Origin of the sequence: Lysinibacillus sp. A4, assembly GCF_024919535.1 — a bacterium.
In the GTDB taxonomy this organism is placed as follows: Bacteria; Bacillota; Bacilli; order Bacillales_A; family Planococcaceae; genus Lysinibacillus; species Lysinibacillus capsici.
Genome location: NZ_JANWTB010000004.1, coordinates 1 through 115,343 on the forward strand (window position 1 = coordinate 1; position 115,343 = coordinate 115,343).

The window sequence follows — 115,343 nt, forward strand, 5'->3', positions numbered from 1 at the left end:
CCTGGACTGAGCGAAGCGAGGGAAGCAGCTCGACCCCGCCCGCGGAAAGCGTCCGCCCGTAGTGGAAATCAACGGCTTTACTTTATTTTATTGTAAAAGAAAAAAGACTGTAGGCAAACTCAAAATTCATTGAGTTTGTCTACAGTCTGAAACCACTCTACTGAGTGGTTTATGAAGTTAAAAGGAATTCTTGATTATTTCTCTTTTTTTTCATAAGTATTAAATACTTCATTCGCAATATTTAAAATCAACCTGATTTCTGATTCATTTCTGTCCTCAATTAGATTTTGTAAGATTATAACCAACTCTTTTTTCTCAAAGTACTTATTATCGAAATTTAGTGTGTCAAATTTAAAAATACTACTCGGTGCTTCTTCCAAGCCTTCCGTAATTTTTTCTAAGGTCTGAATGGTAATATTCCTGTCCCCTCTTTCAACCCCAGCCAAATATGACGTTTGCATTCCACATTTTTCGGCCAATTCTTCTTGAGTTAATTTTTTCAATTTCCGAATTTCCTTTATGTTACTACCAACTAATTTGACTAAACTATCCACAAAATCACCTCACATTTAGACTATGTGAGGTTTGTACCATCTTACAGTTACATATAGTATAAATTAGATTGAAATATGTACTTATAAGTACTATAATGTTTTAGTGTTAAATTTACTATTTAAGGAGTTTTTAATATGAGTAATAACTTACCTTCAAATATAGCAATAGAAAATGTATTACAATCTAAGATGCGCGGTCGTGTTACTTACCAGGGCTTTGTCTCATCTCAAATAGCTGTCAATTTTTCATACTCAAAGCTTTATAATGACTCTTCTGGCAAAGGCTATCAACGCCCTATAGATAAAAAAAGATGTAAAGATTTTGCAAATTACCTTTCTCAAGGTGAAGATGCTCTTTACACCCCTATTTTATTAAAAATTAATCTCTTTGCTTAACTAATGCGAAACAATAAGCTATAAAAACAGTGGTAAATAGTAACGCAAGTAATGTCCATCCATTAAAGAAGATATTATTTGAATATGTGTTAAGTAATGGAATTTGAGTTATTTTAGTAACTGAATCATTATTTTCAAAGACTAATAATCTAAATTCTCTTGCTTCTTTAAAAGTAAAGAAATATATAATACTCGAAAGAAGGAATGAAAATATAATTATTATTTTATATTGCATTGTCTTGAAAGTTTTTTTAGCAAAAGAATATGCAATTTTAAATGTACCAATAATCGAAACTATCAAGAACGGGATTAAAAATACTAAAGGAAAGAGTCCTGGATTACCATTACTAATATTATTCTCTGAACTACCTATCAAAAATGGTTCAGTTAAAAAATTAATCAAGTAAAAGGCGATAGAAGTTACAATAATGTTTAAAGAATAAAAAAACAATGATAATTTATTCACTTTTCCCCCTCACAATCTTTAAATTATCTACTCATGTAAACTGTATTGATTTTATCAGATATACTTGTCCAACTTACATAATTAGTAGATGTATTATATTGTCCACCGTCTGGATCTTTATAACCTACATAATTTCCACCTTCAGTGTCATAACCATGTATTAGTCTCCAATGGTAGTTTTCTCCACTAAGTAATAACCATACTGCTCCAACAGGATTATTACCGTTTATCGCTGTTTGGATACCTCCAAATGTTGGTGCACCACTAGAATTATAGTTCCATCCTGCCATGTCATGATTTAAGTAAAGTTTTAGACCATTTGCAAAAGAAATATCTAAAGTATTTTCTGAAAATGTGGAAACCTCATTCGTTTGAATTTGACCTTGCATTGCTTGTATTGAAGTCCAAATTTATATCTTTGAAGTTCTCTAGCACCCTCGAAATCCTTAGCTTTTTGAGTTTTCTTATAATATAACATTAGATAAATATTTCAAACAATTCCAACCATTTCCATCTTACCATTACCATCTTTATTACCCCATAGTCGTTGAAAAGGTTTTTCTGAAATTAGATTCCACAATTCTTGCTATGTAAGTTCCCCCTTGTTATTAATTATAAAAACAAGATAATTAAATCATTAAATTCATCAATCCTTTTTAAAATTGATGATTTTTGGAAGATAAACTTTAAAAATGAAAAAAGATGATATTGATAAAAAATTCTAGATGAACTCCATAATAACAGCCGTTTATAAATGAGCGAGCTTGAAAGAAGGGTACATCTGTCCTACCCATCAGTAACGGAACGTGTAAGACAAATGGAATCATTGGGAAATATAAAAAAATAAACTTTAGAAGTTGATTATGAGAAATTAGGTTTACCAATCCAATGCATAATTGAAGCCACTGTAAAAATGGTGACTATAAATCTTTTTAAAATTATATCGAGAAACTTCCTAGTATAGAATTTCGTGAGCATAGCAGGGAGCGCGTACTATATGTTTAATCTTCTTTCCATTAAAACTGTATCATGCCATATCCCATCTAACTGAGCAATTTTTTCTCTTGTACCAACAATTCGAAAGCCCATCTTTTTATGTAATTGGATACTTGATGTATTGATCGCAAAGATGGATGATTGGAGTGTCCAAAACCCCTCCTTTTCACTCGTTTCTATTAGTAATTTAAAAAGCCTTGAAGCAATACCCTTGCCTTTATAATCACTTGATAGATAAACACTAACTTCTCCCACTCCAGAATAAACAGCGCGTGTAGAAACAGGGGAAATACTAATCCAACCAACTACTCTATTGTGTTCTTCTGCAACAAAGCGCAAGGCCGCATGATGTCTTTCATCCCATACCTGTTCACTAGGCACAATTGTTTCAAAGGTTGCCATTCCTGTTTCGATTCCCTCTTTATAAATATTTAATACCTCTTGTAAATCCTTATTTTCCATTTTACGAATAATTAGTGTGTCCATCCCATTTCCCCCTTAGTATTTTAAAAAGGACTGCTAGCTTGCGCTAACAGTCAAATTTTTAACAACATGTATTTGATTGATTGACAAGATTAATACTACATACGCCTGTTTCTGGTAATTCTAATTCCACACGTTTCGACGCTTCTTCATCTCCTGATAAATAAGCTGTTATGGAACGAACCTGTTCATAGCCTGTTGCCATTAAAAATGTAGGTGCACGTCCATAACTTTTAGCTCCGACAATATAGAAGTCCTTTTCAGGTTGACGTAGTATTTCTTCACCATGCGCCCTTACTGTGCCACAACTATGAACATTTGGATCAATTAGTGGCGCTAATGCTTGCACACTTTCTGTTGCTGAGTCAATCGAAAGGCGTAATTCGCTGTTAATTGATAGGTCTGGTCTATTTCCCGCATTGACAATAAGCTCTTCAAATCCTGTTAATACTTTTTGTTCTCCGTTTATAGTACCAACAATATGGATGTTCTCTTCTTTCTTCACCTGTGAGATATAGAAAGGAGTTATTACTTCAACCTTACCTGTATCTACTAATTCGTGAATGCGAATACCGAGTGCGCCACGTGCTGCCAAAGCATCTTTTTCCTCCCCGCCATAGGCTTCTTCTACAGATCTTTTACGCATAATCCACACAAGCTTTGTTGCAGAATTATCTTTTTGTAATTCAGCCAAAGCTAATAAAGTATTGATCGCTGAATGACCACCTCCAATGACAGCAACCTTCTTATTTGCATATCTCTTAGGGTTCGTATTTATATCTGGAATACCATACTCAATGTGATCTGCTAATGCTTTTTCATTTTTCAGCCAAACACCTGTAGAATTTGCTGGGTTTGGATTCCCCCATGTTCCTGTTGCATCAATAACTGCTTTTGCCTCAATCACACGAATGTCATTCTCTTGTTCTATATAAATAATAAAGGACTGATCTGCTCGATTTTTTGTCTTCATCTTATCATTCAATTGTCGTGAAATCCCGACTACTTTTGTGTTCAATTGAATGTTAGGCTTTATTTGTACTAGCTCAGACAAAGGTTTTAAATATAGATCTATTAATTCATGCCCTGTCGGTAACGTATCTAAATTAGGTTCTACCCAACCAGAAATATCTAATAAAGCTTTAGCAGCCTTATTAATGTTATATCGCCATGGTGAAAATAATGTAACATGCCCCCATGTACGAATATTGTGTGCTATTTCATACCCAGCCTCAAGTAAAATAAATGCTTGCTCTTGCTCCACTAAATGAGCAGCTGAAGCTAATCCAATTGGACCTGCACCAATTATGACAATCGGTAAATTCTTATTGGAATTATTAACAGTCTCTTGGACTTCAATAGCGTTAGTAGTACAACAAGATCCATTTTGGTTGATTATTTTAAGTGTTTTCATCATTAATTTCTCCTCTATTTTCTCTATATAAGCATTCCCTTATATAAAATATATTTTTTACGCCTAGCAGTTAGCTAGACGTTGTAAACTTTGTAATTAAAAAATTTCAATTTCACACATTGTTTTATCAATTTCTTTTATGGCTTTTTCAAATTGCAAACATGTCGAAGTGCCGTAACGATCCATATCTCCTTTAAAGAAGAAATCAAAAGCGAACTCTTTAGCCTGTTTCAAAGTGTAGTCTCTACTATTCATAATTAACTTTAAATAGGCGATAAAATAATCTTTTGTTAATACGCTAGCATGATTTACTGTCATTTTTAATCCTCCATTCAACAGATTGAATAATTGCTAACAGAAGTATTACAGCTGCTCAGCTACAAATTGTTCAATGCGTTTAGCAATTGCATCACGAACATTTTGAAATACAGCCCACTTCTCTTCATCTGTACCTGTCGCTTTCGCAGGATCTTCAAATCCCCAATGCTCACGACGAACGTGAGGAGGTGTCATCGGGCATTTATCTGCTGCATCCCCACATAACGTGACAACTAACGTTGCACTGTTTAATGTCTCAGTATCAATTACATCTGATGTATGATTCGAAATATCGATGCCTACCTCTGCCATCGCTTTTATAGCATTCGGATTTACCCCGTGTGCTTCAATACCAGCACTTTTAACTGTCCAATTGGTTGGTAGTAGCTTTTTTGCCCATCCTTCAGCCATCTGACTACGGCATGAGTTCCCAGTACACAAAAAATAAAGTGTATTTGTCATAATATTGCTCCCTATTTAATAGTTTTAAAGTATTTTTTCTGCCAACGTAGGGCAACCCATACAAGTCCTATGAGTACAGGTACTTCTACAAGTGGACCAATCACAGCGGCGAATGCCACTCCACTGTGAAGGCCAAACACGCCAACTGCCACGGCAATCGCTAACTCGAAGTTGTTACTTGCAGCCGTAAAAGAAAGTGCTGCTGTGACAGGATAAGATGCGCCAGCTTTACGTGAAGAGAAGAATGAAACAACAAACATGATTACAAAGTAAATAAATAATGGAATAGCAATTCGTACTACATCGAATGGTAGTTCAACTAATTGCTCACCTTTTAAGGCAAACATCATCACAATCGTGAACAGCAGTGCAATTAGAGTCAGTGGTGAAATTTTCGGTAAGAACTCTTCCTCATACCACTGTTTCCCTTTTGCTTTAATCCCTATCCAACGTGTGAGGAACCCTGCAGCAAATGGTATCCCTAAGTAAATTAGAACGCTCTTTGTAATCTCCCACATAGAAATAGATACATGGAAATTCTCTAGACCAAACCAACCAGGTAATACATTTAAGAAAAAGTAAGCAAAAATTGAATAAGTCACGATTTGAAAGATGGAGTTAAACGCAACTAAACCAGCTACATATTCACGGTCTCCACGTGCTAAATCGTTCCATACAATGACCATTGCAATACAACGAGCTAAACCAATCATAATCAGCCCAGCCATATACTCTGGATAATCGTGCAGGAAGATGATGGCTAAAAAGAACATTAAGAACGGTCCGAGTAACCAGTTTTGAAAAAGAGAAAGTAAAAGCACTTTCCAATCCTTAAACACACGCCACATTTCTTCATACTTTACTTTCGCTAATGGTGGGTACATCATGACAATTAACCCGATAGCAATCGGTATGGATGTTGTGCCAATAGACATGGCCTCTAATGCTTCTCCAATATTAGGCATTGTCAAACTTAATAAAACACCTATTCCCATCGCAACAAATATCCATAAGGTAAGGTAACGATCTAGAAAAGAAAGCTGCTTGGTTAAAGAGTCATTACTCATTTATATTTCCCCCTACATGGCAACAATCTGTGCCACAGTTACAACCCTTTAAAGGCTGAATTTGTTCGATGATGCCCTTCATCAATGGCGTTTGATCCTCTACTAAACGGTAATGTTTCCAAGTCCCTACTTTTCGTTCCGTAATAATGCCTGCCTCCTTTAATTTTCGTAAATGTTGACTAACAGCTGGTTGCGATATTCCGAGAACATCTACAAAATCACATACACATACCTCCCCATTCTTCATGCATGCAAGTAATTTAATGCGATTTAAATCTGCAGCTGCTTTTAGTTGTTTTTCAATTAGTGTATTTTCCATTTATCTGCACTCCTTATATAATTATTTGCTTATATATTATTTTAAATAAAATCACCTCGTTAAAGAAAGGTGAATTAATCCGTATATAACTATATTCTTATATTATGATTTAATGTTTTGAATTGCAACAGATTTTTACCCAATTTGACGTTGCTTTGAGATAAAGTTTGAGCAAAAATGCCTCGCAAACCCTTATGTTATGATAAATAAGAAGAATTCCTTTTGAAAAAAGATTGATCAAAAGGGATACCTCTTGAGCAGTTTTAAGTTAGGTTTTTATAAAAAAGTTTGATTGTTTTCTACATGTGTTACTCCACTATCGCGCCCTATTATGGAAAATGTATAACTAATATTTCACCTGCATATTATCTTGTAGTATTTTCTCTGCAAGTTTAATGTTTTCTTTTAGAAATAAAGGTAGTTCCGTATGTGCAAGAACCTCTCTACTAATGAGAGACCTCCACCAGCATGCTCCTCCTTTTCACTTCTACGGATTAAAAGCCATTTCTCATTGCGACGAATAGCCCCTTCTACATTTACTACAAACATAAAATACCCCCTATAATTTATACTTTATCCATAAACACATAGCCCTTTTTATTTCGTAGACGCATTTTTTTCTGCAGAAATGCGCCCGGTTATAGAACCTTCAAACAATATTCTGTTACTCATATCACACACCAATTATTACCACCACGACTCAAGCACTTTAATTTGAACTAATAATAAACTAATTTTTTAGATTATTCTCAATATTAATCCTCCTAATTTCTCCAAAACCCTTATTCAACAATATGGCACGATTGTGGAACAAGAAAAAATCTTGCTTTTATATTTTGTGTAAACATTGAGCTTTAGAGATTAAAAGTCGATAAAAACGCGACAACTTTAAAAACTAATCCCTTGATTTTTGTTAAAATGTAAATAAGGTTTTTTTGCTTTTATGTTAAAATTTTGTAAAATAAAACGGAAGACACATATTTTTACAACTTGGGAGGGGCTATATTATGCGAAGTAAACGAATTAAATTAGCAATTGTCGCAATTATTCTTGTCCTTTGTATAACTGGTATTCTATTTTATTCAGAATATGGAACAAAGAATTTTGGAGATGAACTCATTACAAACACTGATAAATTTGAAGAAGTTGTTGATAGCATTTCCGTTTGGGAAATGAACGGTGGTGTAGATAACAAAAATATATTTATCGTAAACAAAGACGATGAATTATATAACGAAGTACGCAGCATTTTGAATAATTGGGAAGCAAAACGAACTTTATTCAAAAGTATGGATGTCTCTAACTCTTATTACAAAATAGTTTTCACTAATAACGACGATACTACTAATCCAATTAATATATTAATTTCAAAAGATGGTATGGTTAACATTAACTCAAGAGAATACGAACTTGTCAAAGGCGATTTAGTTGAATTACTTAATATCGCTAACTATGAATAATCAATCGAGAATGATGAATCTCAAGTACCTTGTATTCCGCTGCAAGTTCGCATGGATTGGTGGAATGCTTGTTGTATGGTGAAGTCCTAAATTTTCTGATTTCTGATTCGTGCAATCATTGCGGAAAGCTCCGTAAGCTAAATAGATCTTTTATTTTACATCTATATGGTTAAGTGAACCAAGATGTAAACAATTATAAATGGTGACTGTTTTTAATAAAGGCGGCCTTCCACAAACTAATCTGTGGAGGACCGCTTTTAATTTGTTCTTATTTACTTAACAATCCTCGTCTCGTGAATTCAGAAGAACAGAACGCTATTCAACAATAGCGTCCAATTGTTGAAGATTGTTATCTAACTAAAGCACTCTAAAGTTTAAGTGAAACTGTTCACAACTTACAATCAGTGTTTTAGGAACTCGGATAACGCCTGTTCCTCACCATCTAACATCGAAGTAACGATTATCATAAAATCTTCAGCTCCAATTTCAAAATGACCTCGACGGAATGGTAACCCCCAATTGCGATTTCCATGCGTAAAAGTGAGCTGGTTTAACAACAATGCAATCTTAACTTCTCGACAAGGAATATAGCGCATATCTCTGCGAAATGGCACAAACGACTCCGACACTTGATGTTTGTAAGCACCGTTATCCGTAACCTGAGCAATAGCAGTAAATGCTTGAACTGGCTTCCCTTTGGACATGTCTGTGCGAGGGGAATAGTATATCAGCCAATCACCTGGAGACATTTTACGCAAAGGTGCTGCCTTACCGTGACATAACTGTGCAAAACCACCTTCTATGGCTAAATTCACATGAGAAGCGGATACAACGCCAATCCAATATCTGCTTTTCTGACTTGTTATATTCGACATGATGCATCCCCCTACTCTTCAAATACTAAACTTTTCAACCGATCCAGTTGTAAAAAATGATGTCTGTAATGCATTTCAATCAACATAAACCACTCCTGCGCGTTTAAAGCACCAAACGCCGGATGAAGTATCTTGTTACTTACAGGCACTTGAAGTAGCACTGATTCCGTATTCCTCATCCGTTCCACTACACTGTGAAGTCCTTCTACCAAATGCTCCATGCTCTCTGGTGGTTGCGGAGTATAGTTTGGCGAAGCAGGGACCTTAATACGAACAGCAGGAAATTGTTCTAGTTTAAAAACAATCTTACCCTGCTCAGTTTTTTCCATCGCTGGGTTCAATGTCGATTCGCTACCAGCTAAACATTGCTCGACATTATGTAGATGCATGAAAGCTGATTGAATTAAATGTACATACATCTGTCCTATGGACCAATCTTCTTCGCTTTGCTTTCTATGTATTTTATCCATATTGAGTTTTGTCAGTTCTGCCAAATATCTTTCTACTGTAAGTTCAAATGACTTCAATACTTCCTTTGTACTTTTCATCCTTCAAGCAGCTCCTCTTCATCTTGGTATAGTCACAGTATAAAAGAACACTACTGACAGGTGTATGTCAGTAGTGTTCTAGAATTTTTTTCGCTACTTCCCGAATCTTGAAGCGTAAAGACTTCGGCTCAATCACCTCGATATCTCCGCCCCAGCCAAGTAAATGCTGTAATAGTTCCTCTGGATACCGAACACGAAATTGAAAGATTACATCCTCCTTCCGCTCCTCAATAGATTCAATATAAAAATTTACTGCCTCAATGATTTTGTCGGCAATTTCGGGGTTTGCCCTCATTATTATTCTTTCATCTCGATTGTCAGGTGGCCGATAGCTACTTAGGTCAAAATCATTTGGTAAAAGAAATTGATCCTCCAACACAGAAAGCTCGGACATCCGAGACAAGCGGAAATGTCGCATTTCTTGCCTCATATCACAGTATGCTAGTAAAACCCAATTTTCATGGACAAGTGTTAATCCATATGGAGAGACCACACGTTTATTTTTCCGATTCCCATCTGTTCCTGGCATTTTTTTAATATACATAAAACTGATTTTGCACTGTTTTAAAATTGCATCGCGAACTTGATTAAGATACGTTTTTACCCGCTCTTCAGTTGACTGCTCACCTATATAAAGCAGTCGCATTGTTTCCCGAACAAGCCTTGACTCGTTACGAACTGACTCCGACAAAGTAGCCTCGATTTTACGCTTAGCGGACCTTGCATTAATACCATAATCTGTATCCAACCTTTGCTCGATAAAATCAGCTCCCATGAGCAGGGAGACGGCCTCTTCGGCTGTGAACCTAACCGGGGGTAGGAAATATCCTTCCATTAAGGAATAACCCTGACCAGGGGCACCTAAAATCGGAACCCCAGCCTCACTTAGTGCTTGAATATCCCTATATATGGTACGCACACTTGTCTCAAATTGAGAAGCTAAATCTTCTGCTCTCAATGTTTTGCTTCGCTGTAATTCAAGCGTGATCGCAAGCTGCCTCTCCGTTTTATTCATTTTTTTCCTCCACAATTTCAGCATTCTATTACAGTACTTGCCCAATAATTGAATAACAGCAAGCAATGTATTGGGGCTATATCCCTGGTTTCGTTTGTATGCCTCCTAATGATATCAAAGCTTGCTTAGAATCATAGTACAACACATTATTGGAACAATTAATAATAGTTGCTTCGATTAGGAGGTTTTAAACACCATTCAACTAGATTTCCCTGTTAAAACAGGTATTCACGTAATAATTCTTCAGTAATTTTAATCATCCCTAATCTCAATTTGCAGGTATGTTTCTTATAATATCCTAAAAATAATTTTTGTACTAAACTGCCCGTTTGTTAAACAAAACATCCTGCATATCAATACAGGATGTTTAAACAAGCTTTATTATAAATGATCAATCTTTTATATAAAACTACGATGGCTACCCGTGAATTTTTCATACACAAGTTAAATTTTCCATAATATCCCCATTTTCTATAAATCAATATAGCTTGCCTATTTCACTATTAAAGCTGGGCAATGAACATGTTTCATAACTTTATGGCTTACACTTCCTAACACCATCTCTTGTAAAGTATTTAAGCCTCTGCTACCTATGATAACTAGATCAACTTGCTTTTCATTTGCATACTTCACAATTATAGGACCAGGTGTACCATGTAAAATCGTTAATTTGAAGTTACTCCCAGCAACTCTTAAAACTTCTTCTACTAGTGCTACCTTTCGTTTACGTTCTAATAATAAACTTTCACTAGATACAGCATGTAACACTTCTGTTTTCGCCTTTTCAAAATCTGCCACGTACACCATTTCAATCAGTGAATTCTCAGAAGCAATTTTGACTGCCTCTTTTGCGGCACGCACTGAATTCTCAGAACCATCAACAGCCAATAAAATATATTTATACATAAAGTATCCCCCTTAATGTGATACACCTACATTTAATAATTGGTTATATAATTTTTCACTCGCTGGATTCATGCCAATGACTTTCACAGTTTTCCCCTGCTCTTCTAATTTCGTAACGACTTTTACGACTGCCCCAACTGCTGATTCATCCCATAAATGGCTACTTGTTAAGTCGATTGTAACGATATCATCCTTAACTACTTCAATTGTTTGGACAAATTTTTGAGTAGACGCAAAGAATAAAGGACCTTCTACAATAAATTTATCGTTATCTTGATGTATTCGTACCTTTGAAATCGTTGCAACAAAGAATAAAGAACTTAAAATTACGCCCAATACAACTCCAATCGCCAAGTTATCTGTATAGACAACTACAGCTACGGTTGCAAGCATAACGAATGCCTCACTTTTAGGTGCTTTGACAATATATTTAAACGATCCCCAATCAAATGTACCAATACTTACCATGATCATAATTCCTACAAGTACTGGCATTGGAATATCGACCACGATGTTGCCAAGTACCAGGATTAAGAACATTAGGAACATCCCAGCCACAAGTGTTGATAGGCGTCCTCGACCACCTGATTTTACGTTAATCATCGACTGTCCGATCATTGCACATCCTGCCATACCACCAAAGAAACCGTTAACGATGTTTGCAATTCCTTGTCCACGTGCCTCAATATTTTTATTGGATTTTGTATCCGTCATATCATCAACAATTTGTGCGGTCATTAGTGATTCCATTAACCCAACAAGCGCTAATGCTAGTGCGTAAGGGAAAATAATTACTAACGTTTCAAAATAAAATGGTACGTCTGGAATGAAAAAATGCGGTAAGCTCTGTGAAATTGCTCCTAGATCTCCTATCGTTTTTAGTTCAAAATTAAAAATGAATGTTACAGCCGTTAACATAATAATCGCAATTAACGGTGCAGGTATTGCTTTAATGAATCGAGGTAAAATGTATACGATACATAATGTGACCACGATGAATATATACGTTATATACCCTTCTCGAAAAAAGTGTGGTACTTGAGCCATGAAAATTAAGATTGCTAGTGCATTAACAAAGCCAATCATGACCGAATTTGGTATAAAACGCATGAGCTTAGCAATTCCAAATACACCAAATAAAACTTGAATAATTCCTGTTAAAATGGTTGCTGCTAATAAATATTGTAACCCATGGTCTGCCACCAAATCTGCAATCACGAGTGCCATTGCTCCTGTTGCGGCAGAAATCATTCCCGGTCTTCCCCCAACAAATGCTATAATAACAGCAATAGAAAATGACGCATAAAGTCCGACCATTGGATCGACACCAGCAATGATAGAAAAGGCAATTGCTTCTGGTATAAGTGCTAAGGCAACGACAATCCCTGACAAGATGTCACCACGCACATTACCAAGCCATTGTTGCTTTAAACTTTGCATGATATTCTCCTTCTTTACTAAAATATAATCTTCGAATATCATAGCACACTTTTCCCAAAAGGGAACCTTTACGGAACTAAAATGGAGTGAAATTATATGATTTATGGTTATCAACGACCCTTATTTAATGATGAGGATATGCAAATTCAAACTGCTGCTTTAAAGAATTGTGACCATCTATTTACTGAAAATCATGGTCGTGCGAAAAAGCGATTAGTTCTTGAAGAATTACTCATGACCATAGAAAAAGACGATACCATTCAGGTACTTCGTTTCTTTAGCATTGCGGATACAACTAGGCATTTAGAAGACCTACTAAAAATTTGTAAAAGAGATCAAGTAACAATTCATTTTATGGAGGAAAATATTACGTCCACACAAATTCTTGAAATGCCACTAGAGCAAGTTTTACAATTCTTTTTAACATTTCAAAGTGATATCGTAAAGCAATCAACTACTTTGGGAATGGCTGAAGCAAAAGCAAAAGGAAAATCAATTGGGCGACCTAAGAAATCAGATGAAAATATAAAAAAGGCAATTGAGATGTATCAGTCTGGCAACACATTATTGGATATTAAGAATGAAACAGGTATAAGTAAATCAACACTTTATCGTTATCTAGAGTCAATAGAAGTAAAACCACAGTAAATTGAAATCTTTATAACCACTATTAATTAAATAAAAACAAGCCTGCTTATGCGTTAATTTGAGCAGGCTTGTTTTTTATTTAATTAATTCATTTTTACTTCCCAAAAAGTCATATAAAAGAATGGTATTCAATACTCTGCTTCGTTAATTCAATAAAAAATGAGCTGCCTTTGCAATTCCTTGTTCTTCAAACAAAGTACTCGTTCGCTTAAATAATTTTTTCATAAACTTTGTTTGGTGTTCATCTGATTAACTAACCTTTTGTTCAATTCCCATAACGCCGTTTTATTGCTATCCCATTTCAAAAGTGTTACTGCCTCTTCAAAACATAACCATTTATAGTTAAGGTGCTCTTTGGATAAAGCCAATATCCATAATCACTTCTCTTAAAAATTGCATATTCAATAGAATGATCAGTGATTGTATAAGGAAATACCAAAACTTGATAAGGTGCCCTCATTGCTTATCTCCTCCAAAAATAACCTTAAAATTAATTTGTTCTTTCTTTAACTAACCTACTTATATATATATCGAACTAACTAGCTACGGTTCCATTGAACAATTACATTCCTTAGTTATGTCTTCATTATTGTAACTTTTACCTCTTTATTTTTCTTCATGATTCCATTCAACTTGTATTGTCCCTTTTTTAATGTTCACAGTTAGTTGCATCATCGTAGTTTATTTTTGGCACGTATTTTTGTCTTATTTTCTTCGTTTTTAAAATAGACCTCCAACATACCCTACCATTTCAACGTTTACCTCTTTTATTTATCAAAATTATAGTAAAATCCTTAAACTTTCCTAAAGTTCTGGAACTACAATTTTGATAAAATACTATGGGTTTCGTTTTTTCATTTTGTAGCCATACCCCTGTAGAAATTACAGGGTTTGGCTTCCCCCATGTACCCGCCCATTAATAACAGCTCTTGCTTTAATAATTAGGAAAGCTTTGTAAAAGATGTTTACAAACAACTTAAATTTAGATATACTTACAAAGTAAACAAAAAATTCTTAAGGAGGTCGAATAAAATGATCGTTATCGTTAAATTGATGTCATTGGTAGCTACAACTTCATTAAAAATGAAAATCACACATTCGACCGCATCGGAATGGATCGCTTAAGGTTTTTTTGTAAATAAGCATACCCATACCGCAGGGAGAAGTGTGCCCCTGCGGTATTTTTGTGCCTTTTTTCACCGTAGAGGAGTCTCTCTACGGTTTTTTTCATTTTTCATGACAATTTAAGGAGGTGATAATAAATGATATTAAACTTTTTTGCGCTCACGATAACTATTACAAAACGTAAGGTCTCTCTTGAGAAAGCACTTCATGATGAATATGTGAAAAAAATCTTTGAAGAGAACCGAAAAAAAATTGACGATTATCTTCGTATTCGTCAATATTAATCTTGTTAATTAAAAAACATGAAAGGTGGTAATTGAAATGTTTTATATGATCAAAAGACGTCATGAAGTTTTATGGCTGGAGAAAGACACAACCACCAGATGGAGTAATATAAAGTGATAATATAGCTAATTTTATAATCTCAGTTTAGCTAACCCGTTCTAATCTAGGACGGGTTGCTTCAGGAGTTTTTTTGCACTTTTAATTGTTAAGTTACAAAAAAGTCGTATCCTAGAAGTCTTTAAAGCAACAGAAAGCATCTAAATGGCACGAAATGGCTTTATCTGGTGTTTGAAGTCGTTTAAAATCCACTCTTGAATGACATCTAAAAAACCTCCAAATATATGGAGGTTTTTAAACTATTTTTATTTTACTTCAACTTGACCCATCATCCCATTTTCTTCATGTTCAAGGACATGGCAATGGAACATGTAAATGCCCTTATTATTGAACTTCACTGCTAATTTAACTGTTTGACCAGCTTCAACTGAAACAGTATCCTTCCACCCTTTTAAATTTAAAGGAGGTTCTTTCCCATCAATCGACACGATTTTAAATTGAGTGCCATGTATGTGGAAAGGATGTGTCATGCCACCCATCATATCAGGTTTATTATAAATTTCCCAAATTTCAGTATCTCCCTGTTTTTGAGTGAAATCAATGCGATTCATATCAAACTGTGAACCATTGATTGAAACCATTGTGCCCATACCAAAAAGTTCAAGTTTCTTTGTAACTGGTAAGGTTTTTTCCTCTTCCGTAACACCAAAATCATTTAATTTTTGTGCAATGTTACTTGTACTTGCAGCTTTTTGTTCAATTTTAAATGGTAAAAGGGTAATTCCTTCTTCATTTATTAATGCTATATCAGTTTTGTCATCCATCTTTGAAAAATCCACTATTACCTCTGCTCGCTCACCTGGTGTTAAGGTAATTTCTTTCATATCAGTTGGTTGATTTAAGAAACCTCCATCAGTAGCAATTTGTTGGAATGTAGCTCCATTATTCAATTTAAACGTATAATTACGAGCATTAGAACCGTTTAATAATCGTAGTCTTATTTTTTCTTTACCGACAGTAAGTTTAGGATTCAAAGTACCATTAATTAACAAAGTATCTCCTATTGTACCATCCTCATTAAGGACTGCTTGATAATTTAATTGCTTTTCTTCAGTAAATTGTCTATCTTGGAATACTAACGGAAAATCATTCACACCATACTCATTCGGTAAATTGATTTTTTGCGAATTTTCATCATCAATATAAATTAAGCCAGCTAAACCTTTATATACTTGCTCTGCTGTAGCACCTTCTGGATGTGGATGGAACCACAGCGTAGATGCTCCTTGATTAACTGTAAAATTTACATCTTCTGTTACACCTGGCTCTAAGACTTGGTGTGGACCGCCATCACCATTTCCGGGAATTTCTAATCCATGCCAGTGAAATGTTGTTGGTTCAGATAAAGCATTTTTAGTTCTAAACGTTACCCTTTGATCTTTATGAATACGAATGACTGGCCCTAAAAAGGAACCATTATATCCATATGTCTCTGTTTTAGTTCCCTTAAGGATTTCTGTCGTTCCTTTTTGAGCAGTAATATCAACAATTCCATTTTTAGGTTCAATAATAGGTGGAAGCGCAAGCTCATTTTCCCCAGTTGAATTATTTAATGCTAATGGATTGTTGTGACTCGCATGACCATTTTCCATGCTACTATCTTTATTATCCATACCCTCCATGTTTTTCATTTCTTCATCACTCATATTGGAATGGTCCATACCAGACATAGTAGAATGGTCCATATTTGAATGATTATTAGATTCCGAATTACCCGCACTACATCCCCCCATTATAATAGCGCCTACCAATAATGAAGCAACCAAAAGTTTAGATTTCATTATGTTTCCTCCTTTTATTCTTTACATAGGCACTATAACAAAGAAGTATGGAGAAATTATGGATTTGTAATTAAATAGGACAAGTATTAACCACTCTATCTAACATTAATAAGATACTTATTACAATTTTCCCTATTAAATTTACTTGCATAAAACCATATACGGCTCCTGCTTCAAAGATTAAGGCTGGTATTTTTCCAATCGTACTAGCAAGCGCAAATGTGCCTAAAGACACCTTAGAAAATGCACTAGTAAAAGTCACAAGACCTGATGACATAAAAGGTAAAACGAACGGTCTTTTCCATTTATTGATTCCTTTTCTATATAAAATAAAGCTAATAACTGCACCAAGTGATTCACCGATAATAGAAATCAACAAACCGTTGAATACGCCAAAAAACACAAGGTTATTCTCACTCAACCTTTCATAGTCCATTTGAAAATAAAGTATAGACTATAAATATGGAGAATATATGCATATGCAGCGTGATATAAGAATTAGAATTTTATTGATAGCTTTCGAATTGAGCATTAATCTAAATAGGGATTAAAAATAAAAATGAGCCGTGTTTCAACTATAGAAACACAGCTCATTTATTAGGCTAATTCTAAACATTGGAAACATCTTTAATTATATTCCTAGTCTAAGGATTAAAGCATAATCTAACAAGAATATTAAATACGTATCATACATATATTGATTTTAGTATTTCATTAAAACAAAAATCTATTATTCTATTCATGATGGAATTATATTAAATTTTCTATAAAGATAGGATGATGACAATTATTGAAAAGTCGGTTCTTGCTATGGTTATTTTACGTGTATTGTCTGGGAGTATTGAAGTAAGTGCTGGATTGTTGATGCTAAAATTAAATAATCTAGAAAAAGCATTTTATATTAATACAATGCTTGCTTTGGTTGGTCCAACAGTTTTAATCGTAACAACAGCAATTGCATTATTTGGACTAGCAGATAAAATACCTGTGACAAGAATCGTTTGCTTATTTACGGGTATAACACTTATTATTATTAGCTCACATATTAAGTAAAAGATTACTAAAATTCAGCAAAAGCATACAAGTGTCAGAATATGAGTTTGGCGAAAAAATAATCTTCACAACCTTTTGGATCCAAGTTATCTTCTGTATCGAACTTATTTTATAGCATGGTTCCATTCATAATCTTTGTTAAACTCTTTTATGAATCACCTAACATGTTTATTAAATTACTGTAGCGTGTGACGACGCTGCTTTTTTTTATGTATAATTAGCCTTTATTTGCACAAATTTATATTGAGTGTATCGCACGCACTTATACGGTTGTGGCGCTGGTTGACCGTCACGACCTCCCTCAATAAGGGTTACATTATCTCAGTAACCCTTTTATAATTTCTATTCAGATCAGGTAGTTTTCTACTTTGGACTAACCTTAATTAAACCTTTACGACCACTAACCGTATTAGTAAAGATGTTCCTCTATCTTTGATTTTTTCTGTATTAGCTCATTCATATAGTTACGGAACACCCATTTCCTCAAAATTTCAAATCTCCTGCATCCTTCCCTATATATTATGGAATCTGCTTTTATTTATATATATATTTAATCTACGTGGTTTGCACAGCACGCAACATCAGAATGAACATCTTCTAAAACCGTATCAAACATTCCAAGAAGTTCGCGAATACGCTCATTTCTCAAACTATAGTAGCAATATTTTCCTTCATTACGACCAACAATAATGCCACACCCTTTTAAACAGGCTAAGTGTTGAGAGATATTAGACTGATTCCCCTTTAATTCCTCGACGATTTGAGATACTGTCTTCTCTTTCTCTTTAATACACTCTAAAATTTGAAGTCTTACCTTGTTTGAAAATCCATGAATTAGTTTAATTTTTAAGTCAATATTTTTTTCTGTCACAAAATCTCCTCCAATTCATATTAGACTTAGCTAATATGTTTTGATATGATCATATTCGATATCACTAATATGTGTGTCAAACATACTAGCACTACCTAATATGTCTGTCAAAATTTTAAAAAATATGGGTCTCTCTTCAGCTAATAAACGTAGGCATCCTCAAGTTAGATTTTTTACTGTCTGAAAAGGAATATTAGATTAAATTTGGGACAGGTTTCGCAACTGGCTGGACACTTGTAATAATGGCTTTAGGGCTAACAAACCCTGATAAAGGCTTATTATACATACTTATTAATGTACTGGTTTTTTCAATTTCCTTTCTTAAGCTGTCTCAAATTACGTTTCTTCCAAAAAATCCATTTATGATTATTGATTTTAATGGGATTTTATTATATTTTGACATGATGACAAAGATTATTGCGTGGGTCACTCCTATTTTCGGAGGGGACACAGGATTTTAGAAGTTCATACGCTCTGTAGAAAGGCTGGATGTAGCATTGAATAATACGTGGAACAAAATTATCTATAAAATTGGCTCTTCCTTTTACGATAAATTTTTTAATACAGGTACTTTTTTAAAGACTAGAAAGAGGATTTTTCAAGAAGTGCCTTTTCAGCGTAAACAAAAAATCCTCTATGTAGGAATTGGTACTGGGGCTGATTTAGAATTAATCAACTATGTTGATTATGATATAACTGCCATTGATTATTCTCCTGATATGCTAGCGAAAGCTCAACATAAATTCGAGCACTCTTCTATCAATTTTTTAGAAATGGATGCTCAAAAAATGTCTTTTGCAGATGAATCATTTGACTATATTGTAGCTAGTTTAATACTTTCTGTGGTTCCTAATGAAAATAAATGCTTTGAAGAGATGATAAGAGTTTTAAAGAAGGATGGTAGAATTCTTATCTTTGATAAATTTGCTCCTAAAAATCAAAAACTAACGCTAACAAAAAAATTGGTAAGGCCATTTATAAGTATGTTAGGAACAGATATTGGTAGAAGTTTTGAGGAGTTGTTTAAACAAAATGATCAAAGGCTCAGAATTATAAGAGATGAATCTGTTATGTTAAAGGGTATGTATAGATATATTGAAGTTCTTAAACTCTCTTAGCTAAGGGCATAGCTGAACTAGCAGTTAACGTTTTGGAGAAACTCATCAAGAAGCTCAAGCATCTTATCAAGAGTTTAAAAAACAACAATTAGCCAACTTGAATTGGCTGATTGTTGTCTTAGTAATTGAACAACCCTATAAATGTTAAATACCATGTACTATCGATTTAAGTCTCCCGTGATAAATTGTTACTCTATTTGTTTTTTCATGAGTTGTTTTGAAAAGTTAAAAAATCGAATTTCGCTAACAAATGTAGAACCTAATAAAAATACCCCTCCGATAATTTGCACTAGGGTCATTTGTTCTTGCAATATCATTGCAGAAATCAATATTGCTACAAAAGGATCGACATAACTTAGCATCGCAATACTCTGCCCTTTCAATTTTTCCATTCCCGAGAAAAATAACCAAAATCCAATCCCTGTATTAACGATACCTAAAATTAAAATAAAAGGAATAGATGCGCTTGATAATCCAAAAATCCCAAAGCCTTCTGTCAAAAAAACATACGGCAGCAGTAATAATGCAGTTGTTCCAAGTTGAATAATGGTCATCTCTAGCTTGTCCATCTCTTTAATAAATTTGTTTAAAAGTAACAATGCCGCATAAAACGCAGCTGCCATCAATCCAAAGGTAAGTCCAAGGAAATCATCTGATTCCGTTGCACTCACCCCTTCTCCTACAATCATTATCATACCGATAATTGCTATGACAATGCATATTATTTTCTTTATGGATAATTGTTCCCTAAGTACAACAGGTGAAAGAATCATTACAAATACTGGTGCAAAGTAATATCCTAGTGTGGCATTGGCAAGTGATGTGTGGTCGTAGGATTGATAGAGAAAAATCCAGTTTCCTCCCAATGCAACGCCTGAGAGAAACAAAAATAAAGCATTCGATTTCACTAAATTCCAGGATATTTTTTTCTTCATTATGGAGAAGATGAAGAATAAAAATAAGCACCCTAGTAAACTACTTAGTAAAGCTCTTTCACTCGCCGCTAAATCAATGTAACGTACAACTAAACCGATTGTGCCAAAAATAATCATTGATACGATAAATTGAAATTTAGATTTCATGGTCTACTCCCCTAACCTACCGCATTTTAATAGGAACTATTAGGTGTTTTTTCCGTCCTTTCCTTCCACTCCCTTTCAACTTGCTTTTGTAATGGGAATAGCATAGCATACTTATATGTATTACAAAATTGAATGTTTGTCATGCTACACATAACTAAATAGCATGCAAGGGGGATAGCGCAATGAATATCCAAAAATATATGGCCTTTGTCAAAGCAGTAGAATATGGGAGCTTTACAAGTGCTGCCGATGCATTAAACTATACACAGTCTGGTATCAGCCGTATGATCAACGATTTAGAATCAGAATGGAGAATTTCCCTTTTTGAACGAGGTCGTGCTGGAATCAGTTTAACATCCGATGGCTTAAAGTTACTGCCCCAATTACAACGTATATGTAATGAGCATGAAATGTTAATGATGCAGATCGAAGACTTACATGATATCCAATCAGGAATCATCCGAATTGGTACATTTTCTAGTGTAGCAACACATTGGCTACCTTATATGATCAAATTCTTTAAGCAGGATTATCCAGGGATTGATTTCGAGTTACTCTTAGGAGATTACACCGAAATCGAAAGCTGGATTATCGAAGGTAGGGTCGACTTTGGATTTTTGCGACTACCAACAAAAGCTAAAATGGAAACAATCTTTGTAGAGCAAGACCGATTGTTGGTAGTTATTCATCAGGATCATCCTCTTGCTGATTGCGATAAATTTCCTATAAGTGAATTATTGAGCAGTCCATTCATGCTTTTAGAAAAAGGCGCAAAAGCTGAAATCTCCGAAATTTTTGAGAAGCACAATATCTCGCCGCACATTTCTTTTACAACGTGGGACGACTATGCCATTATGTCAATGGTGGAAAACGGGTTAGGAATCAGTATATTGCCTGAATTGATTTTAGAACGCATCCCTTACCAAATTATCACAAAAGAGCTCGAAGTCCCTGCTTTTCGAACTATTGGGATTGCGATGAGAGAGCAAAAATCGCTGTCACTTGCAGCAAATAGATTTATAGAATATTTATCCTATAGAAAGAGAAAATAAGAAGTTTAGCTATTATTTTGCACACTATAAAAAGCGTATTCGAAAAAATCTCGAATACGCTGCATTAATCTTCCACCGCTTCTAAATAGCCTTGCTGTAAACATGTATCTGTCATAAACTGCTTTATCCCTGCATCAAATGACAATTTGATCGTGCTACTTGTGACCTCCAAAATTTTTCCCTCTCCAAACATCACATGCTTCACCTTTGAGCCAACGATTAACGCTGACTCCGTTGTAATTGTCTGATCATTACGGTATTGCTTCAATGCTTTCCTCGGACTTTTCGACGCTTTCTTTGGTAATTCCTGAGGAGAAACGATTTGCTTTAACGCCTTCATAAATATTGATGGCACCACACTTGCTTTAAAGCGCTTGCTGTACGAAATTAATTCCAAATGGCGAATTGCACGTGTGATACCTACATAAAAGAGCCTTGTTTCTTCCTCTATTGCTTCTTCCGTTTCACTAGGTAAAATCCCATCAATTAAGTCAATCAAATACACACGGTCAAATTCCAAGCCCTTTGAACTGTGTAAGGTTGTTAATGTAATGGCATTCATTTCATTTTTCAGATGAGATGTACGTGCTAAATTTTCAAGGTACTTCAAACGACCCGCAAATTCAGTCATCGTCGACGTATGGCGAGCAATTAGTCCAAGTACATCCACAATATCTAGTAAATTTTCATAATTAAAACCGAGGTCCTCGCTCATTTTCTTTAAGGCACGCTCATAACCAAAGTCATAACGGATATGCTCTAGCATGGCTGTTGGTGTTGTTTGATCAAATTGAATGCTATCATACGTTTGGCGAATTCGCTTAATATATTCAGGCTGATAATCCTTTAATTCCACATGCTCTAGCAATAGTGAGAATACACAGCCATCCTCCGGTACTTTCTGCAGTGCCTTTAATTGCGTTGGTGTAATATAAGCATTCATTTTTCTGTAAACTTTTTCAAATATCGAGATATTTTTTGTATTGTACGCTAGACGCATGAAGTTCATTATATCCTCCACAACCCAATGCGTAAAAAAGCGAATGGTGGAATCTTTCATATAGAAAGGCAAGCCCGCTATGTCTAATGCGTCCATAAGAGGAATGGCAGACGTATTATTTCGATATAAAACAGCCGTTGAGCCACGCTTAGACAAGCTTTTTAACTGATTCACTACATATTTGGCCTGTAAGCTGTAATTCTCTAGGATTTTAAACGAGATTGGCTCTGCTGCAGGATTTTGCGTAAACATTTGTTTGTTATATCGTTTTTTATTTCGCTGAATGAAAAGATTGGCTGGCTCTACAATCGAGGCAGATGAACGATAATTTTGTGTCATTAGTAAAACACGTGCCTCTGGATAAATCTTTTGGAAATTCAACAAATAATCTGGCTCTGCACCGCGCCAGCTATAAATGGCCTGATCCTCATCGGCAACGACGCATAAATTTTGATGGACAGCGACAAGCTTCTCGATGATCGCATGTTGAACAGGCGATGTATCCTGACTTTCATCCGTTAAATAAAAATCGTATCGACGTTGAAATTGCGCCAACACCTCTCGATTTTTCGTAAAAATATCATTCGCCATTAACAGCATATCGTCAAAATCAATGAGCAATCGGTCACTAGCTGTGCGCTTATATTCCTCATAATGCTGTAAAATCTCGACTTTTCTTGGCACCTTTACTTCTGCAATTGCCCATTCCTGTTCTGGCAGCATTTTATTTTTGATGAACGTTATGTACGTCAGTAGCTCGTCTAACTGATCTTCCGTAATTTTGGAGCCATTTAATTGTTCAAAAATCTCACGAAGCACTCGTTTTTTTGACATTACACCAGGCCCGTCCGCTTCTTCGATAATCCCGTACGAAATGCCCTGACGTTCAAGTGTCTGCCGCACAACTTGAAATGCTAAACTATGAATCGTCGAAAAATCAACTGGTGGCAAATGCGGAAAAAACTTTGCAAAACGTGCCTTCATATCATTTGCTGATGCCTTACTAAACGTAACAGCCTTTATGCGAGCAGGCTTGACACCAAGCGCCTCGATCATATAGCCAATACGCATAATAATCGTCGTCGTTTTTCCTGAACCAGGAGATGCCAATAGTAGCAGCGGTCCATTCGTCTGCAATACGGCCTGCTTCTGCACATCATTTAGATAAACGCCAAGTGAACGCTCCTTTTCTTCAAAAAATGCTTTTTGCGCTCCATTCATATCAATTACTCCGTTCTAAAAAAATCTATTTTCTATTATACCAGATGATACTGAGATCATAAAAAGCAACTAAGCTCAGCTCGACTACTACTCATTCGAGTGATCGGAGATTGTTTGCCTCTTCATCATTTTTAGATCTTATCAAAAACAAAAAAGCGTATATACAAAATGTACAACGCTTTTTAGTAGCTCGTTAGTGAAATTTTTTATTTGGCTAGCCATTCATATTGAATATCAGCTAAATTCTCTTCATTTTCATGTCCTCTCCCTATAATTTTAAATCCATGTTTTTCATAAAATCGTTGGGCATTTTCATTAACCTCAAATGTGTATAAAGTTAATCGCCCATTTGATTGTGCTTTTACTTTATCTAGTAATGTATGACCTATGCCCATCCCTTGATAGTCAATATGAATATATAGTTGGCTTATTTCTTCTTCGTTATAGGCAATCATGCCAACTACTTTTTCATCCATTAACGCTAAATCGATGTGAAACTGCTCAGCTAATAGATGATTTAAGAAATATACATGACTTTCAAAGGTATGAATTTCTTTTTGACCAATCGCCTGCTCCTTACTATCTCGCCACATAGCAACTGTTTGTTCAGCGTATTGGGGGGTATATTGCGTAATAATTATTTTGTGTTGGTTCACTACGATGCCTCCTTAAGCATAATGTAAAAAATAGTTTTCCTGTTGATATTTAAAAAATAGATCTTATGAAAAATACTTGGTTGGATTCCTAAATCCTGAATGCATACGACCTTTAACAATGCAATATACTTTAAATCAAATATTTTACATTCAAGACTAAACCTATGTAGTTTGTATTTCCTCACATCTTCTGGAAAAATATAAGACATTCCTGTATGCTTCAATTTTTAATCGACTACAATAATTATTTTCTCGTCTTGTCAATATCGTGATTCAAACAGCGTGATAGCCTTTTATAAACCACCTGCTATCATTATCAATTACTTCCTACCCTAGTTTGAACCGTAGAATTAAATTTGGATAATTTTCATTCATACTATACTCCTTAATAAAGTAAAGCACATTACTTGAAGAATTAAATGTCAGTTCTACGGATAAAAAAACATCTTCCACTCACACTAATGGTGGAGGTGAGATGAAAATGGGCAATAATAAACATAAAAATAATAAAACGCAAGACAACAAAAAACAGCAGAATCAAAATCAAAATGCTAACAATGAGCGTAAAAACAGAGAAGAGTTTGCTGAAGAAGTAGATTTCAGTCAAATTCAAAATGAAAACAAACGTTAATCATACTATCATGTGAAGAAACCCTAATACTCACTTCAGCAAAGATGGGTATTGGGGCTATTTTTATAATCCATCTATTACAGCATTTTACGGCTCAAACCCAGCCTGACTTATATAAACATGATTTTCTGGAAAGATTTCAATAAATCGGTTGTATACTTTTTTTATTACATCTGGTCCATACCATTCTTCTAAACCAAGTTGGTCATATTTTTTCTCAATCTCAAGTTTTCTTGTGCGTTTTCCACCACTGCCATCTCCCATGAAGTAGTCATCTATACATATCCGATCGACGAGTTGCTTCAATTTCAAAGGAAAATATTCTCCACTTGGTAAAATGGGCGCGATAGCAACTTGGGTCGGTATGTCCGCAGCTGCTAATTTTTCCAATGTCTTAAAACGCGCTTGGATTGGAGGTGCCATTGGCGTAAAATGTTTACGTATCGTTTCCGAATCTGTCTCAATTGTCATACTTACCCGCACTTTTTCTTTAAATTGTCGCAGCAAATCAATATCTCGACTGACAAGTGGACTTCTTGTCTGTACAAATAAGAAATCAGGGGGATCCTCTAGCATAACCTCTAGTAAAGATCGCGTCACTTTTTCCTTATGCTCTATTGGCTGATACGGGTCTGTACTTGAGGACATAAAAATGGTTACAGGCCCTTTGGCTTTAGCACGATGAAGCTCCTTTTTTAATACATTCGCCGCACCGTTTTTAACATCGACCCAACTACCCCATTCCCCTTCTCGAAAAAGAGATACAGGCATTTGACGTACATAGCAATAAGAACATCCAAATGAACAGCCTGTGTAAGGATTGAGCGAATGCGTATAGCCAGAAAGAAAGCCAGTTCCCTTATTCAAAATGGTTTTTGGATGCTTATAGAATAATTCGCTTTTCATACGAAACCTCCATTCCATGTAAAGCAAGTATTACGCATTGCTAGATGAACCTCGCTTTTCAAGTTCCAAGAGCAATTTCTTCATTGCTAATCCGCCCCGATAGCCTGTTAAAGAGCCATTCTTTCCTGTTACACGATGGCACGGTACAGTAAGCAACACTGGATTAGCACCAATAGCCGCTCCAACAGCACGAACAGCTGCTGGTTTATTGATAGCATGGGCAATGTCTGAATAGGATTTCGTCTGCCCATAAGGAATTTCACAAAGTGCTTGCCAGACTGCTAGCTGAAATGGCGTACCTACGTACTCAAATGGGATAGTAAAGGTTTTCCTCTTTCCTGCTAGATACTGAATGATTTCATTGACATAGGGTTCAAGCTTTTCCTCATCTTCAACAAAAGGACTTCCTGGAAAGCGTTTCTTCGCCCATTCAAACATTTCCTCGATTGGTTTGTTCTGTGAACCAACAAACACAAGGCCCTTGGAGGTAGCAGCAATATAAAAATGCCAATCCTCAAACTTGAGTAAAGACCAAAAAAGGGTTGGTTTATTTTTTATTTCCATCATTCATTTCCTCCATTTTTCTCATTTGACGAAATTGCGCTGGGGTCTCACCTGTTTTCTTTTTAAATAAAGTAATAAAATAGGGTGCATTCGCCATACCCACACATATGGCAATATCGCCTATTGCTTTATTCGTCTCAATCAAATACTTTTTAGCCGCGTGTACGCGAACTTGTTGTATATACTCAATGGGCGTCAAGCCTTTAATCTTTTTAAATGTTCGATGCATATGATAGGGACTCCCATGACAAATCATTGCTAATGATTCGAGCGTTAATTTTTCAGCGAAATTTTGATCAATGTATGCTGTGATAATATCAACCCACTCGCTATCAGGCAAATTTTCATTAGTAGGCTTGCAACGTTTACAAGGGCGAAAATTTGCTTGGAGTGCTTGTTCTGCGGTTGCAAAAATACATACATTCTCTTTTTTCGGAACGCGAGACTTACAGGATGGTTTACAGAATATCCCTGTTGACTTGACAGCATAAAAAAATTGATTGTTGTACGCTGTATCATTCGTGATAATGGCTTGCCATTTTTCATCTGTCATCATTTCTACATTATTCAAAATATCATTTTCATCATTCATAGGATCCAGCATTTATCTCACCTCTCCTTACAATATACTCCCTAAAAATTCACAATGTACAATTCTAGATATGGAATAGCAAGATATTGAAGTTTTTTTATTTAGAATCGTGAAAAATGATGCCAAGACCGTATCGTTCTCCAGCAGTAATCGTACTTACTCCATGACGAACCGTATGTTTATAATATCCCCTTTTCCCTAGAACAGGTCTATGGTTTGTAGGAAAGATGAGCGCACTGCCTTGATCTAACGTAATGACATGTCCCCTACTCTGAGCACGTGGAATTTGTTCCACTAGGAGGGATTCTCCACCAAAAAAGTCTTGTTCGCGTTGATTTAATACAAATACTACTTGAAACGGGAAGAACACATCGCCATATAAATCTTGATGCAAACAATTAAAGCCACCTGTTTCATACTTTAAGAGTAAAGGTGTCGGTCTAGTTTGTTCAAATTCTTCACAAGTGTTCAAAAAATCTTGAAGCTGAGCTGGAAACTGCGCTGTTTTCTTTAAATAACCTAACCATCGATTAGCTGTTTTGGCCAATTCTTGATAAAAGGACTCTCTTAGACTTTCGATAATTTCAGGCAATGGATAGGAAAAATATTTGTATTCCCCCTCCCCAAAGCGATACCTGGTCATATTAATGGTCGTTCTATATGGCTCTTCCGTACTATACAACCCTATTAAGAATTCACATTCCTCTTTTGTTAAAATTACTGGAAGCTTTGCAAATCCTTGCTTATCTAGTTCATGTTGAATGGAATCCCACTCTAAGCTGCCAACACGTGTTTGAATATCTTGGACCATTTTTATTCCCTCCTTAGCCTTCTTAATAACTAACACTATAACCTCATCAATAGAAAAAAATAAGGCGTTTAGAATGGAATAGCAAGATAACAAAATGAGTAAAGCTACTTTTATGATAAAGTAAACTAACAAACTGTGTATGTTGAAAAGGAGAATGAAAAAGTGATATGGCATGACGTTGACGATGTGATGATCATTAACTTACCAGCAAATTTTGATATGAATGCAAATCTAGGCTATTTAACAAGAGAAAAAAATGAATGCCTGTATGAAATAGAGAACAATATTATCACAAAAGTGATAGCCATTGGAGAAATGCAGTCTTTAGTACAGATAAGCGTAATCGATAATCAACAAATGGTTGTTCAATTCCTAAATGGTTCTAGGCCTATTGAAAAGAGGGAGCGGGAAAAAATTGCAACATATATAATTGAATGGTTTGATCTTGATAACGATTTAACGCCATTTTATGAAATGGCAAATACAGATCCATTACTTAAAATATCTGCCCAAAAATTCTATGGATTACGAGTTATCGGCATTCCCGATTTATTTGAAGCGTTATGCTGGGGCGTTTTAGGGCAACAAATCAACCTTGCCTTTGCCTACTCTTTAAAGAGACAATTTGTAGAAAGCTTTGGCGATTCTATCGAATGGAATGGTAAAAAGTATTGGGTATTCCCTCCATACGAACGAATTGCACAGTTAGAACCTACTGACCTAGCAGCTATTAAAATGACGGTTAAAAAAAGTGAATATATCATTGGCATTGCAAGATTAATGGCATGCGGAGAATTATCGAAGGAACAATTAGTGAAAATGAATTTTAAAGAGGCAGAAAAAAGCTTAATCAAAATACGAGGAATCGGACCTTGGACAGCCAATTACGTGCTAATGCGCTGCCTAAGGTTTCAGACGGCTTTTCCAATCGATGATGTAGGTCTGATTAATTCAATAAAAACATTACGTAATATGAACCAAAAGCCTACGAAAGAGGAAATTTTAGCGCTCTCGATACCATGGAAAAACTGGGAATCCTACGCTACCTTCTATTTATGGCGTGTTCTTTACTAAATATCATCACCTTGATTTGAGCATGTTTTGAAAAAATGAACCAAAACATGCTCTTACGTAGGTATGTTTTATGCTTCTACAAAAGCACAATGATGATGAACAATCGCAATGGACACAGAATTCTTATAGCTCTAATTCTTTAATACAATCCATGGTTGTTTTTATAAACTCTTTGACAGCGGGAAGGGGTTGCTTCTTTGAGCGAGTAATAATGCTTATTTCTCGGAAAGGTTCGGGTAAGAGAGGTTTTACAATGGTACCTGCTAAATTATATGGTAAAGCTAGTTCTGGTATGATTGTAATGCCTAATCCTTCACGTACCATTGCAATGATTGTTTGATTTTCTTCCACATTAAACTCTATGTTTGGGGATACCTCTTGTTCCTGTAAAAACTTCTTAACACTCACTTCACATCCTAGCTGAGGCATAATAAAAGCCTCCCCTTGAAGTTCTTCCGCCTTTACTTGTTCATTTATGGCAAGATGATGATGAATCGGTACGATTGCTACTAATCTATCTCTTACTATGGTGGTAGCCTCCAAATGATCCATAGGGTTACTTAAAGATGTAAAACCTATATCCACTTTCCCCTCTTCTACCCAACGTGTAATTTGGTCATAGCTCCCCTCATAAAAATTTATTTCAATTCCCTTAAACTCTCCTTTAAACCGTGATATGATCGTTGGCAACACTTTTGAAGCGAAACTTGAAAAGCTGCCAATATTTATTTTTCCGTTTTGTATTCCTAAAATAGATGCCGCTTCTTGTTTAATGCTTTCTGCTTCGGATAAGATATTTCTCATATTGTTGATGATACGTTCTCCACTATCTGTTAACGAGATGCCGTTTCTTCCTCTATTCAAAAGTTTAATACCGAGTTCTGACTCTAATGAAGCGATATTATGGCTTATGCCCGATTGTGTCATCGCCAATATTTCTCCTGCTTTTGTGAAATTCCCAATATCGACTACTTTGACGAATATTTCTATTTGCAAAAGGTTCACAAGATAACCTCCGTATAAGATTTAACTTTCCATTCGACTTCCTCATGTTTAAGATTAAAAACATGAATTTTACTTATCAATTCTATCATACTACAATAATCTTAGAATGAAGGAGGAGATAGCAATGAAAAAAGTGGTAGAGTTTTTTTATGTGGATGCATTCACCACAGAAACGTTTGGAGGAAATCCGGCTGGTGTCATACCTCATGCAGAAAATTTAACAGATGAGGAAATGCTAAACATAGCCAATGAATTAAACCTTTCGGAAACGGCCTTTCTTTTACCATCAACAAATGACAATGCAGATTATCAAATAAAATATTTTACTCCTACAAAAGAAGTTGACTTTTGCGGTCACGCTACGTTAGGTACAGCATGGTTAATGGCTAGTAAGTACAATTGGATTGATAAGGACGAGAAAATAATCTTTGAATCAAACATTGGACTAATTCCTGTAAAATGGATTACGGAAAACAATCACTTAAAGAGCGTGTCCATGACTCAAGTACGTCCCCATGTAAAAAGTATAGACATTAGCCCTGAAGTCGTTGCGGACCTTGTCGGTTTAGAGGAAACGGACATTGATGATCGATACCCGATAAAAATAGCGAACACAGGGGTCCCACATCTTATGGTTCCCGTTAAAACACGTCAAGCAATTGATCAAGCAGAACCTAAATTAAATGAGCTTAAAAAGATGAACAATCATTTTAACATATCAACCACTCACCTCTTTACCTTTGACACAAATGGGGAATTTGATATTTATACAAGAGATTTTTGCCCAAATATAGGGATCGATGAAGATCCAGTTACAGGGGCAGCAAACGGTGCATTAGGTGGTTATTTATATCTAGAAAATATACTAGCTCCACAAGAAAAACATCACTTAGTAATTGGGCAAGGACATACGATTAATAGACCTGGGACTCTTTATGTCACGATCACACCTGATGAGGAGAATGCTGTTATTGAAGTAGCAGGAGCAGCAGTTGTTTCAATAGAGGGAAAAATACTTTTATAATACTATTTTTCCGAATTTTCTGTGTTAATTATCATCATAAAATAAACTTCTCTAAATTCTTCACTTAAATTTAGAGAAGTCTTATTTATGCCAAATGCGTTTTTAAGTATTGCAAAAATGGTTGCTCCATGAGATCGGTTTTTCGAGAGCAAATAAATAAACTTTGCTGAATAGCTGCCTGCTCAACATACACTTGAGCAAGTTTCCCGTTTGCTATACTTTCAGCCACACTATAGGACGGAGCTAAAGTCATGCCGTACCCCGCTTCCACTACTTTTATGGATTCGTGTAAGCCCTGCATTTGAAGCCCTAATTTAGGTAATGGCGCATTAAATGTGTAAAAAATGGACTCCAATAAATCGAGTGTCGAGCTACCACCTTCCCGATAAATAAAGTCCTCGTTCGATAATTCATAGATGGAGACAGTTTGATTTGCTAGAGGATGTGAAGGATGGACTATAAACCAAAACGGGATATCCAATACCTTTTCAAATTGTAAATCTTCATGACCAATTTTACTTTGAACGACAAAGCCAAAATCTACTTCATAATTCAGAACTTGCTCCTCCACAGATTGAACATTGCCTAACGATACAAAAAATTCAATTTGAGGATGCGCAAGCTTGTATTTAGCTATGATAGGCGGAAGTATATAATTAATAGGGATGTAAGAGGACGCAATATGTATTTTGTCTTCCTTTGCTAAAAACTTACCAAGCTTCTCATCGATTTGTGCTTCCAAGTAAAATAAACGCATGCCTTGCTCGTATAAAAACTTCCCCTCTGGCGTTAATTGAATTCCACGCCCTTTACCTTCAATCAATTTTGCCCCTATTTCATTCTCTAATTTTCGAATTTGTATGGTAACAGCAGGTTGACTTAGTAGCATACTATTCGCCGCTGCAGTAATTCCCCCAAGCTTGGCTACATTCGTAAAGATCCTCAATGCATGTAAATTCATTCCATTCCAACCTTTCTATCCATAAATAATATTTATGAATAAGAAATAATTATATATTTGTTTTATGTATAGTTTACCAGTAATTTAAGTATTGAGGTGATTGAATGGAAATTTTACTACATGAATGGTTAACAGTAAAAGGAGTTATTTTATTTACAATTGGTTTACTCGCAGCCATAATAGGCGTTCTTTTTGGTGCAGCAGGCTTTATTTTGATGCCTTCATTGTTGCTCGTCGGCATTCCAATTCATACAACCGTTGCTGTTAATAAATTTGCGACAGGCTTATCAGCCCTATCAAATGTTGTTTCATTTGTCATAAAAGGACATTTATCTGTAAAAAAGTATTTTTCTTTCATGTTTGTTGCTAGTATAGGTGGAGTATTTGGGGCATTATTCGCAATCCTCTTATCGGAACAAATCATGAATGTCGTCGCTTGTATAAGCTTAATTTTTGCATTTCTGATTGTCCTTTGCAGTAATAAATGGATTGTCAAAGATGTAAAAGAAACAGAGGAACAACCCTTGAACAAGCTTATTCCATTTGCAATTTCCATATATGACGGTGGTTTTGGACCAGGCTCAGCTCTAATGAATATAACCTATTTCTTGAAAAAACAATACCATTATTTAAAAGCAGTCGAGTTAACGAGAATGCTCTCGTTATCAAGCTGTACAGGTGCTTTTCTCTTTTATTACTTTACTGGCATTGTTAATTGGGGAATTGCTATCCCTGTGTCACTTGGCTCTATTGCTGGCTCTTTCTTAGGTTTAAAGATTGTTCCGTATATCCAAACAAAATGGATTCAAATTATTTTACCAATCATTTTTTTGTTCTTAATTGTTCAAGTAGTGTCGGATTTAATAAAATAAGCGAAACAAGTCCTACCTTTTTTGCCCCCAAATTTAAGGACATCTAAGGTGGAGCTTGTTTAGAATCCGAAATTTACGACTGTTAGTATAATAGACGAAAGCAATAATAATTTGCCTATTTTTTATTTATCTACCGCCACTCACATGTATAATTTCTCCAAGGATGTAATTTGAGGCATCAGAAGAAAGGAAGGCAATTACTTCTGCTATCTCTTTAGGCGCTGCAGCTCGTTTAATTGGTACAGCGGAAGCCATTCGTTCAAGCCGATTGTCGCCAGGAGCAAATTTATCGTGAAAGGGTGTCTCTACCATTCCAGGCGCTACCCCGTTCACGATAATTCCATATTCAATTAATTCTCTGGACATACCAATCGTCATTGTATTGATAGCTCCCTTAGCAGATGCGTAATGAATACTTTCCCCTGCCCCACCAATACGTGCAGCTGCAGAAGAGACATTAATAATTTTTCCGCATTTCTTCGGAATCATATGTCTTAATACAGCTTGAGAGCATAAGAGCACACTATTGACATTTAGCTTTAATGTTTCTTCCCATAGCTCTTCACTCATCTCCATAAAAGTACTTTGACGGATGCCGCCTCCAGCGTTATTCACTAAAACATCAATCGTGCCGAATGTAGAAATAGCCTGCTCAATCATTGCGTTCACTTCTTCTTTATTCACAATATTAGCTTGAATAGCAATGGCGTCTCCACCTTGTTCTTGAATTCGTTGGACAGCTTCGTTGGCACCTTCCACATTTGTATGATAATTGATAATTACTTTAGCCCCGTGTTTTGCCACTAGCTCAGCCGTGGCAAATCCAATACCTGAGCTTGCACCTGTGATAAGAATAACCTTTCCTAACAAGTTATGCACAGCGTCCCACCTAACGTTTTTAATAGTAATTCGTTCATAAACAACTCAATGCTCACGCATCACGATAGTTAATTATATGGTTCTACTACTAGTATATTTTTTAATGATCGTAACTAAAATCGCCAGAATAAATACAATCAAACTATTAATGAGTAAGTAATAGGCAATGTTCAATCCATAGAATAACGCAAAGGGATCACGAATAATAATTAGTGCTAATACACCTCCTAGTCCACCAAACACACCTGCCAGTAGTAAAATGATAAAAGCAGCATTATATAGATTTTTCTTTTTTTTGTAGAATACAAACCCAATCACATTTGCAACAACAATTAAAAAGCCTATCAGTATGAAGAAAAAACCTTCCATTCAACTCCCTCTTTTCAAAACGATTTTGTCATGGGATAACTATTTCTTCCCCCTTGAATTAAAGTGGTCCACCCTCAAAACCAATAGGCCAACCATTTTCTTTAAATTTCACTTTATACTGAAACTCAAAGTGACCCTCATAAATAAAAGCTAAACTAAAGCCTGAAAAGATATAACTATCAAAGTTAGCCATATTTCCAAAGCTTATTGTGGATAAATAATAACTGTTTATTTCTTGATTAGGAAAAAACTTATGTAAATACGCCAATGCGCGGCTTATATGTAAATGGAGTTCATCGAAAATTCTTTCTGCTAGTTCGATTATTCTCACCTCAGGATTTTCATTATTTCCTTGGATAATAATCTCCACATCCTCCCATTCCCCGATATTCATGCTGTATAACCACTGTTCCTGAATAAGATACTTCTCTTTATCGTATACAGGGGGATTGACTAGGTTTAATTCTTTGATGTCATCTTTAGTCAACGGTTTTGCAAGAATAAGCTTATTATGCAAAATGTCTTTGATATTAGAGACCATATATTTTGATTTGTTTAATTCTAAAGAGTCCATTTTCCACCTCCGTTTAAAGTAATTATACCATCATCGCTCTACAACCATTGTAAGTTCAAAAAGAAAAAAGAGCTAGCTATGTAACTAATTCTAGAAAAGATAACCGCTTCGAATCTAAACATATCGTTACCCCTGTTATGACTAAATCAAGTGCCTCTTTAATCTATCATCTATCAAGTTGTTCAAAAAAGAAACCCCCAACCCTTGCAGTCAAAATAGCAAAACAGCTATTCAAAAAGGTTCGTCTTTTTGAACAGCTGCTGCATTTTATTGCAATGGAATGTTTACTTCAATATTCTCCCCAATCGGATTAGGGTAATAGTTTAAATATAGCTTAGCTTTTCCATTATATTCTTCAAATTGTGATGTCTCCACTACATACTGCTCGTCTCGAGATATAGTCAAACTTTTGAATTCTAATGGCGTGCCATCTTCTTTTATGGCGTCAGAGAGCATTAATAATTTGCCTTCATTATTTTTTTTCATCTTAACTGCTACACTTTGCTGCACTATTGAAATGTCCCCCTTAAAATAAGTAGGCTTCGTGAGTATCTCTTTTGTGCCAAAATCAACTTCGATAAAATCCTCACCCTTTGGCACAGCTTGAACGGCGCCAATCATAACCGTCAATGACGCTGGATCATCGAAATAATTACTTTGCAAATAGAGCGTAAATTTGCCATCGCGAATATTCCCGTCTGTTGAAATGTCATTTCTAATACTTTCTCTACGTTCACCGCTTTCTGTCATGATGGCAACATCATCTAGCGCTAATAGTTGCATTGTATTATCTTTGGCTACCTCAATATCGAGTGCCACTTTTAATGGCGAACGACGAATTTGTGTAATCGTAAATTTCTGCCCATTGACATCGATCGTACGATTTGCAGTAAAAATTTTCTCCTTTGCGATCTCGTTTTTCAGTGAAAACGGTAAAGATATTACAATGTTACCTTTCTCTTCATCCTGAAAGTGAAAGACTGCTTTAAAATCCTTGGAAGTATAGGCGATAGGCTTTAAAAAACTATATTTCACAGATGAAGAGATGTATGTTTGATTGCTAGCATTCATGGTAAACGTACAGCCGCATTCAATCTCCTCAGCTCCTTGAAACAATTGAACTTTCTCTAAGTTTAATTTTGAAATATCAAATGAGGCATCAGCGTCATAGAACAGGACAAATCCTAAATTGTCGGCAATCACGCCCTGCAATGTAAGTGCTAGACCTTTTCTAGATTGCGTCACATTGATTTCTTCATAGTATTCATGGTCTACAATATCTTTTATTCCTTTATCTATTGCAATCGCTGTTACAATTGCTTGAAAGCCGGGTATTTTGGCAACTTGACTAGCAATCGTTGGCGAGACGCGAATTGAAAAGAGAAGGCTTAGGCAAAGCATGGAGATGCATGCAACCGAAACAATGCGCTTCTTTCTTCTTTTTTCTTGTTGAACCTTTCGAAACATGTTCATGCGAACTTGTTGCAGTTTCTCCTTTGGAACGTCAATTAATGGTTTACTCATAGCCAGTCCTCCTTTTCTCTAGCAAAGCTTCTAAGCTTCTTTAAAATGTGATGAAGCTTCGATTTCACAGTACCCTCAGGAATTTGATTGAGCTCAGCAATTTCTTTATTTTTCAATTGCTGGAAATACTTCATATAGACGAGTTGCTGCTCTGACAAAGATAAATGTTCCAATAATCTCTCCATATCTGAGTAGATGACCCATTCAGATAAGTGGTGTTCCTCAATTTGAACAGTCGGCGGACGTTTTCGTAAATGGTCTTTACAGCAATTGATTAAGACGCGCACAAGCCATGTTCTGGCATATTCGTGCTGTTGAACGGTATGCATTTTTTTGAGTGCCTTGTAAACAAGCTCCTGCATCACGTCCATAGCATCTTGCTCATTTTTCATATATGTAAAGGCCATGCGATATAAAATATCCTCATCCATTTCAATCAGTGAAAGTATCGCTTCTTGATCTCCACGTATAGCACGCTGCTCTAATTCAAATTTCATCCTTTTTCGCCTCCTTCTCTCATTAGACTCAACATTGTTGCATTTCGTTCAAAATTTTTGAAACTTTTTAGGGAACTGTCATTTCAACACATCTCCCCATTAATAATAAGAAGCGATTGCTCTAATTGAACAATCGCCTCTTCCCTTTTGCTGTATGTATTGGTAAACATTAAACACCATAATGAATCATCCATTTATCTTGTTTTATTGCTTCAGCTATTTTTTTGATTAATTCTTCAAGTTCTGCAGATTGGTATTCGACATTGGCTTCACTCACCATATTTAAAAATTGTATATGAGAGCTTGGTGGTATCAAGGTTATCCCCCAATAGGCGAGACTTTTAAATGACCTATTTGTGTTGTGTGCAAAAGTTTCGAGGCGATGTATTTTTTTGCCAAAATCATTAGAAAGCAGTTCATCAAAGAGGTCACCATCTACACCAATGCAATTGTATTTTTCAGGTTCATAAGCAGCATACTCCTTGTCTTTTTCTATACAAGCAATGATTCCAAACTCATGAATGTATGGCATAGTATCGCAACCCCCAATTCCCTTTATGCCCGGCTAATGATTACGTTTCTTGCAAGAGGATCTTTGCAAGACGAAAAATGCCTTCCTCAATGGCTTGCTCATCAATTTTAGCAAAGCCTAGTACCCATCCTTTTCGATTATTTTCTAAGCAATACTTGCTCAGTGGATAAACACGTATCCCATTTTCGAGTGCGAGGTTCGTCATTGCTTCTTCATCAAACGATTCTTCCGCCTCAAGAAGCATATGCAAACCCGTTTCAATGCCACTTAGCTTGAAACGTTCGGCTAGTCCTGTCGCCATGATTGCCTTTGTCATCGCTTCATGTCTACGTCGATAGACATTTCTGGCTCTCCTCATATGACGCATAAAATGACCGTGCTCAATAAAATGAGCAAGCGTTAATTGCTCCATAATGGGAAGATGCCGATAGGTTAATTGTTGTACTTGCGCAAGCTGGCGAATAGCATCTTTGGGGCCGATAACAGCCGATATTCGTATGCCAGGAGCAACCATTTTAGAAAAACTCATCATATATAATGTGTTGTGAGGTTGTTGGCTAAACAAGGTAGGAAGCGGGCCACCTCGATACCTAAACTCACCATCATAATCATCTTCTACAATCCAGAATTGATTTTTCGCGGATTTCTGCAGCAATTGTTGTTTGCGTGGCTCAGACATTATGACACCAACCGCACATTGGTGAGAAGGTGTAACAAAAATAAGCTTGGTTTGTGGATCAATCTGCTCTACTTGTACGCCATACTCATCCACGGGTACAGCAACAACATTCATACGCCGATATTTCATGGTCATCCAGGCTGCAGGAAAGCCTGGATCTTCCACAGAAACCGTTTCTCCTTCCTTAAGAAGGGCTTGGGCAATCAGATCGATGCTATGCTGGGCGCCAGAGGTTAAGATGATTTGGTCAATCTCTACATGTACACCTCTTTCAAATGTCAGGTAACGTTGAATCTGTTCACGGAGCGGTGTGAAACCGTAGGCATCGCCATAGCCCCAATTGGTCAGATCTGTTTCTGCTGAAGCCTGTAAAAACGATTGTCGCCAAGTTTTTCGGAAATGCTCGTCCAAATACGGCTCATGGGGACAAAAATCGATTGCGACGTTTCCATTTTCTTTGCCTCTAAACCAACTGTTTAATTCATCAACTGCCACGTTTAATAAAGGTAATGTTGGCGTAGATGGTCCTTGAGGAATCACCTCTTCTGCCAAGTTGGTTTTAAATCCCCATTCACTTACTCTTGTTCCTCCACGCCAATTTGTCACAGTATATCCTCGACTAAATAATTCCTCATAAACAATTTGTATGGTTGAGCGTGAAACACCTACTAATAAGGCGAGTTCTCGGGATGGAGGAAGTAACTCCCCTGGTGGCCATTTGCCTGTTGTAATATGATGAATAGCTTGGTCAAGTAACTGTTGCCATATAGGATTTTTATCGTCTCGGTTAACTTGTAACATTCAATTCACTTCCAGTTAGAATAGAGATTGTTAAAATATGCGAAAATTAATCGTTTTGTACCGTCAATAAGTATTATACTATCAAATCGATCATTTTATAGATATAGGATGTTTGTAGTCCACTTTGCATCATCTAATTACACGACATCCTTTTAAAGGCTAGATCCGCAGCATGAATCGTTCTATCAATATCATGTATGGAATGAGCAGTCGAGATAAATATGCTTTCATATTGAGAAGGAGGTAGAAGTATACCCTGTTTAAGCATTTCTTTATAAAAACGGCGAAACATCTCAGCATCTATTTTTTGAGCATCATCAAAATTTTGTAAGGGATGATCGATGAATGCGTAGCCAATCATTGTCCCAGCTTTCGTTGTTTTAAGTGGAATATGATTGTTATGAGCTACTTTTGATAAGCCTTGAATAAGCCGCTCAGCTAACGCTTCGATATACGTATAACTGTTATGATTTAATTTATTGATTGTGGTATACCCTGCTACCATAGCGATTGGATTACCCGATAAGGTTCCAGCCTGATAAATACTACCTTCAGGTGCAATGTGATTCATGATTTCTTTTTTTCCACCATATGCTCCAACAGGCATCCCTCCACCAATGATCTTTCCTAAACATGTTAAGTCTGGTTTTATGTTATAAAGCCCTTGAGCAGAGTGGTAATCTATACGAAAACCAGTCATGACCTCATCGAGTATAAATAGTCCACCATACTTTGTAGTGAAAGAACGTATTGCTTGAAGAAATTCAGGGTTAGCTGGTATTCCCGCCATATTGCCTGCAAACGGTTCTACGATGACTGCTGCTATTTGTGAGCCATATTTATCAAAGATCTTTTTCAGGACTTCGATATTATTATAAGGTATGGAGATTGTATGCTTAGTGATCTCTATAGGTACACCCAGACTATCAGGAAGGCTGAAGGTAGCAATTCCTGAGCCTGCCTTTACTAATAGATGATCACTGTGCCCATGATAGTTTCCATCAAATTTCACAATCATGTCTTTGCCAGTAAAGCCTCTAGCTAGTCTAATGGCGCTCATTGTCGCTTCTGTACCCGAATTAACCATTCGAATCTTCTCTATGGAAGGTATGCGAGTAGCTATTAATGTTGCTAGCTTATTTTCTTGTAAAGTTGGCAATCCAAAACTTGTCCCCCTCTTGATGGCTTCAAGAAGTGCATCTGAAACTTCCTTATCTGCATGTCCATGAATTAATGGCCCCCAAGATAGAACATAATCTATATAGCGATTGCCATCAATATCATATATGTTTGAGCCTTTCCCATGACTCATAAAAATTGGCTCCATCCCAACTGATTGAAATGCTCTCACCGGGCTATTTACCCCACCAGGCATAAGTTTTTTTGCTATTTCGAAGGCTTCTATTGATTTTGTCGTATCGATGTTAAAAACCACCTTTCGTAGTGATATTATCTTTGTCTGATTTGTTGTCCCTCATTTATGCTTTGCTGTTTTCTGAGCAATGGAACATTCATTAATAAATGTGCGCCCAAACCAGCTACAAGCCCCCAAAATGCCCCGCCAACTCCAAGTAAAGTAACATTTGCGGCTGTTGCCAAAAAAGTAATGAGTGCTGTTTCGCGTCCAATAGGATTTGTTAAAGCATTGGCAAGGCTACTACCAATTGTGCCTAGCAACGCTAATCCCGCTAATGTTGCAATGAACGTAGCTGGGAGAATTAAAAACAATGCAGCCAATGTTACCCCAAAAATTCCGACAATTATATAAAAAATGCCACAGACAATACCTGCAATATAACGTTTTCTTGAATCCTCATGAGCGTCCTTCCCTGTACAGATCGCTGCTGTAATTGCTGCTATGTTAAAAGCATGCGATCCAAAGGGTGCTGTCAGGAGTGATCCCAATCCTGTTACAATCAAAATCGGATTGGCACTCGTTTTAAATCCATCATTTCGCAACACTAACATGCCTGGCATGTACTGTCCTGTTAAGGTAATAATAAAAAGCGGCAAAGCGACACCCAATAATGCATGTAGAGAAAACGTTGGCGTAACAAATACAGGAGACGCGAAGGCCAACTCGATATGGCTGAAATCTACCTGCCCCATACTTATTAAATAAATCAAGCCAATGACTAGAATACCGACAATTGCATAGCGAGATGTAAACCTTCTTAGTACGATATACGTAGTAAACAGGACGATGACAAGTAAAGGTTCCACTTTCGCACCACCAAAGGCTGAAATACCAAATTGTAATAAAATACCTGCCAATAGACCTGAAGCAATACCTGGAGGAATAAGTTGGACAAAACGTTCGAACATGCCTGATAAACCTAACAAAACAAATGCTATTGCAGAAATAATATAAGCTCCAATGGCTTCAGCATATGGGGTAACAGCTAAAGCCGAAACAAGAAACGCCACGCCTGGTGTTGACCAAGCTGTAATAATGGGTTCACGATATCGGTAACTTAGCCAGATACCCGTTACCCCCACACCAATGGAAATCGACCATATCCATGATGCAGTCATTTCTGGACTTAGACCGGCAACCTTGGCAGCCTGAAACACCAAGATAAAAGTGCCCCCATAGTTAACTAAGACAGATATAAAAGCAGCGATGGTGGGCGACAGGAAATCACGTACATTCAGTGAAACGGATGTTGAGTTCATACACTTTCCTTCCTTTCTACAAATTATTTTAATCTCTTCTTTATACTAGGAATTCATCACGTATTCTCGCCTTTAAGGACTGTTCCCTTGTGGAATGTCGTTTTCCTATTGTCATTAGCCCTCTTTATGTACGTGTCATTCCAGTAAAATTTCAATTTGCTTGATTCCAAGTAACGCTTTACTTGCTGCTATTTGATAAAATGTCAATCTACCTGAACTAAACAGTAGCACTTCCCCTCCTTGCTAATAAATGAACGGTCTTAGCATAACGTAATACGGATTGATAAAAAACATCCAAAACTACGAATTTTAGCAGTCCATAAAATTAGGTACAATCAAAAAACACTATCCTTATATTGTAGTTTTAAAAAAGAATTGAACGTTTAAAACAAAGATTGATTATTCATTTTAAAGTTTGATTAAAAATCCTGTGTTGCTATGTAGGATTTTTTTGTTCAACAAACGGGCCAGATTGTGAAATAAAATCATTTTGTGCAATGTTACCAAACAAGTATTTAGTAGCTTATTTAACATAAATGATAGACTGTTTAAAAATTTCCATTAATATGTTATTTTTAATGAAATTAAATCTAATTTGAGGTGAATTTAAATGTTATTAAAGCCAAATAAACTCCAGCAAGGAGATTATATCGCCACAATAAGTCCTTCTTGGGGAGGTGCTGGAGATCCAGAATTAAAATGGCGTTATGAACAGGGCGTAAAAAGACTTGAAGAGGTTTTTGGACTGAAAGTTATAGCAATGCCAAATAGCTTGAAAGGTGCAGATTATCTAGACAAAAATCCAAAAGCACGTGCAGAGGACTTAATGATGGCTTTTAAGGATCCCAAGATTAAAGCTATTATTGCAAATATTGGTGGAGATGATAGTGTTCGTTTACTCCCTTACATTGATTTTGAGGTTATAACTAAAAATCCTAAAATTTTAATGGGTTATTCAGATGTAACGATTGCTCATTTATTTTGTTTGAAGGCAGGTATATCTTCATTTTATGGACCAGCAATTTTAACCGATTTTGCAGAAAACGTTGAAATGCACTCATATACCGTTCAATCTATTCAGAAAACGCTCTTTTCTAATGAAGTAATAGGTGAAATTGTTCCTTCTGTAGAATGGACAAGTGAGCATTTAGAATGGATAGAATCAAATAAAAATCAAAAACGCACAATGCAACCTAATAAAGGATACGAATTGCTGCAAGGTAAAGGTATAGTGCAGGGACGTTTAATAGGAGGGTGCATTGAAGTATTAGAGTTTGCTAAAGGTACCGTGCTATGGCCTGAAGAAAAATACTGGGAAAATTGCATCCTTTTCTTTGAAACATCTGAAGATCAACCGGAGCCTAACCTACTTAGATATTGGTTGAGAAACTACGGTGTACAAGGTATTTTACAAAAAGCAAACGGAATTATATTTGGTAAACCACAAGATGAAAAGTATTTCGAAGAATATAAAGAAGAGATTTTAAAAGTGATGGGAGAATTTAACTTGGATGATACACCAATTCTATACAATATGAACTTTGGACATACTGAACCAAAATTCATTTTACCTCTTGGTGCATTAGCAGAAATTAATTGTAATACAAGCTCTTTTACTATTTTAGAAAACGCTGTACTGTAAGATGTTAGCGGCTTTTTGGGATGAATAAGGATATTCAATAATCGGGCGCAATTTTGGAACAACATAGCTAAAAAATGTTCAAACTTTTTTATAAAAATCTCATACTTATCTAAAGAGAGTAACTCCATTTTGAGCGATCTTTTTTCAAAATGGAGTTTTTGATGTTGCTATTAGATAAGGATTAAGGGATGGGATATTTTTTAATCCATCTTTCTGATTTACCAATTTCTAAAACCAATACTATGTATGTGGGATTTTCTCAATATTGAACATCTCCCCTAAGGCAATTGGATTTTCTTTCGCGGTAATATGTTGAGGATCAACACGGTAAACTTGAACAGGCCCTCCGAAAACGGCTGATCGATATTTATCCACGTGTTGCTGGGATAAGGGGCGATTATAGTAACCAGGTACATATTTATTTATCATTTCTTGCAACATGTGTGTCGCTTCATTCAAATCCAAAATAGGATGAGCCTTGCCAAAAACCATGACACTCATATAAGCCGTGTCCGTCTTTGCAGGTACTGGATTTGTAATGGTTCCATATTCATCGCAAACCGTAAAGCAAACCTCTGGGTTCTCTTCCATCACTTGATTTCGTCTCCCGCCAGTGGCTCCATGGAAATAAAGCACTCCATTTGTCCACACAAAATTAAGGGGGACAACATATGGCAAATGACCATCAACCATACCCAAATGCCCAATGCGAGCTTGCTGCAAAAATGCATCAATTTTGTTCTTGTCCAACACTTCTCTTACTTTATAACGTACTTTATCCATTGTTATCACTCCTACTTATAGTATGATGTGATTTTATCAACCTTTGGATTGAATAAAAACGTCCATAACTACAGCAATTAAGCAATCCATTTTCCAACTTGAAACAAAGACAAAACCACCGTTCAACAAAGAATGCTCAAACGATGGTTCTACTTTTTAGGAGATAGGTAATTATAAGCTTATTGGCTGACTAACTTTGCTATATTTGCCTTCAAAGAACGCAAGTGGTGAACCTTCGCTCATCTCAATATTGGGCTACATCTAACCTATAAAAGGAGAAGCCTTGAGGTTTGCGGTTATTACAAACTTTCCACTTAAACCTTTGTTAAAATACAACATAAAGACTATTTCATTTTTACGATAATCTTCCCCTTTGCTCTACCTGACTCCGCATATTCCATCGCCTTTTGAGCATCTTCAAATGAAAAAGTTCTATCAATGACTGGTTTGATTTTACCAGATTCAATTAAATTGGCTATTATGCGTAATTGATCGCCACTTGGTTTCATAAATAAGAAGGAATATTGAGCATGATATTTCTTTTCAAGTGAGGTCAGTTTATGACTTGCTGCTGAAAATAATAATGTTTTGAAAAATCCTGAACCATATTCTTTGGCGAAACGAGCATTCGGCGTGCCTGATACGGAGACAATTTTTCCACCATCCTTGATAATCTCGAAAGATTTTTCTAAGGTCTTTCCTCCAAGCGTATCAAAGACTGCATCATAATTTTTCAGTATAGCTTCAAAGTTTTCTTTCTTATAATTAATCACTTTATCTGCACCCAAAGATGTAACTAGGTTTGCACCAGCTTCGCTAGCCGTTGTTGCCACTGAGGCACCCATTACTTTTGCTAGTTGTATAGCAAAGGTACCTACACCACCAGAGCCAGCATGAATTAAAATCTTTTGACCTTTTTGTAATTGCATGATGTCATGTAAAGCTTGGTATGACGTTAAGCCAACCAGTGGGATTGATGCAGCTTCCTCAAAGCTCAAATTTTTAGGCTTTAGGGCTATGTCATCTTCATGAATCGAGATATATTCCGCAAAAGTACCAATTTTACTCTTCCTTGGACGTGCATAAATTGCATCTCCTACTTTAAAGCGCGTCACTTTTTCGCCAACCTTTACGACGACCCCTGAAAAATCATTTCCAAGGATTAGTGGCATTTTATAGTGGATTAACAGCTTCACTTTCCCATCACGGATTTTAAAATCAATCGGATTAATACTTGCTGCATGGATTTCAGCAAGTACCTCATATTCATTTATTTCAGGTGTAGGTACTTCTTTCATGCGCATTGGGGCTTTGCCATATTGATCGATCACCATTGCTTTCATCGTTCATTCCTCCAGATAACCTACTATATTGTCAATAAAATTCCGTTAACAACGTCTCAATATCCAAAACAAGATCTTTTAACGAACCTAGTTTTGTCCGTATATCTATATAGTAAAAGTTTTTTGTACCTTCTTTGCGCATTAAAATAACACCAGCATCTCGCAAAATCTTAAGATGATGTGACACAGCTGGCGAGATAAATGCGTTTGTTCTGTGATTTCACCTACACGCAATCCCGTTTGACAATCTGTGCTCATTAATACCATTAGAATGGCTTGTCTGGTTACATCACCAATTGCTAATAGTACCTTTTGAGAATTTATAAAGTCTTCCTTAATCAAGTTAAGCTGGTCTTGTTAATTCATTTAAATCCCTCCTCTTACTAATCAGTTGAATAGTTTAAGTTAATGAACCATTGCTGCATAAAACGAGACAATATTGCCGTATTCGGTGCAATATTGGGAAAGTAAATCGAGACGAATGATTTTTTAAAGGCGTACATCTTACTTTCCCCTCTTTCCATAAAAAAACACAAAAGTCACATGGACTTCTGTGTTATTTGCTCTCCTTAATAAGAGCCTTCATATCTCCAACGATTGTTTCAACTGGTACGTTTGTCGCGCCATCATAGTCTTTTACAACTGTGCCGTCTGCGTTTACTAAATAATAGCTCGACATATGTATGACTTGGTCTGAGTTAGGATCGTTTTTAACTAATGAATTAAATGATTTACGTGCAAATTGTTCAATGAATTTTTGTTGATAGCCAGTTAGTAGCTGCCATTTGCTTTCATCTACAACATTATACGTATTTAAGTAATTTGTTAAAACCTCAGGCTTATCCACTTCTGGATCGACGCTAAATGCCACAATTTGATAATCTTCAAGGCCTTCATCCTGTAGTGCTTGTTGAACTTCTGTCATATTAAATGTCATGGGTGGACAGATTGTCGTACAGTTTGTAAAAATAAACATGGCTAGCCAAGGCTTACCTTTAAGATCATCTAGGGTCACTTGTTCATTTTTTTGATTTGTTACTGTGAAATCTTGAACCTCGAGATTTAATGTTGGTTCAAACTTGTAACTACCGCAAGCAGCTAGAATGCTACTAAATGCTAGAACTAAAACTAGCAATATACTTTTCTTTGTCATTAGTGGTGCCCACTTCCCTTCATTTCATCACCTTATTTTATTCATTATAGAAGCTAAACACAAGATAATGGACTTACACCCAGATGGCTATTTGTATAACATGTGAACATTAACTGATTCTGGAATTCCACCTCACTAATTCTTCCAAATGACACATCCTTTTTAAAAATTTTTTCATAGCTTTTTTTTATCATTTTCGTTATTTCCCAAAATCTCAGATAATTGTTATATAACAAAATATTTCTACTTAACAAGCTCCCATGGAATTTAATAGCAGAATAATAAAATACAGAAAATTCTCTTTTATGTTTGTATTTTCTCCTACATTCATTTTTATCAACAACAAACTATTTTAACAATATTATTTCACCAGAAAACCGCACGCTCTTTTAAACAGAATTTTTCTAATAAATCCTTATTATTTCTATGTTATTTCCACAAAACAGAAGTGACTAAAAATTATAAAAACTCAAAATTTAGTATTGCATTATAGGATTCTCCCCCATAAAATAAGTGAATATAACGACGAACGAAAAAGAAATATGTCGTTTAAAACAGAAATATATAACTTTAGGGGGAATAATAATGGCGAATGTTTCAAGCAAAAAACAGGCCCAATCAATTGATTATCATGCAATTGAAGCAATGGAATCGTTTAATAGCTTTGTAAAAAAGAAAAATACCTTTCTTTTCTCGATTACAGCAGTGTTTTTAATTCTTTATATCCTGCTTCCGATTCTTGCTTTCCAGCCTGTACTACAACAAAAATTCTTCGGAAATATTACGGGTGTATGGGTTTATTCTGCAGGATTATTTATCATGACCATTGTGCTTTGTACAGTATATGTAAAAAAAGCTGCTTCATTCGATAAAGCTGCAGCTGCTGTTCTTGCAGAGTACCAGGCGAAAGGTGGAAAATAAATGAATATCGTATCCATAGGTTTCTTTTTAGCTATTGTTGGCTTAACACTTGTTGTTACTTATATTGCAGCAAAGCGTACATCTTCTGCGGCTGATTTTTACACTGCTGGTGGTGGTTTAAAGGGGTGGCAAAACGGCTTTGCGATTGCTGGTGACTATTTATCTGCGGCAGCCTTTCTTGGGGTGTCTGGTGCAATTGCCTTAACTGGCTTTGATGGTTTCTTCTTTTCTGTAGGCTATGTAGTAGCGAATTTAGTGCTGCTTTATGTCATTGCTGAGCCAATGCGAAACTTAGGCCGCTACACGTTAGCAGATATGTTAACGGCTCGTTTTAATGAAAAGCGAATTCGTGGTGTGGCAGCGTCTGGGACCATTATTATCGTAATTCTTTATATGATTGCACAGCTAGTTGGTGCTGGTGCATTGATTAAGCTATTATTCGGTATTGAGTATTGGATTGCCGTTTTAATTGTCGGTGTTATGATGACAACTTATGTATTGTTTGGTGGTATGACAGCGACTTCTTGGGTGCAAATCATTAAAGCAAGTCTATTATTATTCGGAACAGGTTTATTAGCGGTTTTAGTGTTAATGAAATTTGACTTCTCTCTTATGAAGATGTTCGACACAATTGCAGTAGATCATGGCGAAAAGTTCCTTGTACCTGGAATTAAGTATACAAGCACAATCGACTCCGTTTCGATGATGATGGCTTTAGTTTTAGGAACATCTGGTTTACCACATATTTTAATGCGTTTCTTTACAGTAAAGGATGCAAAGACAGCACGTGCCTCTATTTCTTGGACAACTTGGATTACAGCTATTTTCTTTTCATTAACAATTTTCTTAGGGTTCGGTGCATTAAACTTTGTAGGTTTAGATCAAATTCTTGCTGAAAGTAAGGCTGGTAATACAGCTGCTCCGCTTCTTGCGCATTACTTAGGTGGAGATGTATTGATGGCATTTATCGGCGCAGTGGCATTCGCGACTATTTTAGCCGTTGTTTCTGGTTTAGTACTAACAGGGGCTTCAGCCATTTCTCATGATATTTATGGAGAAATCATTAAGGGCGGTAAATTAACAGAGAAGCAACAGGTAGTAGCAGCTCGTACAGGCTCTATCTCAATTGCGATCGTGTCTATAATTCTCGCTCTGTTTGCACAAAGCTTAAACGTTTCATTCCTAGTATCATTCGCCTTTTGTATCGGTGCGTCAGCAAACCTACCTGTAATCCTTTATACAATCTATTGGAAGAAATTTAATTCTACAGGTGCTGTAACTGCGATGGTAACGGGGTTAGTATCATGTTTAATTTTAGGAGCAATGGGACCAAATGTGTGGAGCCCTGTTGAAGGTGCGGCTATCTTTGTTGGACAACCACTTGTGCCACTTGCTGTTCCAGCGATTATTACGATTCCATTAGGCTTTATTGCTGGATACTTAGGTACTGTTCTTTCATCTAACAAAGTGCCACAGGAAGAAGCAGAACGTATTTATAAAGAAATTCGTGTGAAAGCAAATACAGGCGTGTCTGTCTCTGATATTTCACATTAATATTTATACACCTCCTGCATAATGAATCTCAATTCAAAAAATGCAAAAAAATAGGCAAAAAATTCGATTTTTGGTCGAGTTTTTCGCCTTTTTTGTTATTCAATATCTACCAATTTATTTATTGAACAATATTATTTCACTTCCAAAAAACAGAAAAAATCCAATTTTCACTAGGTAAATAGTGTTTATTTTTAATTGAAAAAACAAGATTTTTTTGTAAATTTACCCTTCATTTTTTGTTAAGAATCTAGATTTCTCTTCACTTCATTTATTTATCTGAATTTTCTAAAACCCTTTATATTCTTGGCTTTGCGCCATTTTTTCTCTCTTAGGAGTATTTTCTGAAAAATTTTTTTTACATAATTTTTCTGAAATGTATTGCAATTTTGTGAACTGTTACATAAAATGAAAATGTGAATTCACTAAACTAGCAAAATCAAGTCTTGAGGTAGAAAAAATATACACAAAATGGGGAATGTTAATGGCGAACAATCAAGCAAAAAAAGGTATCGTGATTGACTATGATTCAATTGCAAATCAAGAATCATTTAAGTCTCTTGTACGAAGAAAGAACTCTTTTCTTTGGTCAATGACTGCCATATTTTTATCGGCATACATGTTGTTACCAATTCTGACATCGTACACGACAATTCTACACCAAAAGGCATTTGGGGAAATTACTTGGGTGTGGATCTATGCAGCAGGTCTTTTCATCATGACATGGGGGTTATGTCATTTATATGTAGCAAAAGCAAACAGCTTCGATAGAGAAGCAAAAGCGATTATCGCTGAATACGAGAACGGAGGTGGCCGCCGATGAGTAACGGAATGAGTCTTACAGCCATATTCTTCTTCGTAGCCATTGTTGGTTTAACATTAGTTATTACATGGTGGGCATCTAAACGTACATCTTCAGCAAGTGATTTCTATACTGCTGGTGGTGGCTTAACAGGCTGGCAAAATGGACTAGCTATCGCTGGTGACTACTTATCAGCAGCATCCTTCTTAGGTATCGCTGGTGCTGTAGCATTATTTGGATTTGATGGATTCTTCTTCTCTATTGGTTATTTAGTAGCTTACTTAGTGGTATTATATATCGTTGCTGAGCCATTACGTAACCTTGGGAAATTTACATTAGCTGACATGATTACAGCGCGTTTTGATAACGCCAAAGTCCGTGGAACAGCTGCTTTAAGCACTATTACAATTGTTTTATTCTACATGATTGCACAACTAGTTGGTGCAGGAGCACTTATTCAATTACTTTTAGGAATCGACTATTGGATCGCCGTATTAATCGTAGGATTCATGATGACAACTTACGTACTATTCGGTGGTATGACAGCAACATCTTGGGTACAAATTATTAAAGCTTGTCTTTTAATGTTGGGTACAGTTATTATTTCGTTCTTAGTATTAAAAGAGTTCGGCTTCAGTATCTCTACAATGTTTAAAGAAATGACAACGGTTACTGACAGTGGAGCTGCTTATTTAAACCCAGGTCTTAAATATACAAATGGACTTGATACAATCTCTATGTTAATTGCGTTAGTATTAGGTACTGCGGGTCTTCCACATATCTTAATGCGTTTCTTCACAGTAAAAGACGCGAAAACAGCTCGTTCATCTGTTATTTGGGCTACTTGGATCGTAGGTATCTTCTACGTTCTAACAATTTTCTTAGGCTTCGGTGCAGCAGCATTCGTTGGGAAAGAAGATATTATCGCAGCAAACGCTGCAGGTAACATGGCTGCCCCACTTCTTGCAGAAGCACTTGGTGGCGACATTCTATTCTCATTCGTTTGTGCAGTAGCATTCGCAACAATTTTAGCGGTAGTAGCAGGTCTTGTACTTTCTGGTGCATCTGCCCTATCTCATGATATTTATGGACAAATTATCAAAAAGGGTAAAATTACAGAAAAAGAGCAAGTTCTTGCAGCTCGTATCGGTTCGATTACAATCGCTGTTATTTCTATCCTATTAGCACTTGGTGCACAAACATTAAACGTTGCATTCTTAGTATCTTTAGCATTCTGTATCGCAGGATCTGCTAACCTTCCAGTTATCATCTACACAATTTATTGGAAACGCTTTAATACAGCGGGTGCTGTTACTGCAATGTTAACAGGTTTAATCTCTGCGTTAGTATTGGTTGCTATGTCTCCAAACGTTTGGAATCCAGTTGAAGGTAAGGCAATTTTCGTTGGTGATCCTTTAATTATGTTAACGAACCCAGCCTTAATCTCTGTACCACTTGGTTTCCTTGGTGGTTTCATCGGCACATTACTTTCTAAAGAAACAGATGATGCGAAGTATCGTGAAGTTGACGTTAAAGCAAACACAGGTATTTCTGTACAGGACGTATCTCACTAATACACTCGACAGCCTCGTAAGTATCTTGCTTACGAGGTTTTACTTTTTCTTCCCTATTCGCTACTATAGAATTAAAAATGAATTGGAGGCGATGCTCATGTCACAATCTAAAGCTAAAAAGAAGCGGATGCACATTAAACGCACAGTAGGTAAAGATGTTGAAAAAAATCGACAATCTATCTCTTTTAGTACACATGAACGTCTAACGAAAACAAAAAACGAAAAATTAGAGCATGATTATACGAAATATAAAAAGCAGTATAAGGACGAATAACTCGTACCCTATACTGCTTTTTCTTATTAAAGCCGATAAAATGTTTTCGTGTTTTGCGTAATAATTTTGGCCACTTCCTGTGTTGATAGCCCTTTGATGGAGGCAATCACCTCAATCGTTGAGTGCATCATCCAGGGAGATGTACGCTTCTTCGTAAACGGTCCCTCAAACGGCCAAGGACCATCCGTTTCTACCATCATTAGTTCAATGGGATAAGCATGAATTAGCTGTTGAATTTCCTCTTCGTACAAGCAATCTGGCGTAATAGAAATAAAATAACCTCGCTCTATCATGCGCTTCACAATAGCTTCATCCCCTTTAAACCAATGAAAATGGGCTTCGTGAAGCTGATGCTTTTCCAGCAAATCACACACAATATGGGCGTCCTCATATACTGCGTGTAACACAATTGGCTTGTCCAGCTCCTTCGCCAATACAACAAAACGCTCTAATAGTGCCACATAGGGACGTTCATCAATCGCTTGCTCTTGTTTTAAATAGTAAGGTAGACCCACCTCACCAATAGCAACCATATCATTCTGATGCGAATGAATCCAATCAAATAAAGCTGTCTCATCATTTGGACTTAGTAAAGGCTGTTCAGGATGAAAGCCAAAAGCAGCCTTTACTTGCTGATAGCTATTCGATAAACGCAACGTTCTTTCACAAGAGGAAAGTTGCATACTAACCGCGATTACAGCTTTCACTTCTTCTAATAAGGAAGGAATTTCCTCATCGGTGTACTGATCCAAATGAATATGCGCATCAATCAACATACATATCACCCTTTTCCTCCTGTAAATACATAAATAATTGTTGCTTTAACGCTGTGAATGCTGCAGAATGTCGAATTTCCTCTTTCCGAGGTCTCTCAAACGGCACGATGATTTCCTTTTTAACGGTAGCTGGACGTTTGGTTAAAACAAGTATGCGATCTGCTAAAAAGAGAGCTTCTTCAATACTATGTGTAACAAATAGAATGGATTTGCGGTACTCCTCCCAGATAGATAAAAGCCATGCTTGCATTTCCAGTCGAGTAAATTCATCCAACGCAGAAAATGGTTCGTCTAAGCATAAAATCGGCTTATCACTGACCATTGCTCGAATAAAGGACACACGCTGCTGCATGCCTCCAGACAGTTCGTTCGGGTAGGCATGGATAAAAGAGGCAAGACCAACCTTTTCTAACCATTCCTTGGCACGTTCAACATTTGGTTTATGTTGTAATTCCTCTACAAGCGTGACATTTTCTACTATTGTACGCCAGGGTAATAGACATGGCTGCTGTGGCATATAGCCAATCGTTCCTTTTTTTTGTTGGATATCCTCTCCATTTAATAAAATGGCTCCTTGATCAATTGGCGAAACACCACCAATTAATTGAAAAAGTGTGCTTTTACCACTGCCTGAAGGACCAACGATGGCCACAAACTCTCCATCCTTGACGTCAAAAGAAAGTTGATCAAGGACTTTGAGCGCATCGAAGGATTTAGCGATGTTTTGAATGCTGAGCATGATAGCCTCTTCCCTTCACCATGAATTTTTCAATTAAACGAATACCACTAAACAATAGTAAGCTCAAGAGAACAATCGCAAAAATTGCCACAAATACGCGATCCGTACGGAAGGAGGATTGGGCTAGGGTCATGTAAACACCAATACCCTTTTTTGCACCAAGCCACTCCGCAATCACAGCCCCCATCACACTATATGTAGCCGCAATTTTAATGCCTGAAAAAATAGCGGGATAGGCATAAGGCCATTCCAGCTTCCAAAAGGTTTGTGCCCTTGTAGCACCAACCATGGCAAAATAATGCTTTAATTCTGGAGCAGTTTGTCTAAATCCATCCATCGCTGCAATGACAATCGGGAAAAAGCACACAAGACAGATAATGATAAGCTTCGGTAATAAGCCAAAGCCAAACCAAATAATAAGGAGCGGTGCCAAGACTAGAATAGGAACATTCTGCGACATAATAAGAATTGGATAAAACAGTTCTCGAATAAATGTAAATCGATGCAACACTATTGCCACCGTTAGCCCACAAGCGATGCCAATGGCCAAACCTAGTAGAGCTAATTGTACTGTAGCGAATGCATGTGGTAGAAAGGTTTGATACGACTGGATGGCTTCTGACAAAATACTACTTGGTGTGGGTACTAACCAATGAGGAACTTCAGCAAACCTCACGATTAGTTCCCATATGAACAAGAGGAAGGCGATAAAAATTATCGTCCTTCCCTTCTGTAATGCACGTTTCATTACTGATATTTCTCCGTTAATGTATCCATCGTAATACCCGTTGGCTGATATAAAATTTTCACTTGTGTAATGACATTAATGGCACCAAGTTCAATCATTTTCTCATTCATTTTTTCAATGATTTGGAGCAATGTTGAAAGCTCACCCTCCATCGTTGTTTCCAATGGATGTACCTCATATTTCACCCCAGAAGCATCGATCACCGCAATTGCTGCATCGACATATGGTATAACATCTTCATATTTCTCTGTCTTCGGAATGATTTGTACACTGATTAATGAATTTGCCATCTTATTTGGCCTCCTTTTTAGGTAAGAAATCATTAGTAAAGGCTTTTTTCGCATCAAATTCGCCCTCTAGTACTTGATTGCTAGACATCCATTTCGCGTAATTTTCCCACACAGAAAGCTTTTGCTCTCCCCATTGCTTGGCATCATCCTGATATTTATCAGCCAGCCATTCCTGACTTTTATGCACTAATGCTTTATCTAAATCAGGTGCCGCTTCGATTAAAATATCAGCCGCTTCACTTGGGTTTTCAATTGCGTATTCATAGCCCTTCGATGCAGCTGCCACAAAGGCTTTGACTACATCCGGGTTGTCCTGTATCATTTTTTCATTTGTAGCTAAAACTGGCGTATAATAATCCAATTGATCACTATAATCTGTAAGATATAGCATATTAATCTTTTCCCCACGCAGCTCAGCCTCAATCCCAGTCCATGCATAATAAATCCAAGCAAAATCTATATCTTTTTCCATCATTGTGAAGAAATCTAAATCCCCTGCATTGACGATATCTAGCTTATTAATATCTGCCTTTTCTTTTTGCATGAGTGATTGTAAAACGGCTTGCTCTAATGGCGCGCCCCAACCACCATAGGTTTTACCTTCAAAATCCTTTGGCGATGTAATGCCCTTCGAAGCAATAGAAGCAAAGCCAGATGTATTATGCTGTATAATTGCTGCGATGGAGACCAGCGGCACATCCTGTACTCGTGCCTGTGTTATGCCTTCCTGATAGCTCACGCCAAAATCCGCCTTTCCAGAAGCAACAAGCTGATCTGCGCCCGCCTCACCAGGCATAATAATATCAACATCTAAACCCTGTTCCTCAAAATAACCGAGTTTTTTGGCAACATATAGTCCTGTATGATTTGTATTCGGCGTCCAATCCAGTACCACAGACACCTTTTTCAGCTTGTCTGCAGCCTGCTTGTCATCCTTGTCACTACAGCCTACTAATGTCAATAGTGCTGCCAATAAAATAAAAAACCATTTTTTCATGCGAAAGCCTCCCAGTTTGTAATATGAAAGTGTTCATGAATGAATGTTGTCACCAGAAGAAAGCGTATACAATGTTGGCAAGCTGTTGCTTGAAAACATAAAAAAACGCCTAGGATTCCTCCCAGACGTATTGCAATCAATCTTCAAAACTTTGCTTTTTGAATAGATGTTCCCTACGCTGGTACGAGCCAAATCAGGTTCAAAGGGTCAGCGTCTACCGGACACAATCTCAGCTAGCAATTACTAGCCCCCCTACATTCTTTCGCTATGAACTTTTCGATGATTATTATACCCATAGTTTCACTTAAATGACAAGGTGCTATTTTTGAATAGAGCTTAAAGCCCAGCGCTCCTAAGAGGCTGGGCATGCTTTTAGCTTGGTTTCTGTTCTTTTTTGGCTGTTACAACATGAGAAATTGCTCCATCTGTTGCAATATCCACTTTAAATGAACCATTGGAATGGCGATCCGCACGAGACAATGCTTGTACGTCAATCATCTCTTGAACACCTTTTTCAGTTTCAATCACAACCTGCTCCTCGTCTGTTGCTTGAACAACTGCCACAATTCGGTGAGGGTTTGCTTTTAACTCTGTTAATACTTTTAGTCCACGTTTTGCACGACTTGCTACTTCAACTTCAGCGACATTCATTTTCTTCACGGCCCCACGCTGTGTCACAATCACTACATAGTGGGTAACATCAGGCTGTAACACATTGACTCCAACTAAGGCTTCTCCATCTTTTAGTGTGATCCCTTTCACACCACCTGTTTTCACACCTGTCACAGGTAGTTCCTCCATTGGGAAACGAATCGCATAGGCTGTATCCGTTGTGAGCATCAGCTCCACGTCATCTGTTACAAATGATGCATAGATCATCGCATCACCAGCCTTGACATTCATCGTTTTAATTGGCTTTGAATAACGCGTTACCGCATAGTCTGCGAGTGGTGAGCGCTTAATTTGGCCATCTTTTGTGGCTGTGAAGACATACGTATTTGGCTGGTCAAATGTTTCGAAACCATAAACCGCAATAATCGATTCATCTTCCCCTGTTGGTACAATACTTGAAATATGCTGGCCGAGATCCTTCCAGCGTATATCAGGCAGCTCATGAACAGGCTGATAAATATAATTGCCTCGATTTGTGAAAAGCAGTAGATGGTGCTGTGTATTTAAGTTTGCTTCATACAATAAATAATCTGAATCCTTCATGGCAAAATCTTGCCCGTTTGAAGCGGCATGAGAACGTGTGGATGTACGTTTAATATAACCATCCTTCGTTACTGTTACGACAACCTCTTCACTTGGCACAAGGACATCCAATGTAATTTTAATTTCTTCAATTTCTTGCTCAATCTTCGAGCGGCGAGGCTCTGTAAAGCGTTTCTTAATATCTAGTAACTCTTGTTTAATAACACGCACAAGCTTAGCCTCACTTTGCAGAATCCCCTCTAGCTTCGCAATTAGCTTATTTAACTCGTCCTGTTCCTGACGAAGCTCTGTAATATCCGTATTCGTTAAACGATATAATTGCAGGCTTACAATGGCCTCTGCCTGTACCTCTGTAAAATCAAACTTTGCTTGTAAATTAAGCTTCGCATCCTTCTTATCATTTGAAGAACGAATCGTCGCAATGACTTCATCTAAAATGGAAAGGGCTTTAATTAATCCATCTACAATATGGGAACGATCCTTTGCCTTTTGCAAATCATAAATAGAACGGTTTGTTACCACTTCTTTTTGATGGGCAATATACGCATCTAGCAATAATGGCAATGTCATCATCGTTGGACGACGATTATGAATGGCAATCATATTAAAATTATAAGCTACCTGTAAATCCGTTGTTTTAAACAAGTACTGTAAAATTCCTTGTCCTGGTACATCCTTTTTCAGCTCAATTACGACACGTAAGCCTGTACGGTCTGATTCATCTCGAATTTCTGCAATGCCTTCTAATCGTTTATCTACACGTTGCTCATCAATTTTTTTCACAAGATTCGCTTTATTTACATCATATGGTAACTCAGTGATAACAATTTGCTCTTTACCACCCTTGATTGGTTCAACAACTGCTTGTGCACGGACGATGATTTTACCACGACCTGTTTCATACGCCTTTTTAATGCCATCAACACCTTGAATGATTCCACCCGTTGGGAAATCAGGTCCTTTAATCACCGTCATCAATTCATCTACAGTAACATTAGGCTTGTCTAAGCGCATCAACACAGCATCCAGTACTTCATCTAAGGCATGTGGCGGAATATCTGTCGCATAACCAGCGGAAATTCCTGTAGAGCCATTGACTAAAAGGTTAGGAAAACGTGCTGGTAATACAGTTGGCTCCATATCCTGATCATCAAAGTTTGGCACAAATTCAACCGTTTTCTTGCCAATATCTCGTAGCATTTCAGCGGCAATAGCTGATAGTCTCGCCTCTGTATAACGCATTGCAGCTGGAGGATCGCCATCTACCGAGCCATTGTTCCCGTGCATCTCAATAAGCATATGACGTGCCTTCCAGTCCTGACTCATCCGTACCATCGCTTCATACACAGAGCTATCGCCGTGCGGATGATAGTTACCAATTACGTTACCCACTGTTTTTGCGGATTTACGGAACGGCTTATCATGTGTGTTGCCTTCCGTAAACATCGCATATAAAATACGGCGCTGTACTGGTTTAAGACCGTCACGTGCATCAGGCAACGCGCGGTCTTGAATAATATATTTACTATAGCGACCAAAACGGTCACCCATTACTTCTTCTAACGGTAAATCTTGAAACTTTTCTGTACTACTCATGCTTGGTCCTCCTCTTGTTGGATGAATTCATTCTCTAAAATGTTAGAATCATCCTCCATACCGAAGTCTACATTGGCTTCGATCCATTTACGACGTGGTTCCACCTTATCACCCATTAACGTCGTGACACGTCTCTCCGCTCGTGCACCATCCTCGATTGTGACACGAATCAATGTCCGTGTTTCAGGGTTCATCGTTGTGTCCCACAGTTGGTCTGCATTCATCTCACCAAGACCTTTATAGCGCTGTAATATGTAACCCTTTCCAACCTTCTTGATGGCCTTTTGTAAATCACTTTCTGTCCAAGCATATTCAATGACTTCTTTTTTCCCTGTACCTCTTGATACTTTATAAAGCGGCGGTAGTGCGATATAGACTTTCCCAGACTCAATGAGCGGACGCATATAACGATAGAAGAATGTTAATAGCAAGACTTGAATATGTGCCCCATCTGTATCCGCATCGGTCATGATGACTACTTTATTGTAGGCAGAATCCTCCACCGCAAAATCCGTACCAACACCTGCCCCAATCGCATGGATAATCGTTGAAATTTCTTCGTTTTTCATAATATCCTGTAGCTTGGCTTTTTCTGTGTTGATTACCTTCCCGCGCAATGGCAGAATCGCTTGGAATGTACGGTCACGTCCTTGTTTAGCAGAGCCACCCGCAGAATCACCCTCGACTAAATACAGCTCATTTTTTGCCGCATTACGTGACTGAGCTGGCGTTAATTTTCCAGATAAAATCGTACTACCCTTTTTATTTTTCTTGCCATTTCGTGCATCCTCACGCGCTTTACGAGCCGCTTCACGCACTTGCTGCGCTCGAATCGCTTTACGAACAAGAGAAGCTGATAATTCTGCATTTTCCTCTAGCACATACAAAATTTGCTCAGACACTACACTATCTACTGCAGAACGAGCCTCACTTGTCCCAAGCTTACCCTTTGTTTGTCCTTCAAATTGCAGTAAGTGCTCTGGAATACGAACAGATACAATGGCTGCTAAGCCTTCACGAATATCTGTCCCCTCAAGGTTTTTATCCTTGTCCTTTAACAAGCCAATTTTTCTTGCATATTCATTAAAGACACGCGTCAATGCTGCCTTTGCACCCGTTTCATGTGTACCACCATCTCGTGTACGGACATTATTAACGAATGATAAAATCGTTTCCGAATAACCATCGTTATACTGGAAAGCGAACTCTACTTCGATTTCATCCTGTACGCCTTCTACATATTTTACTGGATGAAGGACATCTTTTTCCTCATTCAAATACGCAACGAAAGCCTCGATGCCATTCTCATAAAAGAACACATCGCTCTTGCCTTCCTCGCGCTCATCAATTAATTCAATTTTTAAGCCCTTTAATAAAAAGGCTGATTCACGTAATCGTTCCGCTAACGTATCATAATTGAATTTTGTGACAGAGAAGATCGTTTCATCTGGTAGGAAATGAACAAGCGTTCCTGTCTGCTTGGTCTGCCCAATATTTTCAAGTGTTGTGACAGGCTGTCCACCATGCTCAAAGCGTTGACGATACTTTTTACCATCGCGATGGATTGTCACCTCTAAAAATGTTGAGAGCGCATTCACAACGGAAGAACCAACACCATGTAAACCTCCACTTGTTTTATAGCCACCTTGACCAAATTTACCACCAGCGTGTAGCACTGTAAAAATAATTTCTGGTGTCGGTTTGCCCATTTTATGCATACCGGTTGGCATCCCACGGCCAAAGTCGCGCACACTCATACTTTGATCTTTATGAATTGTGACAATAATATGAGATCCAAAGCCAGCCAGTGCTTCATCCACCGCATTATCTACGATTTCATACACAAGGTGATGAAGTCCACGGCCATCCGTAGAACCGATATACATGCCAGGTCGTTTGCGTACCGCTTCTAATCCTTCTAATACTTGTATAGCGTCATCATTATAGACGCTAGGTGACTGTTTATTCGTCAAAAAAATTCCCCTCCAAAAAACAAACACATGTTCTATTTATGTTCTCATCCTAATAATAATAGCATTTCCTGTCAATAGCTAGCGACAGGTCCAATAAAATTTTAAAATTTGCTCACAGTTTTGATCTTTTTTATTAATAGTAAACATCTTCAACAGTTGCTTAAAATTGGTATTTGAGCAAGACAGACTGCTTCTAGCTTCCATCATCATTTGACGCATTGAAGCCTACTTAGTTGCAAAATAAAGTTGTGATGCTTGCAAATAAAAGCACACTAACTCGTGCCTTGCGATTAAACAGGATAAAGTTAGACTTCTATTCTACCAAAGGAATGAGCGATTGACAAAATTGCCATTTTGCCTATATTTTTATAAAGGTTTTAGTGCTTCCTACAAATTTATGTCTAAAAGCCTAGTCCTCGCTAATAGATTCTCTTTTGTATTGATTCAAGACTTCGGATGAAATCTCCTTCATAACATTGTAGATTAGCAAGAAAAAGTGTAAAATACTTGTTACAAACTATTAGTACCAAGTGATGGACTATGAATGAAAGGAGTCCAACTATGATCAATGGACTTATTATTTTATGTGCTTATCTAATCGGCTCTATACCTTCTGGATTATGGATAGGCAAAATTTTTTATAATACCGATATTCGTGAACACGGGAGCGGTAATCTTGGTGCGACCAATACTTTTAGAACATTAGGGAAAAAGGCTGGTATTATTGTTACGGTGATGGATGTCTTAAAAGGAACTGCCGCTGTCTTACTCGTGACACTTCCTGTTTTCTCTGATACTACACTCCACTCTTTATTACTGGGTCTTGTCGCTGTTATCGGTCATATGTTCCCGATCTTTGCCAACTTCCGTGGTGGGAAAGCTGTGGCAACGTCAGCTGGTGTATTATTAGGCTATTCTTGGCCACTCTTTGTCCTACTATTTATTACCTTTATTGTGACATTAAAAATCACAAAAATCGTCAGCTTAACATCAATGATAGCCGCTTTAGTAGCGCTTATCTATGCAATCGTTTATTATTTTATTACAGGTGACTTTGCATTAGGCATCTTGGTAGCCTTTTTATTTACCTTTATTATTTATCGTCACCGTGCCAATATTGCTCGTATTAAAAACGGCACCGAACCAAAGGTAAAATGGCTGTAGGAAGAGAGGAGCATTTGAAATGAATATTGCATTGACAGATGAAGCCCTACAATGGTTCAAACATGAAATGGAAGTTGAACCTGGTGATACAATTCGTTTTTATGCACGTTATGGTGGCTCAAGTCCGTTTCACGAAGGCTTTTCACTAGGCATGACACGTGAGGAACCTATTGCCATAGGTGTGCAAACAGAAATTGATGGTGTTATCTATTACATTGATGAGAAAGATCTTTGGTTCTTTAACGATCACAATTTACATGTTGATGTTGATACAAGTAATGATGAATTACAATACGACTATCGTACATAAAGCAGTCTGTCCTTTCCATACATGAAAGGACAGACTGTTTTTTTATTTATTACAAAACAAGACACACGAAAGTTGCAAGGAATGTGATATTGCCACAAATAGCTAGATTTTTCATATCTCTTTCGTTTATCTCTCAAAAAAATTGTCCATTCTAAAGGTAATGAACGACCATTTGAGGAGGAAAACACATGTCCATGTCTAACAATAACGAGACCTCCCCATCCCATACAACGAACGATTTATTGTATACTTCCCTATCTAAAAATATAAAAATCATTCAACAATCACTAGGGCATAGTAATGATATTATCATACGTGAAATTGCGATTGGAGAAACTGATCCCCATAGCCTCGCCATTATTTCCATTGATGGCTTATCGGATAAAACGACTATTTCTGATTCTGTTATCGATAAACTGATGGCAAATATTGAAGAAGAACAAGATATTGAAATAACAACCATTAATCAATATGTTCGGAATTCCTATTTAACGGTAGGCGATGTGACGAATATTGAGCATTTCACAACACTCTACAATGCCATTCTCAATGGTGAAACGGTTATTTTATTAGATGGCTTTGCCGAAGGGATTGTGACAAGTACTAGAAGTGCCAAGGATCGAGCTGTCACAGAGCCATCGACGGAATCCGTAATTCGCGGACCGAGGGAATCCTTTACGGAAACCTTGCGAACGAATACAGCGCTCATTCGTCGCAAAATAAAAAGTCCGAATCTCTGGATAAAATCACGCGTTATCGGAGATGTGACACAAACAGATGTAGTAGTGATGTATATAAATGGCATCGCCAGTGACAAAATCGTCGCAGAGGTATTGGCTCGATTAGATCGTATTAATATTGATGGCATTCTGGAAAGTGGCTATATTGAGGATTTTATTCAAGACTCAAAAAACTCTATGTTTCCAACCGTCTACAACTCTGAACGACCTGATGTCATCGCAGGTGAATTATTAGATGGCAAAGTGGCGATTCTAGTTGATGGCACACCTTTTGTCTTAGTCGTTCCAGCGCTATTTACATCCTTTTTACAATCAGCAGAAGATTATTATCAGCATTGGATGATTAGCTCACTTGTACGTATCTTGCGTTTCTTTGGTATCAGTCTAGCATTAGTAGCACCATCCTTGTATGTGGCGATTACTACCTTTCATCAGGAAATGCTACCGACCCCCATGTTAATTAGCATTGCTTCACAAAGGGAAGGCGTACCCTTTCCTGCAGTAGTAGAAGCGCTTATTATGGAGGTTGCCTTTGAGGTCTTAAGGGAAGCTGGACTTCGTATGCCTCGAACAATCGGTCCTGCGGTATCCATCGTAGGTACTTTAGTTATTGGTCAGGCAGCAGTTGATGCAGGCGTCGTTTCCGCTGTAATGGTAATTATTGTAGCCTTAACAGCGATTTGTAGCTTTCTATTCCCTGCCTATGGCTTATCGAATACGATTCGTGTACTACGTTTCCCATTAATGATTTTAGCTGCTATGTTTGGTTTATTCGGTGTAATGTTTGGCATTATGCTAATTATTCTTCATCTATGTAGCATTCGTTCATTTGGTGTACCTTATTTAAGCCCATTCGCACCGTTGGTATTACAGGATCAGAAGGATGCGTTTCTGCTGTTCCCGCGTAGAAAGTTACTTACACGACCTCGTTTGGTCAATCAAAAAAATATTGTTAGAGGACATAAATATATCAATGTAAAAAGCAGGAAATAACAACTGGATAAATGAGGAATGGAATATGGCAAAAATAAACTGGATTTGCTTACTATGTATCCTCACAATACTGTTAAGTGGCTGCTGGAGTAAGCGTGAATTAAATGAATTGGCCATAGTCGTAGCATTTGGCATTGACAAAATAGATGAGGAATATGAAATTACAGTTCAAATTGTTGATCCTAGTGAAGTCTCAGTGCGCCAAGCTTCCACTCAACGCTCTCCTGTCGTTAGCTATCATTCGAGAGGCGAGACCATCTTTGAAGCCATTCGGAAAATGACGACTATTGCAGCTCGAAAACCTTATTTTGCCCACCTTCAAGTGGTTGTATTAGGGGAAGATCTCGCGAAAGAAGGCATTAGTGATGCACTTGATTTAATTGTAAGGGACCATGAATTTCGTAAGGATTTCGACGTCATTATGTCTCACGAAGCAACAGCGAAGGAAGTATTAAATGTACTAACACCCATCGAAAAAGTTCCTGCTAATAAAATCTTGAATTCCCTTGATGTCTCTGAAAAGGCTTGGGGCTCCACAATAGCTGTTAATATTGATGAATTAGTCAATACGTTAACCAATAAGCATAAAGGGGCGTTAATTTCTGCTATTGAAGTTCATGGCGATAAGAAATTAGGTGTAGATCAAACAAATGTGCAACGTGTTAAAACACCTGTGCTATTACGTTATACAGGTTTAGCAGTATTTAAAGGGGATAAATATATAGGGCTACTGACTGAAAGCGAAAGCAAAAGTATTAGTTTTCTTAATGACAAAATTCAAAGTACGATAGAAATCATCGCCTGTCCTAATAAAGGGACCTTGTCTACTGAAATCACCCAATCCACTACAAAGGTGAAAGGGTCATTTAAAAACGGCAAACCGAAAATCGATGTCCATATTAATGTAGAGCAGAATGTTGGAGAGGTCGAATGTGATATCGATCTTACCAAAAATAAATCAATTGATTACGTTAATAAAAAAACAGCCCAGGGTATTGATGACCGCATTGAAAAAACAGTAGAGAAAATTCAACAGCAATATGAAGTCGATGTTTTTGGATTTGGGGATGCCCTACATCGGGCAGATCCAAAGCAGTGGAAAAAAATTAAGGATGACTGGACTTCCATTTTTCCAGATTTAGCAGTGGCTGTTCATGTAAAGGTAACAACCCAAGGTTCAGGTACGATGCAAAATTCATTATTAAACAAGCCAAAGGAGGAGTAATGAGATGGTACTAGCAGTAGCTATCTTGATTATTGCAATCATTGTTGCTCTTGTTTTTATTCCAAAGCTAAAAAAGCAACAGGATAGAAAAGCCATTATTGTATTCTCCTTTTTGCTACTTATTGGAACGGCTTTAAATATGGGGATTGCCCTTAAAATCCATATTCCTAGCCCATTAGATTTGATTACCTTTATCTTCACACCGATTAGGGATTACATTGTGTCATTCACAAAATAGAAAGATGGACTGAGAAACGGAGGGTAGCTTGATGGAAAAAGAGATAATTAGTTCAAGACAGTTTACAATCGTTACCTTTCTCTATTCTATCGGTACAGCGATTTTAATTATCCCTTCGAGTATTACTGGTGCCGCTAAGCAAGATGCTTGGATAGCGGCAAGCATTGGTGTTCTGCTCAGTTTACTGGTTCTAAAATTATTTTTAACACTGGCCAATCAAACACCGTCCCTAAACTTTATCGAGGCCAATGAAAAAATTCTTGGGCGTTTTTTCGGGAAAATCACAGCGATTTGTTTCCTGATTATGACCTTTCTTTCGGCTGGAGAATTACTTTATTTTATCGGTATTTTCATGAAAACGGAAGTTATGCCAGAGACACCGACATTAGCATTTGCCCTACTGTTCAGTATCCTTATTATGTATGCCGCTTATTTAGGGATTGAGACCTTTGCCCGTTCGGCAGAAATCCTCTTCCCATTGTTTATCTTTATTTTTATTTTTTTCGTCATTAGTATTACCCCTCAAATTACATTTGAGAATATTCAGCCTCTACTAGAAGCGACCAAAGCATCTATGTTTTATAGTATTGCACGCTTTATGAGTATCTTTTCCTTTCCATTAATTGTATTATTGATGCTCTATCCTACTGGCGTCAATGTACAGCCGTCTGCACAGAAAGGGCTATATATTGGGGCAATCCTTGGCGGAATCGTCTTAGTTACGTTGATTGTCCTATCAATTCTTGTATTAGGTCCTGAAAACACTGCATCAAGGACATTTCCTAGCTATGCCTTAGCGCAAAGAATATCTATAGGGAATTTTTTACAGCGCATTGAAATCATTATGGCATTTATGTGGATTACGTCTATATATATTCGTACATTTATGTATTTCTATACGACCGTTGTTGGCCTCGCACAAATTTTGAAGATTAAGGATCATCGTCCGCTTATTATACCGATGGGTATAATTGTCATTGGACTTTCTCAAATTGTTCATCCAGATATTGTGCATTCTACTAATTATAATAATGAAATTTGGCCAATTTTTTCCTTTATTTTCACCATTTTATTACCCATACTTTTGCTGATTGTAGTAGTTATTCGCAATCGTAAATCCAAGGCTCAAAATAACGAAACACCTCAGCAGGAAACAGAAAATGACAATCAAAAAGTCTAATTTCTTCTAAGCTAGAAAAGAAATTAGACTTTTTATTAATTAAATATGATATTCGATTTCATCTACAAAATCCCATTCATATGGTGTTTCTTGGTAAACATAGTAGTTCAACCAGTTAGAGAATAATAGATGCGTATGGGCACGCCATGTATTCATCGGCACTTGTGTCGGATCGTCATTCGGGAAGTAGTTTACAGGAACGGCGATATCTATGCCCTTCGCCACATCGCGACTATATTCATCGGCTAGCGTTGTCGCATCATACTCTAGATGCCCCGTAATCATAATATTTTTATTATCTTTTGATTGTACAATAAATACCCCAGCATCCTCTGAATAGGATAATAATCGTAGATCTGGATGATTGCGAACCTCGTCAATCGAAACAGATGTATAGCGTGAATGGGGCGCAGTAAATAAATCACTAAAGCCACGTACCAAATCTACAGTTAAATCTGTAATCACATGGGAATAGACGCCTGAGCATTTAGCAGAAAGCTCAACCTTCCCAATGCCATAATGATGATACAATGCAGCCTGTGCCCCCCAACATATATGTAGCACGGATGTCACATTCTTTTTAGACCAATCCATAATTTCTGAAATTTCCTGCCAATAGTTGACCTCTTCAAAAGCCATTTTTTCTACTGGCGCACCAGTTATAATCATACCATCATAGCGTCGGTGTCGAATCTGATTGAACGTTGTGTAGAAAAGCTGCAAATGGGATTTACTCACATTTTTAGACTCGTGTGTGGCTGTATTCAAAAAGGTAATATTGACTTGTAATGGTGTATTCCCCAATAAACGTAATAATTGGAGCTCTGTTTTTTCTTTTTCAGGCATTAAATTTAATATTAATATATTTAATGGACGGATTTGCTGTGTTTTCGCACGATCTTCTTCCATGACGAAGATTTTTTCCTCACGTAAATGTTCTCCAGCTGGTAAATTTTTCGGAATATTAATTGGCATCTTGCTTTCCCCTCTCTATAATCACTCTCTTTTAGCAAATCTTGCTTGCGTAGGATGCAACGAAATTAAAAAATCCTCCTCATTCCATACGAGATAGAATGAGAAGGATTTTTTTCACGTCCACTCTTATCTCTCAAAGGAAAAAATCCTTTGCTGGAATTAGCACCTTTCTAACAATTGTTAGAGGTTGCTGAAGCGTCATCGGGCCAAATCCCTCAGCTTCTCTTGATAAGATTATTTAATTATCTTGAATTGTAACACGAACTAGTTAGAATATCAATAATTCATAGAATATTTTGTGATTCACGCGCATGTTTCTCGGTCATTTGATGTACACTAAGCTTGCTATCTGTGGGGTTTCTACATTTAAAATTTATGGTAAACATGCCGTAATTATGTTACCATATACTTTTAGTAAGAGAGAGGAACGTGAATAGTTTGATTAAAATTGAATTTCCAAAACCAGATCTAGTAATCCGTCAACGTGAACAAGATTTAAAACCAGGTGATGTGCCGATCACACCTTACTTTGGTTTTATTGACTTCCATAAAATCACACGAGATAAAGGCGGCATTTTCTTATTCTATAATGACAAGAATGAGCTATTGTTTGTTGGGAAAGCACGTAAAATTCGTCAACGTATTAAAAAACATTTCGAGGATAATGTATCTCCGATGAAAAACCATCGTGATGAAGTGTTCAAAATTGAAGTCTATGAAGTAGAAGATCCAATGGAACGTGAAATTTACGAAACATATGCGATTAATACTTTCCGCTCTAAATATAACGTAGACAAAGTCTTTTATTAGACATCACGTAAAGAAACCGAAATCTCATTTCTAAAGGGATTTCGGTTTCTTTTATCACATAATGGTCATACGATCAATTGGCGTACTCTGACCGTTAATTCGCAAATCAATGGTATCCAGCTCAGGATTCTTGACGGTGACTTTAAAAACATAGGGTTGAGCCTCTTTCCTTTGATCGCTGCCTTCTTCTAACTGGATAATAAGCCTATTTCCCTCAGCTGTAATACTTGCCAATACATTCCCTTTTGAATAATAAACAAGGTAATATGGAGCATCCTTTTCATGCAATAGTTGTATTCTGTCATTAGAAACGATATTTTTTTGGACATTATCTGGGACAACCGTTAGCTCATGAATCGTTGGTGGATCGGTAGGTGGTGTAGCATTACAGGCTCCTAGCATTAGTAGGCTTATTAAACCTAGCAACACGAATTTTTTCAAGTAACTCCCCTTCCTTATACGACTATTCTAAGAAAAAAGCTTTACGTTCCTTAGCAATCCAGTCTTCTAACTCCTGGTCATCACGTTTTACTAACCGATTGATGAGCACATCATGCCATATATAATCCTCTAACAAATAAATATGAACCGGATCATTGGTGATAAAGGCCGTCTCTTGGGTAGATGGAGAATGACCATAAATCATTTCCTGACCATCTATCGATAAGATAAACCAATGCGGTGTAGATGCTTTTTTTGTATAATGTGTGGCTCTATGCTGGTCAATTGAGGCGAGATGCTCTCCTACATACAACGTAATGCCATGAACAGGAACATGCAGCGCCACCTCTTGCAAATCTTCACGTAAGGCATCATACATATCTTCCCACATCGACAGCATCACTTTTTTCTTCGCCTTCTTTAGAAGTGACTGACAATAGTTGATAATGGATTCCTTGCCCTTCAGCATAACCACTTTAGGCTCAGCTTCCTGTACTTTTTCCTCTAATTTCTCTAATTTCCCGCTTATAGACGTAAAATTCGACTCCCAGCGCTGTTGCATTTGCTGTAAGAACACAGACACAGGCATTGCCGAATAGGTCGTTTGTTCTGCGGTCTCTTCTTTTAACACGATGCCCTTTTCTACAAGGATATTTAAAATATCATACACTCTTGCACGTGGTATGCCAGAATTTTTACTAACCTGATAGGCACTGACATGACTTTGCTGAACAAGTGCCGTATAGGCCTTCGCTTCATATTCTGTAAAACCCATTTCTTTCAGCTGGGTGATTAATTCCTCCATGTAATCCCTCCATTATCTTTATTATAGGCTACCAATGTGAAGATTTGCCAATGAAAAAATGGGGTTTACAGCGTAAATAAAATTAGTTACTATTTCAGTAGTAACTAATTATAAAGAGGTGTCATATGTTGTTTGAAATCGATGTACATATTCTCATACTATTAATTTCTTTTGGATTTCTGGCGGCTTTTGTTGACTCAGTAGTGGGAGGGGGCGGTTTAATTTCACTACCAGCCTTACTATTTGTTGGGCTCAATCCAGCTGCTGCGGTTGCCACGAACAAACTAGCAGGAGCTATGGGCTCGCTCACTTCCTCTATTTCTTTCTATCGTTCTGGCCAGCTGGACATTCGCTCTGTCCTCAAATATTTTCCACTAGCATTTATCGGATCATTATGTGGTGCTTGGACTGTGCATCTGATTAATCCAGCATTACTAAAGCCATTAATGCTTGTTATGCTGGCGGCTGTTGGGGTATATACGATCTTTAAAAAGGATTGGGGTGCCGTCTCTACCGTAAAAAATCTATCTAAAAAACATTTGTTTTTATTTATGCTGCTATTATTTGCTATTGGTTTTTATGATGGATTTCTTGGTCCTGGGACAGGGTCGTTTTTAATCTTTAGCTTCTTATTGGTAGGCTTCGATTTTTTAAAGGCGGCTGGTAATGCGAAGTTTTTAAATTTGGCGAGTAATGTGGCTGGTGTTTGTATGTTTGCTTACTTAGGTCAAATTCATTATGTTTATGGTCTAGTCATGGGCATTGCGCAAATTGGTGGGGCTATGCTTGGCTCACGGATGGCAATCAAGAAAGGAAGTGGCTTTGTCCGCACGCTATTTATTGTCGTTACAATGACATTACTTGCGAAAAATGCCTATGATTTTATGATGCATTAAAATAAACGCCACAGAATTTGAAATCTGTGGCGTTTTGGCGTTAAATCATAAGCTTTTCGTTTTTAAATTTATGACTAGTGGACAAACTGACAATCACAAAAATAAAGAAGGATGCGACAATTGGTATCGTGACTGTATGCATACCAAAGACAGAAGGATAAAACCGATCAATCATAATATACAACAACATGCCTGAAATCATTGACGCAATCGCTCCGTATTTATTCGCTTTTTTCCAATACAATCCTAAAACGACTGTCCAAATAAAGACAGCCTCTAGTCCACCGAAGGCAAATAAGTTCAACCACACTAATAAATCAGGTGGATTGAGTGCAAAGATGACAACGGCTAGGCCAATGACTGTTGTTACAATAAAGCTTGCACGCTTTATCTCTGCATCACTAGCTTTCGGCTTCATATAATTTAAATAGATGTCTTTGACAACTGTAGAGCTGACAAGCATTAGTAAAGCATTAACCGTAGACATTGTCGCAGCCATTGGTGCAGCTAAAACGATTCCTGCTAAAAATGGCGGTAATACCTTCAATGTCAGGAGCGGCATGACTTTATCACCAATCTCAATGCCCGGTAAGACAGGTCGGGCTAACACCCCAATTAAATGCATGCCAAACATGATTGTCCCTATGGCAATCGTGCCAATAAGAATCGCTTGATGCATACTTTTGGAATCCTTATAGCTCATCGCACGAACCGCAATTTGCGGAAGTCCTACAACCCCTACACCAATGAGAATCCAAAATGTTGAGACATACAGAGGCGTTAAATCTCCTTGTGCGCCAAATGGTGACACAAAGTCAGGATTTTCAGCGACCAGTGAGGCCATTATATTGTCGATGCCTCCACCTGCCACAATCGTGCCGATTAATAAAATAATTGTACCAATCACCATAATTGAACCTTGGACCGTATCTGTAAGTGCAACCGCACGAAAGCCTCCGATAATCACATATACTAACACGGAAATCGCAAAAATAAACAGTGCAGCTGTGTAGCTTAAGCCAGTTAATGACTCAATTAAGCGTGCACCCCCAACCCATTGAGCCATCATAGCCGAAAATAAGAAAACAATGATGCTAATGGCTGATAAAATAACAATGACATGGCTTTTGTAGCGTTCACGTAAAAAGTCGATTAACGTAATGGCCTGGTAACGACGAGCAATAATGGCGAATTTTTTCCCTAAAATCATGAGTACAAAATAACCTGCTGGTAGCTGAGCCATTGCCAGTAATACCCACCCAAGTCCTTTTGTATAGGCTACACCCGGTCCTCCGATAAAACTACTCGCACTGCCATATGTAGCAATCATCGTCATTGCAAGGATAAAACCACCCATTTCACGACCACCTAGGAAATACTCCTGCAGGAATGAATTAGAGGAGCGGACATGCTTATTGGCCCAAATACCGATTCCAAAAATAATAATTAAAAATAATAGCAATGGAAATACAACTTGCCAATGCATTAGTGATCCACCTCCTCATCATCGAATGGTACCTCTTTGAAAAAGAGTTTCATCACAATCCAGATAAGAAGGATCATAAAGCCTGTCCCAGCGATACAGCTATAGAAAAACCAGGCAGGAAAACCAAATACATACGTATAATTTCTTGGATCTCCTGAACCTAATCCATAGGCAAAGCCAAACCAAATCGCAAAGTTGACAAGGACGAGTCCAATTCCGATAAGCGCCTCTCGATGCGCTATTTTAAAGCGTTGATCTTTCACATGTAATCCCCCTAACCTACTCTATTTTACTGATATGTCGCTCTGATGGGAAGAGATGTGAGTAAATAAGGATAAGTTATATGGAAATGATTTTGTTATACTAAGTAAAAGGTAAGGAGAAGAAAGTTGCTTGATCCTGACGTTTTTCACACAAACCTAACTATCCCTCACAATTATGTAGACATCTACAACAAACTGATTATGAAGATAAGTAAAAACCTTCGTCCATCTAGTTAGACGAAGGTTAGTTAGTTTATAATGGTCGCTTTTCCCAAGGTTGTAGCGTCCCGACGATATGGATAGGTTGATCCTGTTGAATAGCAGCAACGACACCTTGCGATATTTCCTCATGCGTAAGCCATCTCGCATGAAATTCTTCCATCATAAAACCTAGCTGGATTTGCCTGTATTGCGAACGAGCAGGGAGCTTCAATTTCTCTTGGACTTCACTTAAATTCTCCTTACTCCCCAACACATGAAACAGTTTCCATTCCCCCTTATTCTCTATTGAAATTACATTGGAGATGTTCTCTAATGTAGTGTCCGCATAGGAATGAATCCAAGCAACGACCAATTCAATGGGCCCGTTATGCTCGAGCGTTTCTTCTAGCTTCTCTTTTAATAAGGCTATATTACAATAATCAACTAAAATCGGGGTTAGAAGGGCGGGTTTGGTTGTTCTATTTCGCAAATCTTCCATTCGATGGGCACTACGTCCAATTACTGAGACATGGTAGCCATCATTCACTAACCAAAGGGATGTGTCAGCCAACATCCCTGTTCCACCAATAACTAATGCGTGGGCCATTTATGTGTCCCTCTCTTATTTCGGATTTAGAAAGACGAGCGTTTCTTCCTTCTCATCATACTTAACAGATAGATGAGTCGACAAGCCTATACAATGCCTTTTTATCGATTTTACCAACGCTTGTTTTTGGTAGTTCGTCTAAGAAAATCATTTGTTTTGGAATCTTATAACGTCCTAATTGTTGATGACATAGCTCATTAAGATCATCTATTAGAGAGGCTACTTGGTGGGGACAAACAATAAAAGCTGTCACGATCTCACCCCAATAGTCATCACCTACACCAATCACGGCCACCTCCCGCACATCTGGATGCCGTAGTAGACATTGTTCTACTTCCTGAGGATAGATATTTTCACCACCTGAAATTATCATTTCTTTTCTACGCCCAACAATATAAAAATCGCCTTCCGCATCCATCATCGCTAAATCCCCTGTTTTCAACCAGCCATCTTGCAGGATATTGGCAGTTTCTTGCTTGTTATTCCAGTAAAAGCGAAACATATGCTTCCCTCTTACCAATAGCTCTCCTACTTCTCCAGGTGCACAACTTTTTCCTGTATGACTGATGATTTTAGCTTCATTGAATTGCATGCTTTTCCCGACAGCCCCCTTTTTTGCATAGGCACGCTCTCGGTCAATATAAAAATTATTGGGTCCTGCTTCTGTTAAACCATATCCCTCTTTAAAAAATAATCCCTTATTATAAAAAGCATCGTAAATAGGATGAGGGCACGGGGCACCGCCAGATAAAAATACCTTCATGGAAGGAAATTGATTTTCCTGAAAATACTTCGTAGCAATCATTGCTTGATACATAGTTGGCACAAAAAGAGAAATTGTCGTTTGATATTGGTTCGTTGCTTGTAGTGCCTCTTCTGCATCAAATTTATCGCCAATAATGACGGTTCCTCCCGCCATCAGTAAGGGAATGCATAAAGCATTTAAGCCACCAGTATGAAACATCGGCATATAATTTAATGTCCGATCTTGAGCATGTAAACCCCAGCTAATAATAGTATTCATGGCATTCCAATTGACCGACTGAAAGGATAACACTACCCCCTTTGGCTGACCCGTCGTGCCTCCTGTATAAATCATTAACCATGGATCATTCACATCCACGTCTTGCCTACTTGGTTGTATCTCCTTCTCATGCTGGCTAACATGAAGTGAAAACATTTTTTCTAAAACTAAGGGACAATGACTATCCTCTTCGTATAATAGGATAGCAGGAGTCGCATCCTCCAAAATTTGTGTTAGCTCCTCCTTGCTTAAGCGCCAATTTAACGGCACATAAATGAGCCCACGTAGCCCACAGGCAAATAAAACAGCAAACAATTGGATATGATTTTTCGCAAAAACAGCGACTCTACTTCCTTTTTGTAGCTGCTGCCGTTCGAAAAATTGACTCCATTTGCCGATTTCCTCAGATAATTGCTGGTAGGTCCATTGTTCCTTTGAAGTTAAATTAATCAAGGCGATGTGGTGAGGAGTTAAAGCTGCACGTTTTAAAATCCATTCTTGCTCAACAAACATCTTGACTACCCCCTATCACATCATAATTGCGCCATCCACATGCAGAGTATGCCCATGAACATAGGAGGCCTCATCAGATGCTAAAAATAAATAGGCATTGGCAATATCACGTGGTGTCCCTAGGCGTTGTAGGGGGACGATTGATCGCATTTGAGCCAAAATATTTTCAGGCATTTTTTTGACCATATCTGTTTCTGTAAAGCCAGGTGCCACTGCATTAACATTAATCCCCTTACGCCCTAATTCCTTCGCCCATGTTTTTGTCATACCTACAATCGCTGCTTTTGTCGCTGCATAATTGGTTTGACCAACATTGCCATATACTCCACTAACTGAGGATGTATTTATAATTTTGCCTCCACCTGCTGCCACCATATAGGGAATGACCTCCTGTGTACAATGGAAGACACCTGTCAAATTGACATCTAGCACCTGCTGAAATTGTTCCTCCGTCATTTTTGTCAGCATGGCGTCTTGTGTAATCCCCGCATTATTCACTAAAATATCAATCCGTCCTGCCTGTTCGATTACTGCCGTCACCAGCTGATTAACGCTCTCTCTACTTGCAACATCTACTTGTATAAATACAGCATTTTCGCCTAGTTGTTGTGCTGCTAGAATGCCTGCTTTATCGTCATAATCGGCGATAAATACCCATGCCCCCTCCTCGATAAAACGCTCAGCAGCCGCATAGCCAATACCATTTGCAGCGCCTGTAATGATAGCTACTTTATTGTTCAAACGCATACTGTCTTCCTCCAATTTCTAAAAAGGCTTCAATTTCAGCTGTCAATTGTGCTAAATCATCGATCAAAGGCGAATGCCCACAATCTTTTAGGCTTACAAACTGTGCTGTTTTGCCTAAATCATGTAATAACTCTGCATTCATTTCCTCTGTAATCACCAAATCACGATCCCCTCGTAGCACTAGAATTGGGATATGAAGCAACATGGCCTCCCGAGAGCCTTTTGCCACCTCATTGTCAACAGCGCTTATATTAAATGTATTGAGTGCATGATATACTTCTGCTAAATTGCGCTGTGTAAGCATATCCTCTACATATTCTCGATATTTTCCTTCGTTTGGTCGATGATGCGTATAAATTAATGCATTCCATATAGACTGTAAGCCTTCCGCATTTTTTGCATCGTAGAAGCCTTGAATAAGCTTTGTTTTGGATGTATCCACCAATACCTCCTCATAATGATAGGCTCGTTTAAAGGAGGCTGGATTACCTGTTCCTAAATCCGTGTAAAATGGATAGCCACGTGTAGAAGCAGACGCAAGTAAAATTAGCCGTTGACAGTGTCCTGGATAATTTGTTGCAAACTGCATACAGACAGCTCCACCTGTTGACCAGCCAATCATATCAAAGCTTTGCAGTTGCAGTGCATCCACAAATAGCTTGAGATCATCACTAAAATCTTTAATAGCAGTGATTGGCTTAAGATAGGATGATTCACCAAAACCACGTAAATCTATTGCGTAAATGGTGTATTTCTCGTCTAATGCATCCATCAGAATATCCCAATGCTTAGAAGATGTCATATTGCCATGTACCAACACTAAAGGATGATCTCCACCTGATCGCTTACGATAGGCCATTGTTTCTCCATTTGCTAGTTGAATCATTTTTACCATGCCATTTCCCCCTTATCCCCAACGTATTGTGATAGCTCCCCATACATAGCCAATGCCAGCACTAACAAGGGTCACAATATCGCCTGCTTGAATTTGATTTTGCTCCTGCGCTAGCTGTAGAGACAAAATTTGATCAATCTGGCCAATATGTCCATAGTCTTGCAAATAAATAGACTGCTCCTGCTGTAAGCCAAGCTCCGTTAAAATATAATCATGTGCAGATCTTTTCATATGCAACATCGCTAAATAGTTTAGCTGATCGTCACTGTATCCACTTTTCGCTAAAGAACTGCGAATGACCTTCAAAAAATTGCTTAAAGATTTTTGTTCTAGCCGCTCCTTCATCCCAATGGGGTCCAAAACGTCAAGCTTATATAAATTTTCGGTTAAATGGGTTGGGGTTAATGGATTTTTCGTTCCCCCAACTGGCACAACTACATCCTCTGAGAAAGAACCATCCGTTATAATATCTGCCTCTAGTAGCAAATTTTTTTCATAGTTTTTTTGTAATAACATGGCCCCTCCACCAGCCGCTAAATTGTACATAAAGCGCGTTCGTGGATTGCTGTAATCGATAAAATCAACATTGCGATAACCACCTGCTAACAGAATGGTTCGTATCGTGTCATCTGAGGCCATTAGGCTTTTCGCCACTTTCAGCGCCATGATTGTAGTGCCGCAGCGTAATTGCACATCAAATGCCCATGCATTAACTGCACCAAGCTCCTCCTGCATTTTAATGGAGGCTGTCCAGAGTGGATATTCCTTATGTTCCTCCCCCATATAGATGACTACATCAATATCCTTAGGGTCTATATTCGCTTTTTGAATCGCCTCCTGTGCTGCCCATATACCCATTTGCACGGTATGATCAGACTTATCAGGGATTGGCTTTTCATGAATGCCCATTTTTTGACGGATAATGGCCTCAGGAATATTGGAAAGAGCCGCAATTTCCTGCGACGCCATCTTCTGTTGAGGTAGATAAATACCTGTACTAACAATACCAACTGTCATTCAAATCGCTCCTTTTCATGAGGCAAGGGACCTGTCGTTTTTCGTTGCTTTAGCCTTCCTCGCCACTTCCAATAGAGCAATCTTAATGAGCCAATAATACCTTTTGGGAAGAAGATAACGGCTAAAATATAGAGAATCCCGAAGAAGATAATCCAACGTTCGAAAATAGGATAATCTCGTGCAAGCCCCGACAGTGCATGTTGCGCATATTCAATGACCGCCGAGCCTAATAACGGCCCCACTAAAGTACCCACTCCACCGATAATCGTCATTAACAACGCATCCAGCGTAATATCCATGGCCATCACACTCGTGTTAACGAAGCGCAATGACACTGCATATAAGGAGCCAGCAAAACTTGCTACAATGCCTGCCACAACTGAGGCAATGACTTTATAGTGCAACGTATTAAAGCCTAATGATTTCGTCCGCTGTTCATTTTCACGAACGGCAATTAAAATACGGCCTGTTGGTGAATTAACAAAGCGGTAGAGCGCCAAAAAGATGACAACCAAGCTTGCTAGCACAAAGAAATAGAAGGTCATTCGATCTCTAAATAGATCAGGTGCTCTGAATGTAAAGCCATCATTGCCATACGTAACAGAGCGCCACTTTTCAGCTAAGACTAAAAATAACCCCGAAAAGGCTAGTGTCAGCATCGCAAAAAAATGACTTTTTAAGCGTAAGGTTAATAAACCTACTAAAAAGCTAATGAAGCCTGCTAGTACCATACCAATCACGATGGACAGTACAAAGATCAAGAGTGTGTGATCCATCTGCTTAAGCATGACTGCTGTTGTGTAGGCACCAATGCCGAAGAACATGGCGTGCCCAAAGGAGACGATGCCTGTATAGCCTAGTAAAATATCATAGCTCATTGCCAATATCCCAAAAATAAAGATTTGTGTGAGTAAAATAAGTAGTGTCCTTGAATCATTGACAAAAGGAAGGATAATAAAAATGACAAGTAACAGGATAAAAGCGAAAGCGCGTAAAGATATTTTGTTGTTCATGATGTCCGCTCCTTTCGCATCGCAAACAGCCCCTGAGGACGGAAAATTAAAACGATGGCCATTAAAATCATATTGACCGCCAGTGACAGCACAGGGACATAATAAGCCATAAAGCTACCTGCTAGCCCTACTAAAATCGCTGCAAGCAAGGAGCCGGAAAAACTACCCATACCGCCAATTACCACAACAATAAAGCCTAATATGGCATACTCCATGCCCATTTCCGCATAAATCACACCTGAATAGGGAGCCATCAACATGCCACTAAGTGCCGCCAGAGCAGCGCCCACCATAAAGACGTATAAAAATACACGCTTAATATGAATACCGAGAGCCTGCGCCATTTCCTTATCCTGCACCCCAGCCCGAACGATCAAGCCAATCTTCGTGCGCTTCAGCATGTATTGGAAAATACCAAAAATCACAAACCCTATGACAATAATAAATAAACGATATTTAATGATGATCACATCACCAATTTCCCAGCTACCTGCTAAATAACTTGGTGTTTTTACTGCCACCCCATTTGGTCCAAAGACCACCTTAATAAGCTCCTGCAAAACGAGCATCAGCCCTAAGGTAATTAATATTTGCTGAATATGATTGCCGTAAACAGGCGTAATAATGAATTTCTCTGTCAGCAGTCCAAGCAACGCTCCAGTCACAATCGCGCCTATAATCCCAACGATAAAACTTTCTGTCAACATATAGGTAAAGATGCCCGCATAGGCCCCCCAAACAAATAGCCCACCATGCGCAAAATTCAATACATCCATTAAACCGAAAATTAATGTCAAACCAGCTGCTAGCAGAAAAATTAACATCCCAGTGGCCAAGCCATTAATGATTAAATTGACCAATAGCTCCAATGATAGTCACCCCCCTCTATCCAATGCCAAGATACTTGCGTTTTAGCTCTTCATCATCAATCAAATCCTGCATATTGCCCGAATTTACAGTTCTACCATCATCGATTAATGTATAGGTATCACCAATTCGACTAGCCATTATAAAGTTTTGCTCCACTAGCACAATGGACGTTTTCTTTTTCATTTCCACAATTGCTTCCATCACTTTTTCCACAACTATCGGAGCAAGTCCCTTGGAAGGCTCATCTATCAATATTAATTGGCTATCATGGATAAAGGCTCTAGCCATGGACAGCATTTGCTTTTGACCACCGGATAAATGCCCACCAGCCTTTTTCCAAAACTTCTTTAAGTCAGGAAACAGCTCTAGCACATATTGCTGTCGCTCTAATGTGGCTGTATCCTCCTTGCGCATCGCTACCTTCATGTTTTCCTCTACCGTTAAATCTGCAAAAATCCCTTGATTTTCAGGTACATAGCCGATTCCTAATTTCGCCACCTTATAGGTAGGACTTTTTTTAATCGATTGGGAGCAAAAGGCAATGTCCCCCTTTGTTGCAGGCGTTAAACCCATTATTGTTTTCAGGGTGGTCGTTTTCCCTGCGCCATTGCGTCCGAGCAGTACAGTAACCTGCCCCTCCTTCGCTTCAAAATTAACGCCCTGCAAAATATGATATTGACCAATGTGCGTGTGAACCTCATTTAATGTCAGTAAGGTGGTCATCATACAGCCCTCCTAAATATGCATGTTGCACAGTATCATTATTCATAATTTCTTCTGGTGAGCCATCTGCCAATAGCTGACCATTGAACAACACCATAATAGAATCCGATAAATCCAAAATCATATCCATTTTGTGTTCAATGAGCAAAATGGTTTTATCCCCCTGCTGTTTTATGCTTCGAATAATTTCTAAAATCGTAGGTACTTCTTCTAATGACATCCCTGCAGTTGGTTCATCGAGCAGTAGAATTTCTGTATCTAACGCGAGTAGCATGGCAATCTCAAGCTTTCTTTTCTCTCCATGGGATAGCATTGTTGTCAGGGCATCTCGTTTATTGTCGAGTAACACAAGTGCCAATAACTCCTCCGCTTTGTCCGTCATCGCCTGATAGCTTTTGTAATGGCGGAATAGCTGATAACGAATTCTCTCCTTGGATTGAACAGCTAAACGAACATTTTCGAGAACCGTTAAGTTTGGAAAAACATTGGTAATCTGAAAAGATCGTCCCAATCCCATTCGAGTTCTTTCAATGGCCGACTTTTGTGCAAGTGATTGCCCTTTAAAATAAACATCACCCGCAGTTGGCTTTAGCTCACCACTAATCAAATTAAAGAAGGTTGTTTTCCCAGCACCATTCGGCCCAATAATGGACTTTAAATGCTTCTCAGGCATTTGAAAATTAACGCCATCTACAGCCGTATGTCCCCCAAAACGAATTGTTAAATTATCTGTATATAATATAGGCTCCATTCTCTACTCCCTTCCTTCTCACATTTATGTAGAGAGACAGCTATGCTGCCTCTCAATTCTTTAATTCATAACGGGAGGTGCTGTCTCTTCAGGACTAAGCTCCCGAATAAGTACTGGTACTGGATAATCCACACCATCTTGTTGCTCTAAGCGAATCGAATACATCGATTGGAGAGCCTGGTGATCCTCTTCACGGAATGTCATCGTCCCTTTTGGTGTTTCAAAGGACATACCTTCCATAACGTCAATTAACTTGTTGGCGTCTGCATCCCCATCCGATTGTTTCAATGCCTCCACAATAGCAATCGCCGCAGACATGCCGCCAGGCGTAAATAAGTCGGGCACTTCATTGAAACGTTTTTGATGTTCATCTACTAGCCATTGATTGACATCATTTTGAGGAAGTGTATGATAATACACCGAGAAGCCTTCCATCCCAACCAATGGGTTCATAAATTGAAGCGCAATAATATCCGGCGCACCCGTCGAAATTTTAATGCCCTTTTCTTGAATTTTAAGATCTGCAATTTGATTCCATGGTGAATTTGCCCCCGCCCAAACCACAAACAAATAGTCTGGCTTCGTATCAATCACTTTTTGCAAATTGGACGTAAAATCTGTTGCAGCAGGATCTGCATATTCCTCTAGTACAATTTCAGCCCCTAATTTCTCCGCTGCTGTTTTAAAGGCATTCACACCATCCCAGCCAAACGAATAATCTGGCGCAAATGTAGCAATCTTCACACCTTTGCCTGCAATAGCCGCTGCCGCTGCATAGGCATCCTGTGATGAATTACGACCTGTTCGGAAAATATACTCATTGAACTCTGAACCTGTAATACTGTCAGCCACTGCAGGCTCTACCACCATAATTTTTTCATACTCCTCGGCAAGCGGTAGAACAGCGAGCGTATCACCCGAGCTTGAAGAGCCGACTAAAAAATCAACCTGATCATCTTCTAAAAGCTTTGTCGCTTTTTGTACAGCCACCTCGGGCTTTGTTTCGGTATCCTCATATACAATTTCTATTTTCTTACCATTGACCTCCATCGTGCCGCCTGTTGCATACTCAATTCCTAAATCAAATCCTCGCTGCGTCTGCTTCCCATATGACTCAAGCGCCCCAGTTAACGATGCAAGCACACCAATCTTAATTGTGCCGCCTTCCGCAGTAACCGCCTTCGTCTCCCCATCAGAAGAATCCGCTTCCGTTGCGCCGTCTTTCGTATCCCCATTACAAGCCACCAACACCACAGCCAACATCACTAAAAGAAACCAATACCACTGCTTCCTCATCCCATATCCCCCTTCAAAATAAGCTCCCTAGAAAGCGCTTTCTTGCTATGACAACACTATATAAAAGTCCAGTTACAGATTAGTTACAAGCTAGATGGCTCAAATATGAGCCACCTAGCTCTGTCCCGAAAATGGAGCGAAGCAGAATGGCAACTAAAACAACATTTCTTAAAACAAAAAGCAAGAATGTTTAGAAATCAACATTCTTGCTTTTTAGAGTCCACATCTATTTTTTTCTTATAATTCGTTTCTCTTTCCCTACTGCATTAATTGCAGTGATACATCGGATTCTTATTGCTCTTTTCCTTCTACATAACTTTATACCCCTAAATAAAGATGACTTTTAATCGTACGCTTCATGATAACCATTCCTGTTGCAACATACTATACAATAATGAATCTCGCCAAACGCCATCTTTCATTAACATGTTTTCACGTAATATTCCTTCTTTTGACATTCCTATTTTTTCTAACACTTTAGATGATCCAATATTTCGAGGGTCGCATGTTGCATAAATACGATGGAGCTTTAATGTTTCAAAGCCGAAAGTCATCATCAATTTAGCACTCTGCGTTGCTATTCCCTTACCCCAATAATCAGGGTTCACGATATAGCCAATTTCCCCGACTTCATTTACAAAATCCCTAATCATGATTTCTACCGCACCTATTAATGTTTCTTGATGAATAATAGCAAAAACATATCGTTCCCTTGGTGTTTGTGTTGCTTCATCGAGAGCATCCTGAATGAATTCTTTTGTATCCTCTTCTGAATTCGGTCCCCATGTTTGATACCTACAAACAACCTCCTGAGAGGCATATTTATGCACATCACCCCAGTCTTGCTGCCTGAATTCTCTTAAAAATAATTTATCATTTGCAAGTATCACTTTAATCCATCGCTCCCTCTACACGATTCAACCATTCACTCATCAGCTCGGTAAACAATTCAGGTTGCTCGATCTGCAAATTGTGGCCTGCTCTATCTAAAATGGCAAAGCTTGCTCTGGGAAACTTCTCTAGAAGTGATAACGCGTCCTTATAGCCAACCACAGAATCTTGTTTACCCAGCAAAAAGAGACTTGGCTTATCAAAGGACTTTTCGTCAACGGCAAAGGAAAATCCGTAGCTTTGTTGAATTTTTTCTAAAAATGCCTGATCCGCTAGATTACACCCTGCCAACACCTCTGTTGAATAACGCTCCCAATTATAGGCATCTAAGACAACTTGATTAGCCATAAAGTCATCTTGCTCCTGCTGACTTAATGTTGATAAAAAAGCCGTATCTGCTTGTACAATACAATGCGGTGGTACTGTACGTTGTTCTTTTTCAGGAATGATGAGAGGACAAATAAAGGCAGTACCTAAAAGTTGATCCACTGATTTCCTCATAATACCGCGCGCTAAATAGCCGCCATAAGATTCACCAACTAACAAGTATGACTCTTGCGGAATAATTGTGTGTATCAATTCGATAATCGCTTCTAGCATTTCATCCGAGTTCTGAATCGATGAATAGTCTGTTGTCTTCCCCATTCCGGGAAGATCCACATAAATACGTTTCCATCCTTCACGTTCTTTAAATACAGGCTCCATACAGCCCTTCATCAAACGATGATCAGGAGAAAAACCATGAAGCATGATGATAGGTACCCCTGTTCCAATCATTTCATAGTAAATATTCGCTTTACTTGTCTGACAAAATGGCATTGTTGTTCCTCCAAATAGGTTACATTTTTTTATCGTTTATATATGTGGGAGCTGGTTAACACGGTTTATGAGCATGTCTACCCTCACTTAGCGCGCTTTGACTACTCTTAGGAGTGCCTCTCCCCTCAATTAGGAGCACTTTCATATTACTTAGGAGCAGTTCGAATCACTTCGCTTAGCCTAAACAACACTGGCTAACCCATTATTAAGTCATAGACTGACATGGTGGATTCCATCGGGGTTGTGTTAAGCTCTTGTTGTAATTGCTGGACACATTTTTCATACCATTTTAAGGCCAGGGAGCGGTTTTGGAGTTGATAGTGGCTGTACATGAGCAGGCGATACGCTTCCTCCCAGAGTGCATCCTCGCGTAGCATCTTCTCTGCGAAAAAAATGGCTTTTTTATATTGCTGTTGCCTTGTTGCATTTTGTGCCAATCGTTCCAAAACTTCTATATATAAAAATTGTAGCTTTTCACGGTCCTGTGTAAGCCAGTCGATTTGCTTTTTTTCTGCATAGAGCACGTCCGTATAGCTCGCTTCTGCTAATAAGAGCCACTCATTGGACAGCTGTGGATCAAATTCGTCCATTCCTAAGCTGTAATAATAGTGAAAGCGTTCGATATCCATTTGGAGAAAAGCAATATTTTGTAACTGATACATATTATTTTTCCGTTGAATGAAAAAGCTCTCTTGTCTCGCATGTCGTTGTGGCTCCAACACTTTGAGCAACGTATTTAACACCACCTTAAAATCACGATCCAAGGACTCGACACTACGATCGGGCCATAATGCCTGTGCTATTTCTTCCTTTGGTGTAAAGCGATGGCGATGGCAGTAAAGATACACGAATAATTCCTTGGATTTATCACGTTGCCATTCTTTGTCTTCCAGCTTTCGTTGTGTACGAATTAAATTTAAACTTCCAAAAAGATTCATTTGTATTTCATCATGCGGATAACTAATGCTATCCTCGACCTGAAAATGATTTTGCAATGCTAATATAGCTGGATGCACCATCTGGCATTTTTGACTAAATTGCAATAGCTCGTAAAAAACCATTCGATTGCTCGGACCAAGTATCGTTGGCCTCTGTAAGAAGTATTCATAGCCATTTGAGACACATAGTTGTGCAAACTGTTGAAAATACTGTTGAAACGGCTTCTTATTACACTCTTTCAGGGCAATCATTGATTGATAAAATAACACATGCATCAAGCCATTGCGATCACCGCACTCCTGAAATAGTTGCTGTGTCTTCTTTAATAATTGCTTCGCTCGCCCTATTTCTTGCTCAGAAAGTATTATTTTTACTTCTGCTAAAAGAATAAGCGCTGTCATCCAAGCATCTTGAACTTGCTCAGTTTCCTGTAAGCCCAGTGCTAAGTATTTCTTAGCCGCTACCATATCTCCTAACGAATGTTTGACAATGGCTAACCCCATATATGGCTCAGCCTTCACACGAGAAATATTAATGGCATTCATGAGGGTCAATGCTTTTTCATAGGCTTGACATGCCCCCTGATGATCTGGGAAATCCACTAACAGCAGGGCATGAGCCTTTCTGATATAGCCAACCGCCTCTATGAAAATAGACTTCTCTTTTATTCCTCTTCGAATGCCATGTTGGGCAGCATACCAGGCTTCTTTGCCCTGACCTAACAATGCATAAACGAAAGCTGCCAGCAATTCACTTTCTCGATGAGTTGCAACAAGCTGAGGCGGTAATTCAAGTCGCTGCGCTAATAACTCTTGGGCTTCCTGTAGTTGTCCTGTTCGAAGTAAAACACGCACATCGACATTCGCTCGTTGTATGACATTCTCTGGCAATGCAACGTCCTCCATAAAGAGCTGTGCACCCTTGGCCTTCCCTAGATTCACTAAATTTTCAGCATATTGCCGTTGTAGTTCTAGTAATTCCTCTTTGTGCAATGGTGTATGTTTCGCTAGCTCTAATGCTTTCTCGAGATATGGCTCTGCTAAAGCAGGTTGAATGGTGTCTAAGTAAATATGGGCTATCCCAGCTTGTGACTTTGTCATAAATAGGTGATCCCGCTGCTGCTGTGCGAGGATTGCACATTTTTCATAGGATTGTTTTGCTTTTTCATAATAAGCTCGGTAGCGATGACATTCACCCTCAAAATAATTTAATTTATAAAATTTATCTTTTTCCTGTGCACTAAATCGATTGATTTTTTCGAGTAACCATTCAAATTGACCAGCATGTACGATTGATGCTGCATGAAGCTGTAGTAGCTCTCCACAAAAGTGATGATCATTTGTTTTAAAGGCATGATACAGGACAGCTTGAATATTTTGAAGTTCTCCATAATACAATGCTGCTTGTTTATGAAGATCCGCATGTAGACTTGGAAACTGTCGCCATTTCATTCCTAAAAATCGACTAAACAAAGCATGAAAACGATAGTAGCCATCTGTTGTCACAGGTTGAATAAATAAATGACGCTGAGTTAATGCATTCAGCATTTGCGCGATCTCAGCGCCATAAAAAGCTTCCAATAGCTCCACAGAAAAGGTAGGAAAAATCGCTAATTTTAAGATAGTCTCTTGCTCAGTAGCAGTCATCCTACTATAAACTTCCTCTGATAAATATGTGAATAGCTCATTTGTGGGAATCCTCAGCCAATGATCTAACGAAGCATGATGCCATTGCTCTGCCAATAAAGAGACACTAATGGCCCAGCCTTCAGTGATCTCTAATACCTTTTTAATTTCAGCCTCGGATAAATGTACATCTACGTATTCTTCAAAAAACACCGAAATTTCCTCAGCCGAAAATGCTAGTTCGTCCTCTTTCATAACCAGCCATCTTTTTTGCAGCCTTAGTTTCCTCATAATATCCCAATTGGGTAGTGTTCTTGAAGCAATAATAAAATGAATGCTAGGTGGAGCAAATTCAATAATTTTTTCCATGAAATAATTAATAGGAAAAACATGGTCTACTAGGTGAAAGTCATCTATCACGATAAGAAGAGACTCGTCTATATCACAGAGGCAATTGATAAATAGCTTATACCAACGATTGAGCTCATCCATTTTAGGAAAGCGTGATAATTGATCCCACCCATCAAATGTATGACCAAATTTCGGTATGACACGCTGTATACTGAAAATGAGATGTCTCAAAAAGGGTAATAAATTATCATCTTCATCAGAAATACCATACCAAGAAAATGTACTTGATTCGGTTGCAAGAAATTGAGTTAGAATGGTTGTTTTACCATACCCAGCACCGCTATGCAAAAAAGTACAAGTATGGTGACGACTTTTCTTTAGCGTTCGCATTAGTGTTGCTCTATTAATACAATGCGTGGATGGATTGGGCGCCATACATTTTGATTGAATAATAATATCTGCTGTCATCTAAACATAACCTCCATATTTTGTAAGGTTACAAAAATTTCTACAAAAATTCAGATTATTAAATTATTGACAGTTTACCATATTTTTTATGTATTTTTATAGATTTTATCCCCATTTTTTGTTTGAGGGATGGAAGTAGAATTTAGTTGGTATTTTCTTCCTAATTTTAGTATCCTGTTATATTACTAAAATTTAGAAGGAAAGTGGTTAAATGAACCGTCTTTAAATATAGAGATTATACGAGTTCCGATTATAATGGACATTAAATTAAACTGCTTTACCGAGCGAATGAATTTGAGTGAAGTATGGATATGTGGTTATTGCAATTCCAAAAGACTTAGTACCATTTATGAAAGAAAATTTAACAGTGGCAACTAGAAAGGCTATTCTTGCTATAAAGGAAGCATTAATTTTAGCAAAAAGTTAGACTCAAAAAAATTCCCGATTATCAACTCAATGATAATCGGGACCATTAGCTACAATTATAGTAATTCTTTACGTAATTCAGCAGCTGATTTTGGCGAAAGCAGGCTGTATGGGATATCAAATACTGTTTTCGCTCCTTTATCACCCGCTTGACTTAAACGGTGTGCTGCACGTGCATAAGCCACTAATACGCTAGATGTAAAGTTTGGATTACTGTCCAGTTTTAATGAGAATTCGAGAATTTGTTTATCGTTTGCACCACTGTCACCACTGCGAATGACAAAACCACCATGTGGCATACCAGTATGATTTGCTTTAAATTCATCTTCAGAAATGAAGTTCACTGTTGTGTCATATTCATCGAAATAGTTAGGCATTGTGACAATTTCTTGTTCAACCTTTGTTGCATCTGCACCTTCTTCTAATACAACCCAACATTCACGTGCATGTTTTTCACGTGTTGTTAGTTCAGGGTTTTCACCGTTACGAACTCGTTCTACCGCTTCTTTAATCGGTAATGTGTATTGAACAGCATTTTTTACGCCTTCAATACGACGAACAGCATCTGAATGTCCCTGACTTAGGCCATCGCCCCAGAATGTATATGTTGTACCAACTGGTAATACCGATTCTCCAAGTAGACGATTTAAAGAGAATAGACCTGGATCCCAACCAACTGAGATAACAGATACTTTACCAGATTTTTGTGCCGCTGCATCTACAGCATCGAAAAATTCAGGAATTTTCGCATGTGTATCGAAGCTATCAATTGTATTAAACCATTGTGCAAAATGTGGACCTTGCTCTGGTAAATCTGTTGCAGAACCGCCACATAAAATCATAACATCAATGTCGTTTTGGAATTTTTCAGCGTCATCTACTAAATATACGCTTGCATTGCTTGCTACGTTTACTGTTGAAGGATCACGTCGTGTGAACACTGCTACTAATTCCATATCTGGATTTTGTGAAATGGCATACTCCACACCACGTCCTAAATTTCCATATCCTACAATACCTACTCGAATTGCACTCATTAAAAATTCCTCCTAACGATTTCGCGACTTTGTGAAAACTTTCACGTTAAATCTAATTACAATAATACTTCGTGTTAGAAAAATTCACAATAGTTTGAGTATGAGTTTTTAAAAAGAATTTATATCAGTTTTCTATGGTTTTTATCCCATAATGGTATGAATACGGTTACAAATCACTAAATTTTCCATGAACCTTAAAGTTATTGTAAAAGCCTTGTAAATAACGGCTATTTTCCCACCTAGTCTTGTACAATAACTGTAACGACAAAAGGGGGCATGTTGAATGAAAAGTACTGGTTACTCATCAAGGACAGCATTGGCACAAGGAGAACTACTTGCATTCCATATGACACAAAACTCAATGAACAAGCATAGTGAATCGATACAAAGTGGCAGTAAGCAACAAGGAGATTTTCCAACAAATAATCATTTATGTATCGGTGTTTTACCTTTTGACGTTTTAGAAAACATCCCTGACCTCTCCATCCAAAAAAACAAGGTAAATGAAGTGGACTTTTACCATAGTGGTAAGGATATCGCTCGCTGGTTAATTAAAAAAAGTGAATACAACAAAAAAGGATTTGACTTCATTTAAAGAAGTCAAATCCTTTTTAATTTATAACTTATAAAATTGAATTAATTCCCTCAGCTGATCTGCACTAATAGGCAACCTTTATGGAATGGTTGTTTTCATAGTATTTCCTGTGCAAGCTGTGCGAGACGGTTTTTATCAATAATTTGGTAGCCTGTCTTACGCTTTTCCAATATCCTCTCTTCACAAAACTGTGCCAAAACATATAGTAAATGGCGATAAGAGACCCCTAAATATTCGCAGATTTCCGTATGTTTTTCCTTGTAGACACCTTGGTCGGCTGATAATTGGATAAAGGCTGCTAAGCGATTTTCCAGCGGATAGGCCTGATTTTGTGTATATTTAGATGTCATTTTTGTCGCTTTTTCCCCTAAAAATACACAAAGTCTACGTAAAAACAAAGCATCCGCAAGTAACTTCTCCTTACATGACTGTGTAATCGAATAGCAAATTGTTTTGGTGACGGTTTGTATCCCCTTTGTATACCTAGCCTCATTTAACAATTCAATTTCCCCCATAAAAAGAGGAGCTTCTAGGTATTCAATAAGTGAAACCTTCCCATTTTTATGTGTCATATAGAGCTTCGCCTTTCCTTCTATCATGTAATACACGGTGTCTGGAAAGGAGCCTTCCTGGAAGATCCACTCCCCCTTGTCAAACTGGCGGACTTCTAAATAGGGATTGATATCAAATGAGAAAAAATCATCGATCGGATATTTTTCAAGATAATGGGTACGGGCTTCAGCTGTTAAAATATGCATTTTTTACTCTCTCCTATAAAAAATATGAGATATCTCACATTATTGTAGCGATGAACATGCTATTATTCAACATAGTTAATGGAGGTACGGAAATTATATGAACAATCAACGATGGCTTTCTCAGAATTTCTTTACATTTTTTATCACTTGGGGCATTTTCTTACCCTACTGGACAGGTTGGCTGGTGGATGCGAAACATCTAACCGTCTCGCAGGCAAGTGTAGTGATGGGCTGTGGGCTCCTAGCTCGTGCCACATCCAATCTCTTCTTCTTCCCAACACTTGCAAAATACGTACACAATAAACGACTCATTACAATTTTAGCAATAGGCTCGTTGCTAACTGCCTTGCTCTATATTCCAAGCTCAGGCTTTACAGCATTATTAATCGTGACCATTTTATTTAGTGTTTTTTACCCAGCGCTATTACCTGCTGTGGAAAGCAGTGCTGCTACGCTTGTGCAGTATGGCAATATTCATTATGGTAAAAGCCGTTCCTATGGTTCATTTGGCTTTGTCATCGCTGTTTTAATTATTAGTATGCTGACAGGCATTTTTGGAAAGAACATCATCTTTTGGAGCATGATTATAGGGTTGGTGGGCATGTTACTTATGCAACAATTAGCAACACCAAAGGAATTACTCGTAGTACCAACAAAAGAACAGCGTGCAAAATCATTGTCGATGAAAACACTATGGACTATCAAAGGCTTCCCGATTGTTTTATTCATCGTGATCTTGCTACAGGGTGCACATGCCTCCTATTATAGCTACGGTTATATTTATTTAGAAGATTTACAGGTTGATCCATTCTATATGGGTATGATTATTAATATCGCTGTTATTTGCGAAATTCTTTACTTTATGAAGGCTGATACGTTATTGACGAAATGGCGCTCATCATCCTTATTACTCTTAGCAGCGAGCGGCTCTTCCCTACGTTGGTTACTTATCTTTTTGTTCCCAAATGTCTGGGTATTTATCGCTTCCCAAACCTTGCACGCATTATCCTTTGCATTAGCACATTTTGCCTTTATTCGCTACTTAACAAAAGCGCTACCAAAGGAACAAATCCCCAATGCACAAGGTTTATACTCTGCATTAGCTATGGGCTTAAGTACCGCCATCCTTACATTTTTAGGTGGCTATTTATACGAAATATCACCAGGTCTGTCCTTCGCAGCCATGCTCATTTGTACAATACCAGCCATCGCTATTTTGCTAATGACACGCAAAAAATATCAATATTAAACAAAAAGCAGGTGGAGAACTTCTCACCTGCTTTCTTTATTTCGGATAATAGGAAAAACCAGGATATTTTACAACTGGCCATTTTTCTTTTCTGAGCGCCTCAAGCAGCTCAGGACCGACCTGTAAATTACTTTGCACCAATTCTGTCGGCGTTAACGCCATCCATTGATTTAAGGATACATCCTGGAATCGATCACTTTTAAACATTTCTAAAAACCATAATGGCTCTGTTCCGGTGTTTTCAATATAATGCCCCGTGGCAAATGGTACATAGCCAACATCTCCCGCCCGATAATCAAATGTTCGAGCCGTTCCATTTCCTGTGAAAACTGTCATACGTCCTTTTCCTTGCAGATAATATTGCCATTCATCGTTGTTAGGATGCCAATGCAACTCCCGCATCGCCCCTGGCTCAATTTCCACCAGTGCAGCCGCGATATTTTTAGAGATTGGGAAATTAGTCGAATCGACAATGCGCACACTGCCTCCAGGTGTTTTTAATGGTGGCTGTGCCAACAGACGATGTTTAAAGGTTTGTGGAACCTCCCCATAAGGAGATTGCACTTTTTGAGAATCAATTGGCCCCGGAACCTGATCCTGATAAATATATACTTGTTCATTCGGGATGTGATCGAAAGCATTGATAGGAACCCCAAAATTCGCTGATAACACTTCTTTTGGCGTATGAGCAAACCAATCCGAAATTGACAGTGTATTCAGATCAGAGAAATGCCCATCATCAAATACTAATAAAAATTCACAGCCGTCCTCAAGTCCTTGAATGGAATGAGGAATGCCAGGTGGAAAATACCATAAATCACCAGGTCCCACATCCGCTATAAAGTTACAACCATTCTGATCAACAGCCGTAATGCGAGCATGACCAAGCAGCATATAAGACCACTCTGCCTGTTGATGCCAGTGCAGCTCACGTACGCCCCCTGGTGTCAAACTCATATTCACACCCGCCAAAGTCGTAGCAATCGGTAATTCACGAACCGTAATTTCCCGTGACCACCCACCTTGATTTAAGGTCATATGCGTGTCTGAAAACGAGAATCGTAAATTTGGAATCAAGCCCGCATCAGTCGTTGGTGGCACTAGCATATCAGGATTTTCGAGATCCCTCATAATATCCCGTGGCCCTTTATCCACCCCTCCAGCCCCATCACCTCGAATAGGCTGAGGCACCTGAAAATAACCCGGTGGCAAATTTTCCAATCATTCACCTCTTTATGTTTGTAATCAAAATAAAATACTTCTATTCTTCTAAAATGTATGGATAGACGGCTTGGATTATTCACTTTCTTTTCTGTCAGTGGGTTGGCTGACTAAGCATAGATACTTTATTGAGAGAGGAGCTTGCTACATTGATCACTTTTCGCTAATTTTGGAGCGGGTTCTTCAGTTGTTTGATCACTTCTCATCTACTTTGGAGCGGATTCCTTACTTGTTTGATCGTTTCTCAACCACTTTAGAGCGGGTTTCTCACTTCTTTGATCACTTTTAGAGCAACCTTCTCTCGTTTCCCTAACTTCAGGACAAGCCCTTATTTACTCTTTCGTCCAATAGCCTCCACCACACATTCATGTAGGATTTGTAAGCCTTCCTGTAATTCTTCATAGGTTGCATAGGCGTAGGATAGACGAATATGATGATGATCTTGTGGATCGTAGATATAGCCGGGATTGATTAATACTTGCTGCTGCAACAGCTTCATAAAGAAGTCTTTATCTACAAGCGGCTCATGAAACTTGAGCCAAATATAAAAGCCTCCCCTTGGTTTGCTCCAATTCGCCACATCTGTAAACTTCTCCTTTAAAAGCTGTTCCGTAAAATCGGCTCGCTCCTGTAATTGTTGACGTAATCCTGCGAGATGCTTTTCATATTTTCCTGATTGCAGCCAATGTAGGACAATTTCCTGAGAAATGGCACTTGAGCCATAGTCCGTTTGCATTTTTATATCGGCTAATCGCTCAATGACAGTGGTTGGACCGATGAGCCAGCCAATGCGTAACCCTGGGCTTAAGGTTTTAGAGACGCTGCCAATATAAAGAACTTGTCCGCTATTATCCATGGCCTTAAGCGGCGGTGATGCCTCTTCAAAAAGCAATTCATGATAAACATCATCTTCTACAATCGGAATCCGTGATGCCTGACAAGCTTCATATAGCTGTTCTTTTTCTCGTGTTGTCCATACATGACCTGTTGGATTATGTAAAGTAGGAATGGCATAAAACACGGCTTGTTTCTTTCGTTTCCTTTGCGCTAATGTTTGAGCAAGCTGTACATCACGTTCAATACTAATCATTTGCATGCCAACTGACTGAAAAGGGTGAACAGAATTTAAATAGGAGGTTGGCTCCTGAAACACAATAGACCCTTGCTCTAATAAGCCAACAGCAATTAATTGTAGTGCCTGAAGTGCACCTGAAACAATACAGACGTTTTGAGGCTCAGCAGGAATGCCTCTTTTTTGAACATATTTACAAATAGTTTTACGAAGCTGATCATTACCTTGTGGCGAAGAGTAGCCTAATGCTTTGGGTTGAAAGGATAGCTCTCGCAGTGAAGCTTCTATTTCCTCGGTAGGCAACAAACTGGGTGCTAGCTCTCCCGTTCCTAAACGAATTACATCCTCGCGCTGTTCGTATTCGTTAATTAATTGGATGGTGTGGTAGTTTGGCTTGTAGATGCTTGTTTCGATATAAGTTTGCCAATTCGGCTGTGTTTGTTGGATTAATGCATGCCAGGAATTGTGCGTAACATAAACACCAGAGCCTATCTTTGCTTCAAGAATGCCCATTGCTTTTAATTCCTCCAAAGCCTGCTGAACTGTGCTTCGATTCACATCGAACTGCATGGCCAGCTGTCTTTGGGTAGGTAGTTTTGTCCCTGCTGCCCAGTCTCCTCGCTCCACATTGGCTGTTATCCACTGTACAATCTGCTGCTGTAATGTATTATCACTTCTTCTATTCGGCTGCCAGCTCATGTTCCTTCTCCTTCCATGCAATAAAATTGGGTGGATAAAAAACCATCCAATTGGTCGTTTTCTTTTAGTTATACCATATCTAAAATAAGTAAAGAAAGGAGGAATGGTCATTGGAAGCTTTTCTTCATGGGATCATTTTAGCATTTGGACTCATTTTGCCATTAGGCGTACAAAATGTTTTTGTTTTTTCACAAGGTGCTACACAACCAAGTTTATTACGTGCTTTGCCAGCAGGTGTGACTGCTGCGATCTGTGATACACTGCTTATTCTACTTGCGGTATTCGGTCTGTCATTAATAGTTCTACAGTTTGAGTGGTTGCGTATCACTTTAATGACTATTGGTATCATTTTTTTACTTTACATGGGCTATAGCATTTGGCGTTCAAATCCAGCAAACACTGAAAATAGCGAAGCATTGCCTATAAAAAAACAAATTCTCTTCGCACTCTCTGTATCACTTCTAAATCCACATGCTATTTTAGATACAATCGGTGTTATTGGTACAAGCGCATTAAAATATAGTGGAACCGAGCAAATAATGTTCACTGTTGCTTGTGTGTTCATTTCCTGGCTATGGTTTTTCGGTCTCACATTGACTGGCGCCTCGTTCAAAAAACTAGACGGCTCTGGAAAATTGATGCGACTATTTAATAAATGCTCCGCCGTCTTTATTTGGGCAACAGCATGTTATCTCGCAAGTGGCTTATTTTAACGTACATAGAAAAAGCTCAGGAGGTAACCCTGAGCTTTTCTTTTATAGAGTAACAAATAAAGTGAGCTTTTCATTAAACAATGACGTCTCAATGGATTTTGCATGAGGCCATTGCTCACCATAATGAATAGCTTTAACTAATACATTTTCTTGTAATAAAGCTTCGTGCTGCTGAATCATGAAAAGTACCCCTGCACTACCATTAAAGGCAATCGATACATATTGCGCCACTGGTAGCTGCCATTTTTTTCGTGCATCTTGTATAGTACGAATCAATTCTCGTATTTGCCCTTCTTGTAGTAAGCTCTCTGTAAGTTGAACATTCATCAAGACACGGCAAGTGCCATCCTCCGCTAAAATATAATGGTCCTTGACGATTGATTCAGCTATTACATGTTCTCTTAATAATGTTAGCTGTTGACCGTCCATCATGAGATCCATAGTTTCATGATGTTGTAGCCTTTGTTTCTCTTCCTCTGTTAATGCCAACACATACTCTGTTACTTGATGAACCTTTGGACCAAATGCCGCTCCCGCTGTTTTAAAATTCAATTTATAATGCACGCTTTCATAGGCTGAAAAATCATGTGTCCATCTACAAGCTTTGATGTTTAACTCATCCTGAATGAGTTCGCTATAGGCTTGGTAATCCGACAGTTCACCTTTTAGGGCAACAATGAGTTCACTTAAAGGCTGCTTGACCTTTATTCCCTGACTATTGCGAATGCTACGTCCAAGTTCCACAACTGTTAAGACCGTTGCCATTTCTTGTTCAAGCTTCACATCCACTAGCTGATCGTCGAATAGTGGATATTCCTCAAGATGAACACTTTTTCCACATAGTTGACGGTAGATATCCTCTGCTATAAATGGTGTAAACGGTGCTATTAATTGACAAATGGATGTCAGTGCCTCGTAAAGTGTGCTAAATGCACCTCGTTTATCTGCTGTCATTCCATTTGCCCAAAATCTAGCACGTGAACGACGTATATACCAATTGCTTAATTCCTCCACCAATTGACCAATTTCTCTTGTAGCCTGTGTAAATTGATAATCATCCATAGAGGTTATGACAAGCTGGATAGTGTGATGTAAGCGGGACAATATCCAATGATCTAGCTGTGAACGTGTACCTGTATTTGTAGCATCATACGTAAAGTTATCGATCTGGGCATACATGTCATAAAATTTAAACGTATTGTCGAGTGTATCCACCAGCTTAGATTTCGCATCTAAGACAATTTTCTTCGAAAAACGCTTTGGATTCCATGGTGAGCTATCAACTAAAAATGCCCAACGTAGAGCATCTGCTCCATACTCCTGGATTAACTCAACAGGCTCTAATGCATTGCCTTTACTTTTGGACATCTTCTGTCCATGCTCATCGAGTACATGCCCTAACGATAGCACATTTTTATAAGGTGGTTTTCCTGTAAACAAGGTCGATACTGCTAATAAGCTATAGAAAAATCCTCGCGTTTGGTCGATGCCCTCAATGATCACATCTGCTGGAAACTGATGATGAAAGTTCGCTACGTCTTCAAAAGGATAATGCTGTTGGGCAAATGGCATCGAGCCACTGTCAAACCAAACATCGATAACTTCAGGTGTACGTTTCATGTCGCCCTGGCAGACAGGACAGGTACAGACAATGGCATCTATAAATGGCTTATGGAGCTCTAATTGTTCTTTGACAGCTCCTTTGGCTAATTGTTGTAGCGCTGCAACACTGTTAGGTGCCTCCTCATGATTGCAATCCTGACAAATCCACACATTGAGTGGTGTTCCCCAATAACGATTACGACTAATATTCCAATCCACTAAGTTTTCTAGGAAGTTGCCAAATCGTCCATCCTTAATATGGCTAGGGTACCATGTCACCTGCTGATTATTTTGTAAAAGCTGCTCTTTTAATGCCGACATTTTGATAAACCAGCTATCTGTTGCATAGTACAATAATGGTGAGTCACAGCGCCAGCAATGCGGATAGCTATGCTCATATTTTTCTTTAGCAAATAAAAGCTCTTTTGCTGCAAGCATTTTAATGATATCGACATCACAATCTTTCACAAATCGTCCAACAAGCTCAGGTACCGCTTCTGTATAACAGCCTTTAAGATCAACTACATTGACAAAGGACAAGCCATGTTGCTGCACCGTTTTATAATCGTCCTCTCCATAAGCAGGTGCTATGTGTACAATTCCTGTTCCACTATGCTCTGTCACATAATCTGCCATGACAACTGCATGCCCTTTATCTACCTTTACATAAGAAAATGGTGGTTGATAGGAAACACCCGCAAACTCATGCCCATCATGCTCACTTACTATTTCTACAGGCTCTGTAAAAACCTTTGATAACAACGATTTGGCTAGTATATAGATGTTGTTTGCATGCCTTACACGGACATATCGAAGAGCAGGATTCATAGCCAAGGCTACATTGGCTGGTAATGTCCAAGGCGTCGTTGTCCAGCCTAAGATATATTCGTCTCGATCCTCTAGCTTAAACATTGCAGTAACGGATAAATCCTTAACATCCTTATAGCCCTGTGCCACTTCATGAGAGCTTAAGGAAGTTTGACAGCTAGGGCAATAAGGTGAAACGCGATGTCCTTTGTATAACAGTTTTTCCTTGTGAACATGGCTTAAAATATGCCACACAGATTCAATATAGTCATTACTTAATGTTAAGTAAGGATCATCCATGTCAAGCCAGTAGCCAAGCTGCTCTGTAAAAGTACGCCATTTTTGCTCATAGGTAAAAACGCTCTTCTTACATGCTTGAATAAATTGCTCCACCCCATAGTTCTCAATCTCCTGCTTTCCTGAGATTCCTAATGCCTTTTCTACCCCTAATTCCACAGGCAACCCATGTGTATCCCAACCTGCTTTGCGTTCAACTAAATAGCCTTGCATTGTTTTATAACGTGCCACCACATCTTTTATGGTTCTACCAAATGCATGGCCGACATGTGGTAAACCATTCGCTGTTGGGGGTCCCTCATAAAATACAAAGGGCTGCTGTTCAGCACGATTAATTACGGATTTTGCAAAGGTCCCTTCTTGCGCCCATAATGTACGAATCCTTATTTCTCGTTCAACCGTTGTTTCTTTCTTTTGTTCTTTCTGCATATTAGTTCCTCCTATACAAGTAAATTTGTATAAAAGGCATACAAAAAACCCCGTCCCAAGGAAAAGGGACGGGGTTAACCGCGAATACCACCCTAATTCTATTGACACGATGGCCAATAGCACTCAGCAACGTACAATCATACGTGTTCTTTTTAACGGTAGACACCCGGATTAGCTTACTCCATTCAGCTAATCTTCTCAGAGAGGATTTTCATATAACACCTGCACACCGACTTCCACCAAATGTCGGCTCTCTGTAGAACAAAGTGAAACACTACTCTTTCTCATCAACGAATTTGTATGCTTTTATTGTCCTTCATCTTAGCAAATTACCAATTGTCTGTCAACGGTGGACAATCTTAAAGAATTTCGTTGAGACAAGTGGCAATACTTTGATGGAGATCAGCATATTGTGGCTGCTGAATGATTTGAATCAAAAATGTTTTACTATTGAATAGCTTCTTGTTAGTGAGATTCCTTTACTATTACTATTTTCATCTCTACGATATCCTTATAATCAATGAATGGCTGAGCATCATCGTTCCCAATCGACTGTCTATACTGAACTTCTACTCGATCACCAACTGATAGTGTTTTCGGGACATCCACTAGAGGGAACCATGTACCATTACTGTGTTTTTGCACTAATTCATCGACAGATTTTTGACCAACCTCGCTAGCCAAGACGCCTGAGACAACTAAAAATTCATGTTCCTTAATCGCTAAGACGGTTCCACTTCTGATGAGCTTCATTTGGCTGTCCTTTTCAGGGATTTTATATTTTTTTCGTAAGGCGGCAATGTCTTTATGATAATGTTGTTCTAAATAATTCATGGCTTCTTGCTCGACAAGCCATGTACGAATGGGATTACTTACATCCTTATAATCGGCTTGACTTGCCTCCCATAATAAGTCAAATGTAGCCATTTTATAGGCAATTGGCTTGCCATAGTTCTCGATAAACCCTTCGTTTGTGACTTGCAACATTTGCAGAAGCTTATCATAAGTTGGCCGAGTATCATCCTCATAGCTCCACTCTTGCATGAACTGTTCGAGTGCCTTATCTACTTGCTCTTGTGTAGGTACTAGTTTTTTCGATTGCGCATAAGCAAAGGTCGATTCAAAATATAAAAAATTATCAAAGCTTGCCTTATATAAACGATTCTTTCCGTTCATAAAAGAATCAAGTTGTAAATATAGCTCTAAAATCCGCTCATCTAATACGGGTGGAATAGTAGAAGCTTGCTGTTGTTGTTCATTATATTGCTGATATATAAACAGCCCTATGCAGACACTTAAAATCATAGCCAAAACACCATATGGCCAACGTTTTGCAGATTTTTTTTCTTGGCGTTGCTGTAAATGCTGAACCACATTTGCCATCACACGCTTTTTACTTTCTGATAAATCCCTTACTACACGAGCATCCATTTTACTCATGCAGGAGCACCTCCCATTCAACATGCTGTAATTGTAGCTTCAATAACTCTCGCCCACGACGTAGCCTTGTTTTGATGGTGCTTTCAGGAATCGTTAACAGCTCTGCAATGTCTACCACAGACATTTCTTCAAAATAAAAATGTATAATGACCTCTCGCTGTTTGAAAGGGAGAGCTAGAATCGCATTTTCAATCAAAGTACGTTCATCTTGCTGTACAAGCATATCTCTTCTCATAACGGTTTGCTGCGGAAAAATCTTCTGTTGCACTTGAATTTTCCGATAGGTCCAGCTACGTAAATAATCTTTACTTCGATTACTAACTAATTTTGATAAATACGCCTTTAGCTCCCCACGTTCCTCATAGTTTTGCTGATTATCATAGAACTTAATAAAGACATCCTGTACGATATCTTCAGCACTTTGTAAATCTCTAACATAGTAAAAGGCAAGACGAATAAGCCTCTCTGTATGCTGTTCCATTATTCTTTCCAGTTCATGAATTAGCAACATTCTTCCTCCTCTCTACCCTGTAAACGGTGCTCACGGCTTCGAGGTTTGCCTTTTTTGTCATTTACTCCAAATCATTGTCAGCAAATGGTGTAATCACCTGTTTTTCCGTTGAAGATAATACGATATTAGTAGAAGGTGTGCCATAGGGCATAGCCGCATCAATAAATTGTTCCAATGTTTCTACTGAATAGGTCGCTAATTTAACAATATAGCTAATTTCCCCAGCCACTCGATAACATGCCAAAACATCAGGATGAGCATTACAAAATGAAGAAAGACTTTTACAATCAATGGACTTAAATAAAATAATGGCTTCAATCGTACGCTCCATCTTTTTCAGATTTACCTTTGCATGATAGCCTTCAATTACACCCTGCTCCTCTAGCTTTTTGACTCTTTCAATAACGGCAGGAGAGGATAAATGAACGGTAGTGGCTAATTCCTTCATCGAGATTTTGGCATTTTGCTGTAACTGCTGTAAAATTTGTGTATCAATATGATCCATGGTCCATCACCTTTCTAAATAAATTATTTATGACATAATACCTTTTCAAATAAAGTTTTTCACCTAAAATCCATTATACAACGTATGTAATCTTTTCTCCCTTTTGTTTACAATAAAAGCAATAAAGGAGGCAAAATAAATATGAAAAAAATATTGTTACTATTAGCAAATGGCTTTGAAGCGGTGGAGGCAAGCGTATTTACCGATGTGCTCGGGTGGAATAAGTGGGAAGGTGATGGTACAACAGATGTGGTTACGGTCGGCCTGCATGAACAGCTGGAATGCACCTGGAATTTTAAAGTCACTCCTGAAAAATTGCTCCATGAAATTGTAGTAGAGGATTTTGATGCATTAGCGATTCCTGGAGGCTTTGAGGAAGCTGGTTTTTATGAGGATGCGTTTAGCGAGGAATTTCAGGCAGTCGTTCGCCACTTTGATGAACACAAAAAACCGATTGCAACAATCTGTGTAGCTTCTCTTATTTTAGGCCACTGTGGAATTCTTCAGCATCGTCAAGCAACAACCTATAATCATCCAACAAGTAAACGTTTAGCACAGCTAAAGGGCTATGGCGCAACAATTGTCAACAAGCGCATTGTGCAAACTGATCATATCATCACCTCCTCCAATCCAGGAACAGCCTTTGATGTTGCCTTTCGCTTACTAGAAACTCTAACATCTGCTCCAAACACAGCGAAAGTAAAAGAATTAATGGGCTTCCACTAAAGCATAAAAAAAGTAGGCTTACACCAATATACTTGGCATAAACCTACTTTTTGTATTATTTACTTACTGGTGCTGTTTCGGATGCACTCAAATCCATTTCCTTTGCATTGTCTAGCACATCTTTTGGAATCGTAATTGTCGTTACCGCATTGAAATCATGATATTTGATCGTTGTTTGCTGCCTTGTTTTGATCGAATTGCCTTCTACTTGCATCTTTAATGTCATATCCATAGCAATTTCTTCTACATCGAATGTTTCTTTATTAATCAATAATTTATATGTGAGACCATCAAAGGAAATATTGCCTAATTGTGCCTCTAGATCCGCTTCCATTCCTAAATCCATTGCGCCAAGTTGCTGCTTCACTAGCTCTGTGAATTTATCGCCAGAGCCTTTTAATGTTAATTCATAACGATTTGCTGATTCTACTAATGTAAAATCTTCGGCAAATGCTTGTAGCATCTCCAATTGTTCAGTTGCATCTGTCTGCATCCCTGTTTGGCTCAGTACATCTTCAAATAATTGTTTCGGGAACTTTACCCAGGCCTTTTGTTCTGCCTCATACATATACATACCATCTTTAGCCGTCATATACATTTTAATCGGCAAATTAATCGCTTCACCACTTGTTGGATCTGTTAAAGCCATTGAACCATCAGCAAAGAATTGCATTGGCTCTGTAACAATTTCCATCTTCATGTTGCCTTTAGAATCCATTTTCATAGTTTCCTTACCATCGTTTGCCTCTACTGTCTGAGAGATCGTCATGGTAGCCTTCATGCTTTTTAGCTCTTTTTGCTTGGCTAATGTTTTCGTAAATACTTCCTCTAACAAAGCACTATCCTTTGTTGTAGTAGGCTGTTCTTCTGTTACTTGCTCCTCTTTAGGCTCTTCCTCTTTTACTTCCGTTGTAGGCTGTGTATCTTCAGCTAGGCCTAATGCGTTCACAATAAATGTTGCTAACTGACCACGAGTAACATTTTTATCTACGCCAAATTCTGTGGCAGTTACACCCTTCGCAATGCCTGCCTCATACAGAGCTGTTACTGCATCTGCAAATGGACTATCTTGCTGTACATCTGTGAATGGACTTTTACCTTCTGCTGTTAAACCTGCAGCCTCTGCTACCATTACCGCCATTTGACCACGAGTAATTGTGTCATCTGGACGGAATGTATCATCCTCATAGCCTTGTACAACGCCAAGATTAACTAATGTAACAATCGCTTTATAGTATGGGCTAGATGAGTCAACATCCTTGAAATTCGGATTCTCGACAGCCGTATCCGTTGTAGTTAGATGAAAAGCACTTGCGATCATCTTTGCTGCCTGTCCACGTGTTACATCCTTTGAAGGCTTAAATGTACCATCTGGAAAACCATTAATGATATCTGCCGCATGCAATGTGGAAATACTATTAAAATGCGCATAATCCTCACTCACATCTGAAAATGGACTAGCCGCCGATACAGGTACTACTGCAACAGCAGTAACCGCCATTGCCGCTGTTGCCGCCGTATAAAACTTATGTTTTTTCTTTGTCATAATCAATCGTCCCCCGTTTATGTAAATTTAATGCTTACCTATTAATTTTAGCGAAAGAATTGGAAAAATGCTAGGTTCATTGGAAATTAAATTATAATTATCCATTAAATCCGTCATTTGGTGCTATTTATACATATTTTGGTCACTTCTATCCATCACTCTCGTAATAAATAAAAAAACCGACCTCCAAAGAGATCGGTTTTTAGGGCAATGATTACTCAGCAGCTTTTGCGCGTAGAACCATTTGTAGGATACCACCATGGCGGTAGTAGTCTACCTCTACTTCTGAGTCGAAACGAGCTAAAGCTTGGAAAGTTTTAACTGTGCCGTCTTCAGATTTAGCAGTTACTGTTAAGATTTCACGTGGTTTTACGTTGTCAGTAATGTTAACAGAGATTTCTTCTTTACCAGTTAAGCCTAATGTATCAGCAGATTCACCTGGCATAAATTGAAGTGGAAGAACACCCATCATTACTAGGTTAGAACGGTGGATACGCTCGTAAGATTGTGCGATAACAGTTTTCACGCCAAGTAGGAATGTACCTTTCGCAGCCCAGTCACGAGAAGAACCCATACCGTAGTCGTTACCAGCAAGTACGACTAAGCCAGTACCTTGCTCTTGGTATTTCATACATGCGTCATAGATGTACTCTACTTCGCCTGTTGGCCAGTAAGTAGTGAATCCACCCTCTGTACCAGGAGCAACTTGGTTACGGATACGGATGTTTGCAAATGTACCACGCATCATTACTTCGTGGTTACCACGACGAGAACCGTAAGAGTTGAAGTCACGGATTGCAACACCGTTTTCAATTAAATATTTACCTGCAGGTGTATCTTTACCGATTGCACCAGCTGGAGAAATATGGTCAGTTGTGATTGAGTCACCGAACTTCGCCATAATGCGTAAGCCGTCTAAGCCTTTAATAGCTTCTGGCTCTTTTGCAAGACCTTGGAAGAATGGTGGGTTTTGAATGTAAGTTGATTTGTCATCAAATGTGTATAGAGACTCAGTTGATGTTTCAATTGCATTCCATTTTTCGTTCGCTGTGAATACAGTTTCGTATTCTTTTTGGAATAACTCACGGTTAACAACAGTACCTAATACTGCATTAACTTCTTCAGTTGAAGGCCAGATATCAGCGAAGAATACTTCGTTACCATCTTTGTCTTTACCGAATGAATCTTTTTGTAGATCGATATCCACTGTACCAGCAAGTGCATAAGCAACAACAAGTGGTGGAGAAGCTAAGTAGTTAGCTTTTACAAGTGGGTGTACACGACCTTCAAAGTTACGGTTACCAGAAAGAACTGAAGTTACGAATAAGTCATTTGCTTTAATTGCTTCTTCGATTTCAGGTAATAATGGACCTGAGTTACCGATACATGTTGTACAACCGTAACCTACAGTGTTGAAACCGATTTGGTCAAGGTATGTTTGTAAACCTGAATCTTCAAGGTAACCAGTTACAACTTTAGAACCTGGTGCTAAAGAAGTTTTTACCCATTTCGGCACTGTCAGACCTTTTTCTACAGCTTTTTTCGCCACTAAGCCCGCAGCAATTAATACGTATGGGTTAGAAGTATTTGTACAAGAAGTGATCGCAGCAATCGCAACAGCACCTGTTGGAATTTCTACATCGCCTTCAGCGAATTTCGCTACAGAAGTTTTTTCGAATTCATCTTCTGTTAAACCGAAACCTTGTGTACCTTGTGGTGCCACTACTGCTTCTTTGTAACGAGAACGCATTTGAGATAGTGGAATTAAGTCTTGTGGACGTTTAGGACCAGAAAGGTTTGGTTCGATTTCAGCTAAGTTTACTTCTAAAACGTCTGTGTAAACTGGCTCTAATGTTGGATCAAAGAACATGTGGTTCGCTTTTAAGTAAGCTTCTACAACCGCAATGTGCTCTTCGTCACGACCAGTTAAACGCATGTAGTTTAATGATTCTTCGTCGATTGCGAAGTAACCACATGTAGCACCATATTCAGGAGCCATGTTAGAGATTGTCGCACGGTCAGCTAGTGGTAATTTAGATACGCCAGGTCCGAAGAACTCAACGAATTTACCAACTACGCCACGTTGACGTAATACTTGTGTTACTTTTAATGCTAAGTCAGTAGCAGTTGTTCCGTTTGGAAGATCGCCCACTAATTTAACACCGATAACTTCTGGAATTGGGAAGTATGAAGGCTGACCAAGCATTCCTGCTTCAGCTTCGATACCACCTACGCCCCATCCAAGAACGCCGATACCGTTGATCATTGTTGTATGAGAGTCAGTACCTACTACTGAATCTGGGAATGTTTCAAATGTGCCGTCAGCATTTTCGTTTACGTGTACAACTGGAGCTAAGTACTCTAAGTTTACTTGGTGAACGATACCTGTTGCTGGTGGTACAGCACGGAAGTTATTGTAAGCAGTTTGAGCCCATTTTAAGAAGTTATAACGCTCAGCGTTACGTTCGAATTCTAGGTCCATGTTTGCTTGTAATGCAGATGCATTACCATATTTGTCAACTTGTACTGAGTGGTCAATTACAAGGTCAACTGGAATAGCAGGGTTGATTTTGCTTGGGTCTCCACCCATTTCTTTCATTGCAGAACGAAGAGATGCAAGGTCAACAACTACTGGTACACCAGTAAAGTCTTGTAATACAACGCGAGAAGGCTTGAATGGTACTTCAGCTTCTGGATCAGCACCATTGCCCCATTTTGCTAATTCGTTTACGTGCTCTTCTTTAATTACATACGCATCATATTGACGTAAAACAGATTCTAATAATACTTTGATTGAGTAAGGAAGGTTTGAAACTTTTGCAACGCCAGCTTTTTCAATCGCAGCTAAGTCATAGTAATTGTAAGTTTTACCATTCACTTCGAATGATGCACGGCTGTTGTGTAAATTACCTTGTGCCATTTGCGGATCCCCCTAATATATCTTTTTGAAAAGGCTTTAAAAATGTGTAGCATCTTTTCTCCAATACCCATGATAGCGCATTTATATTCATAAGTAAATTACATTAATATTATCTTTTTTGATAAGCATAACTTATGACCTTGGTTTCTATCCTGATGTTTTTAATTTTTTGATGTGCATAATATCAAGGTTTTGTATTAATGAGGGTTTCTATACCTGTCTAACGAAGTGTATCTAAATGTATTTAACTGGGGCACTTTTTGGGGCACTTGCTGGGGCACCTGTAACTTTTTTTAAAATGGTGCCCCAGTTCGTAAAAATGTAGATAAAGAAGGTTTGGACAGGTACTCTCTTATAAGGAAAGAACGATATAAATTCCTTTAAAGTTAATATTATTTCTTTGCCACAATCTGTGGCATTTTTATTTTTTAAAATACAAAAACATTCTACTATATTAATACATTTTTATTATTACAAATAACTACCAACAGAGTAAATACATTATGAAGAATTTCTTTTTTTATTCGACACTTTTTAATTCTCTAATAATTAGTAGGAGGTGTAGATTCTTCAAAGGATAGTATTTATAAACCTGATAATTTACCAAGGCTGGCCTAAAGAAACACTTTATCGTCGGTAATTTCTCTAGTCAATATTCTTGGTTGTCAGACCAAATCAGCCAAAAGTCCTCAATCCTGTTTTATCAACGGTTTGAGGACATATCTCATCACTTCATCTTCTCCAAAAGTTTTAATAGCTGTCATAATCACACTGTAATGATTTGATGGCCATATCAAGTTTTATATACACGTTTAGTACCAAGTGATCTTCTCTTTAAATCATTAGCGTTTAGTAAGGAAGCTTTTTAAATCTGATCAAATGTAATACACTTCACTTAAACTATAGCCAAGTTCCTCAAGATCAAACTAGTCACGTTCAGGGTGTTTAGGTGGTTGTTTCAGTTTTTCGGCAACCTTTTTAGGTTAAGAACGTTTGTTTGTACGCATTGATCTGTTTTATCAACCCAACTGTTATTTGCCTCCCTAGTACAGAAGTGTTTTTTATAGTTTAGAACCAAAACGGTAGGCGAATACTAAAGGTACATTTTATTAATAAAAGTAGGCGAAAAAATGACAATGAATAAATTATTATTTCTTATTTTATCCTCTACTCTGCTCCTGGGAGGCTGTTGGGATGTAACGGAACCTCAAAGAATGTACTATATCAATGCCGTTGGGGTTGATTTTGAAGACGATAAATATAAAGTTTACTTACAAATTATCAATTTTGCTGATGTAGCTAGATCACAGCAATCGGGCGGTGATGTTGAACCTGCTGAAGTCGGGTATGCTGAAGGTAAAACAATTGAAGAAGCGATTTATAAATTGTATCGTTCATCTGATCAAGAGATCTTTTGGGGGCATATGAGATACCTAATATTCTCAGAACGAGCCATGGAAAATGAACGAAGCATTCCTGTTATTGATACTTTTATTCGTTTTCGAGAAACAAGATATCATATTTGGGTTTATTGCACAACGGACCCTATTAATGACTTAATGCTTGTAACACCAATTTTGCGAAACTCTATGACAGCTTCGAAATTAAGTAATCCAATTAGTACTACTAAACAATTAACATTTGTTCAACCTATAAATTTAAGGGAATTAATTATTGGTTTAAATGAACCGAGCCATGAGATTGGTATACCTTATGTAAAGATAATGAAAGGTTGGGAAAATGATGAGGGAGAAATGGAGGAAACTACCTTTTCTGGTATAGGCATTCTCTCAAAAAATGGGATTAAAGGTTTCATTAAAGATTCCTCAGCAAGAGGCAATCAATGGATGAATGAAGAGACAAGTCGGGGAGAAGTTACCTTTAAATTAGAAGGTGGTGAAAGGGATTATCTAACTGTTGATATAGATAATTTAAATCTCGAAGTTAAGCCCATTGTTAATAAAAACGATCAAGTTGAATTTGAAATTGATATCAAAATACAAGGAACACTCAATGGATTCAAAGGAAAGATTACTACGGATGAAGTGAGAAAAAATATCGCTCAACAAATAGAAAAAGAAGTTAAAGAAACGTATCAAGAAGGTCTAAAACTAGATGCTGATGTATATCGTTTATCAGAATATCTATACAGGAGTAATGTAAAGGTGTGGAAAAAAATCGAGCATAATGGAAAAATACCTTTAACGGAAGATTCAATAAGTAAAATAAATGTTGATGTTAATAAAATAAATCCAGGAAGAAAAACTTTTGATGAGACAATTGAAGAATAAAAAAGCCCGTTACCTTAATTGGTAATGGGCCTTTGAATTACAAGAGAGCTGATATTATCATTTTACTTCGTATAATTTTGTTATTTTACTTTCATTGTTATAGACAAGCTTTAAATTTAACAAATCCGCAATATTACGTACTTGAACATGCGTCCTACCATCTATAATCACAGCTGGAATAGTTTTTGTATCATTAAACATAACTTTAGCTTCTGTAATTTGAGCCCTTTTTACTTCCTCCAAGCCATTTAAAATGTCTAGCTTGAATTGTGCCTCGGAGATTCCCATACTCGCTAAATAATCATAAGGATCTCTATGAGTTGTGCCTTTTAGATTGTCAGTAATCCATCGATGTGACTTGATACCTTTACCTGCCCCATCCAATACAACTGGTATACCTGCCTCTTTTGCAAGTTCTCTCAAAAGCCAAATATAAGCTGCATAATCTTTTTTAAATTGTTCTTTGTCATTTGTTCGAGCCAACTCAACCTGTGCGTAGCTAAGTGGATTCCCTTTTGGACCACAACCATACTGAACACGATTAACTGGCGCAATTTGCACGATACGTCCTCCTCCACCTACCCAGTGGGAAGTGAATGCATTCGCTTTATTACGATTCATATAAGCAATTTCATTTTCTAATGCGTTCGGTCCACAATTATTTGGATTGCCAGACTCATGAGCAATTACATATTTAACACTATCTAAACGTTCATTTGGCAATCCTGACATTAAGCGTTTTTCAATGGTGTAAGTCATTTAGCATCATCCTTTGGTTTTTTGTATTTTAAAGCTTGTACACTATCACTAACCTCACTAGTTGTTGGGTCTATTACAATACCTAACAAAATCAAAATGCTTAGAATAGTATTAAAAATAGCAGTGGCTTGTTCACCAACCGCTTCTGGTAAACTGTATCCAAATGCTGCTGTTACTTGTTGAATTAATAACAACAAAAATGCGAACAGTGATGCTAAAAATGGTTTGTGTTTTAAACGTACTTTCCAATTGATTTTCATATTAAATCATTCCTCCTTTTATTATAAAGGTCAACAATGCTCCCACTAGTCCACCAATAACTAATCTTAAAATCCAAGTTGTATTATCTTTAATTCCACCAATGTCTTCTCTAATTTCCCTGATATTTGATTCAGCTACGGCTAGGCGAGTTTTCACATCAGTCATATCATGTTCTAACTTCCCAATACGTTGTTCATCCATTAGTTCACCTCGGAAATCAATATAAAAGCCCTTCTCAAACTGTGAAGGCATAAAAAATAACGCTAAGCTTCTGCTTGCGCCTTGAAATCTTGCTTCGTTATTTCTTTGTATTGTTCAGTCGTAATTTCACCGAACGGATTTGCATCAGTTTTTACTGCAATTTTTAGTTGTTCAGCAGTCACCCACTTGAACATAAAAGCGATTTGCCAAAACTCCATCATTCACCACCACCCTTCATTGAAATTACATCTAATTTCAGTTGTGTTAGCTGCGAGCCTAAGTTATTAATCAAGAGGTTTTTTTGTATATTCTTCATTTTTTCTTGTGCCAGTTGTTCACCTAAAGACATTACTTGATCTTCTGTAGTAGGTATTGAACCCACTTTTTCAAGTGGACCCCATGAGCCATCAGGTAATCTTCTACGTCTTTGCATTATTCAACCACCCCCATAATTAAATAAACTTTATTGTCAATATTTATGTTGGGTCTAGTTGTGGTTAATTTAAGGATGATATTGTCCTTTGGTTCTACAGTTTCATGGTAGTATTCATCTTCCACAATCCCATCATTAACTGGTACTATTTTTTCTGGGTCTGCTTCAAGTAATATATATTGCTCCTGCTCGCCAACCAATGTCATTGATAATTCAACTTTTAAATCCAATTCCTCGTCACGTTGAACCCATATTAAAACGCCTCTTGCTGAACCTTTAGGAGGGGAAATCTTATACCTCGCTACTGATTGCAAAATAGGCGTTTTCACTTCATTTTTATTGAGTTTTATCGTTTTACTTGTCTTAGCATCGTAATTGTCGATTACTTCAATAATTATCGTATTTTCATTGACTACGAGTTGGGCAAGAGAAACCTCAAATTCCCAAGCACCACCAGCTCCGTTGTAAACTTCAACTGGATTAGCCCCATTAATTCGATAGTTTACTTTAATGTTCGCATTAGCGTCCTGATCCGATGCAGTACCACTGATTTTAAATTTATCAGTATTAATAATTCCGCTTGGCACCACTGAATCTATAGCTAGTAGTGGGGCTCTGTTTGGAACGACATAAAATGTTCGCTCTACTGTTTCAGATTGAGCTCCTTCATTATCTACGGCCCAAACTTTCAAGGTATGTGGTACACCTTCTGCTAACGTATCTGTTAATACTATCTCGCCATCAAACAGCTTACCACCTTTAAATGTGAGCTGTTTTGATAGGGATATTTGTATCTGACTTAGATTTGTTGCTAAGACCTTTTTGGGATTATTATCAATTTGATAATAAACAGTAACCGATTGATCTGGATCTTGGTCTATTGCCGTACCTGTGACGTTTAATGTGTCATTTTCATACAAGGTTATATTATTAGTCGGACCCGTTACAGTTACCGTAGGTGCCTTGTTATCCTCATAATCCACGGTGACGACATATTGATAATAATAGGCATATGTGCGGGTATCCACTGCAGGTTTTGTCACAGTTCCTTCATAGCTATAGGTACAATACGAAGTTTTAATCGCTCCGCCCGTATTAGGTAATACTGCAGGACAACTACCTGCAGAAATTCGCCCGTTAGAACCACCATCACTATGCGCGCTTGCAGATTTTAAGCTTAATGTCCCGTGGAAGCCTTGCCCATCACTATAAGGCATTGTCGAAGGTATACTATCTCCAGGACTGACAGAACCACCTGCAACGCCTGTTTTTGTCTGTGCTGGTGTATACGTACCGCCTGTTTGTACGCTACGCGTAGACGAGCCACCCGACAATGAAATTGTAACTTCGTTTCCATTAATTGATGTAACGACAGCATTACCTGTATTCGCCTTAACTGATATGACTTTAGTTAAATTAGGTATGGTTATCTTAAGAGTTTGGGAACGACTTGTAGATTCCGTAGATGTGAACGCCTTTGTTACCAAGTTACACCACCTCCACAATTTCTAATCTATAGGTTTGCCAATTACCTACACCCATTTCAGTGTTTACTGTATCTATTAAAACGTTAGTTCGAGCCACTTTCGCACCCTTTTTGTACGCATTTTTTAATGCTTGTACTTTGATTGTGTTTGTTCCTACTTCTGTGATCACAACGTCCTCTTTAGCAACATCATCAAAAATAGTGACTTGAGTAAATGGTTTAAAACCATCAACACTAGCCACTTTTAAAGTAGTAGTACCTATTGCCACAGCTTCAACAACATCAGTTAAGGCTTTGTCCAAACTAATTTTATTTGAACTGCCATCTAACACATCTGCAAAAGTTCCACTGTTGCCAGGCACACGACCATCAAGTTCTAACTGAACACGCATACGCTCCATTTGACGATAAATTTCAATTAAAAAGCGATAGGCATTATAAATTCCCCACTCAAAATTGTTAGCATACTCAGACATGAATGGTGTTCCATCCTCAATAACTTCACTAGTTACTGGGTCAGTAACATCATCATGCCATTGGGTGCGGTCATATGGATTCTTCTTAAAATTTAATGGTATTTCACCATTCATAAGATTACGCATTTTCTTTCACTTCCTTTGTTTCAATTTGTAGAGGAAATGCAATTACATACCCTTGAACGCCTTTTTGGTAGTTCATGGTTTTCACATACAACTCACGACCGTAGTTGTCTACCAATGCAGCACGAGTTACTAAGCCTTGTTCCATCGATAACTTTACATACTTTCTCAACCCATACTTATTACTTGTATGATAGATTTCTTTATCATGAACAACACCATCAATAGTTACTTTTGCGCCTGCAACCATATCACTTAAATATTTTTGCACTAACTCAATCATTATTGGCTGTATCTCATTCATTGACTTGTACCCCCTGCTCTAAATCGACCACAAATACGGCTATTTGTTTTAAAACCGTAAATACCATCAATAACATTAATAATTTCTTTTCCTAACGCTCCATGCGTTGGTGCTGTTTTAAAACGGCTACAAATTTTATAATTTATCTGCCATGCATATGTGCCGGCATGTAATAAAATAAATTCGTTCAATTCATTTAAAAGAATGTAAATGCCTACCCCTGCTGTTTTAATACGCTTCACTAATGTATCCGGTATTGTTTTAGCTGAAGCACGAATGTTGAGTAATAGAGTAGCTGGCTCAAATTCTTTCCAACCTTCCTCAAAGCCAATGAAATCATTACCCATATAGGCGTCCATAATCTGGTTCATAGTGTCAATATCACCCTCAGATAGATTGAGAATGCATTGAATTTTAATCATTTTGCGATATTCTTCATCATCCCAACCCCCACGAGAAATTCCCTCATCTTTGCCTAAACGATCTAATCCATATCCCTCTGCCTGATCTACATCCCAATATTTCAAAATTGTTTGCTGTATAGCTAAATTTTCAACACCATTTTCTGCAATAATCGAAAGTAATTTATAGTTATTACTATCTTTTGCTCGAGTAAAATGTCGTGGCATACGCTCCAATAAAGTTTGTAATCGTTGATTAGACAAGGTTTAACACCTCAATTTTGGATTCGTCTGTTTCTGCAACTTCGGGAAATGCAATGACCACATTATCGGGCTCATAAGTAATACCATCTATTGAAAACTCTACACGGACATCCTCAACTCCATCTATAGATAACACACGTGCCTCGGCTTTTGTACAAACGACATCTTTGCTCATACCTACACCATGATGCAACACACCATCGTATGTACCACCAATGTATTTGACTACTTGTCCAACGACCAAATCATCACCGTTTAGTGGGAATTGATTACCTTTTTTGATATATACCTTTACGTAAACACTGACTGTTGTAGCCCGTGTAAAACCGATTTCATGCACGATTCCTCGATTATCTGTAAATGTATATATTGTAGAGCCATATGCACGTATACCACCGCCCTTTTTACGGAATATAGCCATTGCTACCTCTTCATCTAAACCACCAAGTACAACCGTTTCAATACTGTGTGGCGGGCGTCCTTCTGCATCTTCAACATTAGTGTCATTTTCAATTGTGATTGCAGCTCGTACCCCCTCCACTTCATCAAGAACATTTGCTTCGATAGACTCTACACGCCGAGCACCAACTTTTCCAAGTGATGCATAGTAACGATCCTGCAATTCTGCATCCGTTTCTTCATCTTGCCCATTAAAAAAAGCATCTGGATTCGTTACCGAATTGATGCCACTTTGTGGGTTCACAATTATACTTATATCTCCTGTCTCTACATTGCCTATAGCTCCGTATTCAAGCGCCTCAACATTCACGCGGTAGTTGCCATCTTCCACTGCATCTATAGCATCTAATGCTTTAAAATATACATTGTATTTTGTACGAAACAAATCACCGGTGTTAATCTTTGCTCCTTTGTCTAAATTGACGATGACCTCTCCAGAAGCTTTAATCCACCTTTTACGAGTAATTAATGCACGTTTAACGTTAGCTTCTAATGTTGCTCCTTCAGAAGTATCAACAAAACGAGCATTATATACCATTTCAAGTTGCTCATTATCTTCTGCCCTTTGTTGGGCCTGCAAGTGAATCATTTTACCAACGGGTGTACGATCTGATAAATCAGCATCCTCCCCATATAAATACCGTGCTTGTTCCTCAATCACCGGCAAATAATCAGCCGTTCTTTGCCGTTTAAATCCCGACTTGGTTAACAATAGCCTCCCCTCCAATCTCTCTTCCTTCTACAGTTCTTACCCTGAAATTTATTGTAAGATGTCGTCTAATACGATTAAATTCATACTCAACACTTAAAACCTCAGCAACGCGCGGTTCTTGGTATAAGCAATCATGCATGGCTTGTACTACTTGCTTTTTATTGGGTATTTTTTGCTCAATGACTATGCGTCTAAAACCGTGATTATCATTGAATATCCATTCCCCAACGACTGTGCGTAACAAATGCTTCAAATTCTGTATGATCTGCTCATCACCGTGTACAAGCTCATTAAACACCCAATCGCCATCGTCATTATACTTAAACGTGTGCATACATCTCTCCTCCTACCCTGAATAAACATTTGGGCTAGATTGCACGATTTTTCCGCTGCCTCCTGGATAAATCACAGTGTCACCAAGTCGAGCAATTTTCTTTTCGTTTACAAGTACCGTTTCCGAACTAGCCTTAATCCATCCAATACCGCAGTGGGGGCAATTATGGCGTACTAAATCGCCATCCCTTGCTTGAGGTAATCCATTTGTAAATACATTGGTGCTTCCTTCTACGATTGGCCCACTTACACCATGAGGACAACATGGTAAACCATGGTCGCAAGTACCGGTGTGCTGATCTGTTACTCTAGCAACTAGTTTTTCCATTAATATCACCTACATTTAAGGATTAAAATGAATAGTTGGAGCAATAGCTGTAATTTTGTTATCAGATTCTATGAATATTTCACCATCTGGTTGAATGCGAATTTTATTTTTAAATTGCTTATCAGTAATTAACACATCATCCGGATGTACATTTTGTAAAGGCTTGGTGAAGAAATTAACTCCACCCACGATCAAGGCATCATTTGCACTAAACGAACGACTAGCAGCTTCTCCTCCGCCAAACATCAACGGATCAATATCAGCTTGTGAGCAAACAACTAATACAATATCACCTTTTTTGAATGGCATCTGAATGACAAATTGTTCTGTTTGCCAAAAACTAAACGGTACATCCAAAATAGGTGTTGCTTCCGGATCATTTAATGGTTGGACATCAGCTTTATACAAATTCATGTCTACTTCAAGCACTTCGCATATTAAACATGTATTCATATTCATTAAATTTTCTTCAATTGATTCACTTACAAACTGTGTCATAGATGTTTTCGTCATACTGGCACAATCTCACATTCTGTATAATATTCTTGGCCGGATGTATCGCCCTTATGTTCACCTTTAGATACACGGAAAAGCCCATTAACTTTTCTTGAGGTTAGTTTGATAATGACATCTGTTGTGATTTTATGATTTAACAAAACCTTAATTTTGTAGCCTTTAAGCTTTTTCTTAGGGTTCTTAGTTTTGGACTTTTTCTCGTCCTTTACTTCCTCTTCGATTTCCTCTGGTTCATCTATAAGACCAGTTTCTTTTGATATATCTAGCCCTAATTTATCCCCTTTGGCTCGATCACGTACATACATACGTCCTTTATTGATATGCAGTTTTGCTTTGCAGTCTTTTGCAATCTCTGATACTAAAAATTTAATTTTGCCATTCAGTGCTTTCCCTGAACGATATATAAAATCTACTGGCAAATCAATATCACCGATTGCAAGGCCTGCATCACGTGCTAATTCTCTTAAAATAAGAGAGGCATGCGTATTACGGCCATAAGTCCGTTTGATGACCGTTTTTGTATAGTCCATAGTACAATCAATGCACTTAAAAGTAGTGATTTTGTCTAGCCCTTCCCACTTTGTTTCTTTTTTCTTGAGTGTACCCGCAAAAATAACGCCATTGTCATCTACATAGCCAGCACTTAAAATAGCAGCTTTATTAGTAGCAATGGCATTAATAGTGCTGTCTTTTAGGTTATACACGCTAATATCAATTGTATCTACTTTTTCATTGTCTCCGAATGGTACACTAAATTTTATAGTTAACGGATCCGTAATTTCTCGATCACTAATTAAAAATGTAGTTTTACGCATGTATAAATTACTCATCTGAATCACCTACATATAAAAAGACCGTTTCATTCATATTCTCGTATGTAATACGAGTGGCAGAATTAGCACGGTCTTTAGGAATTATTTGTACTTTAGGTAAGTCAATATTTACACGATTTTCGAATAGAGGGCGATTGATGATAAGTTTTTCTCCAATAACAAGAACTCCTCCATCTTTAAATAAGTCTACAGTGAAAAAATCATATGTCTGATTGTAGTTAACCTCTATTTCAAACACTTCCCCTGCAAGCTCTATCT

Annotated in this window: 119 protein-coding genes, 3 pseudogenes, 2 riboswitches and 1 other annotated feature (1 of these 125 running past the window's edge); of the genes and pseudogenes, 30 read left to right on the forward strand and 92 right to left on the reverse strand. The window is 37.9% G+C overall.

Annotation, left to right across the window (positions count from 1 at the left end; genetic code table 11):
* Positions 1 to 194: 194 nt before the first annotated feature.
* On the reverse strand, positions 195 to 554 hold the full coding sequence (locus NY607_RS08470) for a helix-turn-helix domain-containing protein (protein ID WP_259419447.1): 360 nt from the start codon (positions 552 to 554) through the stop codon (positions 195 to 197).
* Between the two features lie 135 nt (positions 555 to 689).
* Between NY607_RS08470 and NY607_RS08475 the strand changes: the two genes are divergently transcribed.
* Positions 690 to 950, forward strand: a complete 261-nt coding sequence (locus NY607_RS08475) for a ParB N-terminal domain-containing protein (RefSeq protein ID WP_259419448.1) — start codon at positions 690 to 692, stop codon at positions 948 to 950.
* On the opposite strand, the gene NY607_RS08480 is transcribed toward NY607_RS08475, so the two are convergent.
* The 9 genes and pseudogenes from NY607_RS08480 to NY607_RS08525 form a co-directional block, all read right to left on the reverse strand.
* Entirely contained in the window at positions 934 to 1,416 is a 483-nt protein-coding gene (locus NY607_RS08480) for a hypothetical protein (protein WP_259419449.1), read from the reverse strand. The two genes, NY607_RS08475 and NY607_RS08480, sit on opposite strands and share 17 nt — an antisense overlap.
* Before the next feature lie 23 nt (positions 1,417 to 1,439).
* Positions 1,440 to 1,805, reverse strand: coding sequence for a hypothetical protein (locus NY607_RS08485; protein ID WP_259419450.1), 366 nt, complete (start codon positions 1,803 to 1,805; stop codon positions 1,440 to 1,442).
* A 604-nt stretch (positions 1,806 to 2,409) separates the two neighbouring features.
* The gene (locus tag NY607_RS08495; protein ID WP_259419451.1) at positions 2,410 to 2,898 is read right to left on the reverse strand and encodes a GNAT family N-acetyltransferase; all 489 of its coding nucleotides are present in this window, start codon (positions 2,896 to 2,898) and stop codon (positions 2,410 to 2,412) included.
* A 58-nt stretch (positions 2,899 to 2,956) separates the two neighbouring features.
* The gene (locus NY607_RS08500; protein ID WP_259419452.1) at positions 2,957 to 4,309 is read right to left on the reverse strand and encodes an NAD(P)-binding domain-containing protein; all 1,353 of its coding nucleotides are present in this window, start codon (positions 4,307 to 4,309) and stop codon (positions 2,957 to 2,959) included.
* Between the two features lie 96 nt (positions 4,310 to 4,405).
* The gene (locus NY607_RS08505; protein ID WP_048395860.1) at positions 4,406 to 4,627 is read right to left on the reverse strand and encodes a hypothetical protein; all 222 of its coding nucleotides are present in this window, start codon (positions 4,625 to 4,627) and stop codon (positions 4,406 to 4,408) included.
* Positions 4,628 to 4,672: 45 nt separating this feature from the next.
* A complete protein-coding gene (gene arsC / locus NY607_RS08510) occupies positions 4,673 to 5,089 on the reverse strand; it encodes an arsenate reductase (thioredoxin) (RefSeq protein WP_259419453.1) in 417 nt (138 codons plus the stop codon).
* Between the two features lie 11 nt (positions 5,090 to 5,100).
* On the reverse strand, positions 5,101 to 6,156 hold the full coding sequence (gene arsB / locus NY607_RS08515; RefSeq protein ID WP_259419454.1) for an ACR3 family arsenite efflux transporter: 1,056 nt from the start codon (positions 6,154 to 6,156) through the stop codon (positions 5,101 to 5,103).
* Positions 6,149 to 6,475 (reverse strand): ArsR/SmtB family transcription factor, encoded by a 327-nt coding sequence (locus NY607_RS08520; RefSeq protein ID WP_259419455.1) that lies wholly within the window; start codon positions 6,473 to 6,475, stop codon positions 6,149 to 6,151. Before NY607_RS08520 ends, arsB begins: the two co-directional genes overlap by 8 nt.
* A gap of 444 nt (positions 6,476 to 6,919) precedes the next feature.
* A pseudogene (locus NY607_RS08525) lies at positions 6,920 to 7,024 on the reverse strand (DNA mismatch repair protein MutT); the annotation flags it as partial.
* A 458-nt stretch (positions 7,025 to 7,482) separates the two neighbouring features.
* On the opposite strand from NY607_RS08525, the gene NY607_RS08530 reads away from it, so the two are divergent.
* Positions 7,483 to 7,935 (forward strand): hypothetical protein, encoded by a 453-nt coding sequence (locus NY607_RS08530; RefSeq protein ID WP_066036717.1) that lies wholly within the window; start codon positions 7,483 to 7,485, stop codon positions 7,933 to 7,935.
* A gap of 401 nt (positions 7,936 to 8,336) precedes the next feature.
* On the opposite strand, the gene NY607_RS08535 is transcribed toward NY607_RS08530, so the two are convergent.
* From NY607_RS08535 to NY607_RS08555, 5 genes are all read right to left on the reverse strand, one after another.
* Complete coding sequence (locus NY607_RS08535; protein ID WP_259419456.1) at positions 8,337 to 8,810, reverse strand: EVE domain-containing protein; 474 nt, start codon at positions 8,808 to 8,810, stop codon at positions 8,337 to 8,339.
* Between the two features lie 11 nt (positions 8,811 to 8,821).
* Complete coding sequence (locus tag NY607_RS08540) at positions 8,822 to 9,358, reverse strand: DinB family protein (RefSeq protein WP_237900903.1); 537 nt, start codon at positions 9,356 to 9,358, stop codon at positions 8,822 to 8,824.
* A gap of 67 nt (positions 9,359 to 9,425) precedes the next feature.
* A complete protein-coding gene (locus NY607_RS08545; protein ID WP_237900905.1) occupies positions 9,426 to 10,373 on the reverse strand; it encodes a helix-turn-helix transcriptional regulator in 948 nt (315 codons plus the stop codon).
* A 492-nt stretch (positions 10,374 to 10,865) separates the two neighbouring features.
* Complete coding sequence (locus NY607_RS08550; protein WP_237900907.1) at positions 10,866 to 11,279, reverse strand: universal stress protein; 414 nt, start codon at positions 11,277 to 11,279, stop codon at positions 10,866 to 10,868.
* Positions 11,280 to 11,291: 12 nt separating this feature from the next.
* Positions 11,292 to 12,722 carry a SulP family inorganic anion transporter gene (locus NY607_RS08555; protein WP_259419686.1) on the reverse strand — a complete coding sequence of 477 codons (1,431 nt, stop codon included), beginning with the start codon at positions 12,720 to 12,722 and terminating at the stop codon, positions 11,292 to 11,294.
* Positions 12,723 to 12,815: 93 nt separating this feature from the next.
* Here NY607_RS08555 and NY607_RS08560 point away from each other — a divergent pair, with 93 nt between their 5' ends.
* Positions 12,816 to 13,367 carry a recombinase family protein gene (locus tag NY607_RS08560; RefSeq protein WP_237897987.1) on the forward strand — a complete coding sequence of 184 codons (552 nt, stop codon included), beginning with the start codon at positions 12,816 to 12,818 and terminating at the stop codon, positions 13,365 to 13,367.
* Positions 13,368 to 13,588: 221 nt separating this feature from the next.
* Here NY607_RS08560 and NY607_RS08565 read toward each other — a convergent pair.
* Positions 13,589 to 13,827, reverse strand: a pseudogene (locus NY607_RS08565) (hypothetical protein).
* An 802-nt stretch (positions 13,828 to 14,629) separates the two neighbouring features.
* Here NY607_RS08565 and NY607_RS08570 point away from each other — a divergent pair.
* A complete protein-coding gene (locus NY607_RS08570; RefSeq protein ID WP_237897988.1) occupies positions 14,630 to 14,776 on the forward strand; it encodes a YrzI family small protein in 147 nt (48 codons plus the stop codon).
* 363 nt (positions 14,777 to 15,139) lie between these two features.
* On the opposite strand, the gene NY607_RS08575 is transcribed toward NY607_RS08570, so the two are convergent.
* Together NY607_RS08575 and NY607_RS08580 are read right to left on the reverse strand one after the other, a co-directional pair.
* Positions 15,140 to 16,675 carry a multicopper oxidase family protein gene (locus tag NY607_RS08575; RefSeq protein WP_259419457.1) on the reverse strand — a complete coding sequence of 512 codons (1,536 nt, stop codon included), beginning with the start codon at positions 16,673 to 16,675 and terminating at the stop codon, positions 15,140 to 15,142.
* Positions 16,676 to 16,745: 70 nt separating this feature from the next.
* Entirely contained in the window at positions 16,746 to 17,096 is a 351-nt protein-coding gene (locus NY607_RS08580; protein ID WP_259419458.1) for a VTT domain-containing protein, read from the reverse strand.
* A 356-nt stretch (positions 17,097 to 17,452) separates the two neighbouring features.
* Between NY607_RS08580 and NY607_RS08585 the strand changes: the two genes are divergently transcribed.
* Complete coding sequence (locus NY607_RS08585; RefSeq protein ID WP_048395961.1) at positions 17,453 to 17,728, forward strand: YqhV family protein; 276 nt, start codon at positions 17,453 to 17,455, stop codon at positions 17,726 to 17,728.
* 550 nt (positions 17,729 to 18,278) lie between these two features.
* Here the strand turns inward: NY607_RS08585 and NY607_RS08590 are convergent.
* Positions 18,279 to 18,599, reverse strand: coding sequence for an ArsR/SmtB family transcription factor (locus NY607_RS08590; protein WP_259419460.1), 321 nt, complete (start codon positions 18,597 to 18,599; stop codon positions 18,279 to 18,281).
* 497 nt (positions 18,600 to 19,096) lie between these two features.
* Here NY607_RS08590 and NY607_RS08595 point away from each other — a divergent pair, with 497 nt between their 5' ends.
* A complete protein-coding gene (locus NY607_RS08595) occupies positions 19,097 to 19,717 on the forward strand; it encodes a class I SAM-dependent methyltransferase (protein WP_048392989.1) in 621 nt (206 codons plus the stop codon).
* 188 nt (positions 19,718 to 19,905) lie between these two features.
* Here the strand turns inward: NY607_RS08595 and NY607_RS08600 are convergent, their stop codons facing one another.
* A complete protein-coding gene (locus tag NY607_RS08600; RefSeq protein WP_054550207.1) occupies positions 19,906 to 20,799 on the reverse strand; it encodes a DMT family transporter in 894 nt (297 codons plus the stop codon).
* 182 nt (positions 20,800 to 20,981) lie between these two features.
* Between NY607_RS08600 and NY607_RS08605 the strand changes: the two genes are divergently transcribed.
* A complete protein-coding gene (locus tag NY607_RS08605) occupies positions 20,982 to 21,851 on the forward strand; it encodes a LysR family transcriptional regulator (protein ID WP_259419461.1) in 870 nt (289 codons plus the stop codon).
* A gap of 64 nt (positions 21,852 to 21,915) precedes the next feature.
* Here NY607_RS08605 and NY607_RS08610 read toward each other — a convergent pair whose 3' ends face one another.
* The 3 genes from NY607_RS08610 to NY607_RS24370 all read right to left on the reverse strand — a co-directional run bounded on the left by NY607_RS08610 (position 21,916) and on the right by NY607_RS24370 (position 24,937).
* Positions 21,916 to 24,072, reverse strand: a complete 2,157-nt coding sequence (locus NY607_RS08610) for an ATP-dependent helicase (RefSeq protein ID WP_259419462.1) — start codon at positions 24,070 to 24,072, stop codon at positions 21,916 to 21,918.
* A 206-nt stretch (positions 24,073 to 24,278) separates the two neighbouring features.
* Positions 24,279 to 24,728, reverse strand: a complete 450-nt coding sequence (locus tag NY607_RS08615; RefSeq protein ID WP_131520175.1) for a GNAT family N-acetyltransferase — start codon at positions 24,726 to 24,728, stop codon at positions 24,279 to 24,281.
* Positions 24,728 to 24,937: a DUF3885 domain-containing protein gene (locus tag NY607_RS24370; protein ID WP_481817314.1), complete on the reverse strand. Its 210-nt coding sequence runs from the start codon at positions 24,935 to 24,937 to the stop codon at positions 24,728 to 24,730. The genes NY607_RS08615 and NY607_RS24370 overlap by 1 nt, the downstream gene beginning before the upstream one ends.
* 272 nt (positions 24,938 to 25,209) lie before the next feature.
* On the opposite strand from NY607_RS24370, the gene NY607_RS08620 reads away from it, so the two are divergent.
* Positions 25,210 to 25,359, forward strand: a complete 150-nt coding sequence (locus NY607_RS08620; protein ID WP_016992948.1) for a hypothetical protein — start codon at positions 25,210 to 25,212, stop codon at positions 25,357 to 25,359.
* Positions 25,360 to 25,446: 87 nt separating this feature from the next.
* On the opposite strand, the gene NY607_RS08625 is transcribed toward NY607_RS08620, so the two are convergent.
* The 4 genes from NY607_RS08625 to NY607_RS08640 form a co-directional block, all read right to left on the reverse strand.
* Positions 25,447 to 26,265: an SPL family radical SAM protein gene (locus NY607_RS08625; protein ID WP_054550211.1), complete on the reverse strand. Its 819-nt coding sequence runs from the start codon at positions 26,263 to 26,265 to the stop codon at positions 25,447 to 25,449.
* 30 nt (positions 26,266 to 26,295) lie between these two features.
* Positions 26,296 to 26,829 (reverse strand): methylated-DNA--[protein]-cysteine S-methyltransferase, encoded by a 534-nt coding sequence (gene adaB, locus NY607_RS08630; protein ID WP_259419687.1) that lies wholly within the window; start codon positions 26,827 to 26,829, stop codon positions 26,296 to 26,298.
* Positions 26,813 to 27,433, reverse strand: a complete 621-nt coding sequence (locus NY607_RS08635) for a bifunctional transcriptional activator/DNA repair enzyme AdaA (protein WP_259419463.1) — start codon at positions 27,431 to 27,433, stop codon at positions 26,813 to 26,815. Before NY607_RS08635 ends, adaB begins: the two co-directional genes overlap by 17 nt.
* 85 nt (positions 27,434 to 27,518) lie before the next feature.
* The gene (locus NY607_RS08640) at positions 27,519 to 28,232 is read right to left on the reverse strand and encodes a 2OG-Fe(II) oxygenase (protein ID WP_259419464.1); all 714 of its coding nucleotides are present in this window, start codon (positions 28,230 to 28,232) and stop codon (positions 27,519 to 27,521) included.
* Positions 28,233 to 28,394: 162 nt separating this feature from the next.
* Here NY607_RS08640 and NY607_RS08645 point away from each other — a divergent pair, with 162 nt between their 5' ends.
* A complete protein-coding gene (locus tag NY607_RS08645) occupies positions 28,395 to 29,306 on the forward strand; it encodes a DNA glycosylase (RefSeq protein ID WP_259419465.1) in 912 nt (303 codons plus the stop codon).
* A 123-nt stretch (positions 29,307 to 29,429) separates the two neighbouring features.
* On the opposite strand, the gene NY607_RS08650 is transcribed toward NY607_RS08645, so the two are convergent.
* On the reverse strand, positions 29,430 to 30,311 hold the full coding sequence (locus NY607_RS08650) for a LysR family transcriptional regulator (protein ID WP_259419466.1): 882 nt from the start codon (positions 30,309 to 30,311) through the stop codon (positions 29,430 to 29,432).
* A 124-nt stretch (positions 30,312 to 30,435) separates the two neighbouring features.
* Here NY607_RS08650 and NY607_RS08655 point away from each other — a divergent pair, with 124 nt between their 5' ends.
* Positions 30,436 to 31,335: a PhzF family phenazine biosynthesis protein gene (locus NY607_RS08655; protein ID WP_259419467.1), complete on the forward strand. Its 900-nt coding sequence runs from the start codon at positions 30,436 to 30,438 to the stop codon at positions 31,333 to 31,335.
* Positions 31,336 to 31,420: 85 nt separating this feature from the next.
* Here the strand turns inward: NY607_RS08655 and NY607_RS08660 are convergent, their stop codons facing one another.
* Complete coding sequence (locus tag NY607_RS08660) at positions 31,421 to 32,296, reverse strand: LysR family transcriptional regulator (RefSeq protein ID WP_259419468.1); 876 nt, start codon at positions 32,294 to 32,296, stop codon at positions 31,421 to 31,423.
* A gap of 104 nt (positions 32,297 to 32,400) precedes the next feature.
* On the opposite strand from NY607_RS08660, the gene NY607_RS08665 reads away from it, so the two are divergent.
* The gene (locus tag NY607_RS08665; protein WP_259419469.1) at positions 32,401 to 33,168 is read left to right on the forward strand and encodes a sulfite exporter TauE/SafE family protein; all 768 of its coding nucleotides are present in this window, start codon (positions 32,401 to 32,403) and stop codon (positions 33,166 to 33,168) included.
* Between the two features lie 126 nt (positions 33,169 to 33,294).
* On the opposite strand, the gene NY607_RS08670 is transcribed toward NY607_RS08665, so the two are convergent.
* The 9 genes from NY607_RS08670 to NY607_RS08710 form a co-directional block, all read right to left on the reverse strand.
* Positions 33,295 to 34,047 (reverse strand): SDR family NAD(P)-dependent oxidoreductase, encoded by a 753-nt coding sequence (locus NY607_RS08670; protein ID WP_259419470.1) that lies wholly within the window; start codon positions 34,045 to 34,047, stop codon positions 33,295 to 33,297.
* A gap of 72 nt (positions 34,048 to 34,119) precedes the next feature.
* Positions 34,120 to 34,416 (reverse strand): 3-isopropylmalate dehydrogenase, encoded by a 297-nt coding sequence (locus NY607_RS08675; RefSeq protein WP_259419471.1) that lies wholly within the window; start codon positions 34,414 to 34,416, stop codon positions 34,120 to 34,122.
* A 58-nt stretch (positions 34,417 to 34,474) separates the two neighbouring features.
* Positions 34,475 to 34,990 (reverse strand): hypothetical protein, encoded by a 516-nt coding sequence (locus NY607_RS08680; protein WP_259419472.1) that lies wholly within the window; start codon positions 34,988 to 34,990, stop codon positions 34,475 to 34,477.
* 267 nt (positions 34,991 to 35,257) lie between these two features.
* Positions 35,258 to 36,514, reverse strand: a complete 1,257-nt coding sequence (locus tag NY607_RS08685) for a DUF4179 domain-containing protein (protein WP_259419473.1) — start codon at positions 36,512 to 36,514, stop codon at positions 35,258 to 35,260.
* Positions 36,511 to 37,011, reverse strand: a complete 501-nt coding sequence (locus NY607_RS08690) for a sigma-70 family RNA polymerase sigma factor (RefSeq protein WP_115673645.1) — start codon at positions 37,009 to 37,011, stop codon at positions 36,511 to 36,513. The genes NY607_RS08685 and NY607_RS08690 overlap by 4 nt, the downstream gene beginning before the upstream one ends.
* Before the next feature lie 169 nt (positions 37,012 to 37,180).
* Positions 37,181 to 37,543 carry a hypothetical protein gene (locus NY607_RS08695; protein WP_259419474.1) on the reverse strand — a complete coding sequence of 121 codons (363 nt, stop codon included), beginning with the start codon at positions 37,541 to 37,543 and terminating at the stop codon, positions 37,181 to 37,183.
* 40 nt (positions 37,544 to 37,583) lie between these two features.
* Complete coding sequence (gene pdxR, locus NY607_RS08700; protein ID WP_066036688.1) at positions 37,584 to 39,023, reverse strand: MocR-like pyridoxine biosynthesis transcription factor PdxR; 1,440 nt, start codon at positions 39,021 to 39,023, stop codon at positions 37,584 to 37,586.
* A 133-nt stretch (positions 39,024 to 39,156) separates the two neighbouring features.
* On the reverse strand, positions 39,157 to 40,458 hold the full coding sequence (hemL, locus tag NY607_RS08705; RefSeq protein WP_376748062.1) for a glutamate-1-semialdehyde 2,1-aminomutase: 1,302 nt from the start codon (positions 40,456 to 40,458) through the stop codon (positions 39,157 to 39,159).
* Between the two features lie 14 nt (positions 40,459 to 40,472).
* Positions 40,473 to 41,699, reverse strand: a complete 1,227-nt coding sequence (locus tag NY607_RS08710) for a benzoate/H(+) symporter BenE family transporter (RefSeq protein WP_259419475.1) — start codon at positions 41,697 to 41,699, stop codon at positions 40,473 to 40,475.
* Positions 41,700 to 42,309: 610 nt separating this feature from the next.
* On the opposite strand from NY607_RS08710, the gene NY607_RS08715 reads away from it, so the two are divergent.
* Positions 42,310 to 43,341, forward strand: coding sequence for a S66 family peptidase (locus NY607_RS08715; protein WP_259419476.1), 1,032 nt, complete (start codon positions 42,310 to 42,312; stop codon positions 43,339 to 43,341).
* Between the two features lie 240 nt (positions 43,342 to 43,581).
* Here NY607_RS08715 and NY607_RS08720 read toward each other — a convergent pair whose 3' ends face one another.
* The 4 genes and pseudogenes from NY607_RS08720 to NY607_RS08735 form a co-directional block, all read right to left on the reverse strand.
* A complete protein-coding gene (locus NY607_RS08720; protein WP_259419477.1) occupies positions 43,582 to 44,124 on the reverse strand; it encodes a pyridoxamine 5'-phosphate oxidase family protein in 543 nt (180 codons plus the stop codon).
* Between the two features lie 344 nt (positions 44,125 to 44,468).
* Positions 44,469 to 45,467 carry an NADP-dependent oxidoreductase gene (locus NY607_RS08725; protein WP_259419478.1) on the reverse strand — a complete coding sequence of 333 codons (999 nt, stop codon included), beginning with the start codon at positions 45,465 to 45,467 and terminating at the stop codon, positions 44,469 to 44,471.
* A 31-nt stretch (positions 45,468 to 45,498) separates the two neighbouring features.
* A pseudogene (locus tag NY607_RS08730) lies at positions 45,499 to 45,809 on the reverse strand (ArsR/SmtB family transcription factor).
* 214 nt (positions 45,810 to 46,023) lie between these two features.
* Positions 46,024 to 46,620 carry an SCO family protein gene (locus NY607_RS08735; RefSeq protein WP_115673656.1) on the reverse strand — a complete coding sequence of 199 codons (597 nt, stop codon included), beginning with the start codon at positions 46,618 to 46,620 and terminating at the stop codon, positions 46,024 to 46,026.
* Positions 46,621 to 47,205: 585 nt separating this feature from the next.
* On the opposite strand from NY607_RS08735, the gene NY607_RS08740 reads away from it, so the two are divergent.
* The 5 genes from NY607_RS08740 (at position 47,206) to NY607_RS08760 (ending at position 51,742) form a co-directional block, all read left to right on the forward strand.
* Complete coding sequence (locus tag NY607_RS08740; RefSeq protein ID WP_004227946.1) at positions 47,206 to 47,541, forward strand: DUF485 domain-containing protein; 336 nt, start codon at positions 47,206 to 47,208, stop codon at positions 47,539 to 47,541.
* On the forward strand, positions 47,542 to 49,095 hold the full coding sequence (locus tag NY607_RS08745) for a solute symporter family protein (RefSeq protein WP_016993894.1): 1,554 nt from the start codon (positions 47,542 to 47,544) through the stop codon (positions 49,093 to 49,095). It abuts the gene before it with no gap.
* Between the two features lie 481 nt (positions 49,096 to 49,576).
* Positions 49,577 to 49,915, forward strand: a complete 339-nt coding sequence (locus NY607_RS08750) for a DUF485 domain-containing protein (protein ID WP_048393058.1) — start codon at positions 49,577 to 49,579, stop codon at positions 49,913 to 49,915.
* Positions 49,916 to 49,923: 8 nt separating this feature from the next.
* Positions 49,924 to 51,468, forward strand: a complete 1,545-nt coding sequence (locus NY607_RS08755) for a solute symporter family protein (RefSeq protein ID WP_048393165.1) — start codon at positions 49,924 to 49,926, stop codon at positions 51,466 to 51,468.
* A 97-nt stretch (positions 51,469 to 51,565) separates the two neighbouring features.
* Entirely contained in the window at positions 51,566 to 51,742 is a 177-nt protein-coding gene (locus tag NY607_RS08760) for a hypothetical protein (RefSeq protein WP_004227938.1), read from the forward strand.
* A gap of 26 nt (positions 51,743 to 51,768) precedes the next feature.
* Here the strand turns inward: NY607_RS08760 and NY607_RS08765 are convergent, their stop codons facing one another.
* From NY607_RS08765 to parE, 7 genes are all read right to left on the reverse strand, one after another.
* On the reverse strand, positions 51,769 to 52,518 hold the full coding sequence (locus NY607_RS08765) for a TatD family hydrolase (RefSeq protein WP_259419689.1): 750 nt from the start codon (positions 52,516 to 52,518) through the stop codon (positions 51,769 to 51,771).
* The gene (locus NY607_RS08770; protein WP_103118201.1) at positions 52,508 to 53,257 is read right to left on the reverse strand and encodes an ABC transporter ATP-binding protein; all 750 of its coding nucleotides are present in this window, start codon (positions 53,255 to 53,257) and stop codon (positions 52,508 to 52,510) included. Before NY607_RS08770 ends, NY607_RS08765 begins: the two co-directional genes overlap by 11 nt.
* The gene (locus NY607_RS08775; protein ID WP_048393064.1) at positions 53,232 to 54,005 is read right to left on the reverse strand and encodes an ABC transporter permease; all 774 of its coding nucleotides are present in this window, start codon (positions 54,003 to 54,005) and stop codon (positions 53,232 to 53,234) included. Before NY607_RS08775 ends, NY607_RS08770 begins: the two co-directional genes overlap by 26 nt.
* A complete protein-coding gene (locus tag NY607_RS08780; protein ID WP_004227928.1) occupies positions 54,005 to 54,295 on the reverse strand; it encodes a thiamine-binding protein in 291 nt (96 codons plus the stop codon). The genes NY607_RS08775 and NY607_RS08780 overlap by 1 nt, the downstream gene beginning before the upstream one ends.
* Before the next feature lies 1 nt (position 54,296).
* Positions 54,297 to 55,292 carry an ABC transporter substrate-binding protein gene (locus NY607_RS08785; RefSeq protein WP_103118202.1) on the reverse strand — a complete coding sequence of 332 codons (996 nt, stop codon included), beginning with the start codon at positions 55,290 to 55,292 and terminating at the stop codon, positions 54,297 to 54,299.
* Positions 55,293 to 55,445: 153 nt separating this feature from the next.
* A riboswitch (TPP riboswitch) is annotated at positions 55,446 to 55,556 on the reverse strand.
* A gap of 108 nt (positions 55,557 to 55,664) precedes the next feature.
* Positions 55,665 to 58,103: a DNA topoisomerase IV subunit A gene (parC, locus tag NY607_RS08790; RefSeq protein WP_103118203.1), complete on the reverse strand. Its 2,439-nt coding sequence runs from the start codon at positions 58,101 to 58,103 to the stop codon at positions 55,665 to 55,667.
* The gene (parE, locus tag NY607_RS08795; RefSeq protein ID WP_048393067.1) at positions 58,100 to 60,076 is read right to left on the reverse strand and encodes a DNA topoisomerase IV subunit B; all 1,977 of its coding nucleotides are present in this window, start codon (positions 60,074 to 60,076) and stop codon (positions 58,100 to 58,102) included. The genes parC and parE overlap by 4 nt, the downstream gene beginning before the upstream one ends.
* A gap of 561 nt (positions 60,077 to 60,637) precedes the next feature.
* Here parE and plsY point away from each other — a divergent pair.
* The 6 genes from plsY (at position 60,638) to NY607_RS08825 (ending at position 65,926) form a co-directional block, all read left to right on the forward strand.
* On the forward strand, positions 60,638 to 61,240 hold the full coding sequence (gene plsY, locus NY607_RS08800; protein ID WP_048393068.1) for a glycerol-3-phosphate 1-O-acyltransferase PlsY: 603 nt from the start codon (positions 60,638 to 60,640) through the stop codon (positions 61,238 to 61,240).
* Positions 61,241 to 61,259: 19 nt separating this feature from the next.
* Complete coding sequence (locus NY607_RS08805) at positions 61,260 to 61,550, forward strand: HesB/YadR/YfhF family protein (RefSeq protein ID WP_048393071.1); 291 nt, start codon at positions 61,260 to 61,262, stop codon at positions 61,548 to 61,550.
* Between the two features lie 188 nt (positions 61,551 to 61,738).
* A complete protein-coding gene (locus tag NY607_RS08810; protein ID WP_259419479.1) occupies positions 61,739 to 63,283 on the forward strand; it encodes a spore germination protein in 1,545 nt (514 codons plus the stop codon).
* Between the two features lie 25 nt (positions 63,284 to 63,308).
* Positions 63,309 to 64,508, forward strand: coding sequence for a Ger(x)C family spore germination protein (locus NY607_RS08815; protein ID WP_054550234.1), 1,200 nt, complete (start codon positions 63,309 to 63,311; stop codon positions 64,506 to 64,508).
* A gap of 4 nt (positions 64,509 to 64,512) precedes the next feature.
* Positions 64,513 to 64,746: a hypothetical protein gene (locus tag NY607_RS08820; RefSeq protein ID WP_259419480.1), complete on the forward strand. Its 234-nt coding sequence runs from the start codon at positions 64,513 to 64,515 to the stop codon at positions 64,744 to 64,746.
* Positions 64,747 to 64,777: 31 nt separating this feature from the next.
* The gene (locus NY607_RS08825) at positions 64,778 to 65,926 is read left to right on the forward strand and encodes a GerAB/ArcD/ProY family transporter (RefSeq protein WP_066036678.1); all 1,149 of its coding nucleotides are present in this window, start codon (positions 64,778 to 64,780) and stop codon (positions 65,924 to 65,926) included.
* 39 nt (positions 65,927 to 65,965) lie between these two features.
* Here the strand turns inward: NY607_RS08825 and metA are convergent, their stop codons facing one another.
* On the reverse strand, positions 65,966 to 66,901 hold the full coding sequence (metA, locus tag NY607_RS08830) for a homoserine O-acetyltransferase MetA (protein ID WP_004227915.1): 936 nt from the start codon (positions 66,899 to 66,901) through the stop codon (positions 65,966 to 65,968).
* Between the two features lie 123 nt (positions 66,902 to 67,024).
* A riboswitch (SAM riboswitch) is annotated at positions 67,025 to 67,136 on the reverse strand.
* A gap of 203 nt (positions 67,137 to 67,339) precedes the next feature.
* On the opposite strand from metA, the gene NY607_RS08835 reads away from it, so the two are divergent.
* A complete protein-coding gene (locus tag NY607_RS08835; RefSeq protein ID WP_004227912.1) occupies positions 67,340 to 67,711 on the forward strand; it encodes a nucleotide excision repair endonuclease in 372 nt (123 codons plus the stop codon).
* A gap of 54 nt (positions 67,712 to 67,765) precedes the next feature.
* Here the strand turns inward: NY607_RS08835 and NY607_RS08840 are convergent, their stop codons facing one another.
* Both NY607_RS08840 and NY607_RS08845 read right to left on the reverse strand, forming a co-directional pair.
* Positions 67,766 to 68,152, reverse strand: a complete 387-nt coding sequence (locus tag NY607_RS08840) for a hypothetical protein (RefSeq protein WP_259419481.1) — start codon at positions 68,150 to 68,152, stop codon at positions 67,766 to 67,768.
* A 22-nt stretch (positions 68,153 to 68,174) separates the two neighbouring features.
* Complete coding sequence (locus NY607_RS08845) at positions 68,175 to 68,957, reverse strand: TrmB family transcriptional regulator (RefSeq protein WP_054550238.1); 783 nt, start codon at positions 68,955 to 68,957, stop codon at positions 68,175 to 68,177.
* 125 nt (positions 68,958 to 69,082) lie between these two features.
* On the opposite strand from NY607_RS08845, the gene NY607_RS08850 reads away from it, so the two are divergent.
* The gene (locus NY607_RS08850) at positions 69,083 to 69,853 is read left to right on the forward strand and encodes a TSUP family transporter (RefSeq protein ID WP_048393079.1); all 771 of its coding nucleotides are present in this window, start codon (positions 69,083 to 69,085) and stop codon (positions 69,851 to 69,853) included.
* Between the two features lie 40 nt (positions 69,854 to 69,893).
* Here NY607_RS08850 and panF read toward each other — a convergent pair whose 3' ends face one another.
* The 16 genes from panF to NY607_RS08930 form a co-directional block, all read right to left on the reverse strand.
* Entirely contained in the window at positions 69,894 to 71,339 is a 1,446-nt protein-coding gene (gene panF, locus NY607_RS08855; RefSeq protein ID WP_048393080.1) for a sodium/pantothenate symporter, read from the reverse strand.
* Complete coding sequence (locus NY607_RS08860) at positions 71,339 to 71,602, reverse strand: YhdT family protein (RefSeq protein ID WP_259419482.1); 264 nt, start codon at positions 71,600 to 71,602, stop codon at positions 71,339 to 71,341. The genes panF and NY607_RS08860 overlap by 1 nt, the downstream gene beginning before the upstream one ends.
* Before the next feature lie 253 nt (positions 71,603 to 71,855).
* Complete coding sequence (locus NY607_RS08865) at positions 71,856 to 72,410, reverse strand: short-chain dehydrogenase (RefSeq protein WP_259419483.1); 555 nt, start codon at positions 72,408 to 72,410, stop codon at positions 71,856 to 71,858.
* A 61-nt stretch (positions 72,411 to 72,471) separates the two neighbouring features.
* Positions 72,472 to 73,947 (reverse strand): class I adenylate-forming enzyme family protein, encoded by a 1,476-nt coding sequence (locus NY607_RS08870; RefSeq protein WP_259419485.1) that lies wholly within the window; start codon positions 73,945 to 73,947, stop codon positions 72,472 to 72,474.
* Between the two features lie 15 nt (positions 73,948 to 73,962).
* Positions 73,963 to 74,694, reverse strand: coding sequence for a 3-oxoacyl-ACP reductase FabG (fabG, locus tag NY607_RS08875; RefSeq protein ID WP_131520141.1), 732 nt, complete (start codon positions 74,692 to 74,694; stop codon positions 73,963 to 73,965).
* The gene (gene phaZ, locus NY607_RS08880) at positions 74,678 to 75,589 is read right to left on the reverse strand and encodes an intracellular short-chain-length polyhydroxyalkanoate depolymerase (RefSeq protein ID WP_259419486.1); all 912 of its coding nucleotides are present in this window, start codon (positions 75,587 to 75,589) and stop codon (positions 74,678 to 74,680) included. Before phaZ ends, fabG begins: the two co-directional genes overlap by 17 nt.
* 12 nt (positions 75,590 to 75,601) lie before the next feature.
* Entirely contained in the window at positions 75,602 to 76,606 is a 1,005-nt protein-coding gene (locus NY607_RS08885) for a 3-oxoacyl-ACP synthase (RefSeq protein ID WP_131520139.1), read from the reverse strand.
* Complete coding sequence (locus NY607_RS08890; protein ID WP_237898016.1) at positions 76,603 to 77,619, reverse strand: branched-chain amino acid ABC transporter permease; 1,017 nt, start codon at positions 77,617 to 77,619, stop codon at positions 76,603 to 76,605. The genes NY607_RS08885 and NY607_RS08890 overlap by 4 nt, the downstream gene beginning before the upstream one ends.
* On the reverse strand, positions 77,616 to 78,488 hold the full coding sequence (locus NY607_RS08895; protein WP_004227888.1) for a branched-chain amino acid ABC transporter permease: 873 nt from the start codon (positions 78,486 to 78,488) through the stop codon (positions 77,616 to 77,618). Before NY607_RS08895 ends, NY607_RS08890 begins: the two co-directional genes overlap by 4 nt.
* Before the next feature lie 16 nt (positions 78,489 to 78,504).
* Positions 78,505 to 79,212 carry an ABC transporter ATP-binding protein gene (locus NY607_RS08900; protein WP_131520137.1) on the reverse strand — a complete coding sequence of 236 codons (708 nt, stop codon included), beginning with the start codon at positions 79,210 to 79,212 and terminating at the stop codon, positions 78,505 to 78,507.
* Positions 79,187 to 79,963 carry an ABC transporter ATP-binding protein gene (locus NY607_RS08905; protein WP_131520136.1) on the reverse strand — a complete coding sequence of 259 codons (777 nt, stop codon included), beginning with the start codon at positions 79,961 to 79,963 and terminating at the stop codon, positions 79,187 to 79,189. Before NY607_RS08905 ends, NY607_RS08900 begins: the two co-directional genes overlap by 26 nt.
* A gap of 60 nt (positions 79,964 to 80,023) precedes the next feature.
* A complete protein-coding gene (locus NY607_RS08910; protein ID WP_259419488.1) occupies positions 80,024 to 81,259 on the reverse strand; it encodes a substrate-binding domain-containing protein in 1,236 nt (411 codons plus the stop codon).
* 356 nt (positions 81,260 to 81,615) lie between these two features.
* Entirely contained in the window at positions 81,616 to 82,149 is a 534-nt protein-coding gene (locus NY607_RS08915; protein WP_259419489.1) for a GNAT family N-acetyltransferase, read from the reverse strand.
* 1 nt (position 82,150) lies between these two features.
* Positions 82,151 to 82,969 carry an alpha/beta fold hydrolase gene (locus tag NY607_RS08920; RefSeq protein WP_259419490.1) on the reverse strand — a complete coding sequence of 273 codons (819 nt, stop codon included), beginning with the start codon at positions 82,967 to 82,969 and terminating at the stop codon, positions 82,151 to 82,153.
* A gap of 194 nt (positions 82,970 to 83,163) precedes the next feature.
* On the reverse strand, positions 83,164 to 86,352 hold the full coding sequence (locus NY607_RS08925; protein ID WP_259419491.1) for a winged helix-turn-helix domain-containing protein: 3,189 nt from the start codon (positions 86,350 to 86,352) through the stop codon (positions 83,164 to 83,166).
* Positions 86,353 to 86,834: 482 nt separating this feature from the next.
* A complete protein-coding gene (locus NY607_RS08930; RefSeq protein ID WP_259419492.1) occupies positions 86,835 to 87,815 on the reverse strand; it encodes a diaminopimelate dehydrogenase in 981 nt (326 codons plus the stop codon).
* A 283-nt stretch (positions 87,816 to 88,098) separates the two neighbouring features.
* Between NY607_RS08930 and NY607_RS08935 the strand changes: the two genes are divergently transcribed.
* A complete protein-coding gene (locus tag NY607_RS08935) occupies positions 88,099 to 88,410 on the forward strand; it encodes a hypothetical protein (RefSeq protein WP_131520130.1) in 312 nt (103 codons plus the stop codon).
* 95 nt (positions 88,411 to 88,505) lie between these two features.
* On the opposite strand, the gene yeiL is transcribed toward NY607_RS08935, so the two are convergent.
* Entirely contained in the window at positions 88,506 to 89,168 is a 663-nt protein-coding gene (gene yeiL / locus NY607_RS08940) for a transcriptional regulator YeiL (protein ID WP_259419493.1), read from the reverse strand.
* Between the two features lie 97 nt (positions 89,169 to 89,265).
* Between yeiL and NY607_RS08945 the strand changes: the two genes are divergently transcribed.
* Positions 89,266 to 90,417, forward strand: coding sequence for an MFS transporter (locus NY607_RS08945; RefSeq protein ID WP_259419494.1), 1,152 nt, complete (start codon positions 89,266 to 89,268; stop codon positions 90,415 to 90,417).
* A gap of 36 nt (positions 90,418 to 90,453) precedes the next feature.
* Here NY607_RS08945 and NY607_RS08950 read toward each other — a convergent pair whose 3' ends face one another.
* Together NY607_RS08950 and NY607_RS08955 are read right to left on the reverse strand one after the other, a co-directional pair.
* The gene (locus NY607_RS08950) at positions 90,454 to 91,638 is read right to left on the reverse strand and encodes an oxalate decarboxylase family bicupin (protein ID WP_256451363.1); all 1,185 of its coding nucleotides are present in this window, start codon (positions 91,636 to 91,638) and stop codon (positions 90,454 to 90,456) included.
* Positions 91,639 to 91,966: 328 nt separating this feature from the next.
* Complete coding sequence (locus NY607_RS08955) at positions 91,967 to 93,409, reverse strand: aminotransferase-like domain-containing protein (protein ID WP_259419495.1); 1,443 nt, start codon at positions 93,407 to 93,409, stop codon at positions 91,967 to 91,969.
* A 110-nt stretch (positions 93,410 to 93,519) separates the two neighbouring features.
* Here NY607_RS08955 and NY607_RS08960 point away from each other — a divergent pair, with 110 nt between their 5' ends.
* Entirely contained in the window at positions 93,520 to 94,122 is a 603-nt protein-coding gene (locus NY607_RS08960) for a LysE/ArgO family amino acid transporter (protein ID WP_054550253.1), read from the forward strand.
* 42 nt (positions 94,123 to 94,164) lie between these two features.
* Here NY607_RS08960 and ileS read toward each other — a convergent pair whose 3' ends face one another.
* The 4 genes from ileS to NY607_RS08980 all read right to left on the reverse strand — a co-directional run bounded on the left by ileS (position 94,165) and on the right by NY607_RS08980 (position 99,713).
* Positions 94,165 to 97,257 carry an isoleucine--tRNA ligase gene (gene ileS, locus NY607_RS08965; RefSeq protein WP_259419496.1) on the reverse strand — a complete coding sequence of 1,031 codons (3,093 nt, stop codon included), beginning with the start codon at positions 97,255 to 97,257 and terminating at the stop codon, positions 94,165 to 94,167.
* 61 nt (positions 97,258 to 97,318) lie between these two features.
* Positions 97,319 to 97,557: a binding site (T-box leader), on the reverse strand.
* Positions 97,558 to 97,722: 165 nt separating this feature from the next.
* A complete protein-coding gene (locus NY607_RS08970; protein ID WP_131520124.1) occupies positions 97,723 to 98,697 on the reverse strand; it encodes a DUF3221 domain-containing protein in 975 nt (324 codons plus the stop codon).
* Entirely contained in the window at positions 98,690 to 99,208 is a 519-nt protein-coding gene (locus tag NY607_RS08975) for a sigma-70 family RNA polymerase sigma factor (protein WP_227744868.1), read from the reverse strand. Before NY607_RS08975 ends, NY607_RS08970 begins: the two co-directional genes overlap by 8 nt.
* Positions 99,209 to 99,269: 61 nt before the next feature.
* The gene (locus tag NY607_RS08980; protein WP_004227844.1) at positions 99,270 to 99,713 is read right to left on the reverse strand and encodes an Lrp/AsnC family transcriptional regulator; all 444 of its coding nucleotides are present in this window, start codon (positions 99,711 to 99,713) and stop codon (positions 99,270 to 99,272) included.
* 141 nt (positions 99,714 to 99,854) lie between these two features.
* On the opposite strand from NY607_RS08980, the gene NY607_RS08985 reads away from it, so the two are divergent.
* Positions 99,855 to 100,439 carry a DJ-1/PfpI family protein gene (locus NY607_RS08985; RefSeq protein ID WP_259419497.1) on the forward strand — a complete coding sequence of 195 codons (585 nt, stop codon included), beginning with the start codon at positions 99,855 to 99,857 and terminating at the stop codon, positions 100,437 to 100,439.
* 55 nt (positions 100,440 to 100,494) lie between these two features.
* Here NY607_RS08985 and NY607_RS08990 read toward each other — a convergent pair whose 3' ends face one another.
* Positions 100,495 to 101,985: an S-layer homology domain-containing protein gene (locus NY607_RS08990; RefSeq protein ID WP_259419498.1), complete on the reverse strand. Its 1,491-nt coding sequence runs from the start codon at positions 101,983 to 101,985 to the stop codon at positions 100,495 to 100,497.
* A 214-nt stretch (positions 101,986 to 102,199) separates the two neighbouring features.
* Positions 102,200 to 104,905 carry an aconitate hydratase AcnA gene (gene acnA / locus NY607_RS08995; RefSeq protein WP_048393126.1) on the reverse strand — a complete coding sequence of 902 codons (2,706 nt, stop codon included), beginning with the start codon at positions 104,903 to 104,905 and terminating at the stop codon, positions 102,200 to 102,202.
* A 1,130-nt stretch (positions 104,906 to 106,035) separates the two neighbouring features.
* On the opposite strand from acnA, the gene NY607_RS09000 reads away from it, so the two are divergent.
* Entirely contained in the window at positions 106,036 to 107,196 is a 1,161-nt protein-coding gene (locus NY607_RS09000; RefSeq protein ID WP_259419499.1) for a Ger(x)C family spore germination protein, read from the forward strand.
* Between the two features lie 57 nt (positions 107,197 to 107,253).
* Here the strand turns inward: NY607_RS09000 and NY607_RS09005 are convergent, their stop codons facing one another.
* From NY607_RS09005 to NY607_RS09075, 15 genes are all read right to left on the reverse strand, one after another.
* On the reverse strand, positions 107,254 to 107,955 hold the full coding sequence (locus NY607_RS09005) for a peptidoglycan recognition protein family protein (RefSeq protein WP_259419500.1): 702 nt from the start codon (positions 107,953 to 107,955) through the stop codon (positions 107,254 to 107,256).
* Positions 107,952 to 108,215: a phage holin gene (locus tag NY607_RS09010; protein ID WP_259419501.1), complete on the reverse strand. Its 264-nt coding sequence runs from the start codon at positions 108,213 to 108,215 to the stop codon at positions 107,952 to 107,954. Before NY607_RS09010 ends, NY607_RS09005 begins: the two co-directional genes overlap by 4 nt.
* 1 nt (position 108,216) lies before the next feature.
* Entirely contained in the window at positions 108,217 to 108,417 is a 201-nt protein-coding gene (locus NY607_RS09015) for a hemolysin XhlA family protein (protein WP_112116168.1), read from the reverse strand.
* Between the two features lie 62 nt (positions 108,418 to 108,479).
* Positions 108,480 to 108,635, reverse strand: a complete 156-nt coding sequence (locus NY607_RS09020) for an XkdX family protein (protein ID WP_259419502.1) — start codon at positions 108,633 to 108,635, stop codon at positions 108,480 to 108,482.
* Complete coding sequence (locus NY607_RS09025) at positions 108,635 to 108,850, reverse strand: XkdW family protein (protein WP_259419503.1); 216 nt, start codon at positions 108,848 to 108,850, stop codon at positions 108,635 to 108,637. Before NY607_RS09025 ends, NY607_RS09020 begins: the two co-directional genes overlap by 1 nt.
* A complete protein-coding gene (locus NY607_RS09030) occupies positions 108,850 to 110,337 on the reverse strand; it encodes a hypothetical protein (RefSeq protein ID WP_259419504.1) in 1,488 nt (495 codons plus the stop codon). Before NY607_RS09030 ends, NY607_RS09025 begins: the two co-directional genes overlap by 1 nt.
* A gap of 1 nt (position 110,338) precedes the next feature.
* On the reverse strand, positions 110,339 to 110,938 hold the full coding sequence (locus NY607_RS09035) for a hypothetical protein (protein WP_259419505.1): 600 nt from the start codon (positions 110,936 to 110,938) through the stop codon (positions 110,339 to 110,341).
* Positions 110,931 to 111,239 carry a hypothetical protein gene (locus NY607_RS09040; protein ID WP_259419506.1) on the reverse strand — a complete coding sequence of 103 codons (309 nt, stop codon included), beginning with the start codon at positions 111,237 to 111,239 and terminating at the stop codon, positions 110,931 to 110,933. The genes NY607_RS09035 and NY607_RS09040 overlap by 8 nt, the downstream gene beginning before the upstream one ends.
* Positions 111,236 to 111,904 carry a DUF2612 domain-containing protein gene (locus NY607_RS09045; protein ID WP_259419507.1) on the reverse strand — a complete coding sequence of 223 codons (669 nt, stop codon included), beginning with the start codon at positions 111,902 to 111,904 and terminating at the stop codon, positions 111,236 to 111,238. Before NY607_RS09045 ends, NY607_RS09040 begins: the two co-directional genes overlap by 4 nt.
* Positions 111,897 to 113,075, reverse strand: coding sequence for a baseplate J/gp47 family protein (locus tag NY607_RS09050; protein WP_259419508.1), 1,179 nt, complete (start codon positions 113,073 to 113,075; stop codon positions 111,897 to 111,899). The genes NY607_RS09045 and NY607_RS09050 overlap by 8 nt, the downstream gene beginning before the upstream one ends.
* Positions 113,053 to 113,409 carry a contractile injection system sheath initiator gene (locus tag NY607_RS09055; RefSeq protein ID WP_259419509.1) on the reverse strand — a complete coding sequence of 119 codons (357 nt, stop codon included), beginning with the start codon at positions 113,407 to 113,409 and terminating at the stop codon, positions 113,053 to 113,055. The genes NY607_RS09050 and NY607_RS09055 overlap by 23 nt, the downstream gene beginning before the upstream one ends.
* A gap of 12 nt (positions 113,410 to 113,421) precedes the next feature.
* Complete coding sequence (locus NY607_RS09060) at positions 113,422 to 113,736, reverse strand: PAAR domain-containing protein (RefSeq protein WP_259419510.1); 315 nt, start codon at positions 113,734 to 113,736, stop codon at positions 113,422 to 113,424.
* A 15-nt stretch (positions 113,737 to 113,751) separates the two neighbouring features.
* Positions 113,752 to 114,249 (reverse strand): Gp138 family membrane-puncturing spike protein, encoded by a 498-nt coding sequence (locus tag NY607_RS09065; RefSeq protein ID WP_259419511.1) that lies wholly within the window; start codon positions 114,247 to 114,249, stop codon positions 113,752 to 113,754.
* Entirely contained in the window at positions 114,246 to 115,067 is an 822-nt protein-coding gene (locus NY607_RS09070; protein ID WP_259419512.1) for a phage protein, read from the reverse strand. The genes NY607_RS09065 and NY607_RS09070 overlap by 4 nt, the downstream gene beginning before the upstream one ends.
* A gap of 7 nt (positions 115,068 to 115,074) precedes the next feature.
* Positions 115,075 to 115,343: the 3' portion of a phage baseplate plug family protein gene (locus NY607_RS09075; protein ID WP_257522272.1), read on the reverse strand. Its footprint extends 49 nt past the window's final position; 269 of the gene's 318 nt are visible here — the last part of the coding sequence; the start codon falls outside the window, past its right edge — the gene reads right to left on this strand; its stop codon occupies positions 115,075 to 115,077.

What these genes read in the sequence shown, in the direction of transcription:
- NY607_RS08475 (WP_259419448.1), top strand. Translation starts at nt 690, where the DNA reads ATGAGTAATAACTTACCTTCAAATATAGCAATAGAAAATGTATTACAA.
- NY607_RS08485 (WP_259419450.1), bottom strand. Translation starts at nt 1,805, where the DNA reads ATGCAAGGTCAAATTCAAACGAATGAGGTTTCCACATTTTCAGAAAAT.
- NY607_RS08495 (WP_259419451.1), bottom strand. Translation starts at nt 2,898, where the DNA reads ATGGACACACTAATTATTCGTAAAATGGAAAATAAGGATTTACAAGAG.
- NY607_RS08500 (WP_259419452.1), bottom strand. Translation starts at nt 4,309, where the DNA reads ATGAAAACACTTAAAATAATCAACCAAAATGGATCTTGTTGTACTACT.
- NY607_RS08505 (WP_048395860.1), bottom strand. Translation starts at nt 4,627, where the DNA reads ATGACAGTAAATCATGCTAGCGTATTAACAAAAGATTATTTTATCGCC.
- arsC (WP_259419453.1), bottom strand. Translation starts at nt 5,089, where the DNA reads ATGACAAATACACTTTATTTTTTGTGTACTGGGAACTCATGCCGTAGT.
- arsB (WP_259419454.1), bottom strand. Translation starts at nt 6,156, where the DNA reads ATGAGTAATGACTCTTTAACCAAGCAGCTTTCTTTTCTAGATCGTTAC.
- NY607_RS08520 (WP_259419455.1), bottom strand. Translation starts at nt 6,475, where the DNA reads ATGGAAAATACACTAATTGAAAAACAACTAAAAGCAGCTGCAGATTTA.
- NY607_RS08530 (WP_066036717.1), top strand. Translation starts at nt 7,483, where the DNA reads ATGCGAAGTAAACGAATTAAATTAGCAATTGTCGCAATTATTCTTGTC.
- NY607_RS08535 (WP_259419456.1), bottom strand. Translation starts at nt 8,810, where the DNA reads ATGTCGAATATAACAAGTCAGAAAAGCAGATATTGGATTGGCGTTGTA.
- NY607_RS08540 (WP_237900903.1), bottom strand. Translation starts at nt 9,358, where the DNA reads ATGAAAAGTACAAAGGAAGTATTGAAGTCATTTGAACTTACAGTAGAA.
- NY607_RS08545 (WP_237900905.1), bottom strand. Translation starts at nt 10,373, where the DNA reads ATGAATAAAACGGAGAGGCAGCTTGCGATCACGCTTGAATTACAGCGA.
- NY607_RS08550 (WP_237900907.1), bottom strand. Translation starts at nt 11,279, where the DNA reads ATGTATAAATATATTTTATTGGCTGTTGATGGTTCTGAGAATTCAGTG.
- NY607_RS08560 (WP_237897987.1), top strand. Translation starts at nt 12,816, where the DNA reads ATGATTTATGGTTATCAACGACCCTTATTTAATGATGAGGATATGCAA.
- NY607_RS08570 (WP_237897988.1), top strand. Translation starts at nt 14,630, where the DNA reads ATGATATTAAACTTTTTTGCGCTCACGATAACTATTACAAAACGTAAG.
- NY607_RS08575 (WP_259419457.1), bottom strand. Translation starts at nt 16,675, where the DNA reads ATGAAATCTAAACTTTTGGTTGCTTCATTATTGGTAGGCGCTATTATA.
- NY607_RS08585 (WP_048395961.1), top strand. Translation starts at nt 17,453, where the DNA reads ATGATGACAATTATTGAAAAGTCGGTTCTTGCTATGGTTATTTTACGT.
- NY607_RS08600 (WP_054550207.1), bottom strand. Translation starts at nt 20,799, where the DNA reads ATGAAATCTAAATTTCAATTTATCGTATCAATGATTATTTTTGGCACA.
- NY607_RS08605 (WP_259419461.1), top strand. Translation starts at nt 20,982, where the DNA reads ATGAATATCCAAAAATATATGGCCTTTGTCAAAGCAGTAGAATATGGG.
- NY607_RS08610 (WP_259419462.1), bottom strand. Translation starts at nt 24,072, where the DNA reads ATGAATGGAGCGCAAAAAGCATTTTTTGAAGAAAAGGAGCGTTCACTT.
- NY607_RS24370 (WP_481817314.1), bottom strand. Translation starts at nt 24,937, where the DNA reads ATGTCTTATATTTTTCCAGAAGATGTGAGGAAATACAAACTACATAGG.
- NY607_RS08620 (WP_016992948.1), top strand. Translation starts at nt 25,210, where the DNA reads ATGGGCAATAATAAACATAAAAATAATAAAACGCAAGACAACAAAAAA.
- NY607_RS08625 (WP_054550211.1), bottom strand. Translation starts at nt 26,265, where the DNA reads ATGAAAAGCGAATTATTCTATAAGCATCCAAAAACCATTTTGAATAAG.
- adaB (WP_259419687.1), bottom strand. Translation starts at nt 26,829, where the DNA reads ATGGAAATAAAAAATAAACCAACCCTTTTTTGGTCTTTACTCAAGTTT.
- NY607_RS08635 (WP_259419463.1), bottom strand. Translation starts at nt 27,433, where the DNA reads ATGCTGGATCCTATGAATGATGAAAATGATATTTTGAATAATGTAGAA.
- NY607_RS08640 (WP_259419464.1), bottom strand. Translation starts at nt 28,232, where the DNA reads ATGGTCCAAGATATTCAAACACGTGTTGGCAGCTTAGAGTGGGATTCC.
- NY607_RS08655 (WP_259419467.1), top strand. Translation starts at nt 30,436, where the DNA reads ATGAAAAAAGTGGTAGAGTTTTTTTATGTGGATGCATTCACCACAGAA.
- NY607_RS08660 (WP_259419468.1), bottom strand. Translation starts at nt 32,296, where the DNA reads ATGAATTTACATGCATTGAGGATCTTTACGAATGTAGCCAAGCTTGGG.
- NY607_RS08665 (WP_259419469.1), top strand. Translation starts at nt 32,401, where the DNA reads ATGGAAATTTTACTACATGAATGGTTAACAGTAAAAGGAGTTATTTTA.
- NY607_RS08675 (WP_259419471.1), bottom strand. Translation starts at nt 34,416, where the DNA reads ATGGAAGGTTTTTTCTTCATACTGATAGGCTTTTTAATTGTTGTTGCA.
- NY607_RS08680 (WP_259419472.1), bottom strand. Translation starts at nt 34,990, where the DNA reads ATGGACTCTTTAGAATTAAACAAATCAAAATATATGGTCTCTAATATC.
- NY607_RS08685 (WP_259419473.1), bottom strand. Translation starts at nt 36,514, where the DNA reads ATGAGTAAACCATTAATTGACGTTCCAAAGGAGAAACTGCAACAAGTT.
- NY607_RS08690 (WP_115673645.1), bottom strand. Translation starts at nt 37,011, where the DNA reads ATGAAATTTGAATTAGAGCAGCGTGCTATACGTGGAGATCAAGAAGCG.
- NY607_RS08695 (WP_259419474.1), bottom strand. Translation starts at nt 37,543, where the DNA reads ATGCCATACATTCATGAGTTTGGAATCATTGCTTGTATAGAAAAAGAC.
- pdxR (WP_066036688.1), bottom strand. Translation starts at nt 39,023, where the DNA reads ATGTTACAAGTTAACCGAGACGATAAAAATCCTATATGGCAACAGTTA.
- NY607_RS08710 (WP_259419475.1), bottom strand. Translation starts at nt 41,699, where the DNA reads ATGAACTCAACATCCGTTTCACTGAATGTACGTGATTTCCTGTCGCCC.
- NY607_RS08715 (WP_259419476.1), top strand. Translation starts at nt 42,310, where the DNA reads ATGTTATTAAAGCCAAATAAACTCCAGCAAGGAGATTATATCGCCACA.
- NY607_RS08720 (WP_259419477.1), bottom strand. Translation starts at nt 44,124, where the DNA reads ATGGATAAAGTACGTTATAAAGTAAGAGAAGTGTTGGACAAGAACAAA.
- NY607_RS08725 (WP_259419478.1), bottom strand. Translation starts at nt 45,467, where the DNA reads ATGAAAGCAATGGTGATCGATCAATATGGCAAAGCCCCAATGCGCATG.
- NY607_RS08735 (WP_115673656.1), bottom strand. Translation starts at nt 46,620, where the DNA reads ATGACAAAGAAAAGTATATTGCTAGTTTTAGTTCTAGCATTTAGTAGC.
- NY607_RS08740 (WP_004227946.1), top strand. Translation starts at nt 47,206, where the DNA reads ATGGCGAATGTTTCAAGCAAAAAACAGGCCCAATCAATTGATTATCAT.
- NY607_RS08745 (WP_016993894.1), top strand. Translation starts at nt 47,542, where the DNA reads ATGAATATCGTATCCATAGGTTTCTTTTTAGCTATTGTTGGCTTAACA.
- NY607_RS08750 (WP_048393058.1), top strand. Translation starts at nt 49,577, where the DNA reads ATGGCGAACAATCAAGCAAAAAAAGGTATCGTGATTGACTATGATTCA.
- NY607_RS08755 (WP_048393165.1), top strand. Translation starts at nt 49,924, where the DNA reads ATGAGTCTTACAGCCATATTCTTCTTCGTAGCCATTGTTGGTTTAACA.
- NY607_RS08760 (WP_004227938.1), top strand. Translation starts at nt 51,566, where the DNA reads ATGTCACAATCTAAAGCTAAAAAGAAGCGGATGCACATTAAACGCACA.
- NY607_RS08765 (WP_259419689.1), bottom strand. Translation starts at nt 52,518, where the DNA reads ATGTTGATTGATGCGCATATTCATTTGGATCAGTACACCGATGAGGAA.
- NY607_RS08770 (WP_103118201.1), bottom strand. Translation starts at nt 53,257, where the DNA reads ATGCTCAGCATTCAAAACATCGCTAAATCCTTCGATGCGCTCAAAGTC.
- NY607_RS08775 (WP_048393064.1), bottom strand. Translation starts at nt 54,005, where the DNA reads ATGAAACGTGCATTACAGAAGGGAAGGACGATAATTTTTATCGCCTTC.
- NY607_RS08780 (WP_004227928.1), bottom strand. Translation starts at nt 54,295, where the DNA reads ATGGCAAATTCATTAATCAGTGTACAAATCATTCCGAAGACAGAGAAA.
- NY607_RS08785 (WP_103118202.1), bottom strand. Translation starts at nt 55,292, where the DNA reads ATGAAAAAATGGTTTTTTATTTTATTGGCAGCACTATTGACATTAGTA.
- parC (WP_103118203.1), bottom strand. Translation starts at nt 58,103, where the DNA reads ATGAGTAGTACAGAAAAGTTTCAAGATTTACCGTTAGAAGAAGTAATG.
- plsY (WP_048393068.1), top strand. Translation starts at nt 60,638, where the DNA reads ATGATCAATGGACTTATTATTTTATGTGCTTATCTAATCGGCTCTATA.
- NY607_RS08805 (WP_048393071.1), top strand. Translation starts at nt 61,260, where the DNA reads ATGAATATTGCATTGACAGATGAAGCCCTACAATGGTTCAAACATGAA.
- NY607_RS08810 (WP_259419479.1), top strand. Translation starts at nt 61,739, where the DNA reads ATGTCCATGTCTAACAATAACGAGACCTCCCCATCCCATACAACGAAC.
- NY607_RS08815 (WP_054550234.1), top strand. Translation starts at nt 63,309, where the DNA reads ATGGCAAAAATAAACTGGATTTGCTTACTATGTATCCTCACAATACTG.
- NY607_RS08820 (WP_259419480.1), top strand. Translation starts at nt 64,513, where the DNA reads ATGGTACTAGCAGTAGCTATCTTGATTATTGCAATCATTGTTGCTCTT.
- NY607_RS08825 (WP_066036678.1), top strand. Translation starts at nt 64,778, where the DNA reads ATGGAAAAAGAGATAATTAGTTCAAGACAGTTTACAATCGTTACCTTT.
- metA (WP_004227915.1), bottom strand. Translation starts at nt 66,901, where the DNA reads ATGCCAATTAATATTCCGAAAAATTTACCAGCTGGAGAACATTTACGT.
- NY607_RS08845 (WP_054550238.1), bottom strand. Translation starts at nt 68,957, where the DNA reads ATGGAGGAATTAATCACCCAGCTGAAAGAAATGGGTTTTACAGAATAT.
- NY607_RS08850 (WP_048393079.1), top strand. Translation starts at nt 69,083, where the DNA reads ATGTTGTTTGAAATCGATGTACATATTCTCATACTATTAATTTCTTTT.
- panF (WP_048393080.1), bottom strand. Translation starts at nt 71,339, where the DNA reads ATGCATTGGCAAGTTGTATTTCCATTGCTATTATTTTTAATTATTATT.
- NY607_RS08865 (WP_259419483.1), bottom strand. Translation starts at nt 72,410, where the DNA reads ATGGCCCACGCATTAGTTATTGGTGGAACAGGGATGTTGGCTGACACA.
- NY607_RS08870 (WP_259419485.1), bottom strand. Translation starts at nt 73,947, where the DNA reads ATGTTTGTTGAGCAAGAATGGATTTTAAAACGTGCAGCTTTAACTCCT.
- fabG (WP_131520141.1), bottom strand. Translation starts at nt 74,694, where the DNA reads ATGCGTTTGAACAATAAAGTAGCTATCATTACAGGCGCTGCAAATGGT.
- phaZ (WP_259419486.1), bottom strand. Translation starts at nt 75,589, where the DNA reads ATGGTAAAAATGATTCAACTAGCAAATGGAGAAACAATGGCCTATCGT.
- NY607_RS08885 (WP_131520139.1), bottom strand. Translation starts at nt 76,606, where the DNA reads ATGACAGTTGGTATTGTTAGTACAGGTATTTATCTACCTCAACAGAAG.
- NY607_RS08890 (WP_237898016.1), bottom strand. Translation starts at nt 77,619, where the DNA reads ATGAACAACAAAATATCTTTACGCGCTTTCGCTTTTATCCTGTTACTT.
- NY607_RS08900 (WP_131520137.1), bottom strand. Translation starts at nt 79,212, where the DNA reads ATGACCACCTTACTGACATTAAATGAGGTTCACACGCACATTGGTCAA.
- NY607_RS08905 (WP_131520136.1), bottom strand. Translation starts at nt 79,963, where the DNA reads ATGGAGCCTATATTATATACAGATAATTTAACAATTCGTTTTGGGGGA.
- NY607_RS08910 (WP_259419488.1), bottom strand. Translation starts at nt 81,259, where the DNA reads ATGAGGAAGCAGTGGTATTGGTTTCTTTTAGTGATGTTGGCTGTGGTG.
- NY607_RS08920 (WP_259419490.1), bottom strand. Translation starts at nt 82,969, where the DNA reads ATGCCATTTTGTCAGACAAGTAAAGCGAATATTTACTATGAAATGATT.
- NY607_RS08925 (WP_259419491.1), bottom strand. Translation starts at nt 86,352, where the DNA reads ATGACAGCAGATATTATTATTCAATCAAAATGTATGGCGCCCAATCCA.
- NY607_RS08930 (WP_259419492.1), bottom strand. Translation starts at nt 87,815, where the DNA reads ATGAGTGCAATTCGAGTAGGTATTGTAGGATATGGAAATTTAGGACGT.
- NY607_RS08935 (WP_131520130.1), top strand. Translation starts at nt 88,099, where the DNA reads ATGAAAAGTACTGGTTACTCATCAAGGACAGCATTGGCACAAGGAGAA.
- yeiL (WP_259419493.1), bottom strand. Translation starts at nt 89,168, where the DNA reads ATGCATATTTTAACAGCTGAAGCCCGTACCCATTATCTTGAAAAATAT.
- NY607_RS08945 (WP_259419494.1), top strand. Translation starts at nt 89,266, where the DNA reads ATGAACAATCAACGATGGCTTTCTCAGAATTTCTTTACATTTTTTATC.
- NY607_RS08955 (WP_259419495.1), bottom strand. Translation starts at nt 93,409, where the DNA reads ATGAGCTGGCAGCCGAATAGAAGAAGTGATAATACATTACAGCAGCAG.
- ileS (WP_259419496.1), bottom strand. Translation starts at nt 97,257, where the DNA reads ATGCAGAAAGAACAAAAGAAAGAAACAACGGTTGAACGAGAAATAAGG.
- NY607_RS08970 (WP_131520124.1), bottom strand. Translation starts at nt 98,697, where the DNA reads ATGAGTAAAATGGATGCTCGTGTAGTAAGGGATTTATCAGAAAGTAAA.
- NY607_RS08975 (WP_227744868.1), bottom strand. Translation starts at nt 99,208, where the DNA reads ATGTTGCTAATTCATGAACTGGAAAGAATAATGGAACAGCATACAGAG.
- NY607_RS08980 (WP_004227844.1), bottom strand. Translation starts at nt 99,713, where the DNA reads ATGGATCATATTGATACACAAATTTTACAGCAGTTACAGCAAAATGCC.
- NY607_RS08985 (WP_259419497.1), top strand. Translation starts at nt 99,855, where the DNA reads ATGAAAAAAATATTGTTACTATTAGCAAATGGCTTTGAAGCGGTGGAG.
- NY607_RS08990 (WP_259419498.1), bottom strand. Translation starts at nt 101,985, where the DNA reads ATGACAAAGAAAAAACATAAGTTTTATACGGCGGCAACAGCGGCAATG.
- acnA (WP_048393126.1), bottom strand. Translation starts at nt 104,905, where the DNA reads ATGGCACAAGGTAATTTACACAACAGCCGTGCATCATTCGAAGTGAAT.
- NY607_RS09000 (WP_259419499.1), top strand. Translation starts at nt 106,036, where the DNA reads ATGACAATGAATAAATTATTATTTCTTATTTTATCCTCTACTCTGCTC.
- NY607_RS09005 (WP_259419500.1), bottom strand. Translation starts at nt 107,955, where the DNA reads ATGACTTACACCATTGAAAAACGCTTAATGTCAGGATTGCCAAATGAA.
- NY607_RS09010 (WP_259419501.1), bottom strand. Translation starts at nt 108,215, where the DNA reads ATGAAAATCAATTGGAAAGTACGTTTAAAACACAAACCATTTTTAGCA.
- NY607_RS09015 (WP_112116168.1), bottom strand. Translation starts at nt 108,417, where the DNA reads ATGGATGAACAACGTATTGGGAAGTTAGAACATGATATGACTGATGTG.
- NY607_RS09020 (WP_259419502.1), bottom strand. Translation starts at nt 108,635, where the DNA reads ATGGAGTTTTGGCAAATCGCTTTTATGTTCAAGTGGGTGACTGCTGAA.
- NY607_RS09025 (WP_259419503.1), bottom strand. Translation starts at nt 108,850, where the DNA reads ATGCAAAGACGTAGAAGATTACCTGATGGCTCATGGGGTCCACTTGAA.
- NY607_RS09035 (WP_259419505.1), bottom strand. Translation starts at nt 110,938, where the DNA reads ATGCGTAATCTTATGAATGGTGAAATACCATTAAATTTTAAGAAGAAT.
- NY607_RS09040 (WP_259419506.1), bottom strand. Translation starts at nt 111,239, where the DNA reads ATGAATGAGATACAGCCAATAATGATTGAGTTAGTGCAAAAATATTTA.
- NY607_RS09055 (WP_259419509.1), bottom strand. Translation starts at nt 113,409, where the DNA reads ATGCACACGTTTAAGTATAATGACGATGGCGATTGGGTGTTTAATGAG.
- NY607_RS09060 (WP_259419510.1), bottom strand. Translation starts at nt 113,736, where the DNA reads ATGGAAAAACTAGTTGCTAGAGTAACAGATCAGCACACCGGTACTTGC.
- NY607_RS09065 (WP_259419511.1), bottom strand. Translation starts at nt 114,249, where the DNA reads ATGACGAAAACATCTATGACACAGTTTGTAAGTGAATCAATTGAAGAA.
- NY607_RS09070 (WP_259419512.1), bottom strand. Translation starts at nt 115,067, where the DNA reads ATGCGTAAAACTACATTTTTAATTAGTGATCGAGAAATTACGGATCCG.